Source organism: Streptomyces sp. NPDC001889, assembly GCF_053594535.1.
The window spans coordinates 1-81,683 of sequence record NZ_JBSFER010000033.1; the positions used below are offsets into that span (position 1 = coordinate 1).

Genomic DNA, 81,683 nt, shown 5'->3' on the forward strand with positions numbered 1-81,683 from the left:
CCTGCTCGCACCCGATGTGCGCCTCGTCGGCGACAGCGGGGGCAAGGCGAGGGCGCCGCTCCAGGTCCTCCAGGGCGTGGGCAACGTGGGGCCACCGGATCACCGGTGGGGCCCCGCCGCTGTGGTGTACGGGGACGGGCGGCTCGCGGCCGGCTCCGTACGGGGACGGCCTACGGCTCGAACTTGTAGCCGAGTCCGCGCACGGTCACCAGATAGCGCGGCGCGCCCGGGTCCGGCTCGATCTTGGCGCGCAGCCGCTTGACGTGGACGTCGAGGGTCTTGGTGTCCCCGACGTAGTCCGCGCCCCAGACGCGGTCGATGAGCTGCATCCGGGTGAGGACCCGGCCCGCGTTGCGGAGCAGCATCTCCAGCAGGTCGAACTCCTTGAGGGGCAGATCGACCTTGCCGCCGGAGACGGTGACCACATGGCGGTCCACGTCCATCCGGACCGGGCCGGCCTCCAGGGCCGCCGGGGTGACCTCCTCGGGCTCCCCGCGGCGGCGCAGGACCGCGCGGATGCGGGCGACCAGCTCCCGCGTGGAGAAAGGCTTGGTGACATAGTCGTCGGCTCCTATTTCCAGCCCGACGACCTTGTCGATCTCGCTGTCCTTGGCGGTCACCATGATCACCGGGACATTGGACTTGCCGCGCAGCTGGCGGCAGACCTCGGTGCCCGGCAGGCCGGGCAGCATGAGGTCGAGGAGGACGAGGTCGGCGCCGTTGCGCTCGAACTCGTCGAGCCCCTCGGGGCCCGTGGTCGCGACCGCGACCTCGAAACCTTCCTTGCGGAGCATGTAGGACAGGGCGTCGCTGAATGATTCCTCATCCTCGACGACGAGCACTCGGGTCACGGAAGGACCTCCGGGGCAGGGATGTCGGTGTGCGGATCGGTGTCGTGGGGCCGGCCGTCGCCCCGAGGGGAGCGGTCCGGGCGGCGGGGGGCGGTTCCGGCGAATCCTGAGGGTGGGACGGATGGTCCCGAGGGTGGGACGGATGGCGCCGGAGAGGGAGCGGATGGCCCCGGGGGCGGGGCGGACGGCCCCGGAGAGGGAGCGGATGGCCCCGGGGGTGGGGCGGTGCCGGTCCCGGCGCGGGGAGCGGCACCGGGGTGGAGGTCGGTCCCCGGGTGAGGGTTCTCCCCCGGGTGGGGGCCGGGCCCCGGATCGGGGCCGGGAGCGGGCGCGGCGTCCGCCTCCGGGCCGCAGTCCGGGGCGGTGTCGAAGGGGAGCGGGGAACCGGTGTCGCCCGGTCCGTCGTCGGGGGCACTGGCTGCACGGTCCCGCGCCGAGCCCGCCTCGGGAAGCCGGAGGGTGAAAGTGGAGCCCTGTCCCTCCGTACTCCAGACGGTAACCTCCCCGCCGTGCGAGGCTGCCACATGCTTGACGATGGCCAGACCGAGGCCGGTGCCGCCGGTGGCCCGGGAGCGGGCCGGGTCGACCCGGTAGAACCGCTCGAAGACCCGCTCGCGGTCCTTCTCGGAGATCCCGATGCCCTGGTCGGTGACGGCGATCTCGATGAATCCGCCGGAGCCGGGCTGCGCCGCGGTCCCCGGCGGGGAGATCCTGCGGGCCGAGATCCCGACCCGGGTGCGGGCCGGGGAGTAGTTGACCGCGTTCTCCACCAGGTTGCCCAGGGCGGCGGCGAGCTTGCCGCGATTGCCCCAGATGAACAGCCCGGAGGTGCCTCCGCTGGCCATGGTGATCTGTTTGGTGGAGGCGGGGTGCCGGGAGCGGTCGATGGCCTCGGCGACCAGTTCGTCCACCCGCACGGGCTCCGCGTCCTCCAGCGGGTCGTCGTTCTGCACCCGGGAGAGGTCGATCAGCTCCTGGACCAGATTGGTGAGCCGGGTCGCCTCGATCTGCATCCGGCCGGCGAAGCGCGAGACCGCCTCGGGATCGTCGGAGGCGTCCATGACCGCCTCGGAGAGCAGCGAGAGCGCGCCGACCGGGGTCTTCAGCTCATGGCTGACATTCGCCACGAAATCCCGCCGGACCGCCTCGATCCGGCGGGCCTCGGTGAGGTCCTCGACCAGCAGAAGCACCAGCCGGGAGCCGAGCGGAGCGACCCGGGCGGAGACGGCGAGCGCCTCGCCCCGGCCGGTGCCCCGGCGGGGGAGATCCAGTTCCACCTGGCGTATCTCTCCGTCGCGGCGGGTGTCGCGGGCCATCTGGAGCATGGCCTCCACCGTCAGTTTTCCGCCACGGACCAGACCGAGGGCGTACGCGGCGGAACTGGCCTTCACCACGGAGTCCGCCTCGTCGAGCACGACGGCGGAGGAGCGGAGGACGGAGAGGACGGTGTCGACGCCGGGCGGGAGCACGGCGTCGGTGTGCAGCGAGGTCCGGGTGGGTCTGCGCTGCTCGCGCTCGCTCCAGCGAAACGCCAGCATGGCGATCACGCCGGTCAGCAGACCGGCGAGCGCAGCCAATGCGGCGACCGCCGCGTTCACGTCCATGCCTCCAGGTTAGGCGCGGCCACGGACATGCTCACAGCCAATCGGGTGGCGCCTCGAACACTCGTCGCCCAGAGTTCACCGAGGGGACGGGGCCGGTTCATGTGACCGGGAGGCCCCGGACGCGTTTCGGGCCGACCGTGGGAGCGTGGGGGTCCGAGAGCCCCACCCGGACCTCTGTTCAGAAGGCAGAAAGGGAACTCGATGCGGGACGCGTACCACGAGGAACTGGATTCGATCGGTGAGGGCCTGGTCGAGATGGCCCGGCTGGTGGGGTCGGCGATAGGCCGCGCCACCACGGCGATGCTCGACGCCGATCTGAAACTGGCCGAAAGTGTGATTGCCGCCGACCAGAAGGTGGACGACCTCCAGCACGATCTGGAGGCCCGTGCCATCGCGCTGCTCGCCCGTCAGCAGCCGGTCGCCACGGATCTGCGGATCGTGGTGACCTCGCTGCGGATGAGCGCCGACCTGGAGCGCGCCGGAGACCTGGCCCAGCACGTGGCCAAGCTCGCCCGGCTGCGCTTCCCCGACTCGGCGGTGCCGAGGGATCTCCAGGCGACGATCCTGGAGATGGGTCAGCTGGCCCAGCGGCTGATGGCGAAGGCCGCCGAGGTCATCATCACCAAGGATGTCGATCTCGCGCTCCAGCTGGAGACCGACGACGACGAGATGGATCTGCTGCACCGGGCGCTCTTCCAGCATCTGATGGACGACCGCTGGAAGCACGGGATCGAGACGGCGGTCGATGTGACGCTGCTCGGCCGCTACTACGAGCGCTTCGCCGACCACGCGGTGTCGGTGGCGAAGCGGGTGGTGTACCTGGTGACGGGTGAGCACGCGGATGAGATCCAGTCGGCGAACGCGGTGGAGGGCGCGTAACCCCGCACCCGCGACCCCGCCTCAGCGCGCCGTTGACGCGCCCGCCGGGACGGGCGTGCAATGACCTGCGGGGGGCGGCGCTCCGCGTTCGCCCCCCGCACAGCCATGCCCCGTACATCTGTACGGACGCGGACCTGTCCGCACCGTCCTGAACAGCTCGTACGCCCATGAGGAGGGCCCATGGCCGATTCCCCCACCCCAGACCCCCGTCCCACGGCACCGGCGGCGACGGCGTTCCTGCCCGTCCTGTCCTGCTCCTGCGGACCGGGCTGCTCGTGCGGCTGCCAGTCCGGCGGCTCCTGCCAGTGCGGCGGCGGCTGCGGCTAGCCACAGCGCCCGGCACGGAGGCACGACGCCCGGCACGGAGGCACGGAGGCACGGAGGCACAGCAGAGGGACAACGGCACAACGGCATGCCCCCGGCCCGCGGAGAACGACTCCGCGGGCCGGGGGCGTGTCCGGCTCGGGCTACTTCTTCTTGCCCTGGTTCTTCACGGCCTCGATCGCCGCCGCGGCGGCGTCCGGGTCGAGGTAGGTGCCGCCCGGCTTGAGCGGCTTGAAGTCGGCGTCCAGCTCGTACACCAGCGGGATGCCGGTGGGGATGTTCAGCCCGGCGATGTCCTCGTCGGAGACGCCGTCGAGGTGCTTGACGAGCGCGCGCAGCGAGTTGCCGTGGGCGGCCACCAGAACGGTGCGGCCGGCCAGCAGGTCCGGCACGATCCCGTCGTACCAGTAGGGCAGCATCCGGACGACGACGTCCTTCAGGCACTCGGTGCGGGGGCGCAGCTCCGGCGGGATGGTGGCGTAGCGGGCGTCGCCGCTCTGCGAGAACTCCGTGCCGTCCTCCAGGGGCGGCGGCGGGGTGTCGTACGAGCGGCGCCAGAGCATGAACTGCTCCTCGCCGAACTCGGCGAGCGTCTGGGCCTTGTCCTTGCCCTGGAGGGCTCCGTAGTGGCGCTCGTTGAGCCGCCAGGAGCGGTGCACGGGAATCCAGTGGCGGTCCGCGGACTCCAGCGAGAGCTGGGCGGTGCGGATGGCGCGCTTCTGGAGCGAGGTGTGCAGTACGTCGGGGAGCAGGCCGGCGTCCTTGAGCAGCTCACCGCCGCGGACCGCCTCCTTCTCGCCCTTCTCGGTGAGGTTCACGTCCACCCAGCCGGTGAACAGGTTCTTCGCGTTCCACTCGCTCTCGCCGTGGCGGAGGAGGATCAGCTTGTACGGTGCGTCGGCCATGGCTCCGAGCCTAATGGACAGGTGTGCGGGCGCCCGCCGACGGTCCGTCCAGTGGTCCGTACGGCGCCCGGGGCCCGGTGCCGGTGTCTGCGCCGGGGCCGGTGGTCCGGTCGTCGTTTGACGGTCCACGTCAAACGACTGGCCGTCGGGACCTCCGCGTAAGTAATGTGCGGGCATCGCCCGTGCCACTTACATCACGGGTGTCGTACGCCGTGGGGGGATCGATCCATGTCCATGTCCCAACTGCTGGCCGGGGCGCGCCGAGCCGTCACCGAGAGCGTCTCGGGGCTCCCCCGGGAGTTCTGGTGGCTGTGGACCAGCACCCTGGTCAACCGGCTGGGTGGCTTCGTCGCCACGTTCCTGGTGCTGTATCTGACCTCCGAGAAGGGGTACTCGGCCGCTTACGCCGGGCTGGTGGTCTCGCTCTACGGGCTGGGCGGGGTGGTCGCCTCGCTCGGCGGCGGGGTGATGGCCGACCGGCTGGGGCGGCGGCCCACGCTGCTCATCGCCCAGACGGGCACGGCCCTGTCGGTCGCCGCGCTGGGCTTTGTCCACCACCCGGCGGCCATCGCGGCCGTGGCCGGTCTGGTGGGCATGGCGACCAGCGCGTCCCGGCCGGCCGTCCAGGCGATGATGGCGGACATCGTGCCCCCGAAGGACCGGGTGCGGGCGTTCTCCCTGAACTACTGGGCGATCAACCTGGGCTTCGCCATCTCCGCGATGGCGGCCGGGTTCATCGCCGAGTACAGCTATCTGGCCGGGTTCCTCGGCGAGGCCGCCATGACGCTGGTCTGCGCGGTCCTCATCTTCGTGAAGCTGCCGGAGTCCCGGCCCGAGCAGCCCGCCGGCGCCGGCGGCGCGGCCGGGCCCGCGGTGGGCATGGGGACCGTGCTGCGGGACCGGAGGTTCATGGGCGTCGTCGGTCTGTCGTTCCTGATCGCGCTGATCTTCATGCAGGGCCATATGGGAGTGCCGCTGGCGATGGGGGAGGACGGTCTCTCCCCGTCGGACTACGGCGTGGTGATGGCGCTGAACGGCATCCTCATCGTGGCGCTCCAGATCCCGGTCACCCGCTTCATCGAGCACCGCGACCCGCGCCGGCTGCTGATGCTCTCCTCGCTGCTGGTGGGGTACGGGTTCGGGCTGACCGCGTTCGCCGGGTCGATCGGGTTCTACGCGCTGACGGTGGCCGTCTGGACGCTGGCCGAGATCGTCAACGCGCCCACGCAGACCGGTCTGGTGGTGCGCCTCTCGCCGGTGCACGGCCGGGGCCGTTACCAGGGCATGTACACCATGACCTGGTCCGTGGCCACGCTGGTCGCCCCGCTGGTGGCGGGTTCGGTGATGGACCGGTTCGGGGCGGAGTGGCTGTGGGGGCTGTGCGCCGCGCTCGGGACCGTGGCCGGGCTGGGGTACTGGGCGCTGATGCGGAACCTTCCGGAGGGGACGCGGGAGGAGCCCGCCGAGCGCGCTGCCGCTCCGGCCGGAGGGACCGCCTCGGGGGCCGCGTCGGGAACCGCGTCGGGAACCGCGTCGGGAACCGCCTCCGGAAAAGCCGGAACAGCCGGGGCGGCCGGGGCGGCCGGAACAGCCGGGGCGGCCTCCGGGAGCGCCGGGGCCGGCGCGGTGCGGCCGGGCCGGTGAACCGGCCCGCCGGTGCGGGGAACCGGCGGGACGGACCGGGTCACCACTGACCGGTCGGACCCCCGGGGCGCGGCGGTCCGGGCGTGAAGTTGTCCGCCAGAACGGCCTGCTCCGCTCCCGCGGAGGGCTGGACGGCGGCGGACACGGCGGCGGCGAGACCGGCCGACCCGAGAACGACGAGGGCGGCGGTGAGCGAGGACAGCAGGGTCCGTCTGAGAGAGCCGACAGGGCCTTGAGAACGGGGAGAGCGCACTGAGCATCCTTTTCCGGCACGTGGTCTGTGGAACATGAGGTGCGGTCGCACCGTTCTGGGTGGGTGCCCGGGGCGCTCTTGGGGATAAACAGCGCTGGCGCACAGCCGCCACCGCGCTCTCCGGCGGGGGAACCCGGACATCCGTGCGATGCGGCCGGGTTGGCCTGTGGGACTGCCCCCGGTGACGGTCTAAGCGGACTCCCCGGACGTCAAGGCCAGTGTGTCGAACGTCACTTCGAATGGCGGGTTCCGTATCAGGCCCGGCCGTCACCGGCCGGCGGGCTCTCCGCCGTCACCCGGGTGCCCGGGTGGGCCAGCGCGCAGAGGAAACCGATGGCCAGGGCCAGCGCCATCCCGTAGAACACCCACTGGTTCGCCTCGGCGAAGTCCATCCGTACCGCCTGCTGTGCCTCCTCCAGCGCGAAGGCCGCCGCGCCGTCCTCGCCCGGCACCCGTCCGCTCCCGTGCCCCGCCACCGACTGGGAGATGCCGCGCGCCGCCTTCCCGGCCATCTCCGGCGGCACCCCCCGTTCCTCCAGCGTCGCGGTCACCTTGTCGACCGTGACATGGCTGAGCACCGTCCCGTACACCGCGAGCCCCACCGCCGCCGCGTAGTTGCGGGTCGTCTGGGTGATGCCGGTGACCTCGCCGTACGAGGCGCCGATGGCCCGGTTGACCGAGTCCGTCGACGCCGGGGCGAGCAGAAAGCCGATGCCCGCGCCCGCCAGCACCACATAGGGCCACTGCGCGCCGACCGACAGATCCGTCAGCTTGGCCGCCCACAGCGCGAATCCGGCGGCGCCGAGCGCCGAGCCCAGCAGCATCGGCAGCCGGGCGCCGCGCTGGTCGAGCATCCGGCCGCCGAGCTGGCTGGCGAGGACGAAGCCGAGGAAGAACCAGAGGAGGTACAGGGCGGCCTCGTTGGGCGACTTCCGGAGCGAGACCTGCGCGTACACCGAGGCGAAGAAGAACAGCGGGACGAAGGCGAGCATCCCGAAGAAGAGCACGGCGGTGTCGGCGCGGAAGGCACGGTCCCGGAAGACCTTCAGATTGATCAGGGGCTGTTCGGGGACGCGCAGCTCATAGCGGCAGAAGGCGACGAGCACCGCGAGGCCGGCGATGATGCAGCCCCAGGTCGCGGCGGAGCCCCAGCCCCACTCGGACGCCTGCTGGAGGCCCAGCACGCTCAGCCCCATCCCCAGCGCGACCAGCACCGCGCCCGGCAGGTCGAGGCGCTCCCTGCGGCCGGTGTTGGGGATGCGGGCGAGCGCCGTGAGGATCAGCGCCACCACGGCGACCGGCACATTCACCCAGAAGATCGCCCGCCAGGTCCAGGCGGTGAGCCAGCCGCCGAGCAGGGGGCCGATCGCGGTGAGACCGCCGGAGAAACCGAAGAAGAGGGCCAGGGCACGGCCCCGGCGCTCCACCGGGAAGACCGCGACGACCACGGCGAGGGCGGCGGGGAAGAGCAGCGCGGCACCGACCCCCTGGGTGATCCGGAAGATGATCATCCATGCCTGGGCGAAGCCGCCGGCCGGGACACAGCCGCAGAGCACCGAGGACACCACGAAGACCAGGGTGCCGATCAGCATCACCCTGCGGTGGCCGTGGATGTCGGAGAGCCTGCCGCCGAGCGCGAAGCAGGCGGCCAGGGCGAGCACATAGGCGTTGACCACCCAGCGCATGCCGGAGGCGGTGAGGCCGAGTTCGTCGGTGATGTCCGGGGCGGCGATGGCGACGATGGTCTGGTCGATGAAGGTCATCGCGACGGCGAACATCATCGCCGCGAGCGCCAGGGTCTGGTTCGTGGAGCCGGCCGGAGGGTGGTGGGCGGGGCTCGACCCATTGGCGGTTTCAACCTTTTTGTCGCGCATGGCCGTGATTCTCCCCCGCTCCGGGGCCTTGCGCACACCCGGAGCGGGGGAGGTGTCCGGCGGTACGGGCGCCCCGGCGCGGGCGGCTCCGGGAGCGGCCCGTGCGCGCGGGCGCCCGTACTCCCTGGCCTCAGAGTCCGCGCTGGGCCCGGTGCAGATTGACCGGGAGCACCCCGCCCGGCGCGCCGTAAGCTTCCAGCCGGGAGTTCAGCGCTCCCGTGAAGTCCGGCTGGTCGGTCTGGCCGAACTCGCGGACCGTCGAGATCGCGACGGTCGCGCTGTACGGGGCGACCTCGTCGATCTTCACCAGCCCGGCGCGCCCATTGGTCACCGTGATGTTCCAGTGGGTGAACCGGGCCCCGTAGAGCGGCCCCGCGCTGGCGTCGCCGCCGTGGCGGCCGTCGTTGTGCACCGTGATCTCGGTGCGCACATTGGCGAACGGCATCCCCCGGTGGGTGTCGAAGGTGCCCATCTCCATCACCCCGCGCGACCAGACGTTGTGACTGGAGAGCCCCTCCACGTTGATGCCGTGCAACTGCGTGCCGGCGGGCTCCGGGACCGTGCGCCGGGCGACGGTGAACTCCTCCACGAGGTTGTCGTGCGCGCCCTCGCGGCAGAAGTACGGATGGTGGGAGCCCCGGCCCTCCACCCGGGTGGAGCGCAGGGTGCAGGCGGAGGCGGCGACCAGCCCGAAGCCGTTGTCGGCGTGGCGGACGGTGATGTCCGTGGCCCAGCAGTCGTACGCGCACTGGAAGGTGACCCCGTTGTACCCCTTGTCCAGGAGGTGCGGGGACTGCGGGGTCTCCACGGCCTCCAGGGTGAGCCCCTCCACCCCCGAGTCGGTGAGCGGTGCGACCGGGGTGACGATCCTGGGATCCCACTCGGGCCGCAGATCCAGCGGCAGGGGCCGTTCGAGGGTGATCCGCCTCCCCTCGACGGCTGCGATCCGCACCGGCCACTCGTACGGGACATAGCTGGTCAGCTTGGTCTTGTCGGCCCAGTGGTACGCCCGGGGGCCCGGGCCGCCGCCCGCCATGTGCTCCAGCAGGGTGTGGCCGGCGTCGTCGGCGACACGGAGCAGGACCAGCCGGCCGGCGTGCAGACGGCGGGCGTCGGGGACGGTGAGGGACCAGTCGCCCCGGCGGGCGGGCCGGGGAGTGGCGAGGGTGCGCCACTCGTCGCGGCGGTTCCCGGTCCAGCCCTCGAAGGGCCACTGTCCGGCCCGGATGGCGCCGGTGAGGCTCTCCCAGCGGGCCCGGGGGCAGAGCCAGATGAGCCCGCCGGCCCAGGACCAGGAGGACTTGTCGCCGCCGTAGCGGCTGCCGTAGGGGCCGATGAGGTCGGTGAGGTGCCGGGTGGCGTGCAGCAGCGTGCGTCCGCTGCCCGCGCCCCGGAGGACGACTCCGCTGTCGCCGATGTGGATGAGACCGTCGACGCGGTACGTGCCCGGGGGCAGCCGGACGGTGCCGCCGCCGCGCGCGCCGATGTCCGCGAGGGCGCGGTTGATGGCGGGGGCCGCGTCGGCGGAGCCGTCGGACCGGGCTCCGTAGTCCAGCGCGCTGACGGTGCGCCGGCGGTGGCGGGTGGACCGGCTGCGGCTGCCGGCCCGAGCGATGTAGGGGATCTGGGGGTGGTTGTACGGATCGCGGCGGAACTCGGCCCAGAGCGCGGACCCGGGAGCCGCCCCGGGAGCCGCCCCGGTGGCGGGCCCGGGGCCGGACCCGGGAGCCGCCGGGGTCGCGGCCGAGGCCCTGGGGGCCGTACCCCCGGCGACGGTGGAGCAGACGGCCGCGACGACGGCGGTGGCGCCGCCGAGGAGGGTGCGTCTGCTGAGAGGGTGCCGACCGGTCTCCATGAGCCTCAGCCTCCACGGATATGAACAGGGTTCATATGTGCGTCGCTGGGGAGCATGCCACGCGGCCCGGGGGACGGGAAGGGGTCGTACCGCCCCGACCGCGCCGGAGCCGGGGCCCGGCCCGAGAAGGGGAGGAGGGGAGGAGGGGAGGAGGGGAGGAGGGGAGGAGGGACCGGCCGGTCAGGACTCGGAGGACTTGCCGTCGCCGGTCAGATGGGTGAACGCTTCGAGGTTGCGGGTGGACTCCCCGCGCGAGGTCCGCCAGGCGTACTCACGGCGGATGGCCCCGGCGAACCCCAGCTCCAGCAGGGTGTTGAAGGCCCCGTCCGAGGCCTCCAGGACCGATCCGAGAATCCGGTCCAGCTCGTCCGGGGTGATCGCGGCCAGCGGGAGCTTCCCGGTCAGATAGATGTCGCCGAGGGCGTCGATCGCGTAACCCACCCCGTACAGCCGGAGGTTGCGCTCCAGCAGCCAGCGGTGGACCGCCGCGTCGTTCTCGTCGGGGTGGCGGATGACGAAGGCGTTCACCGAGAGGGAGTGGCGGCCGACCCGCAGGGAGCAGGTGGTGGAGAGCTTCCGGGTGCCGGGGAGGGTGACCACATAGGAGCCGGGCTCGGGGCTCTCCCAGTCGAGATCCGCGTCCTTCAGGGCCCGCTCGATGATCTGGGTGGGCTGCGGTACGTCAGACATGGTGCGAGCGTACCCGGCGGCGGTGTTCGTACATGGCGGCCGTGTAGACGTCGGCGGTGGTCCCGGCGGCGGTGTCCCAGCCGAAGGATTCGGCGTGCCGGGCGGCCTCCGCGCCCATCCGGGCGGCGAGCGGGGGGTTGGTGAGCAGCCGGTGCAGGGCGCGGGCGTACTCGGCGGGGTCGTGGCCTTCGATCAGGATGCCGGTCCTGCCGTCGCGCACGGCCACCGGGAGGCCGCCGACCCGTGCCGCGACCACCGGGGTGCCGGCGGCCTGTGCCTCGATCGCCACCAGGCCGAAGGATTCGCTGTACGAGGGCATCACCAGGGCCGAAGCGGCGCGGAACCAGTCGGCGAGCGTCTCCTGGGAGACCGGCGGGTGGAAGTGGACGACATCGGCGATGCCGAGGCGCGCGGCCAGCTTCTGAAGCCCCTCGGGCTTGGCGAGGCCGCTGCCGCTGGGGCCGCCGACGACGGGGACATGGAGCCGGGAGCGGAGGGAGGGGTCGCCCGCCAGCAGCAGCGCGACCGCGTGCAGCAGGATGTCGGGGGCCTTCAGCGGCTGTATCCGGCCGGCGAAGAGCGGGACGAAGGCGTCCTGCGGGAGTCCGAGCCGGGCGCGGGCGGCGGCGCGGCCGTCCGCCGGGCGGAAGCGGTCGAGGTTCACCCCGGGATGGACGACGGCGACCTTGGCGGGGTCGGCTTCGTAGAAGCGGACGAGTTCCTCCGCCTCCTCCGCCGTGTTGGCGATCAGCCGGTCGGCGGCGTTGACGATCTGGGTCTCGCCGATGACCCGCGAGGCGGGTTCGGGGGTGTCGCCGGCGGCGAGGGAGGCGTTCTTGACCTTGGCCATGGTGTGCATGGCGTGGACCAGGGGCACGCCCCAGCGCTCGGCGGCGAGCCAGCCGACATGGCCGGAGAGCCAGTAGTGGGAGTGGACCAGGTCGTAGTGGCCGGGGCGCTGACGGGCCCAGGCCTGCATCACTCCATGGGTGAAGGCGCAGAGCTGGCCGGGGAGGTCCTCCTTGGGGAGGCCCTCGTAGGGGCCGGCGTCGACATGCCGGACGAGGACTCCGGGGGCCAGCTCCACGGAGGCGGGCAGTCCGCCGGTGGTCGCCCGGGTGAAGATCTCGACCTCGATGCTGATGGCGGCGAGCCGCCGGGCCAGCTCGACGATGTAGACGTTCATCCCGCCGGCGTCACCGGTGCCCGGCTGGTGCAGGGGGGAGGTGTGGACGCTGAGCATGGCGATGCGGCGCGGCTTGCGGTGCCCGCCGGGGAGTCTGAGGCGGGGGGACATGAGACCGCTGCCGAGCCGGGAGACGTACTGGCCGTAGTGGCTCACGTCGGCGTTCCTCCTCGTTCCGGCAGGGGCGGGGCCGGGTTCTCCACGGCGCACAACAGCGGAAGACCTCCCTCCATTTCCCGCGCTCCATCACTTTGCCAAATCATTACGAATGAGGGGTGGGGCGGAGTTCCCGCAGTGGCGGCCCGGGGACGGCGGAACGGGCGTTCCGGGCCGCTCCCGGGAGGCTCCCGGGGGGCGGAAGGGAGGGCGAGGGGGCGCGCGGGCGACGGCCGGGCGCGGAGGGGGACGGCGGAATGCGGAGGGGGACGGCGGAATGCGGAGGGGGGCGGCGGGATACGGAGGGGGACGGCGGGATACGGGGGCGCTGACCGGTCCGGCCCACGGGGCCGCATACGCTCGCTGTCATGACCCGCCCCGTCGGCACCCCGACCCGCGGGACGACCAACCCCAACCGGCTGGGCCGGATGGACCGCTGGATCGCCGCCGCCCACGGCCCCGCGCTGCGCCGCGGCGACCGGCCGCTCGCCGTCGACCTCGGATACGGCTCCGCCCCCTGGACCACCCTCGAACTGCTGCGGCGGCTGCGCGCCGCCGACCCCCGGTGCGAGGTGACCGGGATCGAGATCGACCCGGGGCGGGTCGCGGCGGCGAAGCCCTACGAGCGCGAGGGGCTGAGCTTTCGCCACGGCGGCTTCGAACTCCCGGTGGAGCGCCCGCCGCTGCTGATCCGCGCCGCGAACGTGCTGCGGCAGTACGAGGAGAGCGAGGTCGCGGCCGTGTGGGCGCGGCTGTGCGGACGGCTGGCACCGGACGGGCTGCTCGTCGAGGGCACCTGCGACGAGATCGGGCGGCGGCACGTCTGGGTCGCGCTGGGGCGCGAGGGCCCGCGCACGGTGACCTTCGCGACCCGGCTCGGCTCCCTGGACCGCCCGTCCGATCTGGCGGAGCGGCTCCCGAAGGCGCTGATCCACCGCAATGTGCCGGGCGAGCCGGTCCACGCGTTTCTGCGGGACTTCGACCGCGCGTGGGCCGCGGCGGCTCCGTACGCCTCGCTCGGCGCGCGGCAGCGCTGGATCAGGGCCGTACGGGAGCTGGGGACGGCGTGGCCCGTGACGGACGACCGCAAGCGGTGGCGGCAGGGCGAGGTCACCGTCGCCTGGGAGGCGCTCGCTCCCCGGTTCGAGTGAACACACGGGCGAGCGGGGAACGCGTGGGGACCGCTGTTCGTCACCGATGCGTGGGGGCGTGCGCGGGACGGTCCACCGGCCGGGCCCGCGGTTGCGGCCCTGTCGTTTCGCGGGGCGCCGTGGCACCATCACGGCAGCGCCCGTAAGTTACTGACGGTAAATCAGTTAGCTTGGAGGGGGAGTCGTGAACCGACGCCGCTGTGCCATCGCCGCCATCACCCTGGCCTGCGCGCTGAGCGTGCTCGCCGCGCCGGGCACGGCGCTCGCCGCCCCCGCCCCCCTGCTTCCCCGGGTGCCCTCCGCGCCGCTCCTCCCCCGGGCGCCGGAGCCCCCGGCCCCCGCTCCGTCCCCGGCGGGCACGGAGAAGTCGCTGAACGAGGTGCGGCTGGAGATAGAGGACCTGTACCACCGGGCGGTCTCCGCGACGGACGCCTACAACCAGGCCAAGGAGGAGGCGGAGCGGCAGTCGGCCGAGATCGTCGAGCTGGCGCGGTCCATCGACAAGGGCCGGAAGCGCATCGACGACCTCAGGGCCCTCGCGGGAGCCGCCGCCCGCGCCCAGTACCAGGGCGGAGGGCTGCCCCCCGAGGCGTATCTGGTGCTCACGGACGACCCCGAGCTGTTCCTCGACGGGGTCGACCGGGTCAAGCAGGGCATGAAGGCGACCAAGGACCTGCTGGACGAGCTGGAGCAGACCCAGTCCGAGCTGGAGGCGTACACCAGGGACGCGAGCGCCCAGTGGAGAGCGCTGGAGGCCACCCGCGCCCAGGAGGCCGAGGCGAAGAAGGAGATCACCGAGCGGATAGCCGCCGCCGAGGAGCTGGAGCGGCGGCTGGAGAAGAAGGAACGCGCCCGGATGCTGGAGCTGGAGCGCGAGGCGGCCGAGCGGGCCCAGGAGGAGTGGCTGAGGGCCAGGGCGGCGGACCGGGAGTCCGCCGGGGCCGGGGAGGCGGGGGGCGGCGCGGGCAATGCGGATGAGGCGGGCCGGGCGAGCGGTGCGGCCGGGAAGGCCGTGGAGTTCGCCAGGGCGCAGCTCGGCAAACCGTACGAATGGGGCGCGGAGGGCCCCGGGTCCTACGACTGCTCCGGGCTGACCTCCCAGGCGTGGGCGGCGGCCGGGGTGCCGATCCCCCGCACCTCGCAGGAGCAGTGGCGGCGGCTTCCCCGGGTCGGGGTGGAGGATCTGCGCCCCGGGGATCTGATCATCTACCACGCCGACGCCAGTCATGTGGGGATGTACACCGGGGGCGGGTCGATCGTGCACGCGCCGCGGCCGGGGCGGGATGTGACCGTGGCGGGGGCGGGCTCCATGAAGATCCTGGGGGTGGTGCGCCCCTCCGCGCAGGAGTGAGGGTGCCTGGCCGGCGGCGCGGCACGGTGGGGGCTCCCGGGGCGGGGGGCTGCCTTCCGGGGGTGAGCGCCCGGCCGACGGCGCCACACGGCGCGGGCTCCCGGGGCGGGGGGTCCGTCCTCAAGCGCCGGACGGGCTGACATCACCCGGGTCGCCTGTGGCGCGGCGTCCGTCCTCAAACGCCGGACGGGCTGGGTTGGCCGGCCTGCCCCGAGCCCCGTGCAGCCCCAGCGCCGCCTGCGAGCCAAAACGCAAGATCCCGCTCCCGCCGGCGCTTGAGGCACACCACCCAGCCCTCCGGCGCGATCGTGGCGCGCCCGCCTCAGCCTCGCCAGCACTCGAGCCGCACCCGCCTCAGCCTCACCGCCGCTTGAGCCACATCCGCCTCAGCCTCACCGGGGCTTGAGTCACACCCACCCAGCCCCTCCGGCGATTGAGGAGCGGGGGCTCGGGGGCTGGCCCCCGACCGTGGCCCGCAGCATGCGGGGACCTGTCGCACAGGGTCCGCCCTCAAACGCCGGACGGGCTGACATCACCCGGGTCGCCTGTGGCGCGGCGTCCGTCCTCAAGCGCCGGACGGGCTGGGGGTGCGCCGGATCGGCTGGGATCGCTCGGGGCTTCCGAGGCCGGGGGGCCGTCCTCACACGGTGGATGGGCGCGGTGTGCCGGATCGTCTGGGATCGCTCGGGGCCTCCGGGGCGCGGCCGGAAGGGGAGGGAGGGCGTGATGTTTGTCATGAGGGGGTGGTCAACTGCCCTCTGATGCCCGGCATGCATCCCTCTGCCCCCTCCCCACTCATTCCACTGCGGCAGCGGCTACCGCTAGGGTCCCGGTCTGGCGGGTTGTCGTTCGACGTCCCGCCGCGCCCTCGGGGGAGGGAAGGAACCCGGATCACATGCCCGTACCCGTACCGCGTCAGCGCACCGCCCCCACCGCGGAGAGCCCCGGCAGCAGTGCCGTCGGCGGTGGCGACCTCACCCTGCTGGTGATCGAGGACGACCCCACGGGCACCTTCTCGCTGCCGGAGCCGCCCGACCCGCCCGGCGCGGCCGGCCCCCGCGTCCGGGTCCGCAGCGCCCGGAACCTCACCGAGGCCGAGCGGCTGCTCACCGACGACGTCGACTGCGTTCTGGTCGATCTCGCACTCCCCGGCGGCCCGCCGGAAGACCAGCTCGCACCGCTCCGGCACGTCCTGCGGCTGGCGCCCCGGCACGCCGTGCTCGCCCTCACCACCTCAGACGACGCGGAGGGCGCGGCCGAGGCCGTGCGGCTGGGCGCCCAGGACCACCTCTTCCGCGACGAGCTGGACGCGCGGCTGCTGAGCCGCACCGTCAGATACGCCGTCGAGCGGAAGCGCGCCGACACGGTCCAGCACAAACTGGCCGAGTCCCGGCTGCGCGCCCAGGAGAACGCCCGGCTGGAGCGCGGACTGCTGCCCACGCCCTTGCTGGAGGGCTCGGACCTCGGCTTCGCCGCCCGCTACCGCCCCGGCCGGTCCCGCGCGCTGCTCGGCGGCGACTTCTACGACACCGTGCGCACCCCGGACGGCACGGTCCACGCGATGATCGGCGATGTCTGCGGCCACGGCCCGGACGAGGCGGCACTCGGTGTGGAGCTGCGGATAGCGTGGCGGGCGCTGACCTTCGCCGGGCTCTGCGGGGACGAGCTGCTCTCGACGCTCCAGCGGGTGCTGGAGCACGAGCGCGAGAGCGAGGAGATCTTCGCGACCCTCTGCACGGTCGACATCGCGCCGGACGGCCGGCGGGCCGGACTCTGTCTGGCGGGCCACCCGTCCCCGCTGATCACCCGGGGCGGCCGGGCCGCCCCGCTGCTTCCGTACGAGAGCGGTGGCCCGGCCCTGGGCCTGCTGCCGCGCGCCCGCTGGCCGCGCCGCCAGGTCGAGCTGGGCGGGGCCTGGTCCCTGATGCTCTACACGGACGGGCTGATCGAGGGGCGCTCGGGCCCGGACGAGAGAGCGCGCCTGGGGGACGAGGGAATGCTGAAGATGATCAACCGCCAGCTCGCGGCGGGGCTGACCGGCGAGGCGCTGCTGGAGTCCGCGGTCGCCGAGGCGCGCGAACTGAACGGCGGAGACCTCAACGACGATGTCGCGGTACTGCTGCTGAGCAGGGGCTGAACCCCACCCGCCCGGAGCGGGAGCCGCGCCGGCTACCGCCCGCCGTTGTACGGGCCGTAGGGGCCGTCGCTGCTGGAGCCGCCACGCCTGCCGCCACCACCGGTGACCTGCTTCAGCGCGGGCCGCACATCGACGAAGAAGACGATGGTGGCGATCAGTCCCGCGATGGACAGGAAGAGCACGCTGAGGAAGAGATTCACGGTGAAGGTGACACCGAGAATGATCACCCAGAAGCTCTTGGTCTGCTTGTCCGCTGCACGGTAGGCGTCCTCACGGGCGAAGGCCGCCATGATCAGCGCGGTCGCGGACGAGATCAGGAAGACCAGGAACAGGATGTTCCAGAGGTTCGCTTCGAAGCTCGCGCGCAACATGGTGGGCACCGCCTACGCCTAGTGAGTGATGGAAGGTCTCGCCGCCAAGGTACCCGGAGAACGGACCGGACACCCCGAAAGGTGCCCGGCCGGTTCCGTCGTCCGCCCCTTACCGGGTGGGCGGGGTGGTCTTCTTCGCGGCGCCGGTCCGGCGGACGGCGGCCTTGCGGGCGGCGGGCTTCCTGGCCTCGGGCCTGGTCTCGTCCTTCGCCTCGCCCTTCGCCTCGCCCTTCGCCTCGGACTTCGTCTCGCTCTTCACCTCGCCCGTCCCGGCCGCGCGGCCGTTCGCGGGCTCGGTCCGGGTCTGCGCGGGCTTCGCGGGCTCCGTCCGCACCGGAGTCGTCCGCACCGGCTCCCGCTTCTTCGGCTCGGGCTCGACGGCGACGGCGATCTCGGTGATCTCCTCGGCGGCCTCGCCGCGCCAGGTCCGCACCGTCTGCTCACCGTGCTCGGCGACCTTCTCGTAGGTCTCCCGTGCCTTCACGGCGTACTCGGCCGCGACCCCGACGCCGCGCAGCGCCAGGTCCTGAGCCGTCTCGCCCAGCTTCTTCAGATCCGCGTCGAACCCGCCGAGCACCTCGGTGACCTTGGCCTGCACGGTGGCCTGGGCCTCCTTGGCCTGCGTGCTCACCTTCTCCTGCACGACCTTGGGGTCCGTGTTCCGCACGGCGTCGATCCGGCCGGGCGCCTCGGCGGCGAGCTGCTCCAGGAGCGCGGGCACCTTCCGGGCCTGCTGGACGGCGAGGTCGGCCGTGCCGGCGGCGAAGTAGAGGGGGGTGGGGTCGGTGAACGTCTTGCGGAGGTCATCGGTGATGGCCATGACTGTGGTCCTCCTGGAAAGCAGTTCAGTGTGAGGGTTGGCCGGCATCTCCGCCGCCGGCCGTGCGGGGGCCTTCAACGGTGGTGTCGGATTCTTCGGGGCCTTGGGGGTCTTTCGGGTCTTCGGGGCCCGCCGGGCCCTCCGGCTCCGTGGTCTCGAATCCGTTCTCCTTGCGGAAGGACTCGTAGATCTGGAGGAGAACGGCCTTCTGCCGCTCGTTTATGGAGGGGTCGGCGATGATGACGGCCCGTGTCTCCAGCTCGTCCCGGTCCCGCTCGTCGAGGATTCCGGCGCGCACGTACAGCGTCTCGGCGGAGATCCGCAGGGCCTTGGCGACCTGCTGGAGCACCTCCGCGCTCGGCTTGCGCAGCCCGCGCTCGATCTGGCTGAGATAGGGATTGGACACCCCGGCGGCGTCGGCGAGCTGCCGAAGCGAGAGCTGGGCGTTGCGCCGCTGCTCGCGGAGGTACTCACCGAGATTGCCGACGTTGAGTGATGCCATACCCCGATGGTGCACACTCGCGCTAACTATTGCAAGCAGATGCTTGCAATAGTGTTGCGCGCCACGCCGTCCGGCGGATGCGGCGGCTCCGGTGGCGGGGGATGTCAGGGGCAGAGCGTGCCGTCGTCGCGGCGGGTGACGCCGGGGCGGGTGTTCAGGGACCACAGATGCGTACAGCGCGGACACTGGAGATGGACGACCGGGCCGCTGTTGGAGATCAGATAGCGCCAGTGGTCACCGCAGTTGCGGCGGTCCGCGCAGGCCGCGCAGTGGCGGGCGTCGTCGCAGACGGGGCAGGGCAGCCAGGCGCGGCGGGCGGAGTCCGCCTGCGGATCAATGGGCAGCACGGCCCGGCCCCTCCCCCGGCAGGACACCGGCCGCCACCAGCAGCTCATGGGTGCGCCGCTGCTCGGCGTCCAGGCCGGAGTAGAGGAGGGCGTACGCCTCGTCCTCGCCCCGGAGGGCGGCGGCGGGGTCCCAGTCGGGGCCGAGCGCGGCCACGACCTCCGCCCGCCGCCTGACCTCCTCAAGGGTCAGGTCGATCGTGAAGGGTATGAGGTCGCCGCCGCTGTCCCGGTTCATATCGTTCATGTCATTCATGTCATTCATGGCGTTCATGTCATTCATGGCGGAACTTCCGGTGTGAGGGGGAACGGCCCATCTCTACCAGGCACCCGCGGTAACAGGGAAGGGTTGCCTAAGTTGCCACCGGGGGGCACTCTCCACGGGTCGCGCGCGCGACGGTCCCCGGATCGGCCGACGCGGGTGGGCCGTTGCCGGGTACCGCCCCCGGCCGGGCGGACACGGTCCGCCCGGGGAGCTGTGAGGCACCTCACGGACCGTCTCCCTCAAGGAGCCGTGCCCGTATGGCGGCGGCGCGGCCGCGGTCGTCGGCGATGACCGGCACCGAGGCGAACCATCTGCGCTCCACCAGGGCGGCCTACGACACCGTCGCCGTCGACTACGAGCGGCTCGTCCGCGACGATCTGCGCGACAAGCCGCTGGACCGCGCGATGCTCGCCGCGTTCGCGAACTCGCGCGGAGGCCGGGCGCCGGGCCGGTCGCCGACCTCGGCTGCGGGACCGGCCGCATCACGGCCCACCTCCACGCGCTGGGGGTGAACGCCTTCGGTGTCGACCTCTCGCCGGGGATGGTCGCGGTCGCCCGCCGCACCCATCCGGGCCTCCGTTTCGACGAGGGCTCGATGACCGGGCTGGATCTGGCGGACGGCTCCCTGGGCGGTGTCGTCGCCTGGTACGCGACCGTCCACACCCCGCCGGAGCTGCTGCCGGCCGTGTTCGCGGAGTGGCGCCGGGTACTGGCCCCGGGCGGCCCCGTGCTCGTGGCGTTCAAGGCCGGGGAACGGCGCCGGCGGCTGGAGCGGGCGTACGGCCACGAGGTGTCGCTCGACGTCCACTGGACGCCCCCCGGTGTCATCGCCGGCCTCATGGGCGCGGCCGGACTCGAACCGACCGCCCGGCTGGTCCGGGAACCGGTCGGGAGCGAGCCCGGCCACGGCCGGCAGGCCTTCCTCCTCGCCCGCGGGACCGAGGAGCCGTGACGGGGCCCCTCCGCGGAAAACCGGTTCGCCGGGTTCCGGGGCGGCCTGTCACGATCGCGGTATGGCGCGCACATTCGAGGATCTGGTCGCGGAGGCCGAGACCGTGTCCGTGGACGGCTGGGACTTCTCCTGGCTGGACGGCCGGGCCAGTGAGGAGCGCCCGTCCTGGGGGTACGCGCGCACGCTGGCCGAGCGGCTGGGGCGGGTGGGCGCGGCGCTCGACATCCAGACCGGGGGCGGTGAGGTCCTCGCGGGGGTGGCGGCGCTTCCGCCGCTGATGGTGGCGACCGAGTCCTGGCCGCCGAACATCGCCCGGGCGACGGCGCTGCTGCACCCGCGCGGGGTGGCGGTCGTCGCGGACGAGGACGAGCCGCCGCTCCCGTTCGCCGATGAAGCCTTCGACCTGGTGGTCAGCAGGCATCCGGTGACCGTGTGGTGGGAGGAGATCGCCCGGGTGCTGCGGCCCGGCGGCGGTTATCTCTCCCAGCAGGTGGGCCCGGCCAGCGTCTTCGAGCTGGTCGAGTTCTTCCTCGGACCCCAGCCGCCCGCGACCCGCCGTGCACGCCACCCCGACGACGCCCGCGCCGGGGCCGAGGCCGCCGGTCTGGAGGTCGTGGATCTGCGGCCGGAGTCGCTGCGGACCGAGTTCCACGACATCGGCGCGGTGATCTACTTCCTGCGGAAGGTGATCTGGATGGTGCCCGGCTTCACCGTCGACGGTTACCGCGACCGGCTGAGGGAGCTGCACGAACGCATCGAGCGGGAGGGCCCGTTCCGCGCGCGCACGACCCGGTTCCTGATCGAGGCCCGCAAGCCCGGCGGAGTCGGTCCGTGAGCCCGGCCCGGCCGCCGCTGCCCGTCCGGGGGTCCGGACGGGCGGCGGCGGGTGCGGTGACCGGCTGTCACCGCACCCGCCGAGGCAGCCGGCGGACACCCGGGGGACCTGGCGGACACCCCGGGGGACCCGGAACCAGGGAGTTTCTTTCGGATCAGGCCGGATAGGACGGCTCAGCGGACGTCGACGTAGTCCTCGCCCGAGTTCAGGCTCTGGGTGGAGGAGTTGCCGGCGTAGCTGTAGCGGAAGGACCCATCGGCGGACGCCTTGACCGTGGTCTTCAGGTTGCCCTTCTTGTCCGACTTGATGGTCTTCAGGGTCGACCAGGTCTTGGCGCCCTTCTTCTTGAACTGGAGCTTCACCGACTGGTCGCCGTAGCCCGAGTACTTCTCGGCGGCCCAGTTGACGCGGGTCAGGGTGCCCGTGGCGGTGATGGTCTTGCCCTTCTTGACCGGCTCGGGCGAGGCGTTGACGGTCAGCTTCGCCGCGTGCGTGAAGTCGAAGGTCTTGACGTTGTCGCGGTAGGTGAAGTCGCCGTCCTTGCCGTCGGCGTCGGCGGAGACCTTCCACTTGGTGCGCAGGGCACTGGTGTCCAGGTCCAGCCACGGCATGACGGTGAAGTTCACCTTGCAGGTCGGCTTGGTGCCGGAGCCGCACGAGGCGCCGTTCACCCCGTCGGAGGAGATCCAGCCGTCCGGGTCGTCGAAGTTGGAGCCGTGCCAGAGGTTGGCGTCGGCGCCGGCGATACCGGAGTTGTCGCTGGCCGTGAAGGTCACCGAGAAGGTCTTGTCGGAGATGCCGACCACGATCGGCTTGCCGCCGTTGACCACCACGTTGGAGATCTTGGTGTCGCCGTAGGTCACATCGGGGGCGGCGAGCGCCGCACGGGCGGCGGCGGCGCTGTCCGGCTTGTCGGCCGCCTGTGCCGCCGGAACGGCCAGAGCGCTGAGGGCGAAAGCACCGGTAACCACGGCGACGGATGCACGAGTGCGCATATATATCCCAGTTCAGAGGGGGCTCCGAGACGCGACACGCGCGCCCTCTGGGTGCCCGGAGGTCTAGTGAGTCAGCCGACTCATCAAGTCCAGACATGGGGGTGAAGTGAATGGTTGCATCACTTGATGAAGATCCTATGAGTGATATTCGAAGCCGAGCGATCTTCGGGAGGCGCTCCACGAGGAAAGGACGACCGAAGACCGGCCTTATCACTCCGCGATGACCCTCAAACGTCGATTTTCAGCCACGCCGAACACCCCGAGGCGCGGCCGACCCTCCGACACGCCCATGGGCAGCACCCGGGAACACCCCTGCGAATCGCCATCAAGCCACCCATACGCGACTTCCGTTCGGAACCACCACACCACTTCTCGCCACCCCCGCCCGGCCCTCCGCCCCCGCCGGCGCATCCCCCCGGGCACCCGGCGCGCCGACCGCGCCTCCCGGGCGTGTCGCTCTCGCTCCCCCTCAACCACGGCCCGTCATCAGCGACTCCACCCACAGGGTCGTTGCATCTGAGACCCGCCCCGGCCCCAGGGGCGACCGCCGGGCGGCGCGGCGCCCCCGGGGCGGAGGGACAGAAGGGGCCACAGGTGGCGGGAACGATCCGTTGGAAGGCGTGTGACCAGTGAGTACTATGCGCCGTAGTTGATCAGTCGCATGGCGTCATCCACGGCGAATGCGGCAGCGCCGAGCCGTACTTCGCACAGAGCACTCCGCAAAGCGACCGCAACTCCGCAGATCAGATCCCCCAGCAGAGAGGTGGCCGAAGGTGGGGCCCGAGCTGACCGTTCCGCCGATCTTCTCCCCGATACCCCCCGCCATCCATCCCCGGCACGCGGCCATCGACGCCCAGACCACCGCCTGGGCCGAGGCCATCGGCATCGGCAGCGACGAGCTGCGCGCCCGGCTCGTCCGCCATGACATCGGCACCTTCTCGGCCATGATCCTTCCCGAGGGCCGCGACGAGGTCGTCTCCCTCCTCGCCGATTTCGTCCTCTGGCTCTTCGGCGTGGACGACGGGTACTGCGAGGAGAGCGACCTCGGCCACCGCCCGGGCGACCTGATCGCGGTGCTGCACCGGCTGCTGCGCATCGCGCAGAATCCCGAGACACCGCTGCTCGCCACGGACCCGCTGGCCATAGGGCTGCGCGATCTGCGCGCCCGGGTCTCCCGGTACGGCACCCACGGCCAGACCGCACGCTGGATCGACGCCCTGCGAGAGTACTTCTTCTCCGTCGCCTGGGAGGCCGATCACCGACGCGCCGGCACCGTACCCGACCTCGACGACTACACCCTGATGCGGCTGTACGACGGCGCGACGACCGTGGTCCTCCCCCTGCTGGAGATGGCCCACGGCTACGAACTCCAGCCCCATGAGCGGGACAGCCCCGCCACCCGGGCCGCCGCCGAGATGGCGTCCTTCATCATCACCTGGGACAACGACATCCTGTCCCACCACAAGGAGAGCCGCAGCTCCGGCTACTGGCTCAATGTGATCCGGGTGCTGGAGCACCACCACGGCCTGGACCCCGACCAGGCGCTGGCCACCGCCGTCTCCCAGCGCGACCGGGTGATGTGCCGGTATCTGCGGCTGCACGAGACGCTGATGGCGACCGCCAGCCCTCAACTGCGGCGGTATCTGGCCAGCCTGGCCCACTTCATACGGGGTGCCCAGGACTGGGGCATCAGCTCGCAGCGCTACACCACCCCGCACGACCCCGCCCATCTCCCCACGTCCTTCAGTGACACCCCCACCGACGACCGCGACACGCCGCTGGACATCCCGGTGGTCGCCTGGTGGTGGGATCTGCCGGTGGGGGCGCGGGGGGCGGTGGGGGTGGGGGTGGGCCGGGGGCGGCAGCTCCTGGAAACGGCCCCGGTCTGACCGGGCGGGGGCCCGGGCCCCCCGGGAGCCCCGGGGTGCGCCCCTGGCGGGCCCCGCACCTCGGGAGCCCGCACCCCGCGGGCCCAGGCCAGGGGCCGGCCCCCGAACCCCCGCGCATCGAACGCCGGCGAGGCTGGATGGCCGGAAGACCCGCGCCCCGCGGGCCCGGGTCAAGGGCCGGCCCCCCGGGGCGCAGGCCCAGGCCAGGGGCCGGTCCCCCGGGGCACGGTCAGAAGATGTCAGGGCACCACGGCCGCCTCGGGGTGCGGAAGAACTCCGCGGTGCGGGCGGCGCCGGAGTGGTGTTCGCGGAGGGTGCCCAGGGCCAGCAGGCGCGTGGGGGAGGCGTCCCCCAGATAGAGCGCCCCCAGCTCCCGCACCCCCATCGTCAGATCCGGCTCATCCGATGTCGGCCGGCACCCCGCCCCCTCCGGCGACACCTCCACCCGGAACCGTCCGTCCGCCAGCCCCAGCGGGTCCTCGATCTCCAGCACCAGGCTCCCCGAGCCGTCATAGGCCCGCGCCTCCAGGGCGCGTACGACATCGAGAATCCGCACCCACAGAAAGTCCGTCTGCGCCACCATCCGCGCCGCCCGCGGATCGGGCAGCAGCTCCGGCAGCAGATCGTCCGGTGCCCGCCGCCCCGACCGCACGGAGGTGACCCAGTCGATCGAGCAGACATACGTCCACAGCGCGCGCTCCGCCGCCGGGTTCAGCGCCACCAGGTCCCGTACCGTCAGCACATTGTCCGGCTGCTTGGCGTCCGACCACTTCCCGTCGGTGCTGTAGACGACCATCCCCTCGGCCTCGCCCGCCGCCGACCGGTACACCGCGTAGAACGGCTCCGTCCACGGCTCGCTCTGCACCTTCACCTTTCCCGTGCGCAGCTCCCACCAGCGCTCGGGGCGGCTCACCACACCGTGCTGGAAGGCCGCGAGGCCGGCGTGCACCTCCGCGCCCAGCTTGCGGGCGTCCGCCGCGTCCACCAGGTCGATGCGTCCGCCGCCGTCGGGGCCCGACCAGCGGCGGTCGAGCCCGGCCCGCGCGAGGTCGATCTCCCAGACGGCGGTGGAGGCCGCCGGGCCGAAGCCGAACCGGCCGTAGATCGGGTACTCCGCGGCGATCAGCGAGGCCACGGCGTCGCCGCGCTCCTTGGCGACCGCGAGATCGGCGTTCATGATCCCGCTGAGCAGCCCCCGGCGGCGGTGTGTCGGGGTGACGGTGACAGCGGTGACCGCGTTGGCGGACACGGTCGCGCCGCCGGGCACGGTCAGCCGCTGGGCGAAGGACCGGTACGTCGCGACACAGCGGCCGTCGTCGAAGGCGCCGATCGTGCGCGCGAGGTCCGCGTCGGCGCGGCGGATCTGTATGTCCTGTTCGGAGGGGGTCGGCGGGACGAGAAATCCGGTGCCCACCGCCCGCAGCCAGTCGGGGAATTCGGACTCGGTGACAGCACGGGTCTCAAGGCTCATACACCCACGCTAAGCACAGCCCCGTCAGAAAGTCGCGCGGATTTCCCCGACCTCGTCACCCCCGCCGAGGAGCGGCGACCGGCCGATCCGGGCCACCACCGGCGCGTCCACCCCCAGCAGCCGCAGACCGCGCGCCAGCACCGGTCCCAGCGCCCGCCCGGCACCGTCGTCGATCTTGAAGGCGAGCGCCCGGCCGTCGGGGAGCGCCACCGCCTGGACGGCCTCGGCGCCCATCTTGGAGAGGGTCCCGGGGACCTCGCTCATCAGCCAGGTGTCGGCGCGGCGGGTGCCCGCCACATACTCGGGGTGGGCGCGCATCGCGTCCGCGACCCGCCGCTCGGGGGTCCCCGGCGCGGCCAGCACCAGGGAACGGAAGCCGCGCGCCAGCCCGGTCAGCCCGATCGCCATCAGCGGGGCGCCGCAGCCGTCCGTACCGACGGCGGCCACCGGCTCGCCCGCCGCCTCCTCTATCACCGTGTGGACGAGCCTCTGGAGCGGGTGGGCGGGGTCCAGGTACCCGGCGCGGTCCCAGCCGTTGCGGGCACAGGCCGCCAGCATCGCGGCGTGCTTGCCGGAGCAGTTCATGGTGATCTTGTCGCGGGCCTTCCCGGCGGCGAGATACGCCTCCGCCTCGACCGGGTCGAGCGGCAGATCGGGCGGGGTCCGCAGCTCATCGGCGGAGAGCCCCCACTCGTCGAGCATGGTGCGGACGAGAGCGAGGTGGAAGCTCTCGCCGGAGTGGCTGGCGGCGGCGAGCGCGAGCCGCTCCCCCGCCACGTCGAGACCGGCCCGCAGCACGGCGGCGGCCTGGAAGGGCTTGTTGCTGGAGCGCGGGAAGACGGGGGCGGCGGGGTCGCCGATGGCGAGCTCCACGGTGCCGTCGGCCGCGAGGACGACCAGTGAGCCCCGGTGGTGGCCCTCGGTGAAGCCGGATCGTACGACTTCGGCGAGGACCGGGGGTATGGCGGGGGCGGCAGGGGTCATCGTCGGCCTCCAGGGCGGGCGGGGAACCCGCTTCCGGAAGGATCGCTTCAGGTCAGCAGGTCGTCTACTTGGGCTTCGCCCTCACGGTACCTGCGGGCGATCTCGGCACTGCAATCGTCGGCCATCCGCTGGAGCAGCTGACGGCGGTGCGAGACCTGCCGCTCGTAGTGGACCAGCCGCCCCATCCCGGCGTGCAGCTCCTCGTCCGTACGGGCGGTGAGATCGGACAGCTCCACATCGGCGAGCATGTCGGAGGCGAGCCGGCGGACCTCCTCGCCGCGCGGGGTGGAGAGGGTCACATGGCGGGCGGAGGTCCGGTGCCGGGAGGGCGCGTCGGCGAGGATCTCGGAGAGCCGGTCCACCACGAGCCGGTCCATGACCGGGGCCTGCGGCTGGGTGCGCCGGGACAGCTCGGCGCGGAGGATGTCGATCCGGCCGTGGAGCAGCCGCCGCACATAGCTGAGGTCCGCCTCGTCGCGCTGCGAGTCCCGGCGCAGGGTGCGCAGCTCGGGCAGGCGCAGGGCGCGCAGATCGTACGGCGGGGGGTGGGGGAGGCCGTCGGCGGTGGTGCGCTGCTGCGGCGGGCGCAACGGGTGCGGACCCCCCGGCGGACCGCCGAACGAGCCGCCGAACGGGCCGCCCAGCGGACCCTGGCCCCCCTGCGGACCCGCGAGTGGCCCCCCCTGCGGACCGCCGAGCGGGCCGCCGTGGGGGAGATGGGCCGTGGCCGTCGCGGTGGCCGTGGGGCCCCCGGGCGGCGGGAGGGCCTCGGTGGTCGCGGGCCCGGCCGGCTGCCCGGTTCCAGATGTGCTCATATGCGTAATTCCGTCCCCTCGACCGGTGCGGCACCCCGCCTTTGTGCATCGTGCCACTCCCCCGCCGTCCGACGCAGGCGCTCTGCACCCGTTCAGCCCCAGATAGGTTGGTCTGTATGCGTGCAGTGGTGCAGAGAGTCGACGGCGCGAGCGTCTCCGTCCCGGACGGAACGGGCTCCGAGACGGTCGGCGAGATCATCGGTGAGGGACTGTGTGTGCTGGTGGGGGTCACCCATGAGGACACCCCGGAGAAGGCGGCGCGACTGGCGCGGAAGCTCTGGTCGCTGCGGATTCTCCAGGGGGAGAAGTCCTGCTCGGACGTGAATGCGCCCTTGCTGGTGATTTCCCAGTTCACTCTCTACGGGGACGCCCGGAAGGGCCGCCGCCCCACCTGGAACGCGGCGGCGCCCGGCCCGGTCGCGGAACCGCTGGTGGACGAGGTGGTGGCGCGGCTGCGGGAGCTGGGCGCGCGGGTGGAGACGGGCAGGTTCGGCGCGGAGATGAGGGTCTCGCTGACGAATCAGGGCCCTTTCACCGTGCTGGTGGAGATATAGAACCGGGAGGCTTCGGGCATATGCCCGAAGCCTCCCGAATCCAGCGCGGGGGTCCCCGCCGGCCGCCAGGGCCGGCGGGCCCGGCCGCTACGGCTCGACCACCGTCTCCTGTGCCGCGGCCGTCCCGCCCGCCAGCAGCTCCGCGTCCACCGGCACGTTCCGCTTCACCACGGCCAGCGCGATCGGCCCCAGCTCGTGATGGCGGGCCGATGTGGTGACGACACCCAGCTTCCGCCCCTCCGTGCCGTCCGACGCGAGCGTGACCGGGGTGCCCGGCCCCGGCAGATGCACCTCACTGCCGTCGAGGTGCAGAAAGACCAGCCGGCGCGGCGGCCTGCCCAGGTTCTGGACCCGGGCGACCGTCTCCTGCCCCCGGTAGCAGCCCTTCTGGAGGTGGACGGCGGTGCCGATCCACCCCAGCTCGTGCGGGATGGTCCGGTGGTCGGTCTCGAAGCCGGCCCGCGGCCGGTGCCCCTCGACGCGCAGGGCCTCGTACGCCAGAATCCCGGCCGGCGGGCCCTGCGCGGCGGCGTAGGACTCCAGGTCGGCGCTGGGCAGAAAGAGATCACGGCCGTGCGCGGTCTCCCGTACCGCGACACCGTCCGGGACCGGGGCGATCGAGCCGGCGGGCAGATGCACCACGGCGATGTCGCCGGTGCGGTCGGCGACCTCGACCCGGTAGAAGAACTTCATCGACTCCAGATAGGCGATCAGCGCCTCCTGGGTGCCGGGCTCGACGTGCGCCCAGACCGTGGTGCCGTCGTCGACCAGATAGAGCGCGTGCTCGATATGGCCGTTCGCGGAGAGCACCAGCGCCTCCGTGGCCTGTCCGGCCGGGAGGTCGGTCATGTGCTGGGTGAGCAGCAGATGCAGCCAGCTCAGCCGGTCGTCGCCGGTGACGGTGAGGACACCGCGGTGGGAGAGGTCGACCAGACCGGTGCCGTCCGCGAGGGCGCGCTGTTCGCGGAAGAGGTCGCCGTAGTGCGCGGCGACACCTTCATCGGCTCCCTCGGCGGGTACGGCGCCGGGCAGGGACAGCAGAGGGCTCTTCACAGTGGCCATGGGGAAAGCCTACGACTCGGTAGTTGACGCTTCAGCCGTGCGGCCCCCGGCGCCCCCGCCACCGGCCCGGTCGGCGGTGCAGCCGCCGCAGCGGCCGTAGATCGCGAAGTGCTTGAGGTCGGTGTCGAAGCCGAAGCTGTCGCGCAGCTTGCCGGTGAACTCCGCCGCCATCTCGGCGTCCACCTCGGTCACCTCGGTGCAGTCGCGGCAGACCAGGTGGAGGTGGTGGTGGCGGTCCGCGAGGTGGTAGGTCGGGGAGCCGTGGCCGAGGTGGGCGTGGGAGACGAGCCCCAGCTCCTCCAGCAGCTCCAGCGTCCGGTAGACGGTGGAGATGTTGATCCCGGCGGCGGTCCTGCGGACCTCGCAGAGAATGTCGTCGGGGGTCGCGTGGTCGAGGGTGTCGACGGCTTCCAGGACAAGCTGGCGCTGAGGGGTCAGCCGGTAGCCGCGCTGCCGCAGATCACTCTTCCAGTCGGTGCTCACCACGCCCCCAGTGTAGGCGGGCGCCGGTCCGGAACCCCTGTCCCGGACCGGTCCGCTTCGGCGGGGGGTCTACTTGAAGAAGGCGATGCCGTCGTCCGGGAGGTCACCGATGTCCTTGGCCCAGGACTCGACCTGCTCGGGCGTGACGGTCTTCTTCAGATGCGCCGACATGTACGGCCGCAGCGGCACCTCGGGGGTGGACTTCTCGCCCACCCACATCAGGTCGCCCTTCACATAGCCGTAGAGCCGCTTGCCGCCGCTGTACGGGCCGGAGGCCGCGGTGCGGGCCACGGCGTCGGTGACCAGGTCGATCTGCGGCTTCTGGTCGGCCAGCTCGCCGTACCAGATCTCCACGACGCCCTGGTCGCGGACCATGACGACCTCGACCTTGCGGTCCTTGTCGACGCGCCAGTAGCCGTGCTCGCTCTCCAGCGGCCGGACCTTGTTGCCCTCGCTGTCGAGGACCCAGCTGTGCGAGGCGTACTCGACGAAGTCCCGGCCGTCGTGGCTGAAGGTCACGGACTGGCCGAAGTTGCACTTCTCGGCGCCGGGGAAGTCGGAGACACCCGCGCCCTCCCAGGTTCCGAGGAGGAAGGCGAGGGGGACGAGGTCCGGATTGAGGTCGGACGGAATCTCGATCATGAGCAGCTCTGGCGATCTGTAGGTACGTCGGCTGGGGCGCGCCGTCCGGCCGGGTGGGCCCTTCGGCGGTGGTGGGGCGGTCCCGCGCTCTGGCCCGTGGCTAGCGCTGGCCCTGGTACAGCTTCTTCACGGTCAGCAGGGCGAAGGCGGCGACGCCGATGCAGACCAGGACCAGCAGGGCTTCGAAGAATGCCGTAAGCACGGGGTGCTCTCCTCGGATCAGCGGTGGGCGATTCGGTGATCGGGCGGATCGGTGAATCGGTGAGACGGAGTCCGGGCCCCAGCCTAATGGGTGGGGGCCCGGCCATCGCTGTGAGGTCCGGCGCCGCACGGCCCCGGAGGGTGTGGCGCCGGGCCGGCCCGGCCCGGGGGGCCGGTTCCGGAGGACGGCCGTCCGGGGGAAACGGCCGTCCGGGGGAAGGGGACGGCGGCGGCCGGGGGCGCGGGGGCGCGCATTACAGTTCGGTCATGGCGAAGAAGCTCGTGATCAAGGTGACCGCAGGCGCCGACGCGCCCGAGCGCTGCTCGCAGGCCTTCACGGTGGCGGCCGTCGCCGTGGCCAGCGGGGTGGAGGTGTCGCTCTGGCTCACCGGTGAGTCCTCGTGGTTCGCGCTGCCGGGCCGGGCGGCCGGCTTCGAGCTTCCGCACGCCGCGCCGCTGCCGGATCTGATCGCGTCGGTCCAGGCGGCCGGGGTGATCACGGTGTGCACCCAGTGCGCGGCGCGCCGGGACATCACCGAGGCGGATGTGCTCGACGGCGTGCGCATCGCCGGGGCGCAGGTCTTCGTCAGCGAGATCATGGCGGACGGCGTGCAGGCTCTCGTCTACTGACGCGCGGCACCGCCCGCGCCTCCATGCCTTCCCGCCACCACCGGCCACCACCGGCCGGCGGCTACGGCCGGCGGTCGTCCGTGCCGCCAGTGCTGCCGGTGTCACCGGAGTCGCCGGTGTTGCCGGTGTTGCCGTCCGTGCCGCCGCTGCCGCCCCGGCGCTTCCCGTCCAGTTCGTCCCACCAGGCGTCCGATGTGGGGTCGCCCGAGGGGTCGTCCCACCAGCGGTCGTCGGGGCCCCGGCGATTGGCGACGATCGCCGCGAACGGCGGGATGACCATGGCGACCACACACATCGCGATGGCCGCCGGGACCGACCAGAGGCGCACCAGGGCCCAGGCCGACACGAACAGGACCAGGCACCCGCCCATCAGCAGGAAATAGGCACGCCGACGCCGTGCGTACATGTCTCCAGAGTACGGCGGCGGGCGGCGCGCGGCCGGGCACGACCGAAGGGCCGCACCCCCCTTCCAGTGGCGTCCAACCCCCGGGGGTGCGGCCCTTCGGCCGTTCGGGTGACCGCGAGGGTCACACGGCGATCGCGGTGCCGGCGCTCAGACCGCGATCGCCACTTCCGCCAGGCCGCCCGTCTGCGCGACGACGGTGCGGTCCGCGGTGCCGCCCGGCACCAGGGCGCGTACGGTCCAGGTGCCCTCGGCCGCGTAGAAGCGGAACTGCCCGGTCGCCGAGGTCGGAACCTCGGCCGTGAACTCGCCCGTCGAGTCCAGCAGCCGGACATAGCCGGTGACGGGCTCGCCGTCGCGGGTCACCTGCCCCTGGATCGTCGTCTCACCGGGCTTGATCGTCGAGGCGTCGGGGCCCCCGGCCTTCGCTCCACACATACAGCTCTCCAATGGTTCCGTGGTTCGGGGGTTGCTTCGCTGGGGTTACTTGGCGGGGCCGAGCTCGATCGGCACGCCGACCAGGGAGCCGTACTCGGTCCAGGAGCCGTCGTAGTTCTTGACGTTCTCGACACCGAGCAGCTCGTGCAGGACGAACCAGGTCAGGGCCGAGCGCTCACCGATGCGGCAGTAGGCGATGGTGTCCTTCGCCAGGTCGACCCGCTCGTCGGTGTAGAGCTTCGACAGCTCCTCGTCCGACTTGAAGGTGCCGTCGTCGTTGGCGTTCTTGGACCACGGGATGTTGCGGGCGCTCGGCACGTGGCCGGGGCGCTGCGACTGCTCCTGCGGGAGGTGCGCCGGGGCGAGCAGCTTGCCGCTGAACTCGTCGGGGGAGCGCACGTCGACCAGGTTCTGCGCGCCGATCGCGCTGACGACATCGTCGCGGAAGGCGCGGATGGCGGTGTTCTGCGGCTTCGCCTTGTACTGGGTCTCGGCGCGGGCCGGCACGGCGTCGACCAGGTCGCGGGAGTCGAGCTCCCACTTCTTGCGCCCGCCGTCGAGGAGCTTGACGCTCTCGTGGCCGTAGAGCTTGAAGTACCAGTAGGCGTAGGAGGCGAACCAGTTGTTGTTGCCGCCGTAGAGCACGACGGTGGTGTCGTTCGCGATGCCCTTGGCGGAGAGGAGCTTCTCGAAGCCCTCCTGGTCGATGAAGTCGCGGCGGACCGGGTCCTGGAGATCCTTGGTCCAGTCGATCCGGATCGCGTTCCTGATGTGGTTCTTCTCGTACGCCGAGGTGTCCTCGTCGACCTCGACAATGGCGACCTGCGGATCGTCGAGGTGGGCCTCGACCCAGTCGGCGTCGACCAGGACGTCGCTGCGGCTCATGCGGTTTCTCCTCCGGGGCAGTGTGCGGCGGGACGGTGCGGGAGAGGCTGCGCGGATACGCGTCAGGAGCGGCGTACCGCACGGGGACGGCCCTGATCAGAGGTCGAAGGGCCAGGGAAGGGAGAGCGGGGCTCTCGCTCAGACGGCGCGACAGAGCATGGCGGCGACGCGGCACAGGTCGACTGCCCGCCGCTTCGTGAGATCCGCCTGTCGCTGCTTCATGCGTCCGATCGTAGGGACGGATCGGGCGCTATGTCACCGGCGTGTCGAATACTGAGACACGATCGTCCGCCATATGACACGGAAGAGGGTGCGGACCGCCGTCGCGGCACCCGCCGGCGGCTCGTCCGGACCCCTTTCTGCCCATCGGACAGGCCCGTCTCACCATGCGGCCATCCGAGGAGTGCCGGGGCTCCGCGCACTCTTCTGTAGTGGACGTTCCATCCAGTAGATTCGGGAGGATGCAGACCAGGACACGCCGGCGGACCGCAGCGGGAACCGGACCGGAGGCCGGTGACGACACCCCCGGCACCCGGGAGCGGATCGTCCGGGCGGCCTCCGCCCTGATGCAGCGCCAGGGGTACGACGGCACCGGGATCAAGCAGATCTCGCAGGAGGCCGGCGCCACCCTGGGCTCGGTCTACCACTTCTTCCCCGGCGGCAAACAGGAGCTGGCCGTCGCCGCCGTGCACCGGGGCGATGAGGAGTTCTCCGACATCCTGCGGGAGGTCCTCGGCGAGGGGGCGGACCCCGCCGAGGCGGTGCTCGCCCTCGCCCGGACCCTCGCCGACGGGCTGAGCGCCTCCGAGTGGACCGAGGGCTGCCCGGTCACGGCCACCGCCCTGGGGACCGCCGGGCGCCTCCCGGACATCCAGCGGGCCGCCGCCGGGGCCTTCGCCCGCTGGGAGGAGGTCGTCGCCGAGCGGCTCCGGGCCTCCGGCCTCCCCGAGGAGACCGCCGCGGACCTCGCCACCACGGTCGTCAGCACCCTGGAGGGCGCCGAACTGGCCGCCCAGGTCTCCCGGAGCACCCGGCCCCTGCTGCTCGCGGGAACGCACCTGGCCCGGCTGATCACCCTCCACCGGCCCGATCCGGAAGAGACTCCCTAGCCGGCCAGCGCGACATCCCTGCCCGTGCCGGTGATCCTCAGCCCGTCCTCGGACAGCTCCAGACGGTCGAGCCTGATCCCGGCGGGCATCCCCTCGATCTTCAACTCCAGGTCCACCGCCTGCCGCAGCGCCTTCCCGAAGCCCTGGACCGGCAGCTCCGGCAGGCCGTCGGCCGTCAGCCGCAGGGTGTTCCCGCCGGTCAGTTCGACCGTGCTGTACGCGGATATGGTGCGGCCCCCGAGCGCCCCGGCGACCGCGTCCGGCACCGGGACTCCCGCGCCCTTCACCACATCGGCCAGCGGGCCCTCCAGCTTGACCTGGCCCTTCGCCGCCCGCTCGGCACCCGCCCAGCCGATGGTGGCGCCCTCGGGGGCGGCCTTGCCCAGAGCCTCGTACGAGATCCGCGCGGAGCCCTCGGCGCGCCCGGCGACGGCGGAGTCGTACCCGCTGCCGACGGTCACCCCGGTCAGTCCGGCGCGGACCTCGGTGACCTCCACCGAACGGCCGCCCGCGTTGGCGGTGATGCCGGAGAGGCTGATCCCGACCTCGTCGAGACGCCGGTCCATGACCTGGGTCAGGAACGGGAAGCCCTTGATGGAGACCTCCGGGGTGGAGGGCAGTCCCTGGCTGTCGCGGATCTTCCCGGCCGCCTCGGACTCCGCGAAGCTGACCGCGATCCGGTCGAGGGCGGTGAAGAGGACGCCGAGGACCACGGCGATGATCAGCGTTATTCGCAGTGCACGCATTGCCCGGTGTACCCCACTCTGGTCGGTTCGCCCGCGCCCCCCTCAGCCGGCCGGGGGCTCCCGGACGACGGCGCCCTGTCCGTTACTGATCGACGTCCGGGCGGCGTCATTGGTTCCTGGGAGCCCCGTGGCGGGCGGGTCGACGGCGCGGCTCACGCCCCCGGGAGCAGGGCCCGGCCGAGGAGGTAGACCGCGGGCGCGGCGGCGGTCAGCGGCAGGGCCACGCCCGCCGTGAAGTGGACGAACCGGGAGGGGTAGTCGTAGCTGGCGACCCGCAGCCCGACCAGCGCGAGCGCCCCCGCCACCAGGCCCGGCAGCCAGCCGTCCGAGCCGAAGGAGGTCATGCCGCCCGCGGCGAGGCCCGCGCCGGCCCCCGCGAGCAGGGAGAACACCACGGAGCCGATGGCGGGCAGCGGCAGCGCGCGCGCCACGGTGGCGCCGGCGACCGCGATCCCGCCCACGATCACGGCGTCGTCGGCCGCGGCGAGGTATCCGGCCGCGAGGATGGTGAGCGCGGTGGAGGCCACCGTCGCCATCAGCCCCTGCATCCGCTCGTCCGAGCCCGCGGCGCTGCGGAGCTGGAGCACCAGGACGATCAGCACCCACACACCGAGGGTGCCGAGGATCGCGGCGGGCGCGTTCTCCCGGCCGACCCCGAGCAGCACGGCGTCGGCGGCCAGGCCGCCCGCGAAGGCGAGCGCGATGCCCTGGCGGGCGGGCCACATGCCGTTCAGCCGGAACCATCCGGCGGCGGTGACGGCCTGGAGCAGCACGAGCGGGACGAGCAGACCGTAGGTGCCGAGGGCGGCGCCGCCCGCGAGGAGCAGGCCGAGTCCGGCGGTCAGCGCGGCGGGTTCGATGCCCGGCGGGATGATCGGCGAACGGCCCTCGGCGCGGGCCCGCTGGGCGTCGGTGACCCGGGTGTTCCCCCCGGTGGTGGGGGTGCTGTAGCCGGCGGCTCCGGGCGCGGGCGCCGGCCCGGCGGGCTCGTGCCGCCGAGGGGTCTCGGCGGGCAGCGGGCGGGCAGCGCCCGGGAAGGGGCCCGGGGCGGGGGCGGGGCTCTGTCCGTGGCCGTGGACCGGGGGGAGGTACGCGGTCTCCTCGGCGGCGGGCGGGGGCGGGGGCGCGGGGGCGAACCGCTCCGGCGGTATGGCCGGCTGGTAGGCGGTGTCCCAAGTCTCGCCCTCCCAGGTCTGCGCGGCGACGTCCTGCTGCGGCACGGGGGGCTGCGAGTACGCCTGCGGGGCGTACTGCCCCTGCTGTCCGTGCTGTCCGTGCTGGCCCTGCTGGCCCTGCTGCCCGCCCTGGTACTGGCTCTGGTGCGGGCTCTGGTGCGGGTGCGGGTGCTGCGGTCCCGGGTACGGGCCCTGGTGCGGGTCGTCGTACGGCCCCTGGTACGGCTGCTGCCCCTGCGGGTACCGCGGATACTGCTGATCGCTGCTCATGCTGTGTGGTTCACCCTCCTGCGAACGGCGGGAGCACCTCGACCGTGCCGCCCTCGGCAAGCCGTACGGTCTCATGGTCCCGGGTGCCGACGGGATCGCCGTCGACGAGGAAAGAGCACCGGAGGAGCACACGCGTCAGCTCCCCGGGGTGGCGTTCCCGCACGGCGGCGAGCGCCTCGGCGAGCGTGCCCGCGCGGTACGGCTCCTCCGATGTCCCGGCCGCCGCCTTCGCCGCGGCCCAGTAGCGGATCGTCCCCGCCGGCATGCGCGACTCCCTTCGTCGGCATCCATCATGAGCCATGCGCGGAGGGCTCCCGGTCGGCCAGCCACTGGGCGATACGGGCGAGCAGCAGGTCACCCGCGGCATTTCGGGCCTCGTCGCGGACGTAGGGCGAGTGCCCCATCCCCGGCTCCACCCAGAGTTCGGCGGGGCCGGCCGCCGCGAGCATCCGGGGGTGGTCGAGGGGGAAGTACGGATCGCGTTCGCCGTGCACGACGAGCAGCGGGGTGGGGGCGATCAGCGGCACGGCGCCGGCCGGGGAGAGCGGGACCGGGTCCCAGGCGCGGGTGTCGACGCGGGTGCGCAGCCCGTACCGCCCCACGGCCCGGCCCAGGGGGCTGCTGATCACCCAGTGGACCCGCCGCATCGGGGCCGTACCCCGGTAGTACCAGCGGGCGGGGGCACTGATGGAGACAACGGCGTCGGTATGCGCCGCTCGCACCCCGGCGCGTGCTTCCGTGCGCCCCTGAACTCCTCCGGTCCCGGTGAACCGGCCCGGCGCGTGGAGTGCCGCGTGGCGCAGGGCCACCGAGCCGCCCATCGAGAAACCGACCGTCACCACCCTGCTGTGACCGAGAGCACGCGCCCAGCCGACGGCGGCGGCGAGATCGAGCACCTCGCGGTCGCCGACCGTGGAGCGGCCCGATGAGCCGCCGTGGCCCCGGAAGGAGAACGTCACCACCGCCGCACGCTGGGCGAACACCCCGGCGGCGCGGCGCAGGGCGGGCCGGTCCAGGGAGCCGGTGAAGCCGTGCGCGACAACGACGGCGGTGCCGGGCGGGCCCTCGGGGCCGGGGTGGTACCGGGCCTCGATCCGTACGCCGTCCGAGGTGATCAGGGTGGTACGGGTAGATTTGTCCCGTGAGTCGTGTGGGACCGGAGAGGCGTCCACAGTGTGAAATCGGCCCTCTGGCTCAGAACGCATGTGAGCTATTCTGCTCGGAAGAGGATCCGGGCGACGCAGCCCCCGGGTCCTTTTGTGTTTCCTGGCTGTTGTTACAGACAGGTGAACCAACCGTACGAAGCAGGGCCGCAGCACCACGTCCTCGCAGGGACCGAGGAGGAACCGACGTTATGGGTGAGCGAACCGTGCACAACCTCAAGACGACGACGACCCGGGCACAGGCAGGTGGGGTTCGATGAGCTCTCTGCTGCTGCTGACCAACGCCCTCCAGCCGTCCGCGGAGGTGCTTCCCGCGCTCGGACTGCTTCTGCACAGCGTGCGGGTGGCCCCCGCCGAGGGCCCGGCGCTGGTCGACACCCCCGGCGCCGATGTGATCCTGGTCGACGGCCGCCGCGATCTGCCGCAGGTGCGGTCGCTCTGCCAGCTGCTGCGGTCCACCGGCCCCGGCTGTCCGCTGATCCTGGTGGTGACCGAGGGCGGTCTCGCGGCCGTCACCGCGGACTGGGGCGTCGACGACGTCCTCCTGGACACCGCGGGCCCCGCGGAGGTCGAGGCCCGGCTGCGGCTGGCCATGGGCCGCCGGCAGATCGGCGCGGACGACTCCCCCATGGAGATCCGCAACGGCGATCTCTCGGTGGACGAGGCGACCTACAGCGCGAAGCTGAAGGGCCGGGTCCTGGATCTGACCTTCAAGGAGTTCGAGCTGCTGAAGTATCTGGCGCAGCACCCGGGGCGGGTGTTCACCCGGGCCCAGCTCCTCCAGGAGGTCTGGGGGTACGACTACTTCGGCGGTACGCGCACGGTGGACGTCCATGTGCGGCGGCTGCGCGCCAAGCTCGGCCCGGAGCACGAGTCGCTCATCGGAACCGTACGGAATGTGGGATACCGCTTCGTGGTGCCGGAGAAGGCGGAGCGGGAGGCGGCGGAGGCGGTCTCCGCGATCGCCCGTTCGGAAGAGGCCTCCGAGCAGCAGAAAGCCGCCGTACGGCCTGCCCAGAGGTAGGTCACCACGCGTAGACTGCCGCGCGTGGCCAAGGTGACGCGGGACGATGTGGCGCGGCTGGCGGGTACGTCGACCGCCGTGGTCAGCTATGTCATCAACAACGGACCCCGGCCGGTCGCACCGGCCACGCGCGAGCGCGTACTCGCCGCGATCAAGGAGCTGGGGTACCGCCCGGACCGGGTGGCCCAGGCGATGGCGTCGCGGCGGACCGACCTCATAGGCATGATCGTTCCCGATGCCCGGCAGCCCTTCTTCGCGGAGATGGCGCACGCGGTGGAGCAGGCCGCGGCCGAGCGCGGGAAGATGGTGCTCGTCGGGAACTCCGACTACCGGCGCGAGCGCGAGGTCCACTACCTCCGCGCGTTCCTCGGGATGCGGGTGGCCGGGCTGATCCTGGTGAGCCAGGGGCTGACCGAGCAGGCCGCGCAGGAGATCGAGGCGTGGGACGCGCGGGTGGTGCTGCTGCACGAGCGCCCCGAGGCGATCGACGACGTGGCGGTGGTGACGGACGACATCGGCGGCGCCCAACTGGCGACCCGCCACCTCCTGGAGCACGGCAACGCGTATGTCGCCTGCCTCGGCGGCCCGGAGTCGACACCTCCGGTCGGCGACCCGGTGACCGACCATGTCGAGGGCTGGCGGCGGGCGATGCTGGAGTCGGGGCGCCCGGTGGAGGGGCGGCTCTTCCAGGCGCCCTTCAACCGGTACGAGGCGTACCAGGTCGCCCTGAAGCTGCTGGCGGGCCCGGAGCGCCCGCCGGCGATCTTCTGCTCGACGGACGACCAGGCCATCGGGGTGCTGAGGGCGGCGCGGGAGCTGCGGATCGATGTGCCGGGGGAGCTGGCGGTGGCGGGCTTCGACGACGTGAAGGAGGCCCACCTCACGGACCCGCCCCTCACCACCGTCTCCTCCGACCGCCCCGCGATGGCCCGCGCGGCCGTCGACCTCGTCCTGGACGAGAGCCTCCGTCTGGCGGGCTCGCGCCGGGAGCGGGTGCGGCAGTTCCCTTCGGGTCTGGTGATCCGGAGGTCGTGCGGCTGCGGGTAGCTCCGCTCGCCGGCGGGGGTTCCTCCGGCACGGCGCGGGGGTGCGAGGGCTGGTGGTGCGGTGGTGCGGGGGTGCGGGGGCTGGTGGTGCGGGGGCTTGTGGCGCGGGGCTGCGGGGGCTTGTGGCGCGGGGCGCGCGCGGGGTCCTGTGCCACAGGGTCCGCCTTCGGACGCCCGGCGGGCCGGGTGGTTCAGCCTCGCCGGCGTCCGGTGCGCGGGGAGCCCGCGCGCAGCGGGGGGCCTCGGTGAGGCTCAGGCATCCACCGGGCGCGGCTCGCGGCGCATCACCCAGAGGGTCGGCCCGCCGCCGGGGAGTTCCGCCTCACCGAGCACCGTGAAGCCGAAGTGCTCGTAGAAGGGGAGGTTCTCCGGCTTGGAGGACTCCAGATAGACCGGCATCCCCTCGGCGTCGGCCTTGGCGAGCCCGGAGCGCAGGAGGGCCGCCCCGTGCCCCTGCCCGCGCGCCGCCGGGTCGGCCCCGACGACGGCGAGGTACCAGTGCGGCTCCTGGGGCGCGTGCTCGACCGCCGCCTCCACGGCCTGCCGGAACAGGGACGCCCGGTCGCCCAGGATGTCCATCAGCTCCGCGATGGTCTCCGCGTCGGGAACGGCCTGCGCACCCGGCGGCACCCAGAACGACGCGGCGGACGCGGTGCGCTCGCAGGCGCCGTGGCCGACGTACTGCCGGGCGAAGATCGTGCCGAAGTAGCGGTCCATCCGCGCCTCGCGCGTGGCGGCGTCGGGGAAGAACCAGCTCATCATCGGGTCGTCGTGAAAAGCACGGGCCAGGGTGCGGCTGATCAGCGAAGTGTCGTCGATCGTCGCCGGGTTCGGTGTATTGGTCATCGACATACGGGTCATTCTGCACCCCGCGATGATCTTCATGGGAGCGGGGTCGGATTGCGGGGAGGGGTCTGCGGCGCGGGGGCCGCCGGGCCCTGCTGAGCGCGGGGGCCGGGGGCCGGCCGGCCTGACACCCGGTCCCTCCGGCGGTTGAGGAGCGGGAGGTCCGGGTGCGGGCCCCCGAACACGCCGGCGGGGCCGGGTCTCGTGGCTCGGGCCGCCCGGCGAGGGTGAGACCGACCGGACCGGGGTCCCGCGGCCCGCGAGCGGAACGAACCCGCACCACGAGCCCCCGCAGCCCCCCGCCCCCTCTTATCCGGGGCCTACAGACTTCTGGCCCGGTTCTTACGGGCACCTCAGACTCCTCTCATCTGCCGCCGGGACAGTCGTACCCATGACGGACTACTACCGCGAGCAGCCGCAGCAGCAGCCCTCCCACCCGCAGGCGTACGACACGGCCTACCCGCCCCCGCCCGCCCAGCCCCCGCAGACGCACCGGGCGCGGGCGAAGCGGCCCGTCGGGCTGTTGCTCACCGTCGCGATCGTGGCCGCCACGATCGGGGGCGGGGTCTCCGCGCTGGTCGACCGGGCCGGGGGCGGGGAGAGCGCGGGAGCCGGCGGCGGCGGGATCAGCGGGACCAATGTGGCCAGCTCCAGCGCGGGCACGGTCGCCGGGGTCGCGCAGGCCGTCATGCCGAGCATCGTCGAGATCAAGGCGGGGGGCGCCTCGGGGCAGTCCACCGGCTCCGGGGTGATCATCAGCGCGGACGGCGAGATCATCACCAACAACCATGTGATCTCGGGCGCCGGCACCGTGCAGGTCGGGCTCAGCACCGGCAGGACGTACACCGCCGATGTCGTCGGCACCGACCCGGGCAAGGACCTCGCCCTGGTCAAGCTCCGGGGGGCGAGCGGCCTCAAGCCCGCCGCGCTCGGCGACTCAGGGAAGCTGACGGTCGGCGAGGAGGTCGTCGCCATCGGCTCGCCCGAGGGGCTGACCGGGACCGTGACCAGCGGCATCGTCTCCGCGCTCGACCGGGATGTCACCGTCGCGAAGGAGCCGGAGCAGCGCCAGCGGCCCGACGCCGGGTGGCCCTTCGAGTTCGGCGGACAGGAGTTCAACGGCGACACCGGCGACTCCAGGACCACGTACAAGGCCATCCAGACCGATGCCTCGCTCAACCCCGGCAACTCCGGCGGTGCGCTGATCAACATGCGCGGCGAGATCATCGGGATCAACTCCGCCATGTACTCGCCGAGCGCCTCCGGCGGCGCCGGCGCGGGCAGTGTGGGGCTGGGCTTCGCCATCCCCGTCGACACCGTCAAGGGTGTCCTCGGCGACCTCCGCGACGGTGACGGCTGACCGCTCCGGGCGCGTGCGAGGCTGATCCCATGACGACTCCCCGTGAAGGCGAACGCATCCTCATCGTCGACGACGAACCCGCTGTCCTGGAGGCGCTCCAGCGGAGCCTGGCCTTCGAGGGCTATGGCACCGAGGTCGCCGTCGACGGGATCGACGCGCTCGCGAAGGCGGAGGCGTACCAGCCGGAACTGATCGTGCTGGACATCCAGATGCCCCGGATGGACGGTCTGACCGCCGCCCGCCGCATCCGGTCCACCGGCTCGACCGTGCCGATCCTGATGCTGACCGCCCGCGACACGGTGGGCGACCGGGTCACCGGCCTGGACGCCGGGGCCGACGACTACCTGGTGAAGCCGTTCGAGCTGGACGAGCTGTTCGCCCGCATCCGGGCGCTGCTGCGGCGCAGTTCCTACGCCCCGGCGGCGGCCGGCGCCGCCGGCGACGACGGGCACGAGGTGCTGGCCTTCGCGGATCTGCGGATGGATCTGGTGACCCGCGAGGTGCTGCGCGGCAGCCGCCCGGTGGAGCTGACCCGCACCGAGTTCACCCTGCTGGAACTGCTGCTGGCCCACCCCCGCCAGGTCCTCACCCGTGAGCAGATCCTCAAGGCCGTCTGGGGCTTCGACTTCGAGCCCAGCTCCAATTCGCTGGATGTGTATGTGATGTATCTGCGGCGCAAGACCGAGGCGGCCGGGGAGCCCCGGCTCGTCCACACCGTGCGCGGAGTGGGGTACGTCCTGCGCTCGGGCGGCGGTGAGGCGTGACGGGCCTGGCCGGCCGGTTCCGTACGCTCCCGCTGAGATCCCGGCTCGCGCTGCTGGTGGCCACGGCGGTCGCGGTGGCCGTCGCGGCGGTCTCCGTCGTCTCCTGGCTGCTGACCCGCGCCCAGCTCTACGACGAGCTGAACACCACGCTCCGGAACACCAGCGCCCCGCCGGACATGGTGGAGCAGGCCTATCAGAACTGCTACAACGTGCGCCCCGCCGAGGACGAATCGCCCAACTTCGCGTACACCCAGCTCGTGGGGCGCGACGGCCGGCGCTGTGTCGGACCGTACTCCGAGCCGGTGAAGGTGAAGCCGTCGGATGTCGCGGTCGCGGCCGGTCTGCGGAAGGACACCCTGCACGACAGCGTCACGGACGACGGCTCGCCGGTGCGGGTGCACACCACGCTGACGGAGATCGGGAACGGTCTCAGTGTCGCCGTCTCCGTCTCCCGGCCGCTGGACGAGATCAGTACGTCCCTGAACCGGCTGGCGCTGCTGCTGACCGGGCTCGCCGGGGTCGGGGTCGTCGGCGCGGGCGCGGCGGGGCTGCTGGTCGCCCGGACCGGGCTGCGGCCGGTGGACCGGCTGACCGCCGCCGTGGAGCATGTGGCGCGCACGGAGGATCTGACCGTGCGCATCCCCGCCGACGGCGAGGACGAGATCGCCCGGCTCTCGCGCTCCTTCAACTCCATGACGGCGGCGCTGGCGTCCTCGCGGGACCGGCAGGCGCGGCTGATCGCGGACGCGGGCCATGAGCTGCGCACCCCGCTGACCTCGCTGCGGACCAATATCGAGCTGCTGGCGCGCAGTGAGCGGACCGGCCGGGCGATCCCGGCGGCGGACCGGCAGGCGCTGATGGCGTCCGTGAAGGCGCAGATGGCGGAGTTGGCGGCGCTGATCGGCGATCTCCAGGAGCTGTCCAGGCCCGACGCGGTACGGGGCGGTCCGGTGACGGTGGTCGCGCTGCACGAGATCGTGGGCACCGCTCTGGGCCGGGCGCGGCTGCGCGGACCGGAGCTGACGTTCGCGACGTCGATGGAGTCCTGGTACGTCCGGGCCGAACCGGCGGCGCTGGAGCGGGCGCTGGTGAATGTGCTGGACAACGCGGTGAAGTTCTCGCCCCCGGGCGGCACGGTCGAGGTGCGGCTCCAGGGCGGGACGCTGAGCGTGCGGGACCACGGGCCGGGCATTCCGGCGGACGAGCTGCCGCATGTCTTCGAGCGGTTCTGGCGCTCGCCGTCGGCGCGGTCGCTGCCCGGGTCGGGGCTCGGTCTGTCGATCGTGGCGCGCACGGTCCAGCAGTCGGGCGGCGACATCCGGCTGGAGCCCGCCCCGGGCGGCGGTACGCGGGCGGTGATCCGGCTCCCGGGCGCGGCGATCCCGCCGCCCGCCCATCCCTGAGCCGGAGATCCGGGGGCGGAGGTCCCGGAGGCGCCGTCCCCGAGCCGGGCGGCCCGGCCGTCCCCCCCGGCCGGGCTCGAACGGCGGTCACGGCCGGCGGGCACGGCCGGGTTCGCGCCAACTCCCCGGGATTCTCCGCCTACTTCGGCCCGGGCCCTCGCGGTGCGGGCAGGACCGGCGGAGCATCGTCGGCGAGCGAGTCCCGGGCGACCCGGGGGACCCATGAACCTCAAGGGCCCCAGGCCCCCGGGGCGCCCGCAGCGCCGCCCGGCAGCGCACCCCGCCACGGATCAGGCGGCCCCTCCCCCCATCAGGAGACCCCATGGCCAGCGCTCCACCCCCCGAGGCGACCGACCGGCCCGACCCCGGCCCCCGAGCCCGTACCGACGCAGACGCCGACGCCGACGCATACACCGACGCGATCGTCGTGGGCGCCGGGTTCTCCGGCCTCTACCAGCTCCATCTGCTGCGCGAGCGGGGCCTGCGGGTCCGCCTCTTCGAGGCCGGTGACGACGTCGGCGGCACCTGGTACTGGAACCGCTATCCGGGCGCCCGCTGCGACATCGAGTCCCTCTCCTACTCGTACTCCTTCTCGCCGGAGCTGGACCAGGAGTGGGTGTGGAGCGAGAAGTACGCGGGCCAGCCGGAGATCCTGCGCTATCTCCGGCATGTCGCCGACCGGTTCGGCCTGCGGAGGGACATCACCCTGCGCACCCGGGTCACCCGGGCCGCGTGGGACGGGGGGTGGCGGGTCTGGCGGGTGACCACCGACACCGGGGAGACGGTCACCGCTCCGTTCGTCGTGATGGCATCGGGGTGCAACTCCGCGCCCAGGGAACCGGACATCCCCGGCGCCGGGGACTTCACCGGGACCGTGCACCACACCTCGCGCTGGCCGCACGAGGAGGTCGACCTCACGGGCCGGCGGGTCGCGGTGATCGGCACCGGCTCCTCCGGCGTCCAGCTCGTCCCGGTGCTCGCCGGGCGGGCCGCCGAGGTGACCGTCTTCCAGCGCACCCCGGCGTACTCGATGCCCGCCTGGAACCGCCCGCTGGACGGGGAGGAGATCGCGGAGCAGAAGGCGCGGTACCCGGAGTTCCGGGCGGCCCAGCGGCGCTCCAAGGGGGGCAGTGTCTGCGAGATGCCGACGCGGTCGGCGCTGGAGGTGGGCGAGGAGGAGCGCACGGCGGCGTACGAGAGAGCCTGGGAGGCGGGTGTGCTCAGCGCGATGCTCCGCTCGTACACCGACATCCTCGTCGACGCCGCCGCCAACGAGACCGCCGCCGCGTTCATCCGCGCCAAGATCGCTTCGATCGTCGACGACCCGGCGACCGCCGAGGCCCTCACCCCGCGCGACTACCCCTTCGCGACCAAGCGCCCGTGTCTGGACAGCGGGTACTACGCCGCCTTCAACGACCCCCGGGTGTCGCTGGTGGATCTGCGCGCCACGCCGATCGAGGCGATCACCCCGAAGGGCGTACGGACGTCGGAGCGCGAGTACCTCGTCGACACCATCGTCCACGCCACCGGCTTCGACTCGCTGACCGGCGCCCTGACCGCCGTGGAGATCGTGGGCCGGGACGGGGTGACGCTGCGGGAGAAGTGGGCGGACGGGCCGCGCAGCCTTCTGGGGCTCGTGTCGGCCGGCTTCCCGAACCTCTTCACGGTGACCGGGCCGCTGAGCCCCTCGGTGCTGACCAACATGGTGGTCTCCATCGAGCAGCACGTGGAGTGGATCACCGACTGCGTCGTCCATCTGCGGGAGCGCGGCATCGCGGAGATCGACGCCGCCCCGGAGGCCGAGGAGAGCTGGGGCGCCCATGTCGCGGAGCTGGCCGCCGGGACGCTCTACCCGGCCGCCGACTCCTGGTATCTGGGGGCGAACGTGCCGGGGAAGGCCCGGGTGTTCCTGGCGTACACGGGCGGGCTGGACCGCTACCGCGCGGAGTGCGACGCCGTGGCGCGCGACGGCTACCGGGGGTTCGTCCTCTCGGGGAGCCGATAGCCGATGGCCGGGAGCCGGCAGCGGGGCGCCGGCAGCCGGGGGCGGGGGCGGGGGCGCTCCGGCGGGCGGCCCCGGGACCGTGGGCACGGACCGATTCCTCCGCGCCCCCGATGCCGGTACGCCCGTGGGGCGGCCGGTCCACCAGGACCCGCCGCCCCACCCCCGTACCGCCGCCCGGTGCTACTTCACGACGGTGATCCGGCCGACCGCCGGCGGGGCCAGCGGCGCGGACGCGCTGGAGTTCGCCTGGAGGTGGCCGATCAGCACATCGAGGTCGGAGGCTCCGACGACCTTGTTGCGGTGCTCCTTCAGCACGGCGAAGCCGTCACCGCCGGCCGAGAGGAACTCGTTCATCGCCACCCGGTAGGTCCGCGCCGGGTCGATCGCCGTGCCGTTCAGCCGCACCGATGAGGCCACGACCCGGTCGGCGCCGGACTTGGTCCAGTCGAGGGTGTAGGTGAGGCCCTTCGAGCTCTGGAGGATCTTCGGGACCTCCAGGTTGGCGGCGCTGACCTGCTGCTGGAGCGCGGTGATCAACTGGGCGCCGGTCAGGTCCACCACATTCATCATGTTGGTGAAGGGCTGGACGGTGAACGCCTCGCCGTAGGTCACCACACCGTCGCCCTCACCGGCGGACGCCTTGTGCGTCAGGCCCGCGCGGATGCCCTTGGAGTTCATGAGGGCGAGCTCCGCCCCGCCCTTGTCGGCGGGTGCGAGCGCCGCGAGCTGGGCGTCGGCGATCAGGTTGCCGAGCGGGCTCTCCTCGGTCGCGGAGGTCTCGATGTCGGCGGTGATGTGGCCGACGGGACGGTTGGCGATCGGGCCCGCCAGGGTGTTCCAGCGGTCGATCAGCCGGGTCATGTCCTGCGCCTTGGGGACATCGCGGGTGACGACGTGGTTGGCCGACTCGACCGAGGTGCGGACCACATCGCGCGTCCTGCGGTCGTAGGTGAGCGTGGTGTCGGTGTACAGCCGCCCGGCCGAGGCCGCCGAGGTGACCGTGCGCGGCTTGCCGGACGGGTCCGGGATGGTGCACGCGTACGCCTCGTGGGTGTGGCCGGTCACCAGCGCGTCGACCTGGGGGCTGACCTTCTTGGCGATCTCCACGATCGGGCCCGAGATGCCGTCGCCCGCGCCGGAGCTGTCGCAGTCGTAGTTGTACGAGGTGGAGGCGGGGTAGCCGCCCTCGTGCAGCAGCGCGACGATCGCCTTGACGCCCTTGCGCTCCAGGACCTTGGTGTACTTGTTGATGGCCTCGATCTCGTCGCCGAACTTCAGGCCCTTGATGCCGTTGGCGTTGACGATGTCCGGGGTGCCCTCCAGGGTCACTCCGACGAAGCCGACCTTGACGCCGTTCCTCTCCCAGATGAAGTACGGGTCCAGCAGCGGCCGGCCCGACTTCTCATGGGTCACGTTGGAGGTGAGATAGGGGAAGTCCGCGCCCTTGAACCTCTTCCCCGGCTCGTGGCAGCCGGCGGTGGGGTGACAGCCGCCGTTCTGGATGCGGCCCAGCTCCGTGGCGCCGTCGTCGAACTCGTGGTTGCCGACGGAGGAGACGTCCAGGTCGAGCCTGTTCAGCGCCTCGACGGTGGGCTCGTCGTGGAAGAGCCCGGAGAGCATCGGGGTGGCGCCGATCAGATCGCCCGCCGCCGCCGTCACCGAGTAGCGGTTGCCCTTGCGGGCCTCGCGCAGATGGGTGGCGAGGTACTCGGCCCCGCCCGCGTCGATGGTCCTGGTGGTGCCGTCGGGGTTGGTGTGGGTGACCCGGCCGCCCGAGCCGGAGGGCGGCTGGAGGTTGCCGTGCAGGTCGTTGAAGGAGAGCAGCTGCACATCCACCGTCCGGCCGTGGCCGTGGCCGCGCTCCCGCTCCTCGGGGGAGCCGGCGGGCACGGCGGCGACAAGGGCGCCGACCGTGGCCAGTCCGGCGACCGAGGCGAGTATGCGGCGGTGGATGTTCGAGCTGCTCGTCCTGTGCGGTCTGGCTGACATCGCTCCCCTAGGTGATTGGGCGGCGGATATGAGGTCTGCGAGCCGCAGCCTAAGGTCAACGCGCGTAGCGCGACAGGGGGATGAGGTCACGACCTGGTTGCCTTCACTTGTCACTTCCCCGCAAAAGCGCCTTTTCGGCCAAGGTCGGTCTTCGGCCATTCGGGGGTGTGCCGATCAACCAGCGCCCCCCTCGGCGGGTCACTTCAGGCGATGCCGGCTCGCGGCGGCGCTCACGGTCGCACCGTCACAGGTCACGACCCTGAACCGCCCGGGCCCGGCAGCGCACACCCCACACCGACAGGGGGACGAGTGAGGAGCCGGAGCATGGCAGCCCAGAGCATGGCGACGACAGCGGCGACGACAGCGGCAGCGCGGCGCAGAGCACGGACCGGGGCAAGGGCCGGGGCAAGGGCCGGGGCACGGACCGGGGCGGTGGGCATCGTGGCGGCGGCACTCGCCGTCACCGCCTTCGCCGCTCCCGCCCAGGCGGACACCCGGGGGCCGGACCGTACGGACCGCGCCGCCACGGCGGACCGTACGGACGGCACCGCCGCCGCGCCGGAGCGGCGGCACCGCGCCACCCAGCGGGCGATGGACGCGATCGTCGCGGGCGGCATCCCCGGCGTCACCGGGCAGGTGCGCGACCGGCACGGCGTCTGGAAGGGCACCGCCGGTGTCGGCAACCGCGAGACGGGCGCGCCGCGCGGCAAGAACGACCGCTTCCGGATCGCCAGCATCACCAAGACCTTCGTGGCCACCGTGCTGCTCCAGCTGGAGGCCGAGGGGAGACTCGACCTCGACGACACCGTGGACCGGCATCTGCCCGGCCTGGTCACCGGCAACGGCCACGACGGCACCCGGATCACCGTACGGCAGCTGCTCAGCCACACCAGCGGTGTCTTCGACTTCTACGGGGACGAGGGGTACGCCCGGAAGTACATGCTCGCCGAGGGCTTCCTCAAGCACCGCTACGACTACCGCTCGCCGCAGGCCGCCATAGCCGTCGCCATGAGCCACCCGCCCGTCTTCGCGCCCGGCAGCGACTACGCGTACTCCAACACCAACTACGTGCTGGCCGCCCTGGTCATGGAGAAGGTCACCGGGGACACCTACGAGAACCAGGTCCGCGAGCGGATCATCAAGCCGCTGGGCCTGCGGTCGACCACGGTCCCCGGCAACGACTCGTCGATGCCGCGCCCGAGCAGCCGGGCGTACTCGAAGCTCTCCTTCGACCCCGCCGCCACCACGATCCACGACGCCACCCTCCAGAACGCCTCCCAGTCCTGGGCCGACGGCGACATGATCTCCAGCGCCGCCGATCTGAACCGCTTCCACAGCGCCCTCATGCGCGGGAAGCTGCTCCCGGGAAAGCAGCTCACGGCGATGAAGACCCCCAGCGCGCAGTCGGTGGCGCGGGGTGAGGACTACGGCCTGGGGCTCACCCGGGTGAGGACCGGCTGCGGCACCGAGCTGTTCGGCCACAGCGGCGGCTGGATCGGCTCCCTCTCGTACGCGCTGACCACCGAGGACGGCCGGCACGCGCTGGCGTACAACCTCAACGGCGACTGGTCGGCGGCGGGGATGCAGGAGCTGGTGGAGGCGGAGTACTGCGGCACCGCGCCCGCCGCCGCCGGCAAGCGCACGGACGCGGGCGCGGGCGCGGGCGCGGACCAGGGTCCGGTCAAGGGTCCGGTCAAGGGCCCGGTCAAGGTCTTCGGGTCCGGTCGGCCCACCCGATGACCGGCCGGGCGAACAGCGGAGTGAGGAGCGGGGCATGACAGCACGGCAGTGGGCGCGCACGGGCGTGGTGGGGCTCGCGGCGGCGGCACTCGCCGTCACGGCGTTCGGCGCACCGGCCGGGGCCGCCGCCACCCAGAGCACCGGCACCGGCAAGGATCACGGCACGGGACACCGGGCCACCCAGCGGGCGCTGGACACCGTCGTCGCGGCGGGCATCCCCGGAGCGCTCGCCCAGGTCCGGAAGGACGGCCGGGTCTGGAAGGGCGCCGCCGGTGTCGGCAACCGCGAGACGGGCGCGCCGCGCGGCAAGAACGACCGCTTCCGGATCGCCAGCATCACCAAGACCTTCGTGGCCACCGTGCTGCTCCAGCTGGAGGCCGAGGGACGGCTCGACCTCGACGACACCGTGGAGCGGCATCTGCCCGGCCTGGTCACCGGCAACGGCAACGACGGCGGCAGGATCACCGTACGGCAGCTGCTCAACCACACCAGCGGGCTCTTCGACTACCTCAACGACCCCGAGTACGCGCACACCTATCTCATCGGGGACGGCTTCCTGAAGCACCGGTACGACACCCTGGCGCCGGAGTTCCACGTCCGGGTGGCGCTGGGCCATCCGCCCGAGTTCGCGCCCGGCAGCCGGCACGCGTACTCCAACACGGGCTATGTGCTGGCCGGACTGATCATCGAGAAGGTCACCGGGAACACCTACGAGCACGAGGTCCGCGAACGGATCATCAAGCCGCTGGGGCTGAGGTCCACCAGCCAGCCCGGCAACAGCCCCTTCATGCCCCGGCCGAGCGGGCGCGCGTACTCCTCGCTCTATCTCCCGGACGCGTCGAGGACCCATGACGTCACCGAGATGAACGGCTCCCAGGGCTGGGCCGACGGTGACATCATCTCCTCCACCGGGGACCTCACCCGCTTCTTCAGCGCCCTGATGCGCGGCGATGTCCTGCCGAAGCGTCAGCTCAAGGCGATGAAGACCACCGTGGCCGCCCCGGACATGGGCACGGACATCCGCTACGGGCTGGGGATCTACTCGCAGCGGACCAGTTGCGGCACCGTGCTGTGGGGCCACGGCGGGGGCATCGTGGGCTCGCTCTCCGACGCGGTCACCACCGAGGACGGCCGGCACGCGCTGGCGTACAACCAGAACGGCGACTGGGCGATGCCCGTCGACATCGCCGAGGCGGAGTTCTGCGGCACCACCAGGGCCGGGGCCCGGGCGAGGTTCTGAGCCCCCGGCCGCACACGAGGAGAGACGGATGACAGGAAGACAGCGGGCCCGTACGGGGGTGGTGGCGCTGGCCGCGGCGGCGGTGGCCGCCACCGCGCTCGCCGCGCCCGCCCGGGCCCACCACCCGGACCGCGGCGAGGACCGCCGCACGGACCACCGGGCCACCCAGCGGGCGTTCGACGCCCTGGTGGCGGGCGGTGTGCCGGGGGTCACCGGGCAGGTGAGGGACGCCGGCGGGGTCTGGAAGGGCGCAGCGGGCGCCGGCGACCGCGAGACGGGCGCGCCGCGCGGCAAGAACGACCGCTTCCGGATCGGCAGCATCACCAAGACCTTCGTGGCCACCGTGCTGCTCCAGCTGGAGGCCGAGGGGAGACTCGACCTCGACGACACCGTGGACCGGCATCTGCCGGGCCTGCTGCGCGGCAACGGCCACGACGGCCGCAGGGTGACCGTGCGGCAGCTGCTCAACCACACCAGCGGGGTCGCCTCCTACACCGACGACCCGGGCTTCCAGCGCGACCGGCTGCTCGCCCCGGGGTTCCTCGGGAACCGCTGGAGCCCGATGACACCCCGGCAGCTCGTACGGATCGCCATGGCCCGGCCCGCGCTCTTCGAACCGGGCGACCGGCACCGGTACTCCAACACCAACTACATCGTGGCCGGGATGGTCCTGGAGAAGGTGACCGGGAACCCGTACGAGCGGGAGGTGCGGAAGCGGATCATCGAGCCGCTGGGGCTGACGGCCACCAGCTCCCCGGGGAACCGGACGCGGCTGCCCCAGCCGAGCGGCCGGGCGTACTCGAAGCTCTCCTTCGACCCGGGCGCGACCCGGGTCCACGATGTGACGGAGCTGAACGCGTCCATGGCGTGGGCCTCCGGAGACATGATCTCCTCCGCCGGGGACCTCAACCGGTTCTTCAGCGCCCTGATGCGCGGGAAGGTGCTGCCGGAGCGTCAGCTGGAGGCGATGAGGACCACGGTCTCCGGGTACGGCCTGGGCATCGAGACGGCCACCCTCTCCTGCGGGACGACGGTGTGGGGGCACGGCGGCGGAATCGTGGGCTCCAGGTCCTCCGCGCTCACCACGGAGGACGGGCGGCACGCGTTCGCCTTCCAGGTGAACGGGGACTGGGGCGGGGGCGGCGCCGACCCGGTGGGCGCGGAGTTCTGCGGTACGTGAGCGGGGGCGCGGGGCCGGGCGCGTCGGGGGGCGCGCCCGGCCCCGCGCGCCCGCGCGCCCGTGCGGCGATGGGGTGGTGGGGCAGGCGCGCGTCGTGGCTCCGTGGGGCGTACGCCCCGGTCCCGCGCGGGTCACACCAGCGTGAGGAAGCGCACCGGCCGGACCGCCCACTCGTAGTGCTCACCGTTCTGCGCGGTGAAGGCGAAGCCGACCGGCAGACCCCGGTGGAGCGCGGCGACCGCCTGGACATAACCGGACGGGCCGCTGTCGCGGTGGTCGTCGAGCGCGCCCAGGATGGCGTGCCGGTCGCGCGGGGCGAGCCGGCCGGCGCAGCCGCGCACGGAGTCCCGGAGCATATGGATCGCCCGGCGCGGGCTCTCGGGCACGAACAGCTCCCTGGGTTCGGGGCTGCGCTCGTTCTCGTCCTCGGCGCAGGGCCGGTGGAGGAGGAGTTCGTACCGGAGGCCGGGGCGGACCAGCGGCGGGCCGACCGGCCGGGCGGGGGGTGTTCCCGCGTCCACGAAGGTGGGGAGTTCCTCGGATATCGCCAGGTGGGACGGTGCGAGCATGTCTCGCCTCCTGTCTCTGGGGCAAGTGCCGGGATCGGCCCGTGAGGGCGACGCACAGCGACCGTAGCGCCACGAAGAGCAGGGAGCAACAGTGGGACGTCACACCGTTGCACCGAATCGCGCGCGGAGGGGTCTCCGGCGGTCACGGGCGGGAGCCCCGGGGCGGTGGGGACGGGAGAGGCGGCAGGGGCGACGGACACCCGGCCGGACCCCGCCCGACCGACCGGGCCGGGCCGGGGCCGGGTTGGGTCGGGTCGGGTCAGACCGGGCCGGGGCCGGAGTCGGGTCAGACCGGGCCGGAGTCGGGCCGGGTCAGACCGGGCCGGAGTCGGGCCGGGTCAGACCGGGCCGGAGTCGGGCCGGGTCAGATGGTCGAACTCCCCCGCCTTGACCGCGAGAAGGAACGCCCTGAGCCGGTCCACGGGAATGATCAGCACCCGCTCGGGGTCCTCGCTCTCCCGCAGCCTGACCACCCCGCCCGAGCCCGCCAGCTCCACACAGTTCTGGTTGTCGTCCGACCCCGAGAACGACGACTTCTGCCAGTTGATCCGGTCGTCCATCGCGCCCGTTCTCACCGTTCCCGAGCTATCCGGCGCAGCACCGCACGCGACTCGTCCGGGTCGAGCGCCTTCGCCCCGACCGCCTCGAAGAGCACCCGGTAGCGGGCGAGCAGCGCCTCCGCGTCCAGGAAGCCGCTGCCGAAGGCGCTGTCGATCTGCACGGTGTCGAGCTGGGGCACGGTGGCCCCCGCGTACATCACCGAGTGCACCGAGCCGGTGATCTGCGCCGCGAAGGGGACGATCCGCAGGGTCACCCCGGGCCAGTACGAGGCCTCGTGCAGAAACTCCAGCTGCTCGCGCACGACCTCGTCCGCGCAGTACCGCATCCGCAGCGCTGCCTCGTGCACCAGCGACTCGTACCGCATCGGCACCGGGCGGTCGAAGACACAGCGGCGGCCGATCCGGTGCTCCACCCGGGGGCCCACCTCGGCGGCCGGCGGCACGGAGATCCCGCCGAGGATCAACTCCCGCGCGTACTGGCCGGTCTGGAGCAGCCCGGGGATCTGGATCATCTCGATCTGGCGCAGGTGTGTGGCGTGGTGCTCCAGCTCCGCCAGATCCAGGGAGCCGGGCGGCAGCACGCCCCGGAACGCCTCCCACCAGCCCTTGGTCCGCTCCTCGGCCATGCTCGCCAGCGCGTCCACCAGATGCTTGTCGGTCGCCGAGTAGTGGGTGGCCAGCCGGCGCACCCGCTCGGCGCTCACTCCGTACCGGCCCGACTCGATATGGCTGATCTGTGCCCGTTCGCCGCCCAGGAAGGCCGCCGCGGTACTGCCCGACATGCCGGCCCGCTCGCGCAGCTTGCGCAGCTCCGCACCCAACCGCCGCTGCCGGGCGGACGGATAGCTCCTCGGCGGCATGGCGCGCCTCCCCTTCCCCGCTTCCCCGCTCACCGGGACAGGCCCCCGGCTCGCATGTGCGCCCACACTCTGCCACGGTCCACCCGCGCGGGTGCGACGTCCGTCCCACAGGTGCACCGGCCCCGGACCGGCCCTTCCCCGGGCCCGGGCCCGCACCGGACCGGCCCGGAGCATCCCGCACCGGCCCGGGACCGGGACCCACCGGCCCCCACCGGTCCGGACCGGCCCCGGACCGGCTTTCGAGGCACCCGCCGCCGTAGGCTCTCCCCATGACGACTGATGCGGTGATCCCGGGGCCCGGCAGGCGGATCGACACCTACGACGAGCTGACGGCCGACCTGGCCGAGGCCGTGCTCGCCCTGCTCGCCGCCGCCGCCGGGGCGGACGGCACCCAGGCCGTCTCCGAACAGGGGCGGCTCCAGTTGCGCGGCGGCCGGCGGGAGGGCGTACGCCATCTTCTGCTCACCACCGACGGCGAGTTGACCGGTTACGCCCAGCTGGAGGACACCGACCCGGTCGAGGCACCCGCCGCCGAACTCGTGGTCCACCCCGAGCGGCGCGGACGCGGCCACGGCCGGGCGCTCGGGAACGCGCTGCTCGCGGCCTCCGGGAAGCGGCTGCGGGTCTGGGCGCACGGCGGGAAGTCGGCCGCCCGCCATCTCGCCCAGGTGCTCGGGCTGACCCTCTTCCGCGAACTGCGCCAGCTGCGCCGCCCGCTGGACCCGCTGGACATCGCCGAGCCGGTGCTGCCGCCCGGGGTCACCATCCGCACCTTCGTGCCCGGCCGGGACGACGCGGCCTGGCTCGCGGTGAACGCCGCCGCCTTCGCCCACCACCCCGAGCAGGGCTCCCTCACCCAGCGGGATCTGGACGACCGCAAGAGCGAGCCCTGGTTCGACCCCGAGGGCTTCTTCCTCGCCGAGCGCGACGGGGAGATCATCGGCTTCCACTGGACCAAGGTGCACGCCGCCGAGGGGCTCGGCGAGGTGTACGTGGTCGGCATCCGGCCCGACGCCCAGGGCGGCGGCCTCGGCAGGGCCCTCACCGCGACGGGCCTCCGCCATCTGGCCGCGCGGGGGCTGCCGGCCGCGATGCTCTATGTGGACGCCGACAACACGGCGGCGGTGACGGTGTACGAGCGGCTCGGCTTCACCACGCACGAGGTGGACCTGATGTACCGCACGGAGTCCTGAGACACGGCCCCCCGGACCCTCCGGGGCGACCGGGGCGGCCGGGACGGCAGAGGTGGCGGAGGCGCCCGGGACGGCTGGGACACCCGGGTGGGCACGGTCGGTGACCGCGCCCGCCCGGCCCGCCCGGTCCCGGGGCGCCCCCGTCCGGCTTCCCGCACGTCATGTCGTCGTTACCGGGTATTCAGACAGTGCTGCGAACCTCACTCAATGCAGCCCGCTCTGCCCTCCTCCGCCCCCGCCGCCGTGAACGGGAAGATCGTCCGGGCGCGCTCCGACGCGCCCGACGCCCCTTCCGCGCGGAAGAATGGGGGTATGAGTCAGCAGCCCACCGAGGCATCGGTCCAGCACCCCCAGCCGTCCGTCGGTTCGATAGCCGCGCACCGACCGCACACCGTCGCCGCGACGGTCTCCGATCTGGAGCCCGATCTCGACTCCGATCTCGACGGGTACGAGGAGGACGACCGGGGCGGCTCCGGCACCGAGCTGCCCAAGGGCCGCTTCCTCGACCGGGAGCGGAGCTGGCTCGCCTTCAACGAACGCGTGCTCGAACTGGCCGAGGACCCGGCCACCCCGCTCCTGGAGCGGGCCAACTTCCTCGCGATCTTCGCCTCCAACCTGGACGAGTTCTTCATGGTCCGGGTCGCCGGGCTGAAGCGGCGCATCGCCACCGGGGTGGCCACCCGCTCCGCCTCCGGCCTCCAGCCCCGCGAGGTCCTCGATCTGATCTGGACCCGCTCGCGCGAGCTGATGGCCCGGCACGCCGCCGCCTTCCAGCAGGACATCGCCCCGGCCCTCGCCGACGAGGGCGTCCACCTCATCCGCTGGCCGGATCTCACCGAGAAGGAGCAGGCCCGCCTGTTCACGCTGTTCCGGCAGCAGATCTTCCCGGTGCTGACCCCGCTGGCCGTGGACCCGGCCCACCCCTTCCCGTACATCTCCGGGCTCTCCCTCAACCTGGCCGTCGTGGTGCGCAACCCGGTCAGCGGGCACCGCCACTTCGCCCGGGTGAAGGTCCCGCCGCTGCTCTCCCGCTTCCTGGAGGCGTCGCCGCAGCGGTACGTCCCCCTGGAGGACGTCATCGCGGCCCATCTGGAGGAGCTGTTCCCCGGCATGGAGGTGCTCGCGCACCACATGTTCCGGGTGACCCGCAACGAGGACCTGGAGGTCGAGGAGGACGACGCGGAGAACCTCCTCAAGGCCCTGGAGAAGGAGCTGATGCGGCGCCGCTTCGGCCCGCCGGTGCGCCTGGAGGTCGAGGAGTCCATCGACCCGTACGTCCTGGACCTGCTGGTCCGCGAGCTGAAGGTGACCGACGCGGAGGTCTATCCGCTGCCCGGGCCGCTGGATCTGACCGGTCTCTTCGGGATCGCGGCGCTGGACCGGCCGGAGCTGAAGTTCCCCAAGTTCATCGCCGGCACCCACCGCGACCTCTCCGAGGTCGAGTCGGCGTCCGCGCCCGACATCTTCATGGCGCTGCGCGAGCGCGATGTGCTGCTGCACCACCCGTACGACAGCTTCTCCACCTCCGTACAGGCGTTCCTGGAGCAGGCCGCGGCCGACCCCGACGTACTGGCGATCAAGCAGACCCTCTACCGCACCTCCGGCGACTCCCCGATAGTCGACGCCCTGATCGACGCGGCCGAGGCCGGCAAGCAGGTGCTCGTCCTGGTCGAGATCAAGGCCCGCTTCGACGAGCAGGCCAACATCAAATGGGCGCGCAAGCTGGAGGAGGCGGGCTGCCATGTGGTGTACGGGCTGGTCGGTCTCAAGACCCACTGCAAGCTCTCGCTGGTGGTCCGCCAGGAGGGCGAGACCCTGCGCCGCTACTCGCACGTCGGCACCGGCAACTACCACCCCAAGACGGCCCGGCTGTACGAGGACCTGGGCCTGCTGACCACCGATCCGCAGGTCGGGGCGGACCTCTCCGACCTCTTCAACCGGCTCTCCGGATACTCCCGGCGCGAGACCTACCGCCGGCTCCTGGTCGCCCCCAAGTCGCTCCGGGACGGGCTGGTCGCGCGGATCAACAAGGAGGCCGCGCACCACAGGGCCGGGCGGCCCGCCTATGTCCGTATCAAGGTCAACTCGATGGTGGACGAGGCGATCATCGACGCCTGCTACCGGGCCGCGATGGCGGGCGTCCCGGTCGACATCTGGGTGCGCGGCATCTGCGCCGTGCGCCCCGGTGTCACCGGGCTCTCGGAGAACATCCGGGTGCGCTCCGTCCTCGGGCGGTTCCTGGAGCACTCCCGGATCTTCTCCTTCGGCAACGGCGGCGAGCCCGAGGTGTGGTTCGGCAGCGCCGACATGATGCACCGCAACCTCGACCGCCGGATCGAGGCCCTGGTCCGGGTCACCGACCCGGCCCACCGCGCCGCGCTCACCCGGCTGCTGGAGACCGGGATGTCCGACACCACGTCGTCCTGGCACCTGGGCCCGGACGGCGCCTGGACGCGGCACGCGCACGACGCGGAGGGCCAGCCGCTGCGCAATGTCCAGGAGATGCTCATTGACGCCCGGAGGCGAAGGCGTGCTCAATCCTGAACTGTCCCGGGTGCCCGCACAGGCCCGGGCCTCCACGGCGGCCCCGGCCACCGATCCGGCGGCGGGCGCGCTCGCCGGTTATCTGCACGCCCGTGCGGGTGACTTCCTGCGCAGTCTGCGGCTCCACGCGGAGAGCGGCGCGGACACCGCCGGCACGGCGGAGGCCGCCCGCGCCCTGCGGATCGCGGCCCGCCGCATCAGCGGGACCCTGCACACCTTCCGGCCGCTGCTGGACCCGGTGTGGGCGGACGGGCTGCGGGGGGAGCTGGCGTGGCTCTCCACCGCGCTCGCCCAGGAGCACGCCTGTACGTCACGGCTGAACCGGCTGGTGGAGGCGCTGGCGCGGCTGTCCGGAGCGCCGTCCCCCGGGGCCGGCGACCCCGGAAGCGGCGGCACCGTCGGCGCTCCGGGTTCCGGTTCCGGTGCGGGTCGCGCTTCCGGTGCGGGTCGCGCTTCCGGTGCGGGTTCCGGTTCCGGTGCGGGTTCCGGTTCCGGTGCGGGTTCCGGTTCCGGTGCGGGTTCGGGTTCGGGTTCGGGTTCCGGGGGCCGTTCCGGGGGCGGGGCGCTCTCCGTGGGGGCCGCGCGCGCCGCCGCGCTGCTGGAGCGGCAGCTCACCCTGGCCAGGACCCGGGCCCACTCCGCCGCGCTCCAGGCGCTGGGCTCGGCCCGCTTCCACGCGGTCGCGGACTCCGTCGCCCTCCTCGCGTCCGAGCTGCCGCTCGCCCCCGCCGCCGGCCCGCTCCTCAGCTCCGCCGAGACCGCCGAGCGGCGGCTGCTCGACGCGGTGGCGGCGCTTCCGCTGGCCCGCGCGGGACATCCGTACAACGCGGAGGCCCTGGTGCACGGCCTCGCCACGGCGGCCGAGGAGGCCCAGGACGCCCCCTGGCACCGGGTCCGCGCACTGCTGCGGCTGCACCGGTACGCCCTGGAGGTCACCGGACCGGCCGGTGACCCGGTGCTCGGCCGGGCGGGGCTCCTCCTCGACCGCCACCGGGACGCGGCCGAGGCCGCCGCCGCTGCCGCCGCCGCGGCCCGCACCCCGAGGATCGCCCCGGCGACGGCGTACGCCCTGGGCGTGCTCCACGCGGACCAGCGCCATGAGGTGGAGGCCGCCCGGTTCGCCTTCCAGGAGGTCTGGCGGGGCTCCGCCGTGACGGGCGCCCCCGGGACCGATGCCGTCGAGACAGGTGGAGGCCACCGGTGACACCGGGTCCGGACGAGACCGTACGAGCGGCGGGGTGTGTGCTGTGGCGGCCCGCGCCCGACGGCGGCGGCGTGGAGATCTGCCTGGTGCACCGGCCGAAGTACGACGACTGGTCGCATCCGAAGGGCAAGCTCAAACGCGGCGAGACGGCCGTGCGCGGCGCCCTGCGGGAGGTACTGGAGGAGACCGGCGCGACCTGTGTTCCGGGCCGGGAGCTGCCCACCGTCCGCTACCCGGTCGAGGGCCGCCCCAAGGAGGTCCGCTACTGGGCCGCGCGGGCCACCGGCGGCACTTTCGCCCCCAACAGCGAGGTCGACACGGTGGTGTGGCTCTCCCCCGCCGCCGCCCGCGCCCGGCTGACCCGGGAACGGGACCGGGAGCCGGTGGCGGCGCTCCTGGACACCCTGCGCCCGGCCGCGGGACGGGACCGGCGGGGCTGACGCCCGGCGGGCTCCCGGAGCCCGTCCACCCCCGGGCGGCGCCCGGACACCCGTACACCGGGCACCCGCCATCCGGTGTACGGTCGCGGATCATGCCCGTACGCCATGGATACGCCCAGGACCGCGGCGCCCTGCCTGCGGGGCTCCCGGGCTCCGGGGAAGAGATACGCCCGGCCCGCTGAGCCGGAGGCCGAGGGACCGCCGGAAGACCGCCGGAGGGCCTGCCGAGGAACCCGCCGGAGGACCGCCGGAGGACGCCCGCTCGCGCGGAAGCCGTCCCGGCGCGGCGGAAAGGCGCCCGGCGCGGGTCCGGCGGAGGGCGGGCACCCAGCCGCCCGACACGGTTCACCTGGCGTTCACTCGCCCCCGTGGGCGGCTTCACCTGATCTGCTTAATTTCGGCCTTACGAGGTAACCGGCACACGGCCGGCCCCCACCCCCGACACACGCCGTCACCCAGAGCTTCCGGAAACGGGCGCTCGCACGGCTTCTGGAAGGAACACCCGAAAGTGAAGCTTCAGCGCAAGAACGGGCTTCGCGCCACCGCGCTCGGCGCCCTCGCCGTCTCCGGCGCCCTGGTCCTCACGGCGTGTGGTTCGGACGACAACGCCTCGGGCAGCGGCGCCAACGACGGCAAGACCAGCGCCGCCTCGAACATCTCCTGCGAGGGCGCCAAGGGCAGGCTGCTCGCCTCCGGCTCCAGCGCGCAGAAGAACGCGATGGACCTGTGGGTCAAGAACTACATGGCCGCCTGTTCGGGCGTGGAGATCAACTACAAGTCGTCCTCGTCCGGTGAGGGCATCGTCGCCTTCAACCAGGGCACGGTCGGCTTCGCCGGCTCCGACTCGGCGCTCAAGCCCGAGGAGGTCGCCGAGTCCAAGAAGATCTGCAAGGACGGCCAGGGCATCAACCTGCCCATGGTCGGCGGTCCGATCGCGATCGGCTACAACCTCTCGGGCGTCGACGACCTGAACCTGGACGCCGCCACCATCGCCAAGATCTTCAACGGCAAGATCAAGAAGTGGAACGACCCGGCCATCGCCAAGCTCAACGAGGGCGCGTCGCTCCCGGACAAGGCGATCCAGGCGTTCCACCGCTCCGAGGACTCCGGCACCACCCAGAACCTCGGCAAGTACCTGGGCGCCACCGCCGGGGCCGACTGGCCCTACGAGGCCGAGAAGAAGTGGCCCGCGCCCGGCGGCCAGGCCGCCTCCGGCTCCTCCGGTGTCGCCGCCCAGGTCAAGCAGGTCGACGGCTCGATCGGCTACTTCGAGCTGTCGTACGCCACCTCGCAGTCCATCCCGACCGTGAGCATCGACACCGGCGCGGCAGCCCCGGTCGAGGCCACCTCGGAGAACGCCTCCAAGGCCATCGCCGCCGCCAAGGTCAAGGGCACCGGCAAGGACCTCGCCCTGGAGCTGGACTACACCACCAAGGCCGAGGGCGCCTACCCGATCGTCCTGGTGACCTACGAGGTCGTCTGCGACTCCGGCAACAAGCCGGAGACCCTGGACACCGTGAAGTCCTTCCTCACCTACGCCGCCGGCGACGAGGGCCAGAAGGTGCTCTCCGGCGCCGGCTACGCCCCGATCCCCGCCGAGATCAACGCCAAGGTCCGCGAGACCGTCGCGGGTCTGAAGTAACCCGGGCGGGCGGGCGGGGGCCCGACCGCCCCCGTCCGCCGCCCCATCCGGTGCACCGCCGCCGGGGGAGCCGCCCCGCTCCCCTCACACAGACCGGAAAGACCATGGCATCCACCACACCCATAGACTCCCCTCCCCCGCCCTCCGCGCCGCTGCCCCCGGCCACCGGGAAGAAGAGCACCTCCACCGGCCGCGCGGGCGACAAGATCTTCCTCGGCCTCTCCCGGGGCTCGGGCATCCTGCTGCTGGTGATCATGGCGTCGATCGCCGCGTTCCTCAGCTACCGCGCCGCCATCGCCATCTCGAAGGACGAGGGCAACTTCCTCACCACCTTCGACTGGAACCCGGCCGGTGACCCGCCGGTCTTCGGCATCGCCGTCCTGCTCTTCGGCACGGTCGTCAGCTCCATCGTGGCGATGGTGATCGCCGTGCCGATCGCGGTCGGGATCGCGCTCTTCATCTCCCACTACGCGCCGCGCAGACTGGCCGCGCCCATCGCCTATGTGGTCGATCTGCTGGCGGCCGTCCCCTCGATCATCTACGGCATCTGGGGCGCGCTCTTCCTCGTGCCGTACCTCGAAGGGCTCAACCTCTGGCTGGACGAGTTCTTCGGCTGGACCTACATCTTCGAGAAGACCGAGATCGGCGTCGCCCGCTCGCTCTTCACCGTCGGCATCCTGCTCGCGATCATGATCCTGCCGATCGTGACCAGCGTCAGCCGGGAGGTCTTCCTCCAGGTCCCCCGGATGAATGAAGAAGCGGCCCTGGCGCTCGGCGCCACCCGCTGGGAGGTCATCCGGATGTCGGTGCTCCCCTTCGGCCGCTCCGGGGTCATCTCCGCCTCGATGCTGGGCCTCGGCCGGGCGCTCGGCGAGACCATGGCCGTCGCCACCGTCCTCTCCCCGAGCTTTGTGATCTCGCTCCATCTGCTCAACCCGGGCGGCGGCACCTTCGCCCAGAACATCGCGGCCAAGTTCGACGAGGCCAATGAGCTGGGACGGGACGCGCTGATCGCCTCCGGGCTCGTGCTGTTCATCCTCACCCTGCTGGTCAATGGCGCGGCCCGCCTCATCATCGCCCGCCGCAAGGAGTACTCGGGGGCCAACGCATGATCCAGACAGCCATACAGGACCGCCCCACCCCCACCCCGCCGCCCACCCGCGAGTCCACCCTCAGCAGCCGCTCCCTGCCCCGCTGGGCGCCCGCCGCCTTCGCGGCCGGCGCGGTCGCGCTGGGCTGCGGACTCGGCGCGGTGGCCGGCTGGGAGAGCAGGACCCAGTGGGGCCTGGTCTCGGCCCTGTTCTTCGTCGCCATCTCGTACGCGGTCACCACCGCCGTGGAGAACAAGCGGCAGGCCAAGGACCGGCTGGCGACCAGCGTGGTCTGGGTCTGCTTCATCCTCGCCGTGGTCCCGCTGTTCTCGCTGATCTGGGTGACCGTGAGCCGGGGGATCAAGGTCCTCGACGGGTACTTCCTCACCCACTCCATGGCCGGGGTGCCCGGCTTCGAACCGGGCGGCGGGGTCTACCACGCGATCCTCGGCACCCTGGAGCAGGTGGGCCTGGCGACCGTGATCTCGGTGCCGCTGGGCCTGCTGACCGCGATCTACCTGGTCGAGTACGGCCGGGGCGCCCTCGCCAAGGCCGTGACCTTCTTCGTCGACGTCATGACGGGCATCCCGTCGATCGTCGCCGGTCTCTTCGTGCTCTCGATCATGCTGATGTTCGGGCTGGCCCCCTCCGGGCTGATGGGCGCGCTGGCACTGGCGATCCTGATGATCCCCGTGGTGGTCCGCTCCACCGAGGAGATGCTGAAGCTCGTCCCCAACGAGCTGCGCGAGGCATCGCTCGCCCTCGGTGTGCCGAAGTGGCGCACGATCCTGAAGGTGGTCATCCCGACCGCGCTCGGCGGGATCACCACCGGAGTGATGCTCGCCATCGCGCGCATCGCCGGTGAGACCGCCCCGATCATGCTCCTGGTCTTCGGCAGCCAGCTGATCAACGCGAACCCGTTCGAAGGCGCCCAGTCCTCGCTCCCCTTCTACATCTGGGAGCAGTACCGGGTCGGCAGCGAGGCGTCGTACGACCGCGCCTGGGCCGCCGCCCTGGTCCTGATCGCCTTCGTCATGATCCTCAACCTGGTGGCCCGCGGCATCGCCCGCTGGAAGGCCCCGAAGACCGGCCGCTAGCGGCCTCCTGGAAGTGTGAAGAAGATGGCCAAGCGAATCGACGTCAGCGGACTGACGGCCTACTACGGCACCCACAAGGCGATCGAGGACATCTCGATGACGGTGGAGCCCCGCTCGGTGACGGCCTTCATCGGCCCCTCCGGCTGCGGGAAGTCCACCTTCCTGCGCACCCTCAACCGGATGCACGAGGTCACCCCCGGCGGCCGGGTCGAGGGCAAGGTGATGCTGGACGACGAGAACCTGTACGGGTCGAACGTCGACCCGGTCGCCGTGCGCCGCACGGTGGGCATGGTCTTCCAGCGCCCCAACCCCTTCCCCACCATGTCGATCTTCGACAATGTGGCGGCGGGCCTGCGGCTCAACGGCTCCTACAAGAAGACCCAGCTCGCGGACATCGTCGAGAAGTCCCTGCGCAGCGCCAACCTCTGGAACGAGGTCAAGGACCGCCTCAACAAGCCCGGCTCGGGCCTCTCCGGCGGCCAGCAGCAGCGTCTGTGCATCGCCCGCGCCATCGCGGTCGAGCCCGATGTCCTGCTGATGGACGAGCCCTGCTCCGCCCTGGACCCGATCTCCACCCTCGCGATCGAGGACCTGATCAGCGAGTTGAAGGAGCGGTTCACGATCGTGATCGTGACCCACAACATGCAGCAGGCGGCCCGGGTCTCGGACCGCACCGCCTTCTTCAACCTGGCGGCGGTCGGCCAGCCGGGCCGGCTGATCGAAATAGACGAGACGGAGCGGATCTTCGCCAACCCGTCCGTCCAGGCGACCGAGGACTACATCTCGGGCCGCTTCGGCTGATCCCCCCTCGGGGCACCCGCCGGCTGCCCCCACCAACGTCTCGCGGTGCTGCATGGCGGTGCCACCGCAAGACGCAGGGCCCGCCCCCTCTCCCAGGGGGCGGGCCTTCCGCGCTCCCCGCCCGCCGCGCTCCCGCCCCACTGCGCGTACGCCGACGGCACCGAGAAGGACCGCACATGCCTGGACGCGGCCCGGCAGACGGCTGCTGAACGGCCCTCAGACCGCACGAGGCGTGACACCCCACCCGGGCTCCCGGAGGTCCCGCGGCCCGGCAGAGGCTCGCACCCGGCGGGCAGCCGACATGGGGAAGCTCAGGGGCCGGGGCGCTGCGACTCGTCGTACGGCCCACCGCTGGGGGCGGCAGGCGGTACCGCCCCTTCCGGCCGCCCGGCGGCCCGGGGTCAGCCGAAGACCAGCCAGACCACGCCGTAGCTCATCGCCGCCACCGCGCCCGCGGCCGGCATGGTGATGAACCAGCCCAGGACGATGTTCTTCGCGACTCCCCAGCGGACCGCGTTCACGCGCTTGGTCGCGCCGACGCCCATGATCGCGGAGGTGATCACATGGGTGGTGGAGATCGGGGCGTGGAAGAGGAAGGCAGAGCCGAACATGATCGACGCGCCCGTGGTCTCCGCCGCGAAGCCCTGGGGCGGGTCCAGTTCGATGATCTTGCGGCCCAGGGTGCGCATGATGCGCCAGCCGCCCGCGTAGGTGCCGAGGGAGAGCATCACCGCACAGGCGATCTTCACCCAGACCGGAATCGCGTCACCCTGCTGTTCCACATCGGCGATGACCAGGGCCATCACCACGATGCCCATCGTCTTCTGCGCGTCCTGGAGGCCGTGGCCGAGCGCCATCGCCGCCGCCGACACCGTCTGGGCGATACGGAAGCCGCGCTTGGCCTTGTGCGGGTTGACCCGGCGGAAGATCCACATGATCGCGACCATCACCAGATAGCCCGCGACCAGCCCGACCAGCGGTGAGACGAACATCGGGATGACGATCTTCTCCAGCACCCCGGACCAGATCACCTCCGTGCCGCCGGCCAGCGCCGCCCCCACCATCCCGCCGAAGAGGGCGTGCGAGGAGGACGAGGGCAGACCGAAGTACCAGGTGACGAGGTTCCACACGATCGCGCCCAGCAGCGCCGCGAAGAGGATGCCCATCCCCTTGCTGCCCTGGGGGGTGGCGATGAGCCCCTCGCTGACGGTCTTGGCCACGCCCTGGCCGAGGAAGGCGCCCGCGAGGTTCATCACCGCGGCCATCGCCAGCGCCGCCTTCGGCGTCAGCGCCCGGGTGGAGACCGAGGTCGCGATCGCGTTCGCGGAGTCGTGGAAACCGTTGGTGTAGGTGAATCCGAGCGCGACACCAATGGTCACGATCAGGGCGAAGGTGTCCACGAGCGTCAGGACTCCTTGACCGCGATGGTCTCCACGGTGTTCGCCACGTGCTCGAAGGCGTCGGCGGCCTCTTCCAGCACATCCACGATCTGCTTGAGCTTGAGCACCTCGATGGCGTCGTACTTCCCGTTGAAGAGCGTCGCGAGCAGCCGGCGGTGGATCTGGTCGGCCTGGTTCTCCAGCCGGTTGACCTCGATCCAGTACTCGGTCAGATTGTCCATGGTCCGCAGGTGCGGCATGGCCTCGGCGGTCAACTCGGCCGCGCGGACCAGGACCTCGATCTGCTGCTCGACTCCCTTGGGCAGCTCCTCGACCCGGTAGAGCACAACCAGGTCGACGGCCTCCTCCATGAAGTCCATGATGTCGTCGAGGGACGACGCGAGGCGGTAGATGTCCTCACGGTCGAACGGTGTGATGAACGAGGAGTTCAACTGGTGGAAAATGGCATGGGTGGCGTCGTCGCCCGCGTGTTCCGCCGCCCGCATCCGTTCCGCGATCTCGGCCCGCCCGGAGGCGTCCGCCCCGAGCAGTTCCATCAGGAGCTTGGAGCCCGTGACGATGTTGTCCGCGGACGCGGCGAACATGTCGTAGAAGCTCGTCTCCCTGGGGGTCAGACGAAATCGCACGTGGGGTCCTCGGGTGCTCTGGGTTCGGACAGGCTGATGCTAGGCGCATTCATCCGGCCACGGCCAACCGGCATTCCTCAGTGTCGCCCATCGAGGGCGCGGATGAGCAGGGGCCCCTCACACACGGGCACCCCTTTCTCTCGCGATTCGGTACCATATACCCGTGAGGGGTATATGCGCGCTCACTTTGAGCAGATCATTTTCGGACAGCACCGAGAGCACCCCCAGCACACACCAGAGCACGGCCCGCAGGACAACCCACAGCGCAGAACGCAGGACAACGGGAGGACGCGATGACGACCACCGAGGCGGCCGGCCCCCCGGTCACCGGCACCGCCGCACCGGCGGCGGGCACCGCCCCCGCCACCGACCACGATCACGGGGTGCACGGCTACCACCACCAGAAGGACGAGCACCTCAAGCGGCTCCGCCGGATCGAGGGCCAGATCCGCGGCCTCCAGCGGATGGTCGACGAGGACGTCTACTGCATCGACATACTCACTCAGGTCTCCGCCTCCACCAAGGCCCTCCAGTCCTTCGCGCTCCAGCTCCTGGAGGAGCATCTGCGGCACTGTGTCGCGGACGCCGCGGTCAAGGGCGGCAATGAGATCGACGCCAAGGTCGAAGAGGCCACCAAGGCCATCGCCCGCCTGCTCCGCACCTGAGCACCTGAACGCCCGAGCACCTGGAAACCCGGACACCCGGGCCGGGGCGCCGGCTCCGCTCCCGGCCACCGGCCCGGCCCGCGGAGGACCCGGATCGCGGGACCCGGCCCGCGGAGGACCCGGCCCACGGACCACCCGGCCCGCCGCACCGGACCGCCGGGAGAGCCCGCCCGCGGAGGGCCGGGGCGCACCGTCGCCCCGGCCCCGCCCGCGGTCACCCCTGCCGGATCTGCCGGAGCTGTGAGGTCTCCTGAATCTGCCGGGCCGACCGTTCGGCCGCCACCTTCAGCACCTCGTCGATACGGTCGAAGCTGAGCCGCTCCCCGTCCGTCGCCGACGCCGCGATGATCAGATCGCCGCACAGCTCGATCTCGGCGAGGGCCACGTGGTCCTGTACCAATGTCGTACTGGGCGGAGCCACGTGCATTCACCTCTTCCTGCCGGAACCGGCTTCCTAGCGTAGGGAGTGACGCACGGGGAGCGCATGGCACGTCCGGACCATTTAGCCCCTGATTCTTCCGGCGTAAATATCTCCGCGCGCGGGCAGGCGCACGGCGACCGGCGCCCCGAAGTCGTACAGCAGCGTCTCCGAGACGACCGCGACGCTCCCCCGGCCATTGCCGAAGTGGAAGCGGTGACGCAGCTTCCGGACCCGCCCCTCGTCGTCGAGGTACACATCGAAGGGCACGGCGTCCCTGGCGAACCCTTTCGCCGCCGCCGCCAGCGAGGCCCGCACATGCGGCGCGGCGACCCGGGCCGCCCGCGCGATGTCGGCGCCGCCCCGGAAATGGCGCACCGCCACGCCCCCGACCGTCGTCCGGCCCACCGGGGACACGTCCCGCGCGCTGCGCAGCAGCTCCGCGGCGGCCAGCGGATCGGTCGCGCCCCCGGTGACCAGGTTCCCGTCCGCCAGCGAGGCCGTCTCGACCCGCACCCACTTGTCGGCGGGCACCCCGGCGCCGCGGTTCTTCATGTACAGCGCCCCGGACGTCATCAGCTCGGTGACCGGACTGCGGTCGTCCGTCCCCGCCGGGTCCTTCGGCAGCACGACCGTGAGCCGGCCCTCGCGCCGGGCGAAGTCATAGCCGCCCTCGCCCCGGATCGTCACCCGCGTCCCCCCGGCGGCCGTCTCCATCGACGTCCGCACCCGGGCGCTGCCCGCCGCCACGAGCCGGTCCGCCGCCGCGCGCACCTCCTCGGCCGCGCCGTCCGCCACCCGCCCGGCCCGCCCCTGGCCCTGTACGGAGCCGGGCCCCGGCCGGTCGCCGTCCGCGCCGCCGTCCCGCCCGCCGGCGGAGCAGCCACCGGCCGCCACCGCACCCAGGACGGCCGCGACGACGGCGACCGCCGCGCCCCTGCTCCTGTGCTGCTGCACCACCATCGCCTGCCAACCCCCAACACCGAACCGCTGTTTCCCAAGACCTCCGCCCGCCCCGCCTAACGAGAACCCCGGCCCGCCGTCACGCGGGCGCACCGGGCGCGCCCCGGCCCAGTACGGTGGAACCGTGCTTCCGCAAGACGCCCAGGACCCCGCTCCGGGACCGCATCACCCGACCCATCACACGACCACCGCCGAGCGCGGCTCCTTCGCCGTGGCGCGCTGCTCCTGCGGCTGGGCGGGCCCGGCCCGGCGCTCGCGCGAGAGAGCCCGCGCCGACGCCCGGTCGCACGCCCCGGAGCCCGCGCCGGCACCGGCCCCGGCGCCCGCCCCGGCCGCCCCCGGGCACTGAGCGCGGAACCGGCCCGCCCGTGGAGCCGTCTCGTCCACCAGGACGCCCTCGGGAGGCCCAGATGGACCGGCGCGCACTGCTCACCACCGCGGTGGCCCTCACCGCGACCGCCTGCACCAGCGGCGGCGGCAGCGGGGGCGACGGGGCCGGCACCGGCAGCCGGCCGGGCGCCCCGGCCCGGACCACCCCTGCCCCCGCACCACCCCCCGCGCCCCGCACCTCCCGGGCCCCCGACTGGAACGCCCTCGCCCGGAGCCTGGACGGGCGGCTGATACGCCCGGACGACGCCGACTACCCGGCCGCCCGCCAGCTCTACAACACCCGCTTCGACACCCAGCGCCCCGCCGCCGTCGCCTATGCCGCCGGCGAGGACGACATCCGGGAGTGCCTCGCCCACGCCCGCGCCCACGGCGTCCCCGTCTCCATCCGCGGCGGCGGCCACTCCTACGCCGGGTGGTCCTCCGGCACCGGCCGGCTCGTCATCGACGTCTCCGCCCTCGACCGGGTCGCGGCCGACGGCACCATCGGCGCCGGCGCCCGGCTCGCCGACGTCTACCGCACTCTCGCCCGCACCGGCCGCACCCTCCCCGCCGGCTCCTGCCCCTCCGTCGGCATCAGCGGCCTCACCCTCGGCGGCGGACAGGGCGTCACCTCCCGCGCGTACGGACTGACCTGCGACAGCCTGCTCTCCGCCACCCTCGTCACCGCCGCCGGCACCACCCTGACCACCAGCGCCGACGAGCACCCGGAGCTGTTCTGGGCCCTGCGCGGCGCGGGCAACGGCAACTTCGGCGTGGTGACCGCGCTCCGCTTCCGCACCAGCCCCGCCCCCGCCGCCGTGACCGGCCGGATCAGCTGGCCCTGGCCGAGGGCGGCGGCCGTGCTGGCGGCCTGGCAGCGCTGGGGCCCGGACCAGCCGGACGAGATCTGGTCATCGGCCCATCTGGGCGCCGCACCCGGCGGCGCCGCGCCCAATATCTCGGTGGCGGTCTGCTCCCTGGGCACGGAGGGCGAGCTGAGCACCGCCCTCGACCGGCTCATCGACCGGGCCGGCGCCCCGGCCGGACCCGTCTCGCTGCGGCGGCGCGGCCATCTGGACGCCATGCTCGGCTACGCGGACTGCGCGACGCTGAGCCCCGAGCAGTGCCGGCTCCCGGGCACGGTCCCGGGCCGCTCCCGCGCGGGCGCCCTCCAGCGGGATACGTACGCCTCCGCCTCCGACTTCTTCGACCGCGACCTCCCGGCGGACGGGATACGGGCGCTGCTCGCCGCCGTCGAGTCGTTCCGGGACCTCCCGGCCGGGCAGGGCTCGGTCTCCCTGACGGCGCTGGGCGGCGCGGTCAACCGGGTGGACCCCTCGGCGACGGCCTTCGTCCACCGGCGCTCGCGGACCCTGGCGCAGTACATCGCCTCCTGGCGGGCGGGCACCCCCGGCGGACACCAGCGGGCCTGGCTGGGGGAGACCCACCGCGCCCTGCGCCCGCACGCGTCGGGCGCCGCGTACCAGAACTACCCCGACCCCCGGCTGGCCGACTGGCGGCGGGCGTACTACGGACCGGCGGCGGACCGCCTCACCCGGCTGAAGCGGCGGTACGACCCGGAGCGGGTCTTCGACTTCCCGCAGGCGCTGTAGCCGTACGGGAGGTCCCGTAGCCCATACGGGGGTGTCCGGATGGCCGGGGCGGCGCGGGGGCGGTGCCCTTGTTCACAAGGGGGTGTTCAGCCGAACGCCCAGCCGCCCGCTCCGGGCACCCGACCGAGGACGTCCCGCCATGAACCGACCGATGGGCCGAGCCGCGCGCCGCGGCGGCCGGATAGCCGTGCTCGCCGCCACCGCGGCCCTCACCCTCGCGCTCCCCCTCGGGAGCGCCGCCACCACCGCTTCGCCCCGGGAACCCGCGCCGAGCGCGGCCAGGCCGGAGGGCCCGATAGAGAGCTCGCTCTCCGTCGCCGGGACGGGCGCGATGGCCGCCGGAGCCACCGTCATGATCGTCCGCCGCCATCAGCGCCGCAGCCGCAACAGCCGGCGCTGACCACCGGGCCCGCCCGCACGGCACCCACGACAGCGGTGAGCCCGCCGCGCCACTCCCGGGACGGGAGAAACGCGACGGGCTCGGCTTCCACGCGACGACCCGGCGGTCCGCCGCTGAAGAGTTTCAGGCGGCGAGATCCCGCTCGCCGCTCCCCTCGACCCTCTGCTCCGGAACGCCCCTGGCCCCGGAGCGCTCTCCGCCCGGACCGGGCAGCGGCTTCTTCGACCGTACGAGCACTCCGGCCCTCGACCCGGCGATCGCCGACACCAGCGGGGTCAGCAGCGCCATCGCCAGGGGCGCGAGCAGCAGGGTGACCGCCGTGCCGAGCGCGAAGCCGCCGATGACATCCGTCGGGTAGTGGACGCCCATGTAGATCCGGAGGAAGCCCTCCAGGATCGCCAGCCCGAGCGCGGCGAAGCCGAGCTTCCGGTGGGCCAGGAAGATGCCGACCGCGATGGCCATGGCCATGGTGGAGTGATCGCTGACAAAGGAGTAGTCGGTCTTGCCGGAGACCAGGACTTCGAGCCCCTGGTGGTCGACGAAGGGGCGCGGCCGTTCCACGAAGCCGCGGATGGGGATGTTGACCACCACCGCGGCGGCGGCGGCGAGCGGCGCCCAGACGAGCCCGGTGACCGCGGCCACCGAGTCCTCGGCGGTGCCGATGCGGCGCACGCTCCACCACGACCAGAGCCCGATGACGACGAGCCCGAACATGATGCCGTACTCGCCGACGAAGCCCATGATGCGATCGACCCACGGCGGGGCGGCTTTGGACAGGCCGTTGATGTCGTAGAGCAGATTGAGGTCGGCGCCCGACCCTCCGCTCGCTTCCGCGAGGAGAAGCCCCGTCCTTGGCTCCGCGAGGGGAATCCCCAGTGCGAGTCCAGCCATCTGCTACGGCCCCTTGCCTCTTATCGCCCTGAACTGCTCGGTGTCCGCGTCATCCGCGTCTGCGTCTACAACTACGTCTGCGTCCGCTTCCGCTTCCGCCCGGTCGCGGTCGTCTCTGCGGTCGCGGCCGTCTCCACGGCCGCGGCGCGGTGGAGCCGCGCCGCCACCACCGCCCCCGCCGGGGGGACGGCACGGCCGCTCCGTCCAGGGAACGGCCCGGTCGCCCCCGACGTTCCTCTCTCCACCGAACGATCACCATGACGTTATCGAAGAGAAATACGTCGCCGCAGCTCAGGGCCGTGGCTCACCAGAGGCTTTCCAGCCATCCGGAACGCCGGGTCAGACCTCCGGAGCCGGCGTGGGAAGCGCCTTCGCGCCATCCTCGGTGACCCGGGTGGCCCCGAAGTAGTCCGGAGTGTCGATCTTGTCGAAGCGGATCACAGCCCCGGTACGGGGAGCGTTGATCATATATCCGCCGCCGACATAGATGCCGACGTGCCGGATCGCCCGGGAGTTGGTGAGGTCGTCGGAGAAGAAGACCAGATCGCCGGGGAGCAGCTCCTCGCGGGCCGGGTGCGGTCCCGCGTTGTACTGGTCGTTGGCCACCCGGGGCAGCTCGATGTCCACGGTCCGGTACGCGGCCTGGGAGAGCCCCGAGCAGTCGAACCGCCCGCCCTGCGCCGCGGTGCCGGTGCCGCCCCACAGATACTTGGTGCCCAGCTGCTTCTGCGCGAACTCGATCGCCCCGGCCGCCTGCCGCGAGGGGTCGACCCGGCCGATGGGCTTGGCGAAGCTCTTCTCCAGCGAGCGGATGATCTTCACATAGTTCTGTGTCTCGCTGTACGGGGGGACGCCGCCGTACTTGATCACGGCGTACGGGCCCGCGTTGTAGGCGGCGAGCATGTTGCTGGTGGGGTCGCCCGGCGCCTTCTTCACATAGCCGGCCAGCGCGCAGTCGTAGCTCGCCGCCGACGGGATCGCGTCGGCGGGGTCCCAGACGTCGCGGTCCCCGTCCTGGTCCCCGTCGACTCCGTGGGTGGCCCAGGTGCCGGGGATGAACTGGGCGATGCCCTGCGCCGCCGCGTGGCTCTGCGCGCGCGGGTTCCAGCCACTCTCCTGGTAGAGCTGGGCGGCGAGGAGCGCCGGGTTGATCGCGGGGCAGAGGTTGCCCCATTTCTGCACCAGTGACTGGTACCGCGCGGGGACGGCGCCCTTGGCGAGCCCCACGGCCCCGTTGCGGCCGTCGGCGGCGCCGCCGAGGAGACCGGCGGCGGCGGTGAAGGCACCGACCACGAGCAGTCCGACGAACAGCAGGGCCATCCCGGCGGACAGCCCCGCGATCCACCACGCCTTACGCACCGTCAACCGCCCTTCACCCCTGGGGAGTACGCCGCCCTGCGTCAGTGTAGGTGGGGGAAGGGTGATTCAGGAGGTGGACGAAGGGGACAGCGGAAGGGGTGTCCACGGCCCTCCCCGGGCGCGGGCCTCTCCCGTAACGGCCCCGCCGGGCCCGGCCCGACCGCTACGGCTTCCTCCCCACCGCCCCGAACATCGCCACCTCGGCCGGCGGCTCCGCCCCTTCCCCCCGCCCGGCCCGGGGGCGCCAGCGGGAGCAGGAGACCAGGCCCGGTTCGAGCAGTTCGAGACCCTCGAAGTACCGCTCGACGGCCTCGGGGGTCCGCTGGGTCAGACGCGGGGTGCCGTGTTCGTTCCAGAAGGCCACCGCCGCGTCCACATCCGGCATCGACGGGCTGGTGATCGTGTGCGAGAGGACCAGATGGCTCCCGGACGGCAGCTCGGCCATCAGCCGGCGCACGACGTCGTACGACTGCTCGTCGTCCTCGATGAAGATCACCACCCCGAGCAGCATCAGCGCGACGGGCCGGGAGAGGTCGAGCGTCTCGGCCGCCCGCTCCAGGATGGCGCCCGCGTCGCGCAGATCCGCGTCGAGATAGTCCGTGCGGCCCTCGGACGTACTGGTCAGCAGGGCCCGGGCGTGACTGAGGACCAGGGGGTCGTTGTCCACGTACACGATCCGCGCGTCGGGCGCGGCCCGCTGGGCGACCTCGTGGGTGTTGTCGGCGCTCGGCAGCCCCGTGCCGATGTCGAGGAACTGCCTGATCCCGGCCTCCGCCGCGAGATGGTGCACGGCCCGCCCGAGAAAGAGCCGGTCGGCCAGGGCGTAATCCCCGATACCCGGATGGATCGACCTGATCCGGTCCCCCGCCTCCCGGTCGACCGGGTAGTTGTCCTTGCCGCCGAGCCAGTAGTTCCAGATGCGGGCGGTGTGGGGGCGCGTGGTGTCGATCCGGAGGCGTATGTCCTCGAGTCCAGTCACGCGGGACACGGTATCCAAACGCATCCCTCCGGAGAGCCGTTGCGCACGATATCGGCCCCGCGCACGCCCCAAAGCGGACACGGCGCGCCCGAAACGTGAGGAGCACCCCAAAGGTGGAACAACGACAGTCATTGCCCGGAGTCACGCAGCGTGATACACAGAGTGACGGTACGGGCTCCTCATCATGATCCGAACCACTTCTCCGCAGGTCAGGACAAGTGGCATCGGTCATACGTGCGGAGATCGGGTAAAGAGACCCGCCAAGTCGGCATACGAGGGCGGTTTCATCAGCGAAGATAGAAGAGATGGCCCATGCCGAGGGGCAAGGGCAGCGAACAACCCGACAGGGGCGGTGAGTTACACATGATCCTGGCAGCCGAAAAGGGCGATATCACCACCATCATTGGCGGAATCGCTCCAAATTGGGGGCCTTTCGGAGGCCTGGGGAACGAGGCCCGGGTGATGATCGAGGTAGTGATGGCCGTGGCCATCCTGCTCTGCCTCGGCATCGCGATCTGGGGCGCGGCCAAACAGCGGATCGGCGCGACCGCGCTGCGCGACACCTTCAGCGCGGAACAGGGCAAGGGCCTGATCGTCGCCGGTCTGACCGGCGTCTTCATCATCGGGTCGCTGGGAACCGTCTTCACCATCGTGTACGGGATGGCCGTCTGACCCCACCACCTCACCCCCATCCCACCGGTCCCCACCTCCTCCCCGCGTGCCCGGCCCACCCTCAGAGGTTGCGTCTCCCCGATGTCCAGTCACCACACCGCGCCCGCGCGGACAGCAGCGCGACTACCGTCGTCGTATGACTCGATGTCATACGACACGGGTCCGCACCTGGTTGAGGGAGGGCGTCTCCCCCAGCGGAGCGAGGGGAAGTACGCAAGATGAGCCTCGGGGACGACCACGGCTACCCCGGTGACCCGGGTGGCCGCGCCGACGACGGCTTCGGCGGCTCGGGCCAGACCCGCACCCGCCTGCCCGGCACCTCCGACACCGACCCCTACACCACCTCCCGCCGCCCGCCCCGGGCCTCCCGCTCCGTCATCACGGTCGTGGGAGTCGTCGTCCTGCTGATCGCCGCCATCGCCTTCGCGAACCGCGGCGGCACCCCCGCCGACGACACCCCCTCCTCCACCACGGACAAGGGCCCGGGCCCGGCGGCGACGGCGGCGACCGGGGTGAAGCCGGTGAAGGGGGAGTCGGAGGGGATTCCGACGGGGTACGCGAGGGATGAGCAGGGGGCACAGAGCGCCGCCTCCAACTTCGCCGTCGCACTCGGTTCCAACGGCATGTTCAACACCCGGAGCCGTCACATCATCGTGGACACCGTCTACACCCCCGCGGCGGTCACCCGGCTGAAGGGGCCTCAGGACAAGGCCTACTCACCGGAATTCCTGGACACCATGGGCCTGGACGCCGATGGCGAGGCCCCCAAGGGCAGCACCTTCGTCTCACGCACCGTGCCCGTCGGCACCAAGGTGGAGAGCTTCACCCAGGACGCCGCCAAGGTCTCGGTCTGGTACATGGGACTGATCGGCATGTCGGGCCCCGACTCCAGGGACCCGGTCCGGACCACCTGGAAGACCTGGACCTTCGACCTGAAGTGGACGTCGGGCGACTGGAAGGTCGAGGCCGACACGGACCGGGACGGGCCGGCGCCCGTCCCTGGCGATGTCGCCGCCTCCACTGCGGACGAGATCAGCAAGGCCGTCGCGGAATTCGGAGGGTTCACTTATGCCCGGTAGCCCTCGTTCTCCCATCGGAAGCACCGAAGGGCGTCCCCGGCCGGGGAAGGGCTCCACCCGGCTCTCCCCCGGGGCATCCGCCGGCGGGGATGCCGGAGGCCGGCCGGCCCGCAGGCGCGGAGGGACGCTCCTCGGCGCGTTCGCGGGAATCCAGGCGTCACTCGTGCTGCTCGCGTCCCGCGCCGCCGCCGCGCCGACCCCCGCGCCCACACCGACTCCGAGCCCGAGCCCGAGCCCGAGCGGCGAGGACAAATGCCGCTACCTGAGCAGCCAGTCCAGGCGCTACTGCGAGGAAGAGGAAGGCACCAGCGGCTCCAGCCGCAGCACCACCCTCGACCCCACCGACGCCGCCGACCCCCTCGGCGCCCTCGGCCGGGCCTGCACCGACGCCGCGTCCTGGACCGTCGACACCCTCTCCAAGGCCGTCGAGTCCACCGCCACCGTCGACTTCACCAACACCACCTTCCTCTCCCAGTACGCCATCGTCTTCGCCGCCACCACCGTCCTCACCCTCGTCCTCTGGCTCCTCGCCGTCGCCAAGCGGGCCATCCGCGGCGTACCCCTCACCACCGCGCTCTCCGAGGCCATCGGCTTCCTCTGGCTGGCCGTCCTCGCCTCCGCCTTCACCCCGCTGATCCTCTACACCCTGGTCTCCGCCACCGACGGGGTCACCGAGGTCATCACCGGCGGCACCGGCGACCAGACCGATAAATTCTTCGGGAACTTCTCCGCCGCGCTCAAACAGGGCAACGACATCGGCGGCGGCCCGATCATGCAGATCGTGGTCTCCCTCGTCACCATCGTCGCGGCCGGAGTCCTCTACCTCGAACTGTTCATCCGCGCGATCGTCCTCTACGTCGGCGCCATCCTCGGCGTCGTCGTCTACTCCGGACTCGTCGACAAGAACATGTGGGGCAACGTCCGCCGCTGGGCCGGCATCATGATCGCGATCATCCTGGTCAAACCGGTCATCGCCATCGTCCTCGGCCTCGCGGGCGCCCTCACCAACTCCGAGGAGACCGACTCCATCGGCGCGATCGTCTCCGGACTCGCGATCATCATCCTCGCCATCATCGCCTCCGGAATGATCTACCGCTTCGTCCCCGGCTTCGGCGACGAGATCGTCGCCTCCCGCAACAACCGCGTCCAGGGCGGAGTCGAGAACCGCGCAGCCGCCGTCATCAGCTCCCCCGCCGCCCTGGTCTCCCAGGGCATCAAGACCCACAGCGCCCGGGGCAACACCGGCGGCGGCGACGGCGGCGGCGGGTCCTCCGCACCCCGGCCCGCCAACCCCGTCGGCGGCGGCGTCGCCGCCCACAGCAGCCGCCCCACCGGCGGCGGCGCGGCCACCGCCGGGCCCGCGGCGGGGAGCACGGCGCCCCCACCCCGTAGCAGCGCGCCCAGCACCAACACCCCGCACAGCAACCGCAAGAGCACAGGAGGTGGAGGGCGTTGACGACCCAGTCCCATCCCATCGCGCCCCGCCGGACCTATCTGATCGGCCGGGCCCGGCCGAACGCCATCATCGGCAAGAACCGCGAGACCGGCGAGATCGCCCTGATCATCGCCGGCGCGTTCCTCGGCATGATGAGCGGACTGATCGTCCCCGTGCTCACCCTGCGGATCGTGCTGCTGATGGGCTTCCCGATGCTCGCCCTCGCGGCCGTGTACGTCCCGTACAAGCACCGCACCTTCTACAAGTGGTTCGAGATCAACCGCAGCTTCAAGCGGAGCGTGCGCGGCGGCAAGACCGCCTACCGCTCCTCCGCCGTCGAGGCCGGCACCGCGCTCGACGGGCGCGAGGTGGAGATCGGGCCGCCGCCCGGCATCGGCCGGATCAACTGGCTCGCCGCCCCCTTCGGCCCCGACGAGATCGCCGTCCTCCTGCACGCCGACCGCCGGACCGTCACCGCCGCCATCGAGATCGAGGGCCCCGGCGTCGGACTGCGCGACAGCGAGGACCAGGAGGCCCTGGTCGACCGCTTCGGCACCCTCCTCAAGCACGTCGCCAACGGCGACGGCTTCGTGACCCGGCTCCAGATCCTCGCCCGCACCCTCCCCGCCGACCCCGACGCCCACGCCAAGGACGTCGCCCAGCGCGGCGACACCCACGCCCCGCCCTGGCTGCGCGACTCCTACGACCAGCTCCAGTCGATGGTCTCCACCTCCAGCGAGCAGCACCGCGCCTATCTCGTCGCCTGTATGCACTACACCCGCGAGCTGGCCGCCGAGGCCAACGCCATGGCCCGCGCGGCCCGCGCCGCCGGCGGCGGCAAGGCCCGCAGGCTCGACAAGGACGCCGGCCTCGCCGTCGTCATGGCCCGTGAGCTGACCGACATCTGCGCCCGGCTCGCCGAGGCCGACATCCGGGTCCGCCAGCCGCTCGGCCAGGGCCGGCTCGCCTCCCTCGTGCACTCGATGTACGACCCCGACCACCCCATCGACCACATCCAGGCCATGACCAAGCGCAACGCCTGGCCCGCCGAGCTGGACGCCATGGAGCCCACCTATCTCCAGGCCAAGACCCGCGAATCCTCCACCCGCGCGCCCTGGTGCCACTCCACCGCCTGGGTGAAGGAGTGGCCGATGACCCCGGTCGGCGTCAACTTCCTCGCCCCGCTGCTCGTCCACACCCCCGATGTGATCCGTACGGTGGCGGTCACCATGGACCTCGAACCCACCGAAGTCGCCATCGAGCGCATGCTCACCGAGAAGACCAACGACGAGGCCGACGCCAGCCGCGCCGCGAAGATGAACCGTACGGTCGACCCGCGCGACATCGCCGCGCACGGCCGGCTCGACCAGCGGGGTGAAGATCTCGCCAGTGGGGCGGCGGGCGTCAACCTCGTCGGGTACATCACTGTGTCGTCGCGTTCGCCCGAAGCCCTGGCCAGGGACAAGCGGACGATCAGAGCCTCGGCGGGCAAGTCGTATCTGAAGCTGGAGTGGTGCGACCGCGAACACCACCGGGCCTTTGTGAACACTCTTCCGTTCGCGACCGGCATCCGCCGTTAGGGGCCTTGATCCTGATGCGAGATCCGATGTCCGTCCTCACCGAGGCCTTCACCGCCTTCGTCTTCGGCAAGGTGGAGACGACCCGGCTGCCCGTGCGCACCTCCACCGGGCAGGCGCAGGCCGTCTATCTGCCGACCGCGGCCCCGGGCCTCGGCGACTCGGGCGTGATCATCGGCCGTGAGGTCTACAGCGGCAAGGGGTACATCTACGACCCGTTCCAGCTGTACGGGCAGCAACTGCCCGCCCCGCACTGGCTGGTCCTCGGTGAGTCCGGCAACGGCAAGTCGGCGCTGGAGAAGACGTACGTCCTGCGCCAGCTCCGCTTCCGGGACCGGCAGGTCGTGGTGCTCGACGCCCAGGGCGAGGACGGCGTCGGCGAGTGGAACCTCATCGCGCAGGAGCTGGGGATAACCCCCATCCGGCTCGACCCGATGACCGCGCTCGACGGCGGCATCCGGCTCAACCCGCTCGACCCCGCGATCACCACCACGGGCCAGCTCGCTCTGCTCCGCACCATCATCGAGGTCGCGATGGGGCACGGCCTGGACGAGCGGGCGGGCTTCGCGCTCAAGGTCGCCCACGCCTATGTCAACGAGACCATCACCAACCGTCAGCCCGTCCTGACCGACATCGTCGACCAGCTGCGCCACCCGGAACCCGAGTCGGCCGAGGCGATGAATGTCGACATAGACGATGTCAGGGCCTGGGGCCTGGATGTCGCGCTGGTCCTGGACCGGCTGGTCGACGGCGACCTGCGGGGCATGTTCGACGGCCCGACGACGGTCGGGATCGACCTCGACGCGCCGCTGATCGTCTTCGATCTCTCCCATATCGACCGCAACTCGATCGCGATGCCGATCCTGATGGCGATCGTCGGCGTCTGGCTGGAGCACACCTGGATTCGCCCCGACCGGAAGAAACGCATCTTCCTGGTCGAGGAGGCCTGGCACATCATCAACTCGCCGTTCGTCGCCCAGCTCTTCCAGCGGCTGCTGAAGTTCGGCCGCCGCCTCGGTCTCTCCTTCGTCGCGGTCGTCCACCACCTCTCCGATGTCGTCGACGGCGCCGCCGCGCGGGAGGCGGCGGCCATCCTGAAGATGGCCTCCACCCGGACGATCTACGCCCAGAAGGCGGACGAGGCGAGAGCGACGGGCCGGGTCCTCGGGCTGCCCCGCTGGGCGGTGGAGATCATTCCGACCCTTACGCCCGGCATCGCCGTCTGGGATGTCAACGGCAATGTCCAGGTCGTCAAACACCTGATCACCGAGGCCGAGCGGCCCCTGGTCTTCACCGACCGGGCCATGACCGAGTCCTCGGGGTCCGTGCTCTCGGAGGATCTGGCCGCCGCGGAGTGGGAGGCGGAACAGCGGGCGGCCCTGATCGAGCGCCACAAGCTGGACGAGTCCCCCGAGTCGACGGTGGCATGACATGCGGCAGCCCGAACAGCACGGTCACGGGGGCCGGCAGGGAAGCGGGGGCATCCCGGACGGACTGCTGCTCGGGCTCCTCGGTCTCGGCGTCAGCTCACTGGTGCTGGTCTGGACGGCGACCGGGCTGTCGGGCCTGCTGTCCCACGGCTCCTGGCCGTCGGACGTCACCTTCAAGAACACCCCGCAGGCCCTGCGCTCCCTCGTCTCCGCTCCCCAGGACCTGGCCGCGGCCTGGCCGGGGACCCCGGAGGGCGAGCTGTCCGGATACGGACTCTTCTGGGGTCTGGTGATCAGTCAGCTGATGGTGCTGCTGGTTCTGGCGGTCTTCGTCCTGGGGACGGTGGCGCGCTGGAAGGCCGTACGGGAGAACCGCCGGGCGGAGGCCACCGCCGGGCACGACACGGCCGAGCCCCTCTCCGCCCCCGCACCGGCCGCTGCCCCCGCCACCGACGCCCCCGGACATCCGGCGCCCTCGACGACGCCTCCCCCGACGACGACCGGACATCCGGCGCCGGCCACCACGCCGACCAGCGCTCCGGCCGACCCGTCACCGGCCGATACGACACCGCCACCGGCCCCGGCTCCGGTCCCGGTCCCGGTCCCGACCCCAGCCCCGGTTCCGGTCCTCAGCGGCCCTCCGCTCCCGTCCCCCCGCGCCCCGCGGCTGCTCTACGGCGGACCCGACACCCGCCGCCCCGCCGCCCTCCAGGCCGTACTCGACGCCGAGGGACCCGCCGTCGTCGTCACCTCCGACCCCGCCGTCTGGTCCGAGACCAAGGACGCCCGCGCCAAGCTCGGCCCGGTGCTCGTCTACGACCCGGGCCACCTCTGCGACACCCCGGCGCGCCTCCACTGGTCGCCCACCAGCCGCTGCGAGGACGCCGGGACCGCCGCCGACCGCGCCACCGCGCTCCTCGCCCCCGTCCGCCCCCACGCGCTCCTCGACGCCGTGATGGCCGACACCGCCGAGACCCTGCTGCGCTGCTGGCTGCACGCCGCCGCCGTGGACGGCAGGCCCTTCAAACAGGTCCACCGCTGGGCACAGGGCGGCGGCGCCCACGACGCCGTACGCATCCTCCGTACCCACCCCAAGGCCGGCGGCGGCCTCGCCGGACTGCTGGAGTCCGCCCTCACCGCCCACCCGGAACGCCGCGAGATCGCCCAGCAGTTGGTGGCCCGGGCACTCTCAGCGCTCTCCTCGATCCATATCCGCGAGGCTTGCACTCCGAACCGGACAGATTCCCTCACCTTGGAATCATTTGCGGATGAAGGGGGAACCCTCTATCTGGTGGGTGAACCCATTGAGGACCCGAGATCCCGCCCCGGAGCGATGCCACTGCTCACCGCACTGGCAGCAGACGTGGTCGAGCACGGCCGCCGCATGGCCGCACGGTCATCCGCCGGCCGGCTCGACCCACCAATGACCCTCGTTCTGGACGATGTCGCCGCGGTGGCTCCGCTTCCCCGGCTCCCGGAGCTGCTGGCGACCGGCCAGGACCAGGGCCTGCCGACCCTGGTCCTGCTCCGCTCCGCCGAACAGGCACGCTCCCGCTGGCCGGAGCCCCTCCCCCACTGACTCCGCGGCTGAACGGCGGTCAGCGGCGGTGCCCGGAAAGGGCGCCGGCGGCGGATCTCGGACGGCGGGCTTCTCGGCCCTCACTGGGTGATAGCCGGCCCGCTCGTCGACGGGCCCCCGTCCATCTTCGCCGCGGACACCGGCAAGGAAGTGATCGAGGTCTCCGATTCGCGGGCCACTGCCCCGACTCGATGACCATCGCGGAGTGCGCCGACGCGGGCCAGCAGACCATCGAGCATCTGCACGCCCTGCTCCTGGCCGGTTCCGCCGACGAACAGCGGATACGGGAGGGCCTGGCGAAGGTACGCCTGGACCCGGCCGAACCGTCCAGCCTCGCCCGCTACCGCTCCTGGTTCCACCAGGTGCACACCCTGGAGCACGAGGCCGTACGCGGCTACCACCGGGACCGCGCCCGCCGGCTCTTCGACCGGCTCGCCGCCCGGGGCACCCATGTGGTGCCGACGCTCTCCGTCCACCACCGTCTGGAGCGCCCGGATGAGATCCCCGGCTCCCTCCCGGAGGCCGGATGTGTGCCGTCCTGGCTCGTGGAGAGCTGGCCGGCGACCTGGGAGGGGCTGATCGGCGGCCGGACCCCGCAGGAGGAGGGCATGCTGCGCGAGATCCACGACCACCGGCTGCTGCTGAGCACAGAGCAGACAGACACGGAACAGAAAAGGTCCTGAACGCAGAAATGCCTCAGCCCCCCGGACCATAAAGATCCAGGGGACTGAGGCTAAAAATTGTTCGGCGGCGTCCTACTCTCCCA

General features: G+C 72.4%; 76 protein-coding genes and 3 pseudogenes. 40 read left to right on the top strand and 39 right to left on the bottom strand.

Annotated elements, in window-relative coordinates; genetic code table 11:
• Positions 1–91, top strand: a pseudogene (locus tag ACWCRA_RS31420) (RNA polymerase subunit sigma-24); the annotation flags it as partial.
• 79 nt (positions 92–170) lie between these two features.
• Here the strand turns inward: ACWCRA_RS31420 and ACWCRA_RS31425 are convergent.
• Both ACWCRA_RS31425 and ACWCRA_RS31430 read right to left on the bottom strand, forming a co-directional pair.
• Complete coding sequence (locus tag ACWCRA_RS31425; protein WP_351558393.1) at positions 171–851, bottom strand: response regulator transcription factor; 681 nt, start codon at positions 849–851, stop codon at positions 171–173.
• On the bottom strand, positions 848–2,455 hold the full coding sequence (locus tag ACWCRA_RS31430) for a sensor histidine kinase (protein WP_451069180.1): 1,608 nt from the start codon (positions 2,453–2,455) through the stop codon (positions 848–850). The genes ACWCRA_RS31425 and ACWCRA_RS31430 overlap by 4 nt, the downstream gene beginning before the upstream one ends.
• Before the next feature lie 201 nt (positions 2,456–2,656).
• Here ACWCRA_RS31430 and phoU point away from each other — a divergent pair, with 201 nt between their 5' ends.
• Positions 2,657–3,334, top strand: a complete 678-nt coding sequence (gene phoU / locus ACWCRA_RS31435) for a phosphate signaling complex protein PhoU (protein ID WP_351558390.1) — start codon at positions 2,657–2,659, stop codon at positions 3,332–3,334.
• Between the two features lie 467 nt (positions 3,335–3,801).
• Here phoU and ACWCRA_RS31440 read toward each other — a convergent pair whose 3' ends face one another.
• Positions 3,802–4,563, bottom strand: a complete 762-nt coding sequence (locus ACWCRA_RS31440) for a phosphoglyceromutase (protein WP_351558388.1) — start codon at positions 4,561–4,563, stop codon at positions 3,802–3,804.
• A 228-nt stretch (positions 4,564–4,791) separates the two neighbouring features.
• Here ACWCRA_RS31440 and ACWCRA_RS31445 point away from each other — a divergent pair, with 228 nt between their 5' ends.
• Entirely contained in the window at positions 4,792–6,207 is a 1,416-nt protein-coding gene (locus ACWCRA_RS31445) for an MDR family MFS transporter (RefSeq protein WP_451069181.1), read from the top strand.
• A 507-nt stretch (positions 6,208–6,714) separates the two neighbouring features.
• On the opposite strand, the gene ACWCRA_RS31450 is transcribed toward ACWCRA_RS31445, so the two are convergent.
• From ACWCRA_RS31450 to mshA, 4 genes are all read right to left on the bottom strand, one after another.
• Positions 6,715–8,334, bottom strand: coding sequence for an MFS transporter (locus tag ACWCRA_RS31450; RefSeq protein ID WP_451069182.1), 1,620 nt, complete (start codon positions 8,332–8,334; stop codon positions 6,715–6,717).
• Between the two features lie 130 nt (positions 8,335–8,464).
• The gene (locus tag ACWCRA_RS31455) at positions 8,465–10,189 is read right to left on the bottom strand and encodes a glycosyl hydrolase family 28-related protein (RefSeq protein ID WP_451069183.1); all 1,725 of its coding nucleotides are present in this window, start codon (positions 10,187–10,189) and stop codon (positions 8,465–8,467) included.
• A 180-nt stretch (positions 10,190–10,369) separates the two neighbouring features.
• Positions 10,370–10,879, bottom strand: a complete 510-nt coding sequence (locus ACWCRA_RS31460) for a type III secretion system chaperone family protein (RefSeq protein WP_351558382.1) — start codon at positions 10,877–10,879, stop codon at positions 10,370–10,372.
• Positions 10,872–12,176: a D-inositol-3-phosphate glycosyltransferase gene (gene mshA / locus ACWCRA_RS31465; protein ID WP_451069203.1), complete on the bottom strand. Its 1,305-nt coding sequence runs from the start codon at positions 12,174–12,176 to the stop codon at positions 10,872–10,874. Before mshA ends, ACWCRA_RS31460 begins: the two co-directional genes overlap by 8 nt.
• Positions 12,177–12,589: 413 nt before the next feature.
• Here mshA and ACWCRA_RS31470 point away from each other — a divergent pair, with 413 nt between their 5' ends.
• From ACWCRA_RS31470 to ACWCRA_RS31480, 3 genes are all read left to right on the top strand, one after another.
• Positions 12,590–13,372, top strand: a complete 783-nt coding sequence (locus ACWCRA_RS31470; RefSeq protein WP_351558381.1) for a class I SAM-dependent methyltransferase — start codon at positions 12,590–12,592, stop codon at positions 13,370–13,372.
• A 184-nt stretch (positions 13,373–13,556) separates the two neighbouring features.
• Positions 13,557–14,723: an NlpC/P60 family protein gene (locus tag ACWCRA_RS31475; protein WP_451069184.1), complete on the top strand. Its 1,167-nt coding sequence runs from the start codon at positions 13,557–13,559 to the stop codon at positions 14,721–14,723.
• Positions 14,724–15,618: 895 nt separating this feature from the next.
• The gene (locus tag ACWCRA_RS31480; RefSeq protein ID WP_351558377.1) at positions 15,619–16,860 is read left to right on the top strand and encodes a PP2C family protein-serine/threonine phosphatase; all 1,242 of its coding nucleotides are present in this window, start codon (positions 15,619–15,621) and stop codon (positions 16,858–16,860) included.
• A gap of 32 nt (positions 16,861–16,892) precedes the next feature.
• On the opposite strand, the gene ACWCRA_RS31485 is transcribed toward ACWCRA_RS31480, so the two are convergent.
• The 5 genes from ACWCRA_RS31485 to ACWCRA_RS31505 all read right to left on the bottom strand — a co-directional run bounded on the left by ACWCRA_RS31485 (position 16,893) and on the right by ACWCRA_RS31505 (position 19,144).
• The gene (locus tag ACWCRA_RS31485) at positions 16,893–17,231 is read right to left on the bottom strand and encodes a DUF2516 family protein (protein WP_351558375.1); all 339 of its coding nucleotides are present in this window, start codon (positions 17,229–17,231) and stop codon (positions 16,893–16,895) included.
• A gap of 109 nt (positions 17,232–17,340) precedes the next feature.
• Complete coding sequence (locus ACWCRA_RS31490; RefSeq protein WP_451069185.1) at positions 17,341–18,051, bottom strand: hypothetical protein; 711 nt, start codon at positions 18,049–18,051, stop codon at positions 17,341–17,343.
• A 25-nt stretch (positions 18,052–18,076) separates the two neighbouring features.
• Positions 18,077–18,553, bottom strand: a complete 477-nt coding sequence (locus ACWCRA_RS31495) for a helix-turn-helix domain-containing protein (RefSeq protein ID WP_351558371.1) — start codon at positions 18,551–18,553, stop codon at positions 18,077–18,079.
• A gap of 104 nt (positions 18,554–18,657) precedes the next feature.
• Complete coding sequence (locus ACWCRA_RS31500) at positions 18,658–18,948, bottom strand: hypothetical protein (RefSeq protein ID WP_451069186.1); 291 nt, start codon at positions 18,946–18,948, stop codon at positions 18,658–18,660.
• Positions 18,887–19,144: a DUF6400 family protein gene (locus tag ACWCRA_RS31505; RefSeq protein WP_451069187.1), complete on the bottom strand. Its 258-nt coding sequence runs from the start codon at positions 19,142–19,144 to the stop codon at positions 18,887–18,889. The genes ACWCRA_RS31500 and ACWCRA_RS31505 overlap by 62 nt, the downstream gene beginning before the upstream one ends.
• A gap of 275 nt (positions 19,145–19,419) precedes the next feature.
• Between ACWCRA_RS31505 and ACWCRA_RS31510 the strand changes: the two genes are divergently transcribed.
• The 3 genes and pseudogenes from ACWCRA_RS31510 (at position 19,420) to ACWCRA_RS31520 (ending at position 20,949) form a co-directional block, all read left to right on the top strand.
• Positions 19,420–19,674 carry a hypothetical protein gene (locus ACWCRA_RS31510; protein WP_451069188.1) on the top strand — a complete coding sequence of 85 codons (255 nt, stop codon included), beginning with the start codon at positions 19,420–19,422 and terminating at the stop codon, positions 19,672–19,674.
• Positions 19,563–20,114: pseudogene (locus ACWCRA_RS31515) on the top strand (class I SAM-dependent methyltransferase); the annotation flags it as partial. The gene ACWCRA_RS31510 and the pseudogene ACWCRA_RS31515, both read left to right, overlap by 112 nt.
• Positions 20,115–20,175: 61 nt before the next feature.
• Entirely contained in the window at positions 20,176–20,949 is a 774-nt protein-coding gene (locus ACWCRA_RS31520) for a methyltransferase domain-containing protein (protein ID WP_451069189.1), read from the top strand.
• Between the two features lie 173 nt (positions 20,950–21,122).
• On the opposite strand, the gene ACWCRA_RS31525 is transcribed toward ACWCRA_RS31520, so the two are convergent.
• Positions 21,123–21,944 carry a calcium-binding protein gene (locus ACWCRA_RS31525; protein ID WP_351558365.1) on the bottom strand — a complete coding sequence of 274 codons (822 nt, stop codon included), beginning with the start codon at positions 21,942–21,944 and terminating at the stop codon, positions 21,123–21,125.
• Between the two features lie 773 nt (positions 21,945–22,717).
• Between ACWCRA_RS31525 and ACWCRA_RS31530 the strand changes: the two genes are divergently transcribed.
• Positions 22,718–23,833, top strand: coding sequence for a selina-4(15),7(11)-diene synthase (locus ACWCRA_RS31530; RefSeq protein WP_351558363.1), 1,116 nt, complete (start codon positions 22,718–22,720; stop codon positions 23,831–23,833).
• A 229-nt stretch (positions 23,834–24,062) separates the two neighbouring features.
• Here the strand turns inward: ACWCRA_RS31530 and ACWCRA_RS31535 are convergent, their stop codons facing one another.
• The 3 genes from ACWCRA_RS31535 to ACWCRA_RS31545 are packed head-to-tail and all read right to left on the bottom strand — an operon-like array spanning position 24,063 to position 27,103.
• On the bottom strand, positions 24,063–25,304 hold the full coding sequence (locus ACWCRA_RS31535) for a GNAT family N-acetyltransferase (RefSeq protein WP_451069190.1): 1,242 nt from the start codon (positions 25,302–25,304) through the stop codon (positions 24,063–24,065).
• Positions 25,305–25,328: 24 nt separating this feature from the next.
• Positions 25,329–26,288: an asparaginase gene (locus ACWCRA_RS31540; protein ID WP_351558361.1), complete on the bottom strand. Its 960-nt coding sequence runs from the start codon at positions 26,286–26,288 to the stop codon at positions 25,329–25,331.
• A gap of 47 nt (positions 26,289–26,335) precedes the next feature.
• Positions 26,336–27,103: an RsiG family protein gene (locus tag ACWCRA_RS31545; RefSeq protein WP_351558359.1), complete on the bottom strand. Its 768-nt coding sequence runs from the start codon at positions 27,101–27,103 to the stop codon at positions 26,336–26,338.
• A 116-nt stretch (positions 27,104–27,219) separates the two neighbouring features.
• On the opposite strand from ACWCRA_RS31545, the gene dtd reads away from it, so the two are divergent.
• Positions 27,220–27,657: a D-aminoacyl-tRNA deacylase gene (dtd, locus tag ACWCRA_RS31550; RefSeq protein ID WP_351558357.1), complete on the top strand. Its 438-nt coding sequence runs from the start codon at positions 27,220–27,222 to the stop codon at positions 27,655–27,657.
• An 87-nt stretch (positions 27,658–27,744) separates the two neighbouring features.
• On the opposite strand, the gene ygfZ is transcribed toward dtd, so the two are convergent.
• From ygfZ to ACWCRA_RS31565, 3 genes are all read right to left on the bottom strand, one after another.
• Positions 27,745–28,710, bottom strand: coding sequence for a CAF17-like 4Fe-4S cluster assembly/insertion protein YgfZ (gene ygfZ, locus ACWCRA_RS31555; RefSeq protein WP_451069204.1), 966 nt, complete (start codon positions 28,708–28,710; stop codon positions 27,745–27,747).
• A gap of 18 nt (positions 28,711–28,728) precedes the next feature.
• On the bottom strand, positions 28,729–29,205 hold the full coding sequence (locus tag ACWCRA_RS31560) for a Fur family transcriptional regulator (RefSeq protein WP_351558583.1): 477 nt from the start codon (positions 29,203–29,205) through the stop codon (positions 28,729–28,731).
• A 66-nt stretch (positions 29,206–29,271) separates the two neighbouring features.
• Complete coding sequence (locus ACWCRA_RS31565) at positions 29,272–29,844, bottom strand: FABP family protein (RefSeq protein ID WP_351558585.1); 573 nt, start codon at positions 29,842–29,844, stop codon at positions 29,272–29,274.
• Positions 29,845–30,312: 468 nt separating this feature from the next.
• On the opposite strand from ACWCRA_RS31565, the gene ACWCRA_RS31570 reads away from it, so the two are divergent.
• Complete coding sequence (locus ACWCRA_RS31570; protein ID WP_351558587.1) at positions 30,313–30,675, top strand: DsrE family protein; 363 nt, start codon at positions 30,313–30,315, stop codon at positions 30,673–30,675.
• Positions 30,676–30,829: 154 nt separating this feature from the next.
• On the opposite strand, the pseudogene ACWCRA_RS31575 reads toward ACWCRA_RS31570, so the two are convergent.
• The 4 genes and pseudogenes from ACWCRA_RS31575 to ACWCRA_RS31590 form a co-directional block, all read right to left on the bottom strand.
• Positions 30,830–31,081: pseudogene (locus ACWCRA_RS31575) on the bottom strand (DUF3099 domain-containing protein); the annotation flags it as partial.
• Between the two features lie 147 nt (positions 31,082–31,228).
• Entirely contained in the window at positions 31,229–31,516 is a 288-nt protein-coding gene (locus ACWCRA_RS31580) for a DUF1416 domain-containing protein (RefSeq protein WP_054232391.1), read from the bottom strand.
• Positions 31,517–31,561: 45 nt separating this feature from the next.
• Entirely contained in the window at positions 31,562–32,401 is an 840-nt protein-coding gene (locus ACWCRA_RS31585; RefSeq protein WP_351558589.1) for a sulfurtransferase, read from the bottom strand.
• Between the two features lie 138 nt (positions 32,402–32,539).
• Complete coding sequence (locus tag ACWCRA_RS31590) at positions 32,540–32,623, bottom strand: putative leader peptide (RefSeq protein ID WP_350807544.1); 84 nt, start codon at positions 32,621–32,623, stop codon at positions 32,540–32,542.
• Between the two features lie 239 nt (positions 32,624–32,862).
• On the opposite strand from ACWCRA_RS31590, the gene ACWCRA_RS31595 reads away from it, so the two are divergent.
• The gene (locus ACWCRA_RS31595; protein WP_351558591.1) at positions 32,863–33,510 is read left to right on the top strand and encodes a TetR/AcrR family transcriptional regulator; all 648 of its coding nucleotides are present in this window, start codon (positions 32,863–32,865) and stop codon (positions 33,508–33,510) included.
• On the opposite strand, the gene ACWCRA_RS31600 is transcribed toward ACWCRA_RS31595, so the two are convergent.
• From ACWCRA_RS31600 to ACWCRA_RS31615, 4 genes are all read right to left on the bottom strand, one after another.
• A complete protein-coding gene (locus tag ACWCRA_RS31600; protein ID WP_351558593.1) occupies positions 33,507–34,256 on the bottom strand; it encodes an LmeA family phospholipid-binding protein in 750 nt (249 codons plus the stop codon). The two genes, ACWCRA_RS31595 and ACWCRA_RS31600, sit on opposite strands and share 4 nt — an antisense overlap.
• A 152-nt stretch (positions 34,257–34,408) precedes the next feature.
• The gene (locus tag ACWCRA_RS31605; RefSeq protein ID WP_451069191.1) at positions 34,409–35,701 is read right to left on the bottom strand and encodes a hypothetical protein; all 1,293 of its coding nucleotides are present in this window, start codon (positions 35,699–35,701) and stop codon (positions 34,409–34,411) included.
• Positions 35,702–35,711: 10 nt separating this feature from the next.
• Positions 35,712–35,966, bottom strand: a complete 255-nt coding sequence (locus ACWCRA_RS31610) for a MoaD/ThiS family protein (RefSeq protein ID WP_351558597.1) — start codon at positions 35,964–35,966, stop codon at positions 35,712–35,714.
• A gap of 25 nt (positions 35,967–35,991) precedes the next feature.
• Positions 35,992–36,906: an alpha/beta hydrolase family protein gene (locus tag ACWCRA_RS31615; RefSeq protein WP_351558599.1), complete on the bottom strand. Its 915-nt coding sequence runs from the start codon at positions 36,904–36,906 to the stop codon at positions 35,992–35,994.
• Positions 36,907–37,120: 214 nt separating this feature from the next.
• On the opposite strand from ACWCRA_RS31615, the gene ACWCRA_RS31620 reads away from it, so the two are divergent.
• Complete coding sequence (locus ACWCRA_RS31620) at positions 37,121–37,888, top strand: response regulator transcription factor (RefSeq protein ID WP_351558601.1); 768 nt, start codon at positions 37,121–37,123, stop codon at positions 37,886–37,888.
• Positions 37,889–37,912: 24 nt separating this feature from the next.
• Complete coding sequence (locus tag ACWCRA_RS31625; RefSeq protein ID WP_351558603.1) at positions 37,913–38,935, top strand: LacI family DNA-binding transcriptional regulator; 1,023 nt, start codon at positions 37,913–37,915, stop codon at positions 38,933–38,935.
• A 251-nt stretch (positions 38,936–39,186) separates the two neighbouring features.
• Here ACWCRA_RS31625 and ACWCRA_RS31630 read toward each other — a convergent pair whose 3' ends face one another.
• Positions 39,187–39,795 carry a GNAT family N-acetyltransferase gene (locus ACWCRA_RS31630; RefSeq protein WP_351558621.1) on the bottom strand — a complete coding sequence of 203 codons (609 nt, stop codon included), beginning with the start codon at positions 39,793–39,795 and terminating at the stop codon, positions 39,187–39,189.
• Between the two features lie 376 nt (positions 39,796–40,171).
• On the opposite strand from ACWCRA_RS31630, the gene ACWCRA_RS31635 reads away from it, so the two are divergent.
• The 4 genes from ACWCRA_RS31635 to ACWCRA_RS31650 all read left to right on the top strand — a co-directional run bounded on the left by ACWCRA_RS31635 (position 40,172) and on the right by ACWCRA_RS31650 (position 45,312).
• The gene (locus ACWCRA_RS31635; protein ID WP_451069192.1) at positions 40,172–41,140 is read left to right on the top strand and encodes a S1C family serine protease; all 969 of its coding nucleotides are present in this window, start codon (positions 40,172–40,174) and stop codon (positions 41,138–41,140) included.
• Between the two features lie 29 nt (positions 41,141–41,169).
• Positions 41,170–41,904, top strand: coding sequence for a response regulator transcription factor (locus ACWCRA_RS31640; RefSeq protein WP_451069193.1), 735 nt, complete (start codon positions 41,170–41,172; stop codon positions 41,902–41,904).
• A complete protein-coding gene (locus ACWCRA_RS31645; protein WP_351558608.1) occupies positions 41,901–43,307 on the top strand; it encodes a sensor histidine kinase in 1,407 nt (468 codons plus the stop codon). The genes ACWCRA_RS31640 and ACWCRA_RS31645 overlap by 4 nt, the downstream gene beginning before the upstream one ends.
• Positions 43,308–43,629: 322 nt before the next feature.
• Positions 43,630–45,312: a flavin-containing monooxygenase gene (locus ACWCRA_RS31650; RefSeq protein ID WP_451069194.1), complete on the top strand. Its 1,683-nt coding sequence runs from the start codon at positions 43,630–43,632 to the stop codon at positions 45,310–45,312.
• A 180-nt stretch (positions 45,313–45,492) separates the two neighbouring features.
• Here ACWCRA_RS31650 and ACWCRA_RS31655 read toward each other — a convergent pair whose 3' ends face one another.
• On the bottom strand, positions 45,493–47,301 hold the full coding sequence (locus ACWCRA_RS31655; protein WP_351558612.1) for a bifunctional metallophosphatase/5'-nucleotidase: 1,809 nt from the start codon (positions 47,299–47,301) through the stop codon (positions 45,493–45,495).
• Between the two features lie 324 nt (positions 47,302–47,625).
• Between ACWCRA_RS31655 and ACWCRA_RS31660 the strand changes: the two genes are divergently transcribed.
• Genes ACWCRA_RS31660 through ACWCRA_RS31670 form a run of 3 tightly spaced genes read left to right on the top strand, consistent with a single transcriptional unit; the run spans position 47,626 to position 51,461 of the window.
• Entirely contained in the window at positions 47,626–49,041 is a 1,416-nt protein-coding gene (locus tag ACWCRA_RS31660) for a serine hydrolase domain-containing protein (RefSeq protein ID WP_451069195.1), read from the top strand.
• A gap of 34 nt (positions 49,042–49,075) precedes the next feature.
• Positions 49,076–50,281, top strand: a complete 1,206-nt coding sequence (locus ACWCRA_RS31665; RefSeq protein WP_351558615.1) for a serine hydrolase domain-containing protein — start codon at positions 49,076–49,078, stop codon at positions 50,279–50,281.
• Between the two features lie 28 nt (positions 50,282–50,309).
• Entirely contained in the window at positions 50,310–51,461 is a 1,152-nt protein-coding gene (locus ACWCRA_RS31670; protein WP_351558617.1) for a serine hydrolase domain-containing protein, read from the top strand.
• Positions 51,462–51,592: 131 nt separating this feature from the next.
• Here ACWCRA_RS31670 and ACWCRA_RS31675 read toward each other — a convergent pair whose 3' ends face one another.
• The 3 genes from ACWCRA_RS31675 to ACWCRA_RS31685 all read right to left on the bottom strand — a co-directional run bounded on the left by ACWCRA_RS31675 (position 51,593) and on the right by ACWCRA_RS31685 (position 53,450).
• On the bottom strand, positions 51,593–52,030 hold the full coding sequence (locus ACWCRA_RS31675; protein WP_351558035.1) for a hypothetical protein: 438 nt from the start codon (positions 52,028–52,030) through the stop codon (positions 51,593–51,595).
• 338 nt (positions 52,031–52,368) lie between these two features.
• The gene (locus tag ACWCRA_RS31680) at positions 52,369–52,605 is read right to left on the bottom strand and encodes a DUF397 domain-containing protein (RefSeq protein WP_351558037.1); all 237 of its coding nucleotides are present in this window, start codon (positions 52,603–52,605) and stop codon (positions 52,369–52,371) included.
• Entirely contained in the window at positions 52,602–53,450 is an 849-nt protein-coding gene (locus ACWCRA_RS31685; protein WP_351558039.1) for a helix-turn-helix domain-containing protein, read from the bottom strand. Before ACWCRA_RS31685 ends, ACWCRA_RS31680 begins: the two co-directional genes overlap by 4 nt.
• Before the next feature lie 269 nt (positions 53,451–53,719).
• Between ACWCRA_RS31685 and mshD the strand changes: the two genes are divergently transcribed.
• The 8 genes from mshD to pstB all read left to right on the top strand — a co-directional run bounded on the left by mshD (position 53,720) and on the right by pstB (position 63,462).
• Positions 53,720–54,643 carry a mycothiol synthase gene (gene mshD / locus ACWCRA_RS31690; protein WP_351558041.1) on the top strand — a complete coding sequence of 308 codons (924 nt, stop codon included), beginning with the start codon at positions 53,720–53,722 and terminating at the stop codon, positions 54,641–54,643.
• A gap of 312 nt (positions 54,644–54,955) precedes the next feature.
• Entirely contained in the window at positions 54,956–57,187 is a 2,232-nt protein-coding gene (locus ACWCRA_RS31695) for an RNA degradosome polyphosphate kinase (RefSeq protein WP_351558043.1), read from the top strand.
• Positions 57,153–58,391, top strand: coding sequence for a CHAD domain-containing protein (locus ACWCRA_RS31700; protein ID WP_451069196.1), 1,239 nt, complete (start codon positions 57,153–57,155; stop codon positions 58,389–58,391). The genes ACWCRA_RS31695 and ACWCRA_RS31700 overlap by 35 nt, the downstream gene beginning before the upstream one ends.
• Positions 58,388–58,831 (top strand): NUDIX hydrolase, encoded by a 444-nt coding sequence (locus ACWCRA_RS31705; RefSeq protein ID WP_351558047.1) that lies wholly within the window; start codon positions 58,388–58,390, stop codon positions 58,829–58,831. The genes ACWCRA_RS31700 and ACWCRA_RS31705 overlap by 4 nt, the downstream gene beginning before the upstream one ends.
• A 508-nt stretch (positions 58,832–59,339) precedes the next feature.
• Positions 59,340–60,473, top strand: a complete 1,134-nt coding sequence (gene pstS, locus ACWCRA_RS31710) for a phosphate ABC transporter substrate-binding protein PstS (protein WP_351558049.1) — start codon at positions 59,340–59,342, stop codon at positions 60,471–60,473.
• A gap of 104 nt (positions 60,474–60,577) precedes the next feature.
• Positions 60,578–61,585, top strand: a complete 1,008-nt coding sequence (gene pstC, locus ACWCRA_RS31715) for a phosphate ABC transporter permease subunit PstC (RefSeq protein WP_351558051.1) — start codon at positions 60,578–60,580, stop codon at positions 61,583–61,585.
• Positions 61,582–62,661 carry a phosphate ABC transporter permease PstA gene (pstA, locus tag ACWCRA_RS31720; RefSeq protein ID WP_351558053.1) on the top strand — a complete coding sequence of 360 codons (1,080 nt, stop codon included), beginning with the start codon at positions 61,582–61,584 and terminating at the stop codon, positions 62,659–62,661. Before pstC ends, pstA begins: the two co-directional genes overlap by 4 nt.
• A gap of 24 nt (positions 62,662–62,685) precedes the next feature.
• Entirely contained in the window at positions 62,686–63,462 is a 777-nt protein-coding gene (gene pstB / locus ACWCRA_RS31725; protein WP_351558055.1) for a phosphate ABC transporter ATP-binding protein PstB, read from the top strand.
• A gap of 401 nt (positions 63,463–63,863) precedes the next feature.
• On the opposite strand, the gene ACWCRA_RS31730 is transcribed toward pstB, so the two are convergent.
• Both ACWCRA_RS31730 and ACWCRA_RS31735 read right to left on the bottom strand, forming a co-directional pair.
• Complete coding sequence (locus tag ACWCRA_RS31730; protein WP_351558057.1) at positions 63,864–64,862, bottom strand: inorganic phosphate transporter; 999 nt, start codon at positions 64,860–64,862, stop codon at positions 63,864–63,866.
• Positions 64,863–64,867: 5 nt separating this feature from the next.
• The gene (locus ACWCRA_RS31735; protein ID WP_351558059.1) at positions 64,868–65,488 is read right to left on the bottom strand and encodes a DUF47 domain-containing protein; all 621 of its coding nucleotides are present in this window, start codon (positions 65,486–65,488) and stop codon (positions 64,868–64,870) included.
• A 293-nt stretch (positions 65,489–65,781) separates the two neighbouring features.
• On the opposite strand from ACWCRA_RS31735, the gene ACWCRA_RS31740 reads away from it, so the two are divergent.
• Positions 65,782–66,153, top strand: coding sequence for a metal-sensitive transcriptional regulator (locus ACWCRA_RS31740; protein ID WP_451069197.1), 372 nt, complete (start codon positions 65,782–65,784; stop codon positions 66,151–66,153).
• A gap of 214 nt (positions 66,154–66,367) precedes the next feature.
• Here the strand turns inward: ACWCRA_RS31740 and ACWCRA_RS31745 are convergent, their stop codons facing one another.
• Both ACWCRA_RS31745 and ACWCRA_RS31750 read right to left on the bottom strand, forming a co-directional pair.
• Positions 66,368–66,580, bottom strand: a complete 213-nt coding sequence (locus ACWCRA_RS31745; RefSeq protein WP_351558063.1) for a hypothetical protein — start codon at positions 66,578–66,580, stop codon at positions 66,368–66,370.
• A gap of 75 nt (positions 66,581–66,655) precedes the next feature.
• On the bottom strand, positions 66,656–67,534 hold the full coding sequence (locus ACWCRA_RS31750) for a hypothetical protein (RefSeq protein ID WP_351558064.1): 879 nt from the start codon (positions 67,532–67,534) through the stop codon (positions 66,656–66,658).
• 410 nt (positions 67,535–67,944) lie between these two features.
• On the opposite strand from ACWCRA_RS31750, the gene ACWCRA_RS31755 reads away from it, so the two are divergent.
• Complete coding sequence (locus ACWCRA_RS31755; RefSeq protein ID WP_351558068.1) at positions 67,945–69,516, top strand: FAD-binding oxidoreductase; 1,572 nt, start codon at positions 67,945–67,947, stop codon at positions 69,514–69,516.
• Positions 69,517–69,655: 139 nt separating this feature from the next.
• Entirely contained in the window at positions 69,656–69,916 is a 261-nt protein-coding gene (locus ACWCRA_RS31760) for a hypothetical protein (RefSeq protein ID WP_351558070.1), read from the top strand.
• Between the two features lie 123 nt (positions 69,917–70,039).
• On the opposite strand, the gene ACWCRA_RS31765 is transcribed toward ACWCRA_RS31760, so the two are convergent.
• From ACWCRA_RS31765 to ACWCRA_RS31775, 3 genes are all read right to left on the bottom strand, one after another.
• Positions 70,040–70,807, bottom strand: a complete 768-nt coding sequence (locus ACWCRA_RS31765; RefSeq protein ID WP_351558072.1) for a phosphatase PAP2 family protein — start codon at positions 70,805–70,807, stop codon at positions 70,040–70,042.
• A 339-nt stretch (positions 70,808–71,146) separates the two neighbouring features.
• Entirely contained in the window at positions 71,147–72,127 is a 981-nt protein-coding gene (locus ACWCRA_RS31770) for a C40 family peptidase (protein WP_451069205.1), read from the bottom strand.
• Positions 72,128–72,329: 202 nt separating this feature from the next.
• A complete protein-coding gene (locus ACWCRA_RS31775; protein WP_451069198.1) occupies positions 72,330–73,169 on the bottom strand; it encodes an SAM-dependent methyltransferase in 840 nt (279 codons plus the stop codon).
• A 339-nt stretch (positions 73,170–73,508) separates the two neighbouring features.
• Here ACWCRA_RS31775 and ACWCRA_RS31780 point away from each other — a divergent pair, with 339 nt between their 5' ends.
• The 7 genes from ACWCRA_RS31780 (at position 73,509) to ACWCRA_RS31810 (ending at position 81,600) form a co-directional block, all read left to right on the top strand.
• Positions 73,509–73,817 (top strand): hypothetical protein, encoded by a 309-nt coding sequence (locus ACWCRA_RS31780; protein ID WP_153482055.1) that lies wholly within the window; start codon positions 73,509–73,511, stop codon positions 73,815–73,817.
• Between the two features lie 218 nt (positions 73,818–74,035).
• Positions 74,036–74,896 carry a hypothetical protein gene (locus ACWCRA_RS31785; RefSeq protein ID WP_451069199.1) on the top strand — a complete coding sequence of 287 codons (861 nt, stop codon included), beginning with the start codon at positions 74,036–74,038 and terminating at the stop codon, positions 74,894–74,896.
• A gap of 163 nt (positions 74,897–75,059) precedes the next feature.
• On the top strand, positions 75,060–76,352 hold the full coding sequence (locus tag ACWCRA_RS31790; RefSeq protein ID WP_451069200.1) for a hypothetical protein: 1,293 nt from the start codon (positions 75,060–75,062) through the stop codon (positions 76,350–76,352).
• On the top strand, positions 76,349–77,911 hold the full coding sequence (locus ACWCRA_RS31795; protein ID WP_351558080.1) for an SCO6880 family protein: 1,563 nt from the start codon (positions 76,349–76,351) through the stop codon (positions 77,909–77,911). Before ACWCRA_RS31790 ends, ACWCRA_RS31795 begins: the two co-directional genes overlap by 4 nt.
• Before the next feature lie 14 nt (positions 77,912–77,925).
• Entirely contained in the window at positions 77,926–79,338 is a 1,413-nt protein-coding gene (locus tag ACWCRA_RS31800; RefSeq protein WP_351558081.1) for an ATP-binding protein, read from the top strand.
• A 1-nt stretch (position 79,339) separates the two neighbouring features.
• Entirely contained in the window at positions 79,340–80,917 is a 1,578-nt protein-coding gene (locus ACWCRA_RS31805; RefSeq protein ID WP_451069201.1) for a type IV secretory system conjugative DNA transfer family protein, read from the top strand.
• Positions 80,918–81,108: 191 nt separating this feature from the next.
• The gene (locus ACWCRA_RS31810; protein ID WP_451069202.1) at positions 81,109–81,600 is read left to right on the top strand and encodes a hypothetical protein; all 492 of its coding nucleotides are present in this window, start codon (positions 81,109–81,111) and stop codon (positions 81,598–81,600) included.
• Positions 81,601–81,683: the final 83 nt, after the last annotated feature.

Bases quoted from the DNA above. Each gene is read 5' to 3' on its own strand.
- ACWCRA_RS31570 (WP_351558587.1), top strand. From the start codon at position 30,313: ATGGCGAAGAAGCTCGTGATCAAGGTGACCGCAGGCGCCGACGCGCCC.
- ACWCRA_RS31630 (WP_351558621.1), bottom strand. From the start codon at position 39,795: ATGACCCGTATGTCGATGACCAATACACCGAACCCGGCGACGATCGAC.
- ACWCRA_RS31805 (WP_451069201.1), top strand. From the start codon at position 79,340: ATGCGGCAGCCCGAACAGCACGGTCACGGGGGCCGGCAGGGAAGCGGG.
- ACWCRA_RS31670 (WP_351558617.1), top strand. From the start codon at position 50,310: ATGACAGGAAGACAGCGGGCCCGTACGGGGGTGGTGGCGCTGGCCGCG.
- ACWCRA_RS31440 (WP_351558388.1), bottom strand. From the start codon at position 4,563: ATGGCCGACGCACCGTACAAGCTGATCCTCCTCCGCCACGGCGAGAGC.
- ACWCRA_RS31490 (WP_451069185.1), bottom strand. From the start codon at position 18,051: ATGGCCATCACCGATGACCTCCGCAAGACGTTCACCGACCCCACCCCC.
- ACWCRA_RS31740 (WP_451069197.1), top strand. From the start codon at position 65,782: ATGACGACCACCGAGGCGGCCGGCCCCCCGGTCACCGGCACCGCCGCA.
- pstA (WP_351558053.1), top strand. From the start codon at position 61,582: ATGATCCAGACAGCCATACAGGACCGCCCCACCCCCACCCCGCCGCCC.
- ACWCRA_RS31660 (WP_451069195.1), top strand. From the start codon at position 47,626: ATGGCAGCCCAGAGCATGGCGACGACAGCGGCGACGACAGCGGCAGCG.
- ACWCRA_RS31535 (WP_451069190.1), bottom strand. From the start codon at position 25,304: ATGAGCCTTGAGACCCGTGCTGTCACCGAGTCCGAATTCCCCGACTGG.
- ACWCRA_RS31610 (WP_351558597.1), bottom strand. From the start codon at position 35,966: ATGCCGGCGGGGACGATCCGCTACTGGGCCGCGGCGAAGGCGGCGGCC.
- ACWCRA_RS31810 (WP_451069202.1), top strand. From the start codon at position 81,109: ATGACCATCGCGGAGTGCGCCGACGCGGGCCAGCAGACCATCGAGCAT.
- ACWCRA_RS31745 (WP_351558063.1), bottom strand. From the start codon at position 66,580: ATGCACGTGGCTCCGCCCAGTACGACATTGGTACAGGACCACGTGGCC.
- ACWCRA_RS31480 (WP_351558377.1), top strand. From the start codon at position 15,619: ATGCCCGTACCCGTACCGCGTCAGCGCACCGCCCCCACCGCGGAGAGC.
- dtd (WP_351558357.1), top strand. From the start codon at position 27,220: ATGCGTGCAGTGGTGCAGAGAGTCGACGGCGCGAGCGTCTCCGTCCCG.
- ACWCRA_RS31445 (WP_451069181.1), top strand. From the start codon at position 4,792: ATGTCCATGTCCCAACTGCTGGCCGGGGCGCGCCGAGCCGTCACCGAG.
- ACWCRA_RS31635 (WP_451069192.1), top strand. From the start codon at position 40,172: ATGACGGACTACTACCGCGAGCAGCCGCAGCAGCAGCCCTCCCACCCG.
- ACWCRA_RS31755 (WP_351558068.1), top strand. From the start codon at position 67,945: ATGGACCGGCGCGCACTGCTCACCACCGCGGTGGCCCTCACCGCGACC.
- ACWCRA_RS31695 (WP_351558043.1), top strand. From the start codon at position 54,956: ATGAGTCAGCAGCCCACCGAGGCATCGGTCCAGCACCCCCAGCCGTCC.
- mshD (WP_351558041.1), top strand. From the start codon at position 53,720: ATGACGACTGATGCGGTGATCCCGGGGCCCGGCAGGCGGATCGACACC.
- mshA (WP_451069203.1), bottom strand. From the start codon at position 12,176: ATGTCCCCCCGCCTCAGACTCCCCGGCGGGCACCGCAAGCCGCGCCGC.
- ACWCRA_RS31765 (WP_351558072.1), bottom strand. From the start codon at position 70,807: ATGGCTGGACTCGCACTGGGGATTCCCCTCGCGGAGCCAAGGACGGGG.
- ACWCRA_RS31650 (WP_451069194.1), top strand. From the start codon at position 43,630: ATGGCCAGCGCTCCACCCCCCGAGGCGACCGACCGGCCCGACCCCGGC.
- ACWCRA_RS31525 (WP_351558365.1), bottom strand. From the start codon at position 21,944: ATGCGCACTCGTGCATCCGTCGCCGTGGTTACCGGTGCTTTCGCCCTC.
- ACWCRA_RS31485 (WP_351558375.1), bottom strand. From the start codon at position 17,231: ATGTTGCGCGCGAGCTTCGAAGCGAACCTCTGGAACATCCTGTTCCTG.
- pstC (WP_351558051.1), top strand. From the start codon at position 60,578: ATGGCATCCACCACACCCATAGACTCCCCTCCCCCGCCCTCCGCGCCG.
- ACWCRA_RS31470 (WP_351558381.1), top strand. From the start codon at position 12,590: ATGACCCGCCCCGTCGGCACCCCGACCCGCGGGACGACCAACCCCAAC.
- ACWCRA_RS31770 (WP_451069205.1), bottom strand. From the start codon at position 72,127: ATGGCCCTGCTGTTCGTCGGACTGCTCGTGGTCGGTGCCTTCACCGCC.
- ACWCRA_RS31750 (WP_351558064.1), bottom strand. From the start codon at position 67,534: ATGGTGGTGCAGCAGCACAGGAGCAGGGGCGCGGCGGTCGCCGTCGTC.
- ACWCRA_RS31605 (WP_451069191.1), bottom strand. From the start codon at position 35,701: ATGAGCAGCGATCAGCAGTATCCGCGGTACCCGCAGGGGCAGCAGCCG.
- phoU (WP_351558390.1), top strand. From the start codon at position 2,657: ATGCGGGACGCGTACCACGAGGAACTGGATTCGATCGGTGAGGGCCTG.
- ACWCRA_RS31675 (WP_351558035.1), bottom strand. From the start codon at position 52,030: ATGCTCGCACCGTCCCACCTGGCGATATCCGAGGAACTCCCCACCTTC.
- ACWCRA_RS31505 (WP_451069187.1), bottom strand. From the start codon at position 19,144: ATGAACGATATGAACCGGGACAGCGGCGGCGACCTCATACCCTTCACG.
- ACWCRA_RS31590 (WP_350807544.1), bottom strand. From the start codon at position 32,623: ATGAAGCAGCGACAGGCGGATCTCACGAAGCGGCGGGCAGTCGACCTG.
- ACWCRA_RS31780 (WP_153482055.1), top strand. From the start codon at position 73,509: ATGATCCTGGCAGCCGAAAAGGGCGATATCACCACCATCATTGGCGGA.
- ACWCRA_RS31565 (WP_351558585.1), bottom strand. From the start codon at position 29,844: ATGATCGAGATTCCGTCCGACCTCAATCCGGACCTCGTCCCCCTCGCC.
- ACWCRA_RS31585 (WP_351558589.1), bottom strand. From the start codon at position 32,401: ATGAGCCGCAGCGACGTCCTGGTCGACGCCGACTGGGTCGAGGCCCAC.
- ACWCRA_RS31510 (WP_451069188.1), top strand. From the start codon at position 19,420: ATGGCGGCGGCGCGGCCGCGGTCGTCGGCGATGACCGGCACCGAGGCG.
- ACWCRA_RS31460 (WP_351558382.1), bottom strand. From the start codon at position 10,879: ATGTCTGACGTACCGCAGCCCACCCAGATCATCGAGCGGGCCCTGAAG.
- ACWCRA_RS31430 (WP_451069180.1), bottom strand. From the start codon at position 2,455: ATGGACGTGAACGCGGCGGTCGCCGCATTGGCTGCGCTCGCCGGTCTG.
- ACWCRA_RS31785 (WP_451069199.1), top strand. From the start codon at position 74,036: ATGAGCCTCGGGGACGACCACGGCTACCCCGGTGACCCGGGTGGCCGC.
- ACWCRA_RS31640 (WP_451069193.1), top strand. From the start codon at position 41,170: ATGACGACTCCCCGTGAAGGCGAACGCATCCTCATCGTCGACGACGAA.
- ACWCRA_RS31595 (WP_351558591.1), top strand. From the start codon at position 32,863: ATGCAGACCAGGACACGCCGGCGGACCGCAGCGGGAACCGGACCGGAG.
- ACWCRA_RS31685 (WP_351558039.1), bottom strand. From the start codon at position 53,450: ATGCCGCCGAGGAGCTATCCGTCCGCCCGGCAGCGGCGGTTGGGTGCG.
- ACWCRA_RS31620 (WP_351558601.1), top strand. From the start codon at position 37,121: ATGAGCTCTCTGCTGCTGCTGACCAACGCCCTCCAGCCGTCCGCGGAG.
- ACWCRA_RS31540 (WP_351558361.1), bottom strand. From the start codon at position 26,288: ATGACCCCTGCCGCCCCCGCCATACCCCCGGTCCTCGCCGAAGTCGTA.
- ACWCRA_RS31615 (WP_351558599.1), bottom strand. From the start codon at position 36,906: ATGCGTTCTGAGCCAGAGGGCCGATTTCACACTGTGGACGCCTCTCCG.
- ACWCRA_RS31450 (WP_451069182.1), bottom strand. From the start codon at position 8,334: ATGCGCGACAAAAAGGTTGAAACCGCCAATGGGTCGAGCCCCGCCCAC.
- ACWCRA_RS31545 (WP_351558359.1), bottom strand. From the start codon at position 27,103: ATGAGCACATCTGGAACCGGGCAGCCGGCCGGGCCCGCGACCACCGAG.
- ACWCRA_RS31520 (WP_451069189.1), top strand. From the start codon at position 20,176: ATGGCGCGCACATTCGAGGATCTGGTCGCGGAGGCCGAGACCGTGTCC.
- ACWCRA_RS31800 (WP_351558081.1), top strand. From the start codon at position 77,926: ATGCGAGATCCGATGTCCGTCCTCACCGAGGCCTTCACCGCCTTCGTC.
- ACWCRA_RS31600 (WP_351558593.1), bottom strand. From the start codon at position 34,256: ATGCGTGCACTGCGAATAACGCTGATCATCGCCGTGGTCCTCGGCGTC.
- ACWCRA_RS31495 (WP_351558371.1), bottom strand. From the start codon at position 18,553: ATGGCATCACTCAACGTCGGCAATCTCGGTGAGTACCTCCGCGAGCAG.
- ACWCRA_RS31760 (WP_351558070.1), top strand. From the start codon at position 69,656: ATGAACCGACCGATGGGCCGAGCCGCGCGCCGCGGCGGCCGGATAGCC.
- ACWCRA_RS31500 (WP_451069186.1), bottom strand. From the start codon at position 18,948: ATGAGCTGCTGGTGGCGGCCGGTGTCCTGCCGGGGGAGGGGCCGGGCC.
- ACWCRA_RS31580 (WP_054232391.1), bottom strand. From the start codon at position 31,516: ATGTGTGGAGCGAAGGCCGGGGGCCCCGACGCCTCGACGATCAAGCCC.
- ACWCRA_RS31455 (WP_451069183.1), bottom strand. From the start codon at position 10,189: ATGGAGACCGGTCGGCACCCTCTCAGCAGACGCACCCTCCTCGGCGGC.
- ACWCRA_RS31655 (WP_351558612.1), bottom strand. From the start codon at position 47,301: ATGTCAGCCAGACCGCACAGGACGAGCAGCTCGAACATCCACCGCCGC.
- ACWCRA_RS31665 (WP_351558615.1), top strand. From the start codon at position 49,076: ATGACAGCACGGCAGTGGGCGCGCACGGGCGTGGTGGGGCTCGCGGCG.
- pstB (WP_351558055.1), top strand. From the start codon at position 62,686: ATGGCCAAGCGAATCGACGTCAGCGGACTGACGGCCTACTACGGCACC.
- ACWCRA_RS31775 (WP_451069198.1), bottom strand. From the start codon at position 73,169: ATGCGTTTGGATACCGTGTCCCGCGTGACTGGACTCGAGGACATACGC.